108 protein-coding genes and 2 tRNA genes (2 of these 110 running past the window's edge) are annotated in these 113,524 nt (G+C 72.9%); 60 read left to right on the forward strand and 50 right to left on the reverse strand.

Annotation, left to right across the window (positions count from 1 at the left end; genetic code table 11):
- Together Cus16_RS01540 and Cus16_RS01545 are read left to right on the forward strand one after the other, a co-directional pair.
- Positions 1-166, forward strand: the 3' end of a protein-coding gene (locus Cus16_RS01540; RefSeq protein WP_083263611.1) for an alpha/beta fold hydrolase. Its footprint begins 860 nt before the window's first position; 166 of the gene's 1,026 nt are visible here — the last part of the coding sequence; its start codon lies off the left edge, out of view; the stop codon is at positions 164-166.
- Positions 163-1,245 carry a glycosyltransferase family 4 protein gene (locus Cus16_RS01545; RefSeq protein ID WP_069710853.1) on the forward strand — a complete coding sequence of 361 codons (1,083 nt, stop codon included), beginning with the start codon at positions 163-165 and terminating at the stop codon, positions 1,243-1,245. The genes Cus16_RS01540 and Cus16_RS01545 overlap by 4 nt, the downstream gene beginning before the upstream one ends.
- A 94-nt stretch (positions 1,246-1,339) precedes the next feature.
- Here the strand turns inward: Cus16_RS01545 and Cus16_RS01550 are convergent, their stop codons facing one another.
- From Cus16_RS01550 to Cus16_RS01560, 3 genes are all read right to left on the reverse strand, one after another.
- Positions 1,340-2,059 (reverse strand): hypothetical protein, encoded by a 720-nt coding sequence (locus tag Cus16_RS01550; RefSeq protein WP_069710854.1) that lies wholly within the window; start codon positions 2,057-2,059, stop codon positions 1,340-1,342.
- 103 nt (positions 2,060-2,162) lie between these two features.
- Positions 2,163-2,798 (reverse strand): histidine phosphatase family protein, encoded by a 636-nt coding sequence (locus Cus16_RS01555; protein WP_069710855.1) that lies wholly within the window; start codon positions 2,796-2,798, stop codon positions 2,163-2,165.
- The gene (locus Cus16_RS01560; protein ID WP_223246481.1) at positions 2,795-3,685 is read right to left on the reverse strand and encodes a Sir2 family NAD-dependent protein deacetylase; all 891 of its coding nucleotides are present in this window, start codon (positions 3,683-3,685) and stop codon (positions 2,795-2,797) included. Before Cus16_RS01560 ends, Cus16_RS01555 begins: the two co-directional genes overlap by 4 nt.
- 59 nt (positions 3,686-3,744) lie before the next feature.
- Here Cus16_RS01560 and Cus16_RS01565 point away from each other — a divergent pair, with 59 nt between their 5' ends.
- Positions 3,745-4,575, forward strand: coding sequence for a TrmH family RNA methyltransferase (locus Cus16_RS01565; protein ID WP_069710857.1), 831 nt, complete (start codon positions 3,745-3,747; stop codon positions 4,573-4,575).
- A 9-nt stretch (positions 4,576-4,584) separates the two neighbouring features.
- Here the strand turns inward: Cus16_RS01565 and Cus16_RS01570 are convergent, their stop codons facing one another.
- Both Cus16_RS01570 and Cus16_RS01575 read right to left on the reverse strand, forming a co-directional pair.
- A complete protein-coding gene (locus Cus16_RS01570; RefSeq protein WP_069710858.1) occupies positions 4,585-6,180 on the reverse strand; it encodes an AtzH-like domain-containing protein in 1,596 nt (531 codons plus the stop codon).
- Positions 6,177-7,322, reverse strand: a complete 1,146-nt coding sequence (locus Cus16_RS01575; RefSeq protein ID WP_069711373.1) for an acetamidase/formamidase family protein — start codon at positions 7,320-7,322, stop codon at positions 6,177-6,179. The genes Cus16_RS01570 and Cus16_RS01575 overlap by 4 nt, the downstream gene beginning before the upstream one ends.
- A gap of 127 nt (positions 7,323-7,449) precedes the next feature.
- Between Cus16_RS01575 and Cus16_RS01580 the strand changes: the two genes are divergently transcribed.
- The gene (locus Cus16_RS01580; RefSeq protein ID WP_069710859.1) at positions 7,450-8,697 is read left to right on the forward strand and encodes a D-alanyl-D-alanine carboxypeptidase family protein; all 1,248 of its coding nucleotides are present in this window, start codon (positions 7,450-7,452) and stop codon (positions 8,695-8,697) included.
- Positions 8,698-8,707: 10 nt separating this feature from the next.
- Complete coding sequence (locus Cus16_RS01585; protein WP_069710860.1) at positions 8,708-10,087, forward strand: serine hydrolase domain-containing protein; 1,380 nt, start codon at positions 8,708-8,710, stop codon at positions 10,085-10,087.
- Positions 10,088-10,123: 36 nt separating this feature from the next.
- Here Cus16_RS01585 and Cus16_RS01590 read toward each other — a convergent pair whose 3' ends face one another.
- Positions 10,124-10,918, reverse strand: a complete 795-nt coding sequence (locus Cus16_RS01590) for an SGNH/GDSL hydrolase family protein (RefSeq protein ID WP_069710861.1) — start codon at positions 10,916-10,918, stop codon at positions 10,124-10,126.
- Positions 10,919-10,941: 23 nt separating this feature from the next.
- Here Cus16_RS01590 and Cus16_RS01595 point away from each other — a divergent pair, with 23 nt between their 5' ends.
- The 8 genes from Cus16_RS01595 (at position 10,942) to Cus16_RS01630 (ending at position 20,385) form a co-directional block, all read left to right on the forward strand.
- Positions 10,942-12,099, forward strand: coding sequence for an acyl-CoA dehydrogenase family protein (locus Cus16_RS01595; RefSeq protein ID WP_069710862.1), 1,158 nt, complete (start codon positions 10,942-10,944; stop codon positions 12,097-12,099).
- A gap of 36 nt (positions 12,100-12,135) precedes the next feature.
- Positions 12,136-13,386: a DNA polymerase IV gene (gene dinB / locus Cus16_RS01600; protein ID WP_069710863.1), complete on the forward strand. Its 1,251-nt coding sequence runs from the start codon at positions 12,136-12,138 to the stop codon at positions 13,384-13,386.
- A 164-nt stretch (positions 13,387-13,550) separates the two neighbouring features.
- Positions 13,551-15,350: a DEAD/DEAH box helicase gene (locus Cus16_RS01605; protein WP_069711374.1), complete on the forward strand. Its 1,800-nt coding sequence runs from the start codon at positions 13,551-13,553 to the stop codon at positions 15,348-15,350.
- A 9-nt stretch (positions 15,351-15,359) separates the two neighbouring features.
- On the forward strand, positions 15,360-15,566 hold the full coding sequence (locus Cus16_RS01610) for a hypothetical protein (protein ID WP_069710864.1): 207 nt from the start codon (positions 15,360-15,362) through the stop codon (positions 15,564-15,566).
- 35 nt (positions 15,567-15,601) lie between these two features.
- A complete protein-coding gene (locus Cus16_RS01615) occupies positions 15,602-16,930 on the forward strand; it encodes an NAD(P)/FAD-dependent oxidoreductase (protein ID WP_069710865.1) in 1,329 nt (442 codons plus the stop codon).
- A 140-nt stretch (positions 16,931-17,070) separates the two neighbouring features.
- Entirely contained in the window at positions 17,071-18,558 is a 1,488-nt protein-coding gene (locus tag Cus16_RS01620; protein ID WP_069710866.1) for an HD domain-containing protein, read from the forward strand.
- Positions 18,559-18,652: 94 nt separating this feature from the next.
- Positions 18,653-19,792 (forward strand): zinc-dependent alcohol dehydrogenase, encoded by a 1,140-nt coding sequence (locus Cus16_RS01625; RefSeq protein ID WP_069710867.1) that lies wholly within the window; start codon positions 18,653-18,655, stop codon positions 19,790-19,792.
- Positions 19,793-19,803: 11 nt separating this feature from the next.
- Positions 19,804-20,385, forward strand: coding sequence for a hypothetical protein (locus tag Cus16_RS01630; RefSeq protein ID WP_223246482.1), 582 nt, complete (start codon positions 19,804-19,806; stop codon positions 20,383-20,385).
- A gap of 165 nt (positions 20,386-20,550) precedes the next feature.
- Here Cus16_RS01630 and Cus16_RS01635 read toward each other — a convergent pair.
- Positions 20,551-20,636: transfer RNA gene (locus tag Cus16_RS01635), tRNA-Leu, on the reverse strand.
- A gap of 177 nt (positions 20,637-20,813) precedes the next feature.
- Between Cus16_RS01635 and Cus16_RS01640 the strand changes: the two genes are divergently transcribed.
- The 3 genes from Cus16_RS01640 to mshC all read left to right on the forward strand — a co-directional run bounded on the left by Cus16_RS01640 (position 20,814) and on the right by mshC (position 24,254).
- Positions 20,814-22,121: a M20/M25/M40 family metallo-hydrolase gene (locus Cus16_RS01640; RefSeq protein WP_069710868.1), complete on the forward strand. Its 1,308-nt coding sequence runs from the start codon at positions 20,814-20,816 to the stop codon at positions 22,119-22,121.
- A 61-nt stretch (positions 22,122-22,182) separates the two neighbouring features.
- Entirely contained in the window at positions 22,183-23,013 is an 831-nt protein-coding gene (locus Cus16_RS01645) for an undecaprenyl-diphosphate phosphatase (RefSeq protein ID WP_069710869.1), read from the forward strand.
- A complete protein-coding gene (gene mshC, locus Cus16_RS01650; protein WP_069710870.1) occupies positions 23,010-24,254 on the forward strand; it encodes a cysteine--1-D-myo-inosityl 2-amino-2-deoxy-alpha-D-glucopyranoside ligase in 1,245 nt (414 codons plus the stop codon). Before Cus16_RS01645 ends, mshC begins: the two co-directional genes overlap by 4 nt.
- Positions 24,255-24,446: 192 nt before the next feature.
- Here mshC and Cus16_RS01655 read toward each other — a convergent pair whose 3' ends face one another.
- Complete coding sequence (locus tag Cus16_RS01655; RefSeq protein WP_069710871.1) at positions 24,447-25,382, reverse strand: proteasome assembly chaperone family protein; 936 nt, start codon at positions 25,380-25,382, stop codon at positions 24,447-24,449.
- A gap of 146 nt (positions 25,383-25,528) precedes the next feature.
- Between Cus16_RS01655 and Cus16_RS01660 the strand changes: the two genes are divergently transcribed.
- The 9 genes from Cus16_RS01660 (at position 25,529) to Cus16_RS01700 (ending at position 35,918) form a co-directional block, all read left to right on the forward strand.
- Positions 25,529-26,239, forward strand: a complete 711-nt coding sequence (locus Cus16_RS01660; RefSeq protein WP_223246483.1) for an HAD family hydrolase — start codon at positions 25,529-25,531, stop codon at positions 26,237-26,239.
- On the forward strand, positions 26,236-27,345 hold the full coding sequence (locus tag Cus16_RS01665; protein ID WP_223246484.1) for a tRNA (adenine-N1)-methyltransferase: 1,110 nt from the start codon (positions 26,236-26,238) through the stop codon (positions 27,343-27,345). Before Cus16_RS01660 ends, Cus16_RS01665 begins: the two co-directional genes overlap by 4 nt.
- 40 nt (positions 27,346-27,385) lie before the next feature.
- Positions 27,386-28,309, forward strand: a complete 924-nt coding sequence (locus Cus16_RS01670) for an FKBP-type peptidyl-prolyl cis-trans isomerase (protein WP_083263614.1) — start codon at positions 27,386-27,388, stop codon at positions 28,307-28,309.
- A 73-nt stretch (positions 28,310-28,382) separates the two neighbouring features.
- Positions 28,383-29,456: a helix-turn-helix transcriptional regulator gene (locus Cus16_RS01675; RefSeq protein ID WP_069710872.1), complete on the forward strand. Its 1,074-nt coding sequence runs from the start codon at positions 28,383-28,385 to the stop codon at positions 29,454-29,456.
- Complete coding sequence (locus Cus16_RS01680) at positions 29,449-30,420, forward strand: helix-turn-helix transcriptional regulator (protein WP_069710873.1); 972 nt, start codon at positions 29,449-29,451, stop codon at positions 30,418-30,420. The genes Cus16_RS01675 and Cus16_RS01680 overlap by 8 nt, the downstream gene beginning before the upstream one ends.
- 233 nt (positions 30,421-30,653) lie before the next feature.
- Positions 30,654-31,409, forward strand: coding sequence for a twin-arginine translocase subunit TatC (gene tatC / locus Cus16_RS01685; protein ID WP_069711379.1), 756 nt, complete (start codon positions 30,654-30,656; stop codon positions 31,407-31,409).
- Positions 31,406-33,847 (forward strand): DEAD/DEAH box helicase, encoded by a 2,442-nt coding sequence (locus Cus16_RS01690; RefSeq protein ID WP_069710874.1) that lies wholly within the window; start codon positions 31,406-31,408, stop codon positions 33,845-33,847. Before tatC ends, Cus16_RS01690 begins: the two co-directional genes overlap by 4 nt.
- Positions 33,848-33,858: 11 nt before the next feature.
- Positions 33,859-35,463, forward strand: a complete 1,605-nt coding sequence (gene lnt, locus Cus16_RS01695) for an apolipoprotein N-acyltransferase (protein ID WP_223246485.1) — start codon at positions 33,859-33,861, stop codon at positions 35,461-35,463.
- A gap of 104 nt (positions 35,464-35,567) precedes the next feature.
- Positions 35,568-35,918, forward strand: coding sequence for an RNA polymerase-binding protein RbpA (locus Cus16_RS01700; protein ID WP_069710875.1), 351 nt, complete (start codon positions 35,568-35,570; stop codon positions 35,916-35,918).
- A gap of 95 nt (positions 35,919-36,013) precedes the next feature.
- Here Cus16_RS01700 and Cus16_RS01705 read toward each other — a convergent pair whose 3' ends face one another.
- Together Cus16_RS01705 and Cus16_RS01710 are read right to left on the reverse strand one after the other, a co-directional pair.
- Positions 36,014-37,171 carry an SPFH domain-containing protein gene (locus Cus16_RS01705; protein ID WP_069710876.1) on the reverse strand — a complete coding sequence of 386 codons (1,158 nt, stop codon included), beginning with the start codon at positions 37,169-37,171 and terminating at the stop codon, positions 36,014-36,016.
- Positions 37,168-37,638: an NfeD family protein gene (locus Cus16_RS01710; RefSeq protein WP_069710877.1), complete on the reverse strand. Its 471-nt coding sequence runs from the start codon at positions 37,636-37,638 to the stop codon at positions 37,168-37,170. Before Cus16_RS01710 ends, Cus16_RS01705 begins: the two co-directional genes overlap by 4 nt.
- Positions 37,639-37,845: 207 nt before the next feature.
- Here Cus16_RS01710 and Cus16_RS01715 point away from each other — a divergent pair, with 207 nt between their 5' ends.
- The 4 genes from Cus16_RS01715 (at position 37,846) to Cus16_RS16495 (ending at position 39,792) form a co-directional block, all read left to right on the forward strand.
- Positions 37,846-38,607 carry an SDR family oxidoreductase gene (locus Cus16_RS01715; RefSeq protein ID WP_069710878.1) on the forward strand — a complete coding sequence of 254 codons (762 nt, stop codon included), beginning with the start codon at positions 37,846-37,848 and terminating at the stop codon, positions 38,605-38,607.
- Positions 38,608-38,617: 10 nt separating this feature from the next.
- On the forward strand, positions 38,618-39,073 hold the full coding sequence (locus tag Cus16_RS01720; protein ID WP_069710879.1) for an NUDIX hydrolase: 456 nt from the start codon (positions 38,618-38,620) through the stop codon (positions 39,071-39,073).
- A gap of 119 nt (positions 39,074-39,192) precedes the next feature.
- A complete protein-coding gene (locus Cus16_RS01725) occupies positions 39,193-39,504 on the forward strand; it encodes a DUF4190 domain-containing protein (protein ID WP_083263615.1) in 312 nt (103 codons plus the stop codon).
- A 123-nt stretch (positions 39,505-39,627) separates the two neighbouring features.
- Positions 39,628-39,792 (forward strand): hypothetical protein, encoded by a 165-nt coding sequence (locus Cus16_RS16495; protein ID WP_182046699.1) that lies wholly within the window; start codon positions 39,628-39,630, stop codon positions 39,790-39,792.
- Positions 39,793-39,954: 162 nt separating this feature from the next.
- Here the strand turns inward: Cus16_RS16495 and Cus16_RS01730 are convergent, their stop codons facing one another.
- The 3 genes from Cus16_RS01730 to Cus16_RS01740 all read right to left on the reverse strand — a co-directional run bounded on the left by Cus16_RS01730 (position 39,955) and on the right by Cus16_RS01740 (position 42,145).
- Positions 39,955-40,311, reverse strand: a complete 357-nt coding sequence (locus Cus16_RS01730) for a cupin domain-containing protein (RefSeq protein ID WP_069710880.1) — start codon at positions 40,309-40,311, stop codon at positions 39,955-39,957.
- Between the two features lie 48 nt (positions 40,312-40,359).
- Positions 40,360-41,391: an alcohol dehydrogenase catalytic domain-containing protein gene (locus Cus16_RS01735; protein ID WP_069710881.1), complete on the reverse strand. Its 1,032-nt coding sequence runs from the start codon at positions 41,389-41,391 to the stop codon at positions 40,360-40,362.
- A gap of 73 nt (positions 41,392-41,464) precedes the next feature.
- The gene (locus tag Cus16_RS01740) at positions 41,465-42,145 is read right to left on the reverse strand and encodes an SDR family NAD(P)-dependent oxidoreductase (protein ID WP_069710882.1); all 681 of its coding nucleotides are present in this window, start codon (positions 42,143-42,145) and stop codon (positions 41,465-41,467) included.
- A 101-nt stretch (positions 42,146-42,246) separates the two neighbouring features.
- On the opposite strand from Cus16_RS01740, the gene Cus16_RS01745 reads away from it, so the two are divergent.
- Positions 42,247-43,080, forward strand: a complete 834-nt coding sequence (locus Cus16_RS01745) for a helix-turn-helix domain-containing protein (protein ID WP_069710883.1) — start codon at positions 42,247-42,249, stop codon at positions 43,078-43,080.
- 12 nt (positions 43,081-43,092) lie between these two features.
- On the opposite strand, the gene dhaM is transcribed toward Cus16_RS01745, so the two are convergent.
- The 3 genes from dhaM to dhaK are packed head-to-tail and all read right to left on the reverse strand — an operon-like array spanning position 43,093 to position 45,460.
- A complete protein-coding gene (gene dhaM / locus Cus16_RS01750; protein WP_069710884.1) occupies positions 43,093-43,803 on the reverse strand; it encodes a dihydroxyacetone kinase phosphoryl donor subunit DhaM in 711 nt (236 codons plus the stop codon).
- A complete protein-coding gene (dhaL, locus tag Cus16_RS01755) occupies positions 43,800-44,426 on the reverse strand; it encodes a dihydroxyacetone kinase subunit DhaL (protein ID WP_069710885.1) in 627 nt (208 codons plus the stop codon). The genes dhaM and dhaL overlap by 4 nt, the downstream gene beginning before the upstream one ends.
- 32 nt (positions 44,427-44,458) lie before the next feature.
- Positions 44,459-45,460, reverse strand: coding sequence for a dihydroxyacetone kinase subunit DhaK (dhaK, locus tag Cus16_RS01760; protein ID WP_069711382.1), 1,002 nt, complete (start codon positions 45,458-45,460; stop codon positions 44,459-44,461).
- 312 nt (positions 45,461-45,772) lie between these two features.
- Here dhaK and Cus16_RS01765 point away from each other — a divergent pair, with 312 nt between their 5' ends.
- Both Cus16_RS01765 and glpK read left to right on the forward strand, forming a co-directional pair.
- Positions 45,773-46,498: an MIP/aquaporin family protein gene (locus tag Cus16_RS01765; RefSeq protein ID WP_069710886.1), complete on the forward strand. Its 726-nt coding sequence runs from the start codon at positions 45,773-45,775 to the stop codon at positions 46,496-46,498.
- 43 nt (positions 46,499-46,541) lie between these two features.
- Positions 46,542-48,053 (forward strand): glycerol kinase GlpK, encoded by a 1,512-nt coding sequence (gene glpK / locus Cus16_RS01770; RefSeq protein WP_069710887.1) that lies wholly within the window; start codon positions 46,542-46,544, stop codon positions 48,051-48,053.
- Positions 48,054-48,136: 83 nt separating this feature from the next.
- Here glpK and trpD read toward each other — a convergent pair whose 3' ends face one another.
- Positions 48,137-49,192, reverse strand: coding sequence for an anthranilate phosphoribosyltransferase (trpD, locus tag Cus16_RS01775; RefSeq protein ID WP_069710888.1), 1,056 nt, complete (start codon positions 49,190-49,192; stop codon positions 48,137-48,139).
- A gap of 70 nt (positions 49,193-49,262) precedes the next feature.
- Between trpD and Cus16_RS01780 the strand changes: the two genes are divergently transcribed.
- The 5 genes from Cus16_RS01780 (at position 49,263) to Cus16_RS01800 (ending at position 54,656) form a co-directional block, all read left to right on the forward strand.
- Positions 49,263-49,901 (forward strand): heme-copper oxidase subunit III, encoded by a 639-nt coding sequence (locus Cus16_RS01780; protein WP_069710889.1) that lies wholly within the window; start codon positions 49,263-49,265, stop codon positions 49,899-49,901.
- 21 nt (positions 49,902-49,922) lie between these two features.
- Positions 49,923-50,726, forward strand: coding sequence for a cytochrome c (locus tag Cus16_RS01785; protein WP_069710890.1), 804 nt, complete (start codon positions 49,923-49,925; stop codon positions 50,724-50,726).
- 33 nt (positions 50,727-50,759) lie between these two features.
- Entirely contained in the window at positions 50,760-51,827 is a 1,068-nt protein-coding gene (locus Cus16_RS01790) for a ubiquinol-cytochrome c reductase iron-sulfur subunit (RefSeq protein ID WP_069710891.1), read from the forward strand.
- Entirely contained in the window at positions 51,827-53,521 is a 1,695-nt protein-coding gene (locus tag Cus16_RS01795) for a cytochrome b (RefSeq protein WP_069710892.1), read from the forward strand. The genes Cus16_RS01790 and Cus16_RS01795 overlap by 1 nt, the downstream gene beginning before the upstream one ends.
- A gap of 175 nt (positions 53,522-53,696) precedes the next feature.
- Entirely contained in the window at positions 53,697-54,656 is a 960-nt protein-coding gene (locus Cus16_RS01800) for a phosphodiesterase (protein ID WP_069710893.1), read from the forward strand.
- A gap of 384 nt (positions 54,657-55,040) precedes the next feature.
- Here the strand turns inward: Cus16_RS01800 and Cus16_RS01805 are convergent, their stop codons facing one another.
- From Cus16_RS01805 to Cus16_RS01820, 4 genes are all read right to left on the reverse strand, one after another.
- The gene (locus tag Cus16_RS01805) at positions 55,041-56,594 is read right to left on the reverse strand and encodes a stealth conserved region 3 domain-containing protein (RefSeq protein ID WP_069710894.1); all 1,554 of its coding nucleotides are present in this window, start codon (positions 56,592-56,594) and stop codon (positions 55,041-55,043) included.
- 86 nt (positions 56,595-56,680) lie between these two features.
- Positions 56,681-57,127 (reverse strand): DUF6804 family protein, encoded by a 447-nt coding sequence (locus Cus16_RS01810; protein WP_223246486.1) that lies wholly within the window; start codon positions 57,125-57,127, stop codon positions 56,681-56,683.
- A complete protein-coding gene (locus tag Cus16_RS01815; RefSeq protein ID WP_069710895.1) occupies positions 57,127-57,711 on the reverse strand; it encodes a GDSL-type esterase/lipase family protein in 585 nt (194 codons plus the stop codon). The genes Cus16_RS01810 and Cus16_RS01815 overlap by 1 nt, the downstream gene beginning before the upstream one ends.
- Positions 57,708-59,240 carry an SDR family oxidoreductase gene (locus tag Cus16_RS01820; protein WP_069710896.1) on the reverse strand — a complete coding sequence of 511 codons (1,533 nt, stop codon included), beginning with the start codon at positions 59,238-59,240 and terminating at the stop codon, positions 57,708-57,710. The genes Cus16_RS01815 and Cus16_RS01820 overlap by 4 nt, the downstream gene beginning before the upstream one ends.
- A 42-nt stretch (positions 59,241-59,282) precedes the next feature.
- On the opposite strand from Cus16_RS01820, the gene deoC reads away from it, so the two are divergent.
- The 3 genes from deoC to Cus16_RS01835 all read left to right on the forward strand — a co-directional run bounded on the left by deoC (position 59,283) and on the right by Cus16_RS01835 (position 61,827).
- A complete protein-coding gene (deoC, locus tag Cus16_RS01825) occupies positions 59,283-60,038 on the forward strand; it encodes a deoxyribose-phosphate aldolase (RefSeq protein WP_069710897.1) in 756 nt (251 codons plus the stop codon).
- Positions 60,039-60,169: 131 nt separating this feature from the next.
- Entirely contained in the window at positions 60,170-61,150 is a 981-nt protein-coding gene (locus tag Cus16_RS01830) for an ROK family protein (RefSeq protein WP_069710898.1), read from the forward strand.
- 122 nt (positions 61,151-61,272) lie between these two features.
- Positions 61,273-61,827, forward strand: a complete 555-nt coding sequence (locus Cus16_RS01835) for a type IV toxin-antitoxin system AbiEi family antitoxin (RefSeq protein ID WP_069710899.1) — start codon at positions 61,273-61,275, stop codon at positions 61,825-61,827.
- Here the strand turns inward: Cus16_RS01835 and Cus16_RS01840 are convergent.
- From Cus16_RS01840 to ybaK, 17 genes are all read right to left on the reverse strand, one after another.
- Positions 61,814-64,156, reverse strand: a complete 2,343-nt coding sequence (locus Cus16_RS01840; RefSeq protein ID WP_223246487.1) for a RelA/SpoT family protein — start codon at positions 64,154-64,156, stop codon at positions 61,814-61,816. The two genes, Cus16_RS01835 and Cus16_RS01840, sit on opposite strands and share 14 nt — an antisense overlap.
- 48 nt (positions 64,157-64,204) lie before the next feature.
- On the reverse strand, positions 64,205-64,552 hold the full coding sequence (locus Cus16_RS01845) for a rhodanese-like domain-containing protein (protein WP_069710900.1): 348 nt from the start codon (positions 64,550-64,552) through the stop codon (positions 64,205-64,207).
- The gene (gene secF, locus Cus16_RS01850; protein ID WP_069710901.1) at positions 64,552-65,556 is read right to left on the reverse strand and encodes a protein translocase subunit SecF; all 1,005 of its coding nucleotides are present in this window, start codon (positions 65,554-65,556) and stop codon (positions 64,552-64,554) included. Before secF ends, Cus16_RS01845 begins: the two co-directional genes overlap by 1 nt.
- The gene (gene secD, locus Cus16_RS01855) at positions 65,556-67,307 is read right to left on the reverse strand and encodes a protein translocase subunit SecD (RefSeq protein ID WP_069710902.1); all 1,752 of its coding nucleotides are present in this window, start codon (positions 67,305-67,307) and stop codon (positions 65,556-65,558) included. The genes secF and secD overlap by 1 nt, the downstream gene beginning before the upstream one ends.
- Before the next feature lie 94 nt (positions 67,308-67,401).
- The gene (locus tag Cus16_RS01860; protein WP_069710903.1) at positions 67,402-67,797 is read right to left on the reverse strand and encodes a preprotein translocase subunit YajC; all 396 of its coding nucleotides are present in this window, start codon (positions 67,795-67,797) and stop codon (positions 67,402-67,404) included.
- Positions 67,798-67,974: 177 nt separating this feature from the next.
- Positions 67,975-69,003, reverse strand: a complete 1,029-nt coding sequence (gene ruvB / locus Cus16_RS01865) for a Holliday junction branch migration DNA helicase RuvB (protein WP_069710904.1) — start codon at positions 69,001-69,003, stop codon at positions 67,975-67,977.
- A complete protein-coding gene (gene ruvA / locus Cus16_RS01870; RefSeq protein ID WP_069710905.1) occupies positions 69,000-69,620 on the reverse strand; it encodes a Holliday junction branch migration protein RuvA in 621 nt (206 codons plus the stop codon). The genes ruvB and ruvA overlap by 4 nt, the downstream gene beginning before the upstream one ends.
- Before the next feature lie 10 nt (positions 69,621-69,630).
- Entirely contained in the window at positions 69,631-70,254 is a 624-nt protein-coding gene (gene ruvC / locus Cus16_RS01875; protein ID WP_069710906.1) for a crossover junction endodeoxyribonuclease RuvC, read from the reverse strand.
- Between the two features lie 3 nt (positions 70,255-70,257).
- Positions 70,258-71,022 (reverse strand): YebC/PmpR family DNA-binding transcriptional regulator, encoded by a 765-nt coding sequence (locus tag Cus16_RS01880; protein WP_069710907.1) that lies wholly within the window; start codon positions 71,020-71,022, stop codon positions 70,258-70,260.
- Positions 71,023-71,184: 162 nt separating this feature from the next.
- Entirely contained in the window at positions 71,185-71,781 is a 597-nt protein-coding gene (gene pdxT, locus Cus16_RS01885) for a pyridoxal 5'-phosphate synthase glutaminase subunit PdxT (protein WP_069710908.1), read from the reverse strand.
- Positions 71,775-72,695 (reverse strand): pyridoxal 5'-phosphate synthase lyase subunit PdxS, encoded by a 921-nt coding sequence (gene pdxS, locus Cus16_RS01890; RefSeq protein ID WP_069710909.1) that lies wholly within the window; start codon positions 72,693-72,695, stop codon positions 71,775-71,777. Before pdxS ends, pdxT begins: the two co-directional genes overlap by 7 nt.
- A 12-nt stretch (positions 72,696-72,707) precedes the next feature.
- The gene (locus Cus16_RS01895) at positions 72,708-73,346 is read right to left on the reverse strand and encodes an HIT family protein (protein WP_083263618.1); all 639 of its coding nucleotides are present in this window, start codon (positions 73,344-73,346) and stop codon (positions 72,708-72,710) included.
- Positions 73,346-75,367, reverse strand: coding sequence for a threonine--tRNA ligase (thrS, locus tag Cus16_RS01900; RefSeq protein WP_411266593.1), 2,022 nt, complete (start codon positions 75,365-75,367; stop codon positions 73,346-73,348). The genes Cus16_RS01895 and thrS overlap by 1 nt, the downstream gene beginning before the upstream one ends.
- Positions 75,368-75,428: 61 nt before the next feature.
- Positions 75,429-75,971, reverse strand: a complete 543-nt coding sequence (locus tag Cus16_RS01905) for an adenine phosphoribosyltransferase (RefSeq protein WP_069710910.1) — start codon at positions 75,969-75,971, stop codon at positions 75,429-75,431.
- Between the two features lie 216 nt (positions 75,972-76,187).
- Complete coding sequence (locus tag Cus16_RS01910; RefSeq protein WP_069710911.1) at positions 76,188-76,421, reverse strand: hypothetical protein; 234 nt, start codon at positions 76,419-76,421, stop codon at positions 76,188-76,190.
- 637 nt (positions 76,422-77,058) lie between these two features.
- Positions 77,059-79,629: an ATP-dependent Clp protease ATP-binding subunit gene (locus Cus16_RS01915; RefSeq protein ID WP_069710912.1), complete on the reverse strand. Its 2,571-nt coding sequence runs from the start codon at positions 79,627-79,629 to the stop codon at positions 77,059-77,061.
- Positions 79,630-79,749: 120 nt separating this feature from the next.
- Positions 79,750-80,235 carry a Cys-tRNA(Pro) deacylase gene (gene ybaK, locus Cus16_RS01920; protein WP_069710913.1) on the reverse strand — a complete coding sequence of 162 codons (486 nt, stop codon included), beginning with the start codon at positions 80,233-80,235 and terminating at the stop codon, positions 79,750-79,752.
- Between the two features lie 67 nt (positions 80,236-80,302).
- Between ybaK and Cus16_RS01925 the strand changes: the two genes are divergently transcribed.
- Positions 80,303-80,593, forward strand: coding sequence for a DUF6412 domain-containing protein (locus tag Cus16_RS01925; RefSeq protein ID WP_069711387.1), 291 nt, complete (start codon positions 80,303-80,305; stop codon positions 80,591-80,593).
- 56 nt (positions 80,594-80,649) lie between these two features.
- On the forward strand, positions 80,650-81,387 hold the full coding sequence (locus tag Cus16_RS01930; protein WP_069711388.1) for a YidC/Oxa1 family membrane protein insertase: 738 nt from the start codon (positions 80,650-80,652) through the stop codon (positions 81,385-81,387).
- Positions 81,388-81,411: 24 nt separating this feature from the next.
- Here the strand turns inward: Cus16_RS01930 and Cus16_RS01935 are convergent, their stop codons facing one another.
- Entirely contained in the window at positions 81,412-81,738 is a 327-nt protein-coding gene (locus Cus16_RS01935; RefSeq protein WP_069710914.1) for a hypothetical protein, read from the reverse strand.
- Between the two features lie 125 nt (positions 81,739-81,863).
- On the opposite strand from Cus16_RS01935, the gene Cus16_RS01940 reads away from it, so the two are divergent.
- Both Cus16_RS01940 and Cus16_RS01945 read left to right on the forward strand, forming a co-directional pair.
- On the forward strand, positions 81,864-82,748 hold the full coding sequence (locus tag Cus16_RS01940) for a hypothetical protein (protein WP_069710915.1): 885 nt from the start codon (positions 81,864-81,866) through the stop codon (positions 82,746-82,748).
- 237 nt (positions 82,749-82,985) lie between these two features.
- Positions 82,986-84,347, forward strand: a complete 1,362-nt coding sequence (locus tag Cus16_RS01945) for an MFS transporter (RefSeq protein ID WP_069710916.1) — start codon at positions 82,986-82,988, stop codon at positions 84,345-84,347.
- A gap of 385 nt (positions 84,348-84,732) precedes the next feature.
- Here Cus16_RS01945 and Cus16_RS01950 read toward each other — a convergent pair whose 3' ends face one another.
- The 5 genes from Cus16_RS01950 to Cus16_RS01970 form a co-directional block, all read right to left on the reverse strand.
- The gene (locus tag Cus16_RS01950; protein WP_083263621.1) at positions 84,733-87,018 is read right to left on the reverse strand and encodes a beta strand repeat-containing protein; all 2,286 of its coding nucleotides are present in this window, start codon (positions 87,016-87,018) and stop codon (positions 84,733-84,735) included.
- Positions 87,019-87,101: 83 nt separating this feature from the next.
- Positions 87,102-87,572 (reverse strand): NUDIX domain-containing protein, encoded by a 471-nt coding sequence (locus Cus16_RS01955; RefSeq protein WP_069710918.1) that lies wholly within the window; start codon positions 87,570-87,572, stop codon positions 87,102-87,104.
- A 37-nt stretch (positions 87,573-87,609) separates the two neighbouring features.
- Complete coding sequence (locus Cus16_RS01960; RefSeq protein WP_069710919.1) at positions 87,610-88,650, reverse strand: SGNH/GDSL hydrolase family protein; 1,041 nt, start codon at positions 88,648-88,650, stop codon at positions 87,610-87,612.
- 118 nt (positions 88,651-88,768) lie between these two features.
- Entirely contained in the window at positions 88,769-89,125 is a 357-nt protein-coding gene (locus Cus16_RS01965) for a PRC-barrel domain-containing protein (protein ID WP_069710920.1), read from the reverse strand.
- A gap of 75 nt (positions 89,126-89,200) precedes the next feature.
- Positions 89,201-90,175 carry a glycosyltransferase family 9 protein gene (locus Cus16_RS01970; RefSeq protein WP_069710921.1) on the reverse strand — a complete coding sequence of 325 codons (975 nt, stop codon included), beginning with the start codon at positions 90,173-90,175 and terminating at the stop codon, positions 89,201-89,203.
- Between the two features lie 61 nt (positions 90,176-90,236).
- On the opposite strand from Cus16_RS01970, the gene Cus16_RS01975 reads away from it, so the two are divergent.
- The 7 genes from Cus16_RS01975 to Cus16_RS02005 all read left to right on the forward strand — a co-directional run bounded on the left by Cus16_RS01975 (position 90,237) and on the right by Cus16_RS02005 (position 97,334).
- A complete protein-coding gene (locus Cus16_RS01975; protein ID WP_069710922.1) occupies positions 90,237-90,788 on the forward strand; it encodes a D-glycero-alpha-D-manno-heptose-1,7-bisphosphate 7-phosphatase in 552 nt (183 codons plus the stop codon).
- A gap of 41 nt (positions 90,789-90,829) precedes the next feature.
- A complete protein-coding gene (locus tag Cus16_RS01980) occupies positions 90,830-91,888 on the forward strand; it encodes a glycosyltransferase family 9 protein (RefSeq protein ID WP_069711389.1) in 1,059 nt (352 codons plus the stop codon).
- Positions 91,889-92,022: 134 nt separating this feature from the next.
- Complete coding sequence (locus Cus16_RS01985) at positions 92,023-93,024, forward strand: glycosyltransferase (RefSeq protein WP_069710923.1); 1,002 nt, start codon at positions 92,023-92,025, stop codon at positions 93,022-93,024.
- On the forward strand, positions 93,021-94,415 hold the full coding sequence (locus Cus16_RS01990; protein ID WP_083263622.1) for a glycosyltransferase: 1,395 nt from the start codon (positions 93,021-93,023) through the stop codon (positions 94,413-94,415). Before Cus16_RS01985 ends, Cus16_RS01990 begins: the two co-directional genes overlap by 4 nt.
- Positions 94,412-95,038: an SIS domain-containing protein gene (locus tag Cus16_RS01995; protein ID WP_069710924.1), complete on the forward strand. Its 627-nt coding sequence runs from the start codon at positions 94,412-94,414 to the stop codon at positions 95,036-95,038. Before Cus16_RS01990 ends, Cus16_RS01995 begins: the two co-directional genes overlap by 4 nt.
- The gene (locus Cus16_RS02000) at positions 95,035-96,492 is read left to right on the forward strand and encodes a PfkB family carbohydrate kinase (protein ID WP_223246489.1); all 1,458 of its coding nucleotides are present in this window, start codon (positions 95,035-95,037) and stop codon (positions 96,490-96,492) included. Before Cus16_RS01995 ends, Cus16_RS02000 begins: the two co-directional genes overlap by 4 nt.
- A gap of 137 nt (positions 96,493-96,629) precedes the next feature.
- Positions 96,630-97,334 carry an SDR family oxidoreductase gene (locus tag Cus16_RS02005; RefSeq protein WP_069710925.1) on the forward strand — a complete coding sequence of 235 codons (705 nt, stop codon included), beginning with the start codon at positions 96,630-96,632 and terminating at the stop codon, positions 97,332-97,334.
- 266 nt (positions 97,335-97,600) lie between these two features.
- On the opposite strand, the gene Cus16_RS02010 is transcribed toward Cus16_RS02005, so the two are convergent.
- Positions 97,601-98,722: a glycosyltransferase family 9 protein gene (locus Cus16_RS02010; RefSeq protein ID WP_069711391.1), complete on the reverse strand. Its 1,122-nt coding sequence runs from the start codon at positions 98,720-98,722 to the stop codon at positions 97,601-97,603.
- 158 nt (positions 98,723-98,880) lie between these two features.
- Between Cus16_RS02010 and Cus16_RS02015 the strand changes: the two genes are divergently transcribed.
- Genes Cus16_RS02015 through Cus16_RS02025 form a run of 3 tightly spaced genes read left to right on the forward strand, consistent with a single transcriptional unit; the run spans position 98,881 to position 102,745 of the window.
- The gene (locus Cus16_RS02015; protein WP_069711392.1) at positions 98,881-100,305 is read left to right on the forward strand and encodes an aldehyde dehydrogenase family protein; all 1,425 of its coding nucleotides are present in this window, start codon (positions 98,881-98,883) and stop codon (positions 100,303-100,305) included.
- Complete coding sequence (rfaE2, locus tag Cus16_RS02020) at positions 100,302-101,858, forward strand: D-glycero-beta-D-manno-heptose 1-phosphate adenylyltransferase (RefSeq protein WP_083263623.1); 1,557 nt, start codon at positions 100,302-100,304, stop codon at positions 101,856-101,858. The genes Cus16_RS02015 and rfaE2 overlap by 4 nt, the downstream gene beginning before the upstream one ends.
- Positions 101,855-102,745: a glycosyltransferase gene (locus tag Cus16_RS02025; RefSeq protein WP_069710926.1), complete on the forward strand. Its 891-nt coding sequence runs from the start codon at positions 101,855-101,857 to the stop codon at positions 102,743-102,745. The genes rfaE2 and Cus16_RS02025 overlap by 4 nt, the downstream gene beginning before the upstream one ends.
- Positions 102,746-102,839: 94 nt before the next feature.
- On the opposite strand, the gene phoA is transcribed toward Cus16_RS02025, so the two are convergent.
- Positions 102,840-104,531, reverse strand: a complete 1,692-nt coding sequence (gene phoA, locus Cus16_RS02030) for an alkaline phosphatase (RefSeq protein WP_069710927.1) — start codon at positions 104,529-104,531, stop codon at positions 102,840-102,842.
- A 232-nt stretch (positions 104,532-104,763) separates the two neighbouring features.
- Between phoA and Cus16_RS02035 the strand changes: the two genes are divergently transcribed.
- Both Cus16_RS02035 and Cus16_RS02040 read left to right on the forward strand, forming a co-directional pair.
- Entirely contained in the window at positions 104,764-105,357 is a 594-nt protein-coding gene (locus tag Cus16_RS02035; RefSeq protein WP_069710928.1) for a molybdopterin-dependent oxidoreductase, read from the forward strand.
- Entirely contained in the window at positions 105,354-106,151 is a 798-nt protein-coding gene (locus Cus16_RS02040) for a ferredoxin reductase (RefSeq protein ID WP_083263624.1), read from the forward strand. The genes Cus16_RS02035 and Cus16_RS02040 overlap by 4 nt, the downstream gene beginning before the upstream one ends.
- 43 nt (positions 106,152-106,194) lie before the next feature.
- On the opposite strand, the gene Cus16_RS02045 is transcribed toward Cus16_RS02040, so the two are convergent.
- A tRNA-Gly gene (locus tag Cus16_RS02045) sits at positions 106,195-106,266 on the reverse strand.
- Between the two features lie 281 nt (positions 106,267-106,547).
- Between Cus16_RS02045 and Cus16_RS02050 the strand changes: the two genes are divergently transcribed.
- From Cus16_RS02050 to Cus16_RS02065, 4 genes are all read left to right on the forward strand, one after another.
- Complete coding sequence (locus Cus16_RS02050) at positions 106,548-106,754, forward strand: hypothetical protein (RefSeq protein ID WP_069710929.1); 207 nt, start codon at positions 106,548-106,550, stop codon at positions 106,752-106,754.
- A 163-nt stretch (positions 106,755-106,917) separates the two neighbouring features.
- Positions 106,918-108,438 (forward strand): GNAT family N-acetyltransferase, encoded by a 1,521-nt coding sequence (locus Cus16_RS15875; protein ID WP_083263625.1) that lies wholly within the window; start codon positions 106,918-106,920, stop codon positions 108,436-108,438.
- On the forward strand, positions 108,435-109,208 hold the full coding sequence (locus Cus16_RS02060; protein ID WP_069710930.1) for an amino acid ABC transporter ATP-binding protein: 774 nt from the start codon (positions 108,435-108,437) through the stop codon (positions 109,206-109,208). The genes Cus16_RS15875 and Cus16_RS02060 overlap by 4 nt, the downstream gene beginning before the upstream one ends.
- Before the next feature lie 59 nt (positions 109,209-109,267).
- Entirely contained in the window at positions 109,268-110,281 is a 1,014-nt protein-coding gene (locus tag Cus16_RS02065) for a transporter substrate-binding domain-containing protein (protein WP_069710931.1), read from the forward strand.
- A 298-nt stretch (positions 110,282-110,579) separates the two neighbouring features.
- Here the strand turns inward: Cus16_RS02065 and Cus16_RS02070 are convergent, their stop codons facing one another.
- The 3 genes in view from Cus16_RS02070 to Cus16_RS02080 are tightly spaced (each overlapping or abutting the next) and all read right to left on the reverse strand, a layout consistent with a single transcriptional unit that may run on beyond the window.
- Positions 110,580-111,731 (reverse strand): LLM class flavin-dependent oxidoreductase, encoded by a 1,152-nt coding sequence (locus Cus16_RS02070; RefSeq protein WP_223246490.1) that lies wholly within the window; start codon positions 111,729-111,731, stop codon positions 110,580-110,582.
- Positions 111,728-113,092 (reverse strand): NtaA/DmoA family FMN-dependent monooxygenase, encoded by a 1,365-nt coding sequence (locus Cus16_RS02075; protein ID WP_069710932.1) that lies wholly within the window; start codon positions 113,090-113,092, stop codon positions 111,728-111,730. The genes Cus16_RS02070 and Cus16_RS02075 overlap by 4 nt, the downstream gene beginning before the upstream one ends.
- A protein-coding gene (locus Cus16_RS02080) for an LLM class flavin-dependent oxidoreductase (RefSeq protein ID WP_069710933.1) crosses the window boundary here: on the reverse strand, positions 113,089-113,524 show its 3' end. The gene runs 776 nt beyond the window's last position; 436 of the gene's 1,212 nt are visible here — the last part of the coding sequence; its start codon lies beyond the right edge, outside the window; it ends in the stop codon at positions 113,089-113,091. Before Cus16_RS02080 ends, Cus16_RS02075 begins: the two co-directional genes overlap by 4 nt.

The following is a 113,524-nucleotide window of genomic DNA, read 5'->3' on the forward strand; positions in this document are numbered from 1 at the left end:
CGCCGTGCTCCGGCGGATGGCGGACACGCCCGCGAAGCGTCCGGCGCGCGGCGGTGCGAAGCGGTCGACGACCGGACGGGCATCCGCGAAGGCGTCGCCACCGCAACCGACGCCATCGAAGCCGACACCACCGCAGGCCGGGCCGACCGGGGGGACGCCGTCGTGAGGCGACTCCGCATCGGCATCGACTGCCGCTACGTCCGCATCGGGCGACACGACGGCATCAGCCGGTTCACCGCCGGGATCGTCGCGCACCTGCCCGACCGGCACGACCACGTCCTCCTGGTGCACGACGAGCGCCAGCTCGACCAGCTGCCCGCCGGCATCCCGTGGGAGCGCATCCCGGCGCCGACCGACGCGAGGGAGCCGCTGGTCGCCCGACGGGTGTCACGGCTCGGGCTCGACGCCGTGTTCTCGCCGATGCAGACGATGGGGTCCCGCGGCCGTCGCTACGCGCTCGTGCTCACCCTGCACGACCTCATCTACTACCGGAACCGCACGCCCCCGCGCGAGTTCTCGTGGCCGATCCGGCTCGGCTGGCGGCTCTTCCATCTGAGCTGGGCGCCGCAGCGGTTCCTGCTGAACGGGGCCGACGGCGTCGTCACGGTGTCGGAGACGACCGCTCGCCTGATCGAGGCGCACCGGCTGACGAGCCGACCGGTCACCGTGGCGTACAACGCCGCCGACCCGGCCGGACCGCGCGACCCCGCCGCGGGTCGCGAGCGCTCCCTCGTCTACATGGGCTCGTTCATGCCGTACAAGAACGTCGAGACGCTCGCCGCGGCGCTCCCGCTCCTCGGTCCCGACTGGACGCTGCACTGCATGTCCCGGGTGAGCGACGCCGACCGCCGTCGGCTCGAGCGTCTGGCCCCGGAGGGCGCCGTGGTCTTCCACGACGGGGCGTCGGACGACGAGTACCTCGCGGCGCTGCGGACGGCGACGGCACTCGTCACGGCCTCGTACGACGAGGGCTTCGGCATCCCGCTGGTCGAGGCCATGGGGGTCGGGACGCCGGTCGTCGTCAGCGACGTGCCCATCTTCCGGGAGATCGGTGGGGACGCGGCCGAGTACTTCGACCCGTCGTCACCCGCCGCGGTCGCCGCGGCCGTCCGTCGCGTCGAGGAGCGCTGGGACGATGCGTCGCGGGCGTCGCTCGAGCGCGCCGCACGGTTCCGGTGGCAGGACTCGGCGGAGCAGGTCGTCCGCGCGGTGGAACGCGCCGTGACGGACCGCGAGCGGCGCTGACGGACCGCGAGCGGCGCTGACCGAGCGCGGTCGGTACTGACCGGCCGCGGCACCGGACCGCGGCCGGAGCACATCGACGGTGTGCGCCGCTGTGTCAGGACGGCCGCGCGGAGCCGATCGTCGCCCCCGGGAACACCCGGTGCGTCCGGTCCGTCGCCACGCCGACGATCGCGGCGAGGGCGACGCCCCGCCCGCTCGTCAGCACCACCACGCGCTGGTCGGCCGGTTCGTCCGACGGGCTGCCCGGACCCCAGGAGCAGGAGACCCCGACCACGCCGCCGATCGTCTCGACGGTCCGCGCGAGGTCGAAGCGCCGGACGGAGGTAGCGGCGTCGTTCGAGACCCCGACGCGCAGCCCGTCGAAGCGGGCCTCGACGCCGACGCGCACACCGTTCCCGTCCGCTGCCGCGACCGCTGCGCTGAGGGCACGCACGAGGTCCGTCTGCTCGCCGTGCGACAGACCACCGTCCGCCACGACGACGGCGGACACGTCCCAGCTCGCGAAGGAGCGCTTCTCGGTCGCTCCGTCCTGCACGGACGCGACCCCGTCGACGTCCGTGGCGAGCGTCCGCAGCCGGTCGAGGGCTGCGTCGGGCTGCGGGAAGATCCCACCGACGCCGTTCTGGATGCTCCCGATGATCGTGGAGAGCACGAGGACCAGGACGACTCCGATCACGGCGGCGGCCAGTGCGATGACCGATCCGCTCCGGACCCGTCGGGCAACCGGGGGACGGGCCACCGATGCCGTGTCTGGTCCGAACGCGCGGTCGAGGTCGTCCGGGTCGTCCCCGGGTCCCGTCGGTTGTGTCGTCATCGCCTCCCCCTCCGAGCACGCTGGCCGTCCGATCGTGGATCGGAGCCTAGCGGCGGGGAGGGACAGCGGCGCTCAGCGCCGTCCGGACAGCGACGAGAGTCGCTCAGCGGCGCTCGAGCGGGTTCTGCTCCACGAACGACTCGTCGCCGGTCTGCTCGGACACCTCGTCGAGCGGGTCGTCGAACCGGACGAGCTCGGCACGGAAGCGCTCGGGGTCCCAGCGGAAGGAGTGCACCGACCCGTTCCGGATCGGCGTGGACCAGCGCTCGGCGGTCCCGGGGGCCGCGGCGTTGACGACGCTCCGGATCACCGCGCCGTGCGTGGCCACCACCACCGACCCGGCGTCGAAGCGGACGGCGATCTCGGCGAGGGTCTCGGTCGCCCGCGCGAGGAGTGCGGCGCGGGACTCCCGCCCGGGCACGTCGTCGTGCGGGTATCGCTCGGTCACCTCGGCGTCGGTGAGCCCCTCGGCCTCGCCGTAGGACCGTTCCGCGAGTCCCGGGTAGGTGGTGGGCTCGGGCAGGCCGAGGTGGCGGGCGATGATCGCGCCCGTCTCGAAGGCCCGGGAGAGCGGGGACGCGACGACGGCGTCGAAGCGCCGCCGTCCGAGCAGGAGTGCCGTGGCGGCGGCCTGCGACCGGCCGGTGTCGTTGAGGGGGATGTCGGTCGAGCCCTGGATGCGGCGATGCGCGTTCCAATCGGTCTCGCCGTGCCGGACCAGGGTGAGGAGCGTCGTCACCGGTCGATCATCGCAGACGACCCGGAGGACGGGTCCGTCGTGTCCGGTCGGCTCGCCGCGGGCAGGAGCCGCGCGGCCAGGGCCTCGAGCGTCTCGGTCGTCCCGGCGTCGATCTTGGCGACGGCCCGACGGTCGCTCCGCGTCACGCCGCGGTTGACGATGACGACGGGGCGCTTCCGCCGGGTGGCGTGGTCGACGAGCCGGACGCCGGAGTTGACGGTGAGCGACGACCCGACGACGAGCAGGGCGTCGGCGTCGGCGACGATCGACACCGCCTCGCGGAACTTCTCGGCCGGCACGAACTCGCCGAAGAAGACCACGTCGGGCTTGAGCACGCCGCCGCACACCGAGCAGTCGGGCACCCGGAAGCGCTCCACGTCGGTGATCTCGACGTCCCCGTCGGGCTGCAGCTGGACGGTGCCGGGCTCGTCGATCCACGGGTTGTCCCGGTCGAGGACGGCCGCGAGGTCGGCGCGGGAGAACACCTGCCCGCAGGTCAGGCACACCGCGCGGTCCATGGAGCCGTGCACCTCGACGACCCGGCGCGACCCGGCACGCAGGTGCAGGCCGTCGACGTTCTGCGTGACCACGCCGCCGACGACCCCGGCGTCCTCGAGCGCCGCGAGCGCCCGGTGACCGGCGTTCGGGCGGGCCGCCGCGAAGGTCCGCCAGCCGAGGTGCGACCCGGCCCAGTACCGCTGCCGCTTGGCGGGGTCGGCACGGAACTCCTGGAACGTCATCGGCTTCCGCACGACGCGGCCGGCGCCGCGGTAGTCGGGGATGCCCGAGTCGGTGCTCAGTCCGGCTCCGGACAGCACGGCGATCCGCTTGCCCGCCAGGAGCTCCACGACGCGGTCGAGCTCGTCCTGCGTCGGGTCGGTCAGCACGTCGTCCACGGTACCCTCAACAGCCGAACGCCCAGCCGCCTTCCCACGAAACGAGCCCCGTGCACCCCGTCCGCATCGACTCCCTCGACGACCCCCGTCTCGACGACTTCGCCCGGCTCACCGACGTCGCGCTCCGCCGGGTGACCGAACCCGAGGGCGGCCTGTACATCGCCGAGTCGAACACGGTCATCGAGCGGGCGGTCCGGGCCGGCCACGTGCCGCGCAGCGTCATCGTGCAGGAGAAGTGGCTCGACAGCGTCCTGCCGCTCGTCGCCGACCACGACGGCCCGGTGTTCGTCGGCCCGGACGCGCTGCTCGAGGAGCTCACCGGGTTCCGGATGCACCGGGGTGCCCTCGCGGCGATGCACCGCCCGGTCCTGCCGTCCGTCGCCGACGTCGTGCGCGACGCCCGGGTCGTCGTCGTCCTCGAGGACGTCGTCGACCACACCAACGTCGGCGCGGTGTTCCGGAGCGTCGCCGGCCTCGGCGCCGATGCCGTGCTCGTCAGCCCGCGCTGCGCGGACCCCCTCTACCGCCGGAGCGTCCGGGTGAGCATGGGCACCGTGCTGCAGGTCCCGTGGACCCGCATCGGTGAGTGGCCGGCCGCCGGCGAGGAACTCCGGGCACAGGGCTTCCACCTCGCCGCGATGGCGCTCACGGACCGCTCGGTCGACCTCGACGCGTTCGTCGACGACGTCCCGGAGCGGGTCGCGCTCGTGATGGGCACGGAGGGCCAGGGGCTCACCGACGCCGCGATCGCGTCCGCCGACACGACGGTCCGCATCCCGATGGCGCACGGCGTCGACTCGCTCAACGTCGCGGCCGCGAGCGCGGTCGGGCTCTGGGCGGTCACGCACGCGCAGCGCGCGGTGCGGCCCTCGGCAGGCTGACCCCGGCACTCACGCCGTGACGGCCGGGAGGCCCGCCCCCACCCCGTCGGACGTCCAGTGAGCCGCCGTGGTCACCAGGGCACGGTCCGTCCCGGCCCCGCCGGTCAGGCAGAGCCCGACGGGTGCCCCGCCCACCGTCAGCGCGGGGACGCTGAGCGACGGGACGCCGCCGACGCTCGCGAGCGCGGTCATGGTGGTCGTCGCGGTGCGGACGCGTTCGAGCTCGGCCGTGTCCGAGGCCAGCGCCGGCGCCGGACCCGGTGCCGTGGGCGTCACGAGCAGCCGGCCGACGAGCGCCGCGCGGACCGCGGCACGGACGCCGTCGAGGCGGGCGCGTGCCGCGGCGACGGCCTCCGGTGGGTTCGCGGCCGCCGCGGCGAACCGCGCACCGACGACGGCACCGAGCGCTCCCGGGTGCGCGGCGATCCACGGACCGTGGACCGCGGTCGCCTCGGCGCCCTGCACGAGCCGGAGGAGTTCGCGCAGGTCTTCGAGCGGCGGGAGGCCGAGGTCGTCGAGCGTGACGACGGGCAGGTCCCCGACGGCGTCCCCGAAGGCCGCCCGGGTCGCCGGGTCCGCGGCGGCGACGAGCTCGGCGAGCACCACCGGCGTGCCGGCGTCGGCGGTCGGCGACCGATCGGGGACCGAGGCGTCCAGGGCTCGGAGCAGCGTCGTGGCGTCCCGGGTCAGCCAGCCGACGGCGTCGAACGACGGCGCGAGCGGCAGCAGCCCCGCGCGGTCGACGAGCCCGTGGCTGGTCCGGAGGCCCCAGAGGCCCTGGTAGGACGCGGGGATCCGCAGCGAACCCGCGGTGTCCGTGCCGACGCCCACGTCCGCCGTCCCGGAACCGACGGCCGACGCGCAGCCGCTGGACGAGCCTCCCGGCAGGGCGGACGGGACCGCGGGGTTCGGCGGCGTGCCGTGGTGCTCGTTCCGTCCGGTGAGCGCGTAGGCGAACTCGTCGGTGCGCGCGATGCCGCGCACCGACGCGCCGACGGCGAGGAGCGCTGCGACCGCCGTGGCGGAGGCGGCGGCGGGCGACGACTCCTCGAGGAAGGTCGGGTTGCCCGCGCCGGTGCGGTGACCGGCGACCGCGTAGAGGTCCTTGACCGCGACGGTGACACCGTCGAGCGTGCCGCTGCCCGTCGGCGGCAGGAGCGGGTCGCCGACGACGCGCCAGACGGTCGTGTCGAGGGCTCGGGGACGGCCGGTGACGTGCGCCGCGGCGATCCGCCACGTGTCGGCGTCGCGCTGCCACAGCTGCGTCTGCAGACCGGAGCCGCCGGCGTGCGAGGTCGAGACCGAGACGACCAGCGCCAGGTCGTCGGTGAGCGGGCGGACCTCGACGCGGGTGAGGCTCCGCGGGGCGATCCCGCCGCGGGCCCCGCGGAAGGCGCTGATCGCGGCGTGCCCGACCAGCAGGCCGCGGTCGTCGCCGCGCATCGTGTCGGGGGAGCGGACGAAGGCGTCGTCGAGGGCGGGCAGGTCGTCGGCGGCGAGGGCGCGCTCGTAGGCGTCGAGCGCCGCGAGGAGCCCGTCCGGAGCGGCGGCCGAGCCGTCCGGCGCCGGCGTCGAACCGTCGGGCGACGGCGTCGAGGCGGTCACCGGACGTCCGCGAAGTCGGCCTTGCGGATCCGGGCGTGCGCACCGGTGACGAGGTCGACGACCTGGGAGACGTCGAAGTCCGTCGCGGCGCTGAGGTACGCGTACGCCAGGTGCGGCTCCATGCCGTACCGCGCCCCGAGGATCGCGATCGCGTGCCGGACGCAGGCGCGCACGGCCTCGTCGAGGTCGGGGTCGAGTCCGGTCGGCACGAGGTGCTCCTGCGTCTCGACGAGCGGCCACACCAGCTCGCCGAACCGCTGCGCCGCCTCGGCGGCCGGTGTCACGTCGAACCGGATCGTCGCCCGGAGCGACGCCTCCATCGCGGTGAGCGCCACCTCGCCGTCGCCCTGCGCGAAGTGCGGGTCACCGACGTAGGCGAGCGCCCCGGGCACGAGCACCGGGAGGTGGAGCTGCGCGCCCACCTGCAGGAGGTTGACGTCGAGGTTCCCGCCGTGCCGCCCCGGTGGGACCGAGTGGCGGCGCTCCCCGGGGGTCGCGACGCCCATGATGCCGAGGAACGGTGCGAGCGGGAAGTGCGCGGCGCGGTCGCCGCCCTCGGTGAGCGGGATGCGTCCGCGCGGGCCGTCGGCACCGGGGACGCGGTCGGCGGGGACGACCTCGGCGAACACGCTGACCGTGCGGCCGTCGACGGGGTACTCGCCGTGCAGGGCGCCGCGGCCGTGCCGGTTCGACACGACCCCGTACGGCACGCGCGGCAGGGTCTCGAGCACGGTCATGGTGAGCACGTCGCCGGGCTCGGCCCCCTCGACGGCGATCGGCCCGGTCACGACGTGCGGACCGTCGGCCTCGGGGTCGCGCCGTCCGGCACGGGCGACCGCCACGGCGTCCTCGAGCACGTGCTCGCGGGGGACGCCGTGGCGTGCGAAGAAGGCCACCGGGTCGCTGCCCTGGTCGGGGAGGATCCCCTCGTGGCTGACGGTGTCGACGGTGACGTCGTCGCCGGACGCCACGGTGAGCACCGGCCGGTCGTCGGCGTTCGGCAACCGACCCCACAGGACCTCGTCCGCCACCGCCGGCAGGTACCGGGCGGACCGGACCGGGCCGGACCCGGGCTGGAGCACCGGGAGACCGGTGGGGGCGGCAGGGGCGGTGGCGACGTCCGGGGTGGTTCCGTGGAGCATGGTCAGCACGCTAGGGCCGACGGCACCGGCGTCATGGCCCGGACGCCGATGTTTTACGTGTTCGTCACACGGGGTCGCCTCGCGCGTCCAGCCGAGCCCGCGGGACCGCCGACTACGCTGTGGTGCCGTGCCACGAGTCGTCCGCAGCCCCCGATCCGCCGTCCGGAGGCCCCTGACGATCGGCGTCGTCGTCGTGCTCCTGCTGGCCGTCGGCTACCTGGTGGCCGCGGCGGTCGTGCCGTTCGCCCCGGCGAGCGCCACCACCGCCCGGTACGTGTCGCCGACGTCGACGCTGCCGGAGCTCCGCTTCCCGGGCTACGGCGCGACCGCGGTCCAGGCCACGGGCTTCCCGGAGAGCCTCCGGACGAGCGGGGACACGGATCCCCGGTCGATCGCGAGCATCACGAAGGTCGTGACCGCGCTCGTCGTGCTCGACGAGAAGCCCCTCGAGGTCGGGCAGGCGGGTCCGTCCATCCGTTTCGACGCCGAGATGCAGGCCCTCTACGCGACGTACCTCGCGAAGAACGGCGAGGTCGCGCCGATGCCGGACGGCCTGCGGCTGTCCGAGTACCAGACCATGCAGGTCATGCTGATGAAGTCGGCGAACAACTACGCCGGGTCCCTCGCGTTGTGGGCGTTCGGTTCGATGGGCGCCTACGAGCGCGCGGCCGCGGCCTGGCTCGACGAGCACGACCTCGACCACACCACCATCCACGAGCCGACCGGCCTCGACCCCGCGAACCGGTCGACGGCGACGGACCTCGTCCGGCTCGGGCAGCTGGCCCTGGCGGACCCGGTGGTCAAGGAGATCGTCGGGACGAAGCAGGTCACCGTGCCCGGTGCCGGCGCGATCGAGAACTCGAACAAGCTCCTCGGCATGGACGGCATCGAGGGGATCAAGACCGGCACGCTCGACGAGGCCGGCGCGTGCCTGCTCTTCGCGGCGACCTACGAGCGGGGCGGTCGGCCGGTGACGGTCGTCGGCGTGATGCTCGGCGGCGTCGACCACGACGCGCTCGACGTCGACGTCCAGCGGCTGCTGCGGTCGGTCGCCGACAACTTCCAGGTCGTGACGCTCACGCACGCCGGGCAGACGTTCGGGACCTTCTCGACCCCCTGGCGCGACGAGGCCGACGCCGTCGCGGCGGAGCCGGCCGAGGTGCTCGTCTGGGGCACGACGGCCGTCACCGCGAAGGCACGCCTGCAGCGGATCACCTTCGGCGAGCGCGGCGAGCGCGTCGGCGCGGTCCGCTTCACGATCGAGCACCACGACCCGGTGACCGTGCCGCTGGTGCTCGAACGGTCCATCGAGGACCCCGGCGTCTGGTGGCGGTGGACGAACCCGTTCCAGGGCGTGGACGCCGCCGCCGCGTAATGTCGGCGGCGTGACGACGACGTTCCCCCGCAGCACCCCGTCCGCCCTCGGCATCGACGCACGCGGGGTCGCCGCGTTCCTCGACGCCCTCGAGTCCACGCCGGACGTCGAACCGCACAGCATCGTGCTGCTCCGCCACGGCCGGCTCGCGGCGTCGGGCTGGTGGGCGCCGTACGCCGCCGACCGCGTGCACCTGCTCTACTCGCTGAGCAAGAGCTTCACGGCCGCGGCCGTCGGGATCGCGGTCCGTCAGGGCCTGGTCGACCTCGACGCGACCGTCCTGTCGTACTTCCCCGAGCTCGACGCCGACGTGACGGACGAGCGCAGTCGTCGGATGCGCGTCCGGCACCTCCTCGCCATGGCGAGCGGCCACCGCGAGGAGACCCTCGAGCGGGCCCGGGCGGCCGACCCGGCGGACCTCGTGCGCGGCTTCCTGCTGACCCCGCCGGACGGGGAGCCCGGCACGGTCTTCGCCTACAACCAGCCGTGCACCTACACGCTCGGCGCGATCGTCCGGCGCGTCACCGGTGGCTCGCTCGTCGACTGGCTCCGGCCGCGCCTGCTCGACCCGCTCGGCATCGACGACCTCGCCTGGACGCGCGACGAGACCGGCGCGGAACTCGGCTTCAGCGGCTGCCACGCCCCGACGTCGGCCGTCGCCGCACTCGGCCAGCTGTACCTGCAGCACGGCGTGTGGGACGGCGAGCGGATCCTCGACGAGGACTGGGTCCAGGCCGCGACGACCGCGCAGGTCGCCAACCCCGACGAGGAGAACGTCGACTGGCGGCAGGGCTACGGCTTCCAGTTCTGGGTGGCACGCCACGGCTTCCGTGGCGACGGCGCCTACGGCCAGTTCTGCGTCGTCCTGCCGGAGCAGGACGTCGTGCTCGCGCTCACCGGGCAGAGCCTCGACATGCAGGCCGTCCTCGACGCCGCCTGGCAGCACCTGCTCCCCGCCATCGACGGTCCGGTGGACACGGGTGCGGACACGGACGCGGACGCCGGACTGGAGGCGCGGCTCGCCGCCCTGGGGCTGCCCCCGGTCGCGGGCGGTCGCCTCACCGACGACGCTGCCGGGTCCTACGAGACGGCCGGTGTCCTCGAGGGCCTCCGGCTCGAGCGGGACGCCGACGGCTGGCGCGTGACGGTCGACGTCGACGGCGGGCTGCTCTCGGTCCCGGTCGGCGAGGGGGAGTGGGCGACCGAGGGACCCCTGGCGGCGAGCGGGGCGACGGACCCCGACGGCTCGGTGCACCTCGGGGTGCGCTTCGTCGAGACGCCGCACGCCGCGCGCCTCCGCCTGTACCCGGCACGGGGCACGGCGACGGCCGAGTGGGTCACGCAGCCGCTGCACGACGGTCCGCTCACGCTCCGTCGCCCGGCCGACTGAGGACCGCCGGCGGTCGGCGGCGTTCGCCGGCGGGAGTCAGGGCGCGTCGGAACCGCGCGCGACGACCGGCAGCAGCTCGGGCCGCTTCGGTCGGACGCCGTCGCCCGAGGACGTGTGCCGGATGCGCCGCACGACCCACGGCACGAGGTACTCGCGCGCCCAGCCGAGGTCCTCGACGCGGGCCTCGCGCCACGGCCGGGCCTCGAGCGGCTCCGGGACGAACGGCTCGAGACCGTGGTCGACGTCGAGCGCGTCGAGCACGGCGGCGGCGACGGTCGCGTGCCCGGTCGGGGAGTGGTGCAGCCGGTCCGGTGCCCACATCCGCGGGTCGCGCAGGACCCGCAGCGCCCACATGTCCGCCACGACCGCACCGTGCTTGAGCGCGATCGCGTGCAGGTTCTCGTTGTAGACGGCGGTCTTGCCGCGCACCATGCCGAGGACCGGGGTCATGCCGACGTCGGGGCCGGTGAAGAGCACGACGGTCGCCCCGTCGCTTCGGAGGCGCTCGACCATGCCGTCGAAGCGCTCGGCGAGCTCGTCCGGGTCCGAGCCGGGCCGGATGATGTCGTTGCCGCCCGCCGACACCGTCACGAGGTCCGGGCCGAGGGCGAGGGCGGGCTCGACCTGCTCGTCGACGATCTGCCCGAGCAACCGGCCGCGGATCGCGAGGTTGGCGTAGGCGAGACCGTCGGTGCGGTGGGCGAGCACCTCGGCCACCCGGTCGGCCCAGCCGCGGTTGCCGCCGGGGGCGGTCGGGTCCGGGTCCCCGATGCCCTCGGTGAACGAGTCACCGATCGCGACGTACCTGGTCCACGGATGACGATCTGACACCCGTGCGACCGTAGTCTCGTGCCATGACGATGGGCAACACGTCGGCGTGGACGCTGCCGGAGGACCTGCTCGGGCGGATCGCCGGGCGGGCACCGCGGTACGACGCCGAGAACGCCTTCTGCGCGGAGGACCTGGACGAGCTGCGCGCGGCGGGGTGGCTCCGGATCGGGGTGCCCGTCGAGCGGGGCGGCTCCGGGCTCGGGCTCGCCGCGACGGCTGCGCTGCAGCGGCGGCTCGCGCAGGCCGCACCGGCGACCGCGCTCGGACTCGGGATGCACCAGGTCTGGGTGCAGGCGGCGCGCGCGGTCGCCGCGCGGGGTGGGGCGTTCCTCCAGACCGTCACCGACCACGCCGCCGACGACCACCTGCTCGCCTTCGGGGTGAGCGAGCCGGGGAACGACGCCGTCCTGTTCGACTCGTCGACGACGGCGGAGCCGGACGGCGACGGCGGCTACCGCTTCACCGGGACGAAGGTCTCGACGTCGCTGGCGCCGGCGTGGGACGTGCTGAGCGTCTTCGGCAAGGACACCAGCGCGCCGGAGCCACGGCTCGTGCACGGCTTCGTGCTCCGCTCCGACGGCGACGTCGAGCACCTCGACGACTGGGACACGCTCGGCATGCGCGCGACGCAGAGCCGGACCACCCGGCTGCACGGCGTGCACGTGCCGGCGGACCGGATCGTGCGGGTGCTGCCGGTCGGACCGACCCCGGACCCGCTCGTGTTCGGCGTCTTCGCCGCGTTCGAGCTGCTCGTGGCGTCGGTGTACGTCGGGATCGCGTCGCGCGCGCTGGAGCTCGCCGTCGCGGCGGTCACCGGTCGCCACGACCGGGACGGGGTGCCGCGGTCGCAGGACCCCGACGTCCGCCGCACCGTCGCGGACCTCCGTGGGGCGGTCGACGCGGTGTCCCTGCAGGTGGCGTCCTTGGCACGGTCGGTCGACGAGCAGGACGACCTCGGGGCCCGATGGTTCCCGCTGCTCGTCGGGACGAAGGCCCGGACGGTCGACGCCGCGCAGCACGTCGTGGACGAGGCACTCCGGCTCGCCGGGGGTTCGGCGTACCGGTCGTCGTCCGAGCTCGCGCGGCTCGCGAGGGACGTCCGGGCGGGGCAGTACCACCCGTCGACGCGGGACTCGGCGGCGCGGACGATCGCCGCGGCGGAGCTCGGCCCACTGGCGTAGCCCGACGCTGTCGGTGGGGCGTGGCATCATCGCCGGGTGAGCAAGCAGGACGGACGCAACCGACTGGTCTCGGACCGTCCCGTCGACGACCGCACGGCGACGGTCCTGCACGTCGACATGGACGCCTTCTTCGCGTCCGTCGAACTGCTCGACCGACCCGACCTCGTCGGCCTGCCGGTCATCGTCGGGCACGACTCCGACCGCTCGGTCGTCACCGCCGCCACCTACGAGGCCCGGAAGTACGGCGTGAACTCCGCGATGCCGATGGCCGTCGCCAAGCGCCGGTGCCCGAACGCGGTCATCGTCGAACCGCACTTCGAGAAGTACAGCGCGAAGTCCGCTGCGGTCATGCGCGTGTTCGAGCAGTTCACGCCCCGGGTCGAGAAACTCGGGATCGACGAGGCCTTCCTCGACGTGGCCGGCGCACTGCGGCTGTACGGCACCCCGTGGGAGATCGGTCGGGCGATCCGCGCAGCCGTCCTCGCCGAGACCGGCCTGCACTGCTCGGTGGGCGCCGCGTCCACGAAGTTCGTCGCGAAGCTCGCGTCGAGCCGGTCGAAGCCGGACGGGCTGCTCGTCGTGCCCGCCGAGCACACCGTGGCGTTCCTGCACCCGCAACCGGTGTCCGCGCTCTGGGGGGTCGGCGGCACCACGCAGGAGAAGCTCGAACGCCGGGGCATCCGCACCGTCGGGGACCTCGCGCACACCCCGCTGCCGTCGCTCGTCGCCGCACTCGGGCCGGCCGGTGGCCAGCGCCTGCACGACCTGTCGTGGGGTCGGGACCCACGCGTGGTCGACACGGGCGTCAGCGAGAAGTCGGTCGGGCACGAGGTCACGTTCGGGCGCGACCTCACCGAGCGCGACGACGTCGCCCGGGAGCTCCTCCGCCTGTCCGACAAGGTGGCCGTGCGCCTGCGCCGGGCCGGCGTGCAGGCCCGCACGGTCGCGCTGAAGGTCCGGTACACCGACTTCTCGACGCTGACCCGCTCTCGCACGCTCGCAGAGCCGACCGACGTCGCCAAGCGCCTGCACCACGAGGCGGTCGAGCTCTACGACGTCCTGCACCGTCCGGGCAACCGGATCCGACTCATCGGCGTCCGCGGGGAGAACCTCGTCCCCGCCGCCGCGAGCAACGCGCTGTGGGACGACGACGCGCCGTGGCGCGAGACCGAGACGACCGTCGACGCGGTCGCCGCACGGTTCGGTGCCGGCGTGCTCCGACCGGCCTCGCTCGTGCGCGGCACGCCCGAGCAGCGCCCACCGCACGCCCGGCAGGACCCGGCGTGACGGTAGGATCTCGTGCAGTGAGCGCAGCGGAGTACGACGACCAGCAGCAGCCCGCGACGCTGTGGGACGAGGGTCCCGGGCGCGGCGCGGACGGTGCCGGACAGCGGTCCGCGGACGGACCGGAGTCGGTCGCCGAGGGCACCGCCCGCCCCCACGACGAGGCCGTGCAGCAGGCGGAGAACGCCGGCAACGCGGCGGCCGAGCACCTGTCCCCGGCGTTCCCCGAGCGAGCCGCCTGGGGCACCGCGTCGAAGCTCCGCGCATGGCAGGTCGAGGCGCTGACGAAGTACTTCGAGACCGAGCCGCGCGACTTCCTGGCGGCCGCGACCCCGGGCGCCGGCAAGACCACGTTCGCGCTCCGCCTCGCCACCGAGCTCCTCGCCCGTGGCACGGTCGACCGCATCGTGGTCGTCGCGCCGACCGAGCACCTGAAGCGCCAGTGGGCCGACTCCGCCGACCGGGTGGGCATCCGCATCGACCCGATGTTCAAGAACGGCGACGGCATGTACGGCCGGCACTACCAGGGCGTCGCGATCACGTACGCCCAGGTCGGCATGAACCCCGAGGTGCACCAGAAGATCACCGAGGGCGGCCGCACGCTCGTCATCCTCGACGAGGTCCACCACGGCGGCGACGCGCTCACCTGGGGCGACGGCATCCGCGAGGCGTTCACGAAGGCCACCCGTCGGCTCTCGCTGTCCGGCACGCCCTTCCGCTCCGACACGTCGCCGATCCCGTTCGTGCAGTACGCCCCCGACGAGCAGGGCATCCGCACCTCGATCTCCGACTACAACTACGGCTACGGCCGGGCGCTCAAGGACGGCGTCGTCCGCCCGGTGCTCTTCATGGCCTACGCCGGTCAGATGCGCTGGAAGACGCGGATGGGCGACGAGATGTCGGCGTCCCTCGGCGAGCAGGTGACGAAGGACATCACCGCCCAGGCCTGGCGCACGGCCCTGTCGCCCGAGGGCGAGTGGATGCCCGCCGTGCTGTCCGCCGCCGACAAGCGCCTGACCGAGGTGCGCCGCGGGGTGCCGGACGCGGGCGGGCTCGTCATCGCCACCGACACGACCACCGCCCGGGCGTACGCGCGCATCCTGCAGCAGATCACCGGCGAGCGGCCCACGGTCGTGCTGTCGGACGAGGCCGCCGCGTCGAGCCGCATCCAGGCGTACGCCGAGGACACCTCGCGCTGGATGGTCGCCGTCCGCATGGTGTCCGAGGGCGTCGACGTCCCGCGGCTCTGCGTCGGCGTGTACGCCACGAGCGCCAGCACACCGCTGTTCTTCGCGCAGGTGATCGGCCGCTTCGTGCGCGCCCGGCGCCGCGGCGAGACGGCGAGCGTGTTCCTGCCGAGCGTGCCGAACCTCATGGCGCTGGCCGCGTCGCTCGAACTCGAACGGGACCACGCCCTCGACCGGCCGAAGGACGCCGACGACGGGATGTACAACCCCGAGGACGCCATGGTCGCCGAGGCGAACAAGGAGGACCGGGCCTCGGAGAGCCTGCTCGAGGTGCAGCCCTTCGAGGCGCTCGACTCGCAGGCCTCGTTCGACCGGGTGCTCTACGACGGCGGCGAGTTCGGCACCGGGGGAGAGGTGGGCTCGCTCGAGGAGCTCGACTTCATCGGCATCCCGGGGCTCCTCGAACCCGACCAGGTACGCGACCTCCTCCGTGCACGACAGGCGACCCAGGCCAAGCGTTCGAAGGGCCGCACCGCCAAGGACGGCCTGCCGAAGCCGAAGGAGGACGTCGACCGACCGATGTACCAGACGATCAAGGAGCAGCGCACCGAGCTCGCGCGGCTCGTGTCGATCTGGTCGCGCCACTCGAACGAGCCGCACGGCGCGATCCACGCCGAGCTCCGACGGATCAGCGGCGGTCCGGCCGTGGCGCAGGCGAGCATCGAGCAGATCCAGAAGCGCATCGACGTGCTGCGCTCCCGCATCGGCGGACGCCGGTAGGCGCGCGACGTGCTCGACCCCGTGGACGACCGCACCTGGTACGTCCGGCGCGACGCCGAGGCGTCACCCGAGGCCATCGTCGACCGGTTCGGCGGCGGCTACCGGCTGCGCGCGTTCTCCCTGACGGAGTCCCGTCGGACGCAGCACGGGGTGTACACCGGTCCCGAACTCGCCGAGACCGCGTGGTGGCGTCTGCGCGACCGCCCGCGCGGCTGATGACACCGGGGGCCAAAGTCCGGTAGACCGGACGCATGGCAGACTCGATCCCTCACGTCCTCGTCCTCGGCGGCGGTTCCGCTGGCTACACCACCGTCAAGCAGCTGCAGAAGCACGCCGCCACCGTGCCGATGCGCATCACGCTCGTGGACCAGAACACGTACTACACGTACCTGCCGTTCCTGCCCGAGGTCGCCGGTGGGCACATCGCCCCGAAGGACGTCACCTTCGAGCTGCGTCGTGCGCTCAAGAAGACCCGCGTCATCCAGGGCAAGGTGACGGGCATCTCGTCGAAGGACAAGACCGTCTCGATCGCCACGGCCGGCGGCGACGACCGCACCCTCGGCTACGACCAGCTCGTCGTCGCGCTCGGGTCGGTCACGCGCACCTTCCCGACCCCGGGCCTCGACGAGGTCGGCGTCGGCTTCAAGACCGTGGAGGAGGCCGCCTACGTCCGCGCGAAGCTGCTCGACAACATCGCGAAGGCCGCGGCGACGCGTGACGAGGACGAGCGTCGTCGCCTGCTCACCAGCATCTTCGTCGGCGGTGGCTACACCGGTGTCGAGGCGATCGGCGAGCTGTTCGACGTGTCGCAGGCCGCCATCGCCACCTACCCGTCGCTCGCGGGCGAGCAGCCGCGCTGGGTCCTCATCGACGCGCTGGACCGCGTCGCGCCGGAGGTCGGCCCCGAGCTGTCGAAGTGGACCCTCGAGTCGCTCCGTGCCCGCGGCATCGACGTCCGCCTGAAGACCACCATGCCGAGCTGCGAGGGCGGCGTCGTCAAGCTCTCCGACGGCGACGAGTTCGCCACCGGCCTGCTCGTCTGGACCGCCGGCGTCAAGCCGAACCCGCTCCTCGACGCGACCGACCTGCCGCGCGGCCCGAAGGGGCACCTCGCCGCGAACGCGAAGCTCCAGGTCGAGGCCGAGGACACGCACGAGGTCGTCCCGGGCGTCTGGGGCCTCGGCGACGTCGCGCAGGTCCCCGACCTGACGGCCGAGAAGCAGCCGGCGTACTACCCGCCGAACGCGCAGAACGCCGTCCGTCAGGCCGTCGTCGCCGCGGACAACGTGGTGGCCTCGATCACCGGCAAGCCGCTCGAGGAGTACCGCCACCCGTCGATCGGCACCGTCGCGTCGTACGGTGTCGGCAAGGGCGCGGCGAACATCAAGGGCGTCAAGATGACGAACCTGCTCGCCTGGCTCGCCCACCGCTCGTACCACGTCTACGCGATGCCGACCCTCAACCGGAAGGTCCGGATCGTCATCGGCTGGATCACCGGCGCGGTGTCCGGTCGCGACGCGACCTCGCTCATCAAGGAGACCGACCCGCGACGCAACTTCGTCGAGGCCTCCAAGAGCTGACGTCACCACCTGACGGACGGGAGGCGCGGTGCCGGCTGGCACCGCGCCTCCCGTCCGTCCACGGGTCGCGCGCGAGCGCCCGGTGCGGCAGACTGACCCCCTCGGTGCGCGAGCACGGAGGTCCCCGAGGACGGTCCTGCGTGCACGACACCACCCCCTGCCCCCGCTGCGGCGCGCGTCGCGACGACACGGTGCACCGCTGCCCCGCCGCCGCCGACGTGCTCGGTCTGCCGCCGGCCGCCCTGCGCGTGCTCGAGGTCCTGTCGGCCGTCGGACGCCCGGTCGTCGTCGGCGGCACCGTGCGGGATGCCCTGCTGCGGGAGGCGGGTGTCGCCCTCCCCGCGGCCACCGGACCCGACGTCGACGTCGAACTGCACGGCGCTCCGGGCACGGAGGTGGTGGTCGACGCGCTCCGGCGTGCCGGCGCCGTCGTCGTGACCGTCGGCGCGCAGTTCGCGGTGTGCAAGGTGCTGCTGGACGCGACGCACCTCGACGTCGCGGTCGTCCCCGGGGCGGTCGTCGACGACCCGGCCCTCGACCGCGCCGTCGCGGTCGCCTCCCGGCACCGCGACCTGACCGTCAACGCCGTCGCCTGGGATCCCGCACGAGGTGTCTTCCTCGACGCCGACCACGGGATCGACGACGCGCGGGACCGGGTGCTCCGGCACGCGTCCGACGCGTTCGGCGACGACCCGCTGCGGGTGCTCCGCGTCGTCCGGTTCGTCGCGCGGTACGGCTTCTCGGTGCACCCCGACACCGTCCGGCTCGCGCGGGCTCTGAGCGACCGGTGGGACACGATCGCGCACGAGCGGCTCTGGCCCGAGGTCCGGCGCCTCACCGAGGGGGACCACCTGTCCGCCGCGCTCGACGTCCTGCACGCGACGGACTGGGAACGGCACCTGCCGGAGCTGGCCGCGGTCCGCGACGTTCCGCAGGACCCCACCTGGCACCCGGAGGGGCCCGTGCACGTGCACAGCGGCCTCGCTGCCGACGCAGCAGCCCGGGCCTGCCGGGCGTCCGGGGCCGCCGGTGACCGACGTGTCGTCGTGGTGCTCGCGGCACTGCTGCACGACCTCGGCAAGGCGGGTGACGGGACGCAGCGGGTCGTCGACGCCGACGGGTCGGTCCGCATCCGCAGTATCGGGCACGAGGTGGCCGGGGCCGTCGCCGCGGCCGCCCTGCTCCGTCGCCTGGGTGCGCCGCGCTCGGTGGTCCGGGAGGTCGCGGTACTGGTCCGCGAACACATGGTGACGCACTCCACCCACGGCGCCCCACCGTCGCTCCCGGCCGCTCGCCGACTCCTGCGGCGGCTCGGTGGGGCGGTCGCGACCGCGGAGGCGTGGGCGCTCGTCTGCGAGGCGGACTCGCGGGGCCGGGGCCCGGCTGCGAGCAGCAGCGCGGCCGGGGCGTGGCTCGACGTGCTGCGGAGCGACCAGGTGTCGGGGCGTCGGACGGGCTTCGTGACCGGGCGCGACCTCGTCGACGCCGGACTCGCTCCGGGGCCGCGGTTCCGCGCGCTCCTGGCCGAGGCGGCCGAGGCACAGGACGACGGGGTGTTCGACGACGCGGCGTCCGGGCGGCGCTGGCTGGCGGCTCGCCTGGCGGAGGCGACCCCGGCCGGGGACTGACTCGCGGAGGCACGGATTGGACGCCGTGCGCGGACCTGGAACGGCACGCACGTGGCGTCGGTGAGCGTGGACGGCACGAGCGAGAGGAGCGCCCATGCGCGCCATGACCTACCGCGGGCCCTACCGGGTCCGCGTCGAGGAGAAGCCGGACCCCCGGATCGAGCACCCGAACGACGCCGTCGTGCGGGTCGAACGGGCCGCGATCTGCGGGTCGGACCTGCACCTGTACCACGGCATGATGCCGGACACCCGGATCGGGCACACGTTCGGCCACGAGTTCATCGGCGTCGTCGAGCAGGTCGGGTCGTCGGTCCAGAACCTGGCCGTGGGCGACCGCGTGATGGTGCCGTTCCACATCTCCTGCGGCAGCTGCTGGTTCTGCGCGCGGGGCCTGTTCACGAACTGCCACAACGTCAACCCGAACGCCACCGCGGTCGGTGGGATCTTCGGCTACTCGCACACCACGGGCGGCTACGACGGCGGGCAGGCGGAACGCGTGCGCGTGCCGTTCGCCGACGTCGGACCGCAGGTGATCCCCGACTGGCTCGACCCGGACGACGCCCTGATGATGACGGACGCGCTCGGCACCGGGTACTTCGGTGCGCAGCTGGCGTCGATCACCGAGGGCGACACCGTCGTCGTGCTGGGCGCCGGACCGGTCGGGTTGTACGCGGCGAAGTCAGCGTGGTTCATGGGGGCCGGCCGGGTGATCGTCGTCGACCAGCTGGAGTACCGGCTCGAGAAGGCACGGACGTTCGCCCACGCGGAGACGATCAACTTCGCCGAGGTGGACGACGTCGTGGTCGAGATGAAGCAGCAGACCGACTTCCTCGGCGCGGACAGCGTGATCGACGCCGTCGGGGCCGAGGCGGACGGCAACTTCACGCAGCAGCTCACCAGCGCGAAGCTGAAGCTGCAGGGCGGGTCGCCGACGGCGCTGAACTGGGCCATCGACGGCGTCCGGAAGGGCGGCACGGTGTCCGCCATGGGTGCCTACGGCCCGATCCCGAACGCGGTGAAGTTCGGCGACGCGATGAACAAGGGCGTCACCATCCACATGAACCAGGCGCCGGTGAAGCGCCAGTGGCCGCGGCTCCTGGAGCACATCCAGGCGGGTCACCTCAAGCCGAGCGAGATCATCACGCACCGGATCCCGCTGGAGCACATCGACGAGGCGTACCACCTGTTCTCGGCCAAGCTCGACGACTGCATCAAGACGGTGATCGTGCCGTGAAGGAGGGACCCGTGTCCGACCACACCCCGTACATCGGCGATCCGCCCCGTCGCGTCCCGACGGCGGCGGAACTGCGCGAGCGCATCCCCGGGTGGGGGAGCGACCTCGACCCAGCCGACCGTCCGTCGGTCCCGAAGCTGTCCCGAGAGGTCGGCTTCGCGTCCGGTGCGCACTGGGACGTGCCGGAGCAGCAGCCCGGCGCCGAGGGCCGCGAGCGGTCGATCGAGCACGCCCACGTCACGCCGGTGTTCGGGACGGCACAACCGCTGTCCGGGCTCGCCGGCGTCGTGAAGCGGTACGCCTACCGCCGGTTCAGCGAGGGACGACTGGCGCACTGGATGCTCCTCGTCCTCGGCGACCGGATCGACGTCGCCACGCACCGGGTGACGGACGCGCTGCGCGGCCGTCCGGACCGCGTCGTGCACGAGACCGGCGTGCGGGCGGAGATCGGCAACCGGCCGGTGGCCTCGCGATCCGGCTCGTCGCGCCGCGACCGGCGGCACCAGCTGCTCGACCCGGTGGTCGCCAACTGGGGCTGGCTCGCGGCGCTCGGCGGCGTCGTCCTGCTGGTGCGTCGCCTGCGGCGTCGCTGACGGAGCTCCGGCGACCCATCAGCCGGACGGGAGGCGCGGTACGAGCCCGCCCCGCGCCTCCCGTCCGCCTCCGTCGCCCTGAGCGAAGCGATGGCGATGCTCGCCGGGGAGCACCAACGAGAAGTGCCCCCGGGCCGAACGGCCAGGGGGCACTGCATCTTGTCGTGTCCGAGGGGGGACTTGAACCCCCACGCCCTAATACGGGCACTAGCACCTCAAGCTAGCGCGTCTACCATTTCCGCCACCCGGACAGGTGTTCTTCACTTGTTCGGCCGTCGCTCCGGGCTGTTTCCCCGGCGTTCCTGCCGAGAGAAGACACTAGCACGGGTCCGGAGGCCCGCTGCACACGGCCGTGCATCCCGGGCGAGTCCCGCACGTCGCCGCGGATCGGGGGCGGTCCGATGCGGGGTGCCCGGTAGCCTCGGGGCATGAGCGACGCCCAGCCGGACCTCGAGGCCACCGCAGCCATCGCGCGGGACCTCATCCGCATCGACACGACGAACTGGGGCGAGGGGAAGTCCCGCGGCGAGACCGAGGCGGCGCACTACGTCGAGGCGGCACTGCGCGACCTCGACCTCGAGCCGCAGCTGTTCGAGTCGGAGCCGGACCGCGTGAGCGTCGTCGCCCGCGTGCCGGGTCGGGACCGCGACAAGCCGGCGCTCGTCGTGCACGGGCACCTCGACGTCGTCCCGGCGGACCCGACGAACTGGTCGGTCGACCCGTTCGGCGGGGTCGTCCGCGACGGCATGCTGTGGGGCCGCGGTGCCGTCGACATGAAGAACATGGACGCGATGATGCTGACGTCGCTGTCGGACGTCATCGAGCGCCAGAGTGCGCCCGAGCGGGACCTCGTCATCGCCTACTTCGCCGACGAGGAGGCGGGCGGGGTGCTCGGTTCGCACCACGTCGTCGACCGGCACCCCGAGGTCTTCGCGGGTGCCACGGCCGCCATCAGCGAGGTCGGCGGCTACTCGATCACCCTCGGGGACCGGCGCGCGTACCTGCTGCAGACCGGCGAGAAGGCCCTGATGTGGGTGAAGCTCGTCGCCCGGGGCACGGCCGCGCACGGCTCGCACGTCATCCGCGACAACGCCGTCACGAAGGTCGCGGCCGCCGTCGCGCGCATCGGCAGCGAGGAGTGGCCGGTCCGGCTGTCGGCCACGACCGAGGCGATGGTCGCCGAGGTCGCCCGGTTCCTCGGCGTCGACCCGCAGACGACCGGCCCGGACGAGGTCGCGCTGGCCACGGGCTCGGCGTCGCGGTTCGTCCACGCCGCCCTGCACACGACGTCGAACCCGACGGTGCTCACCGCCGGGTACAAGCACAACGTCATCCCGGACACGGCCGAGGCGCTCGTCGACATCCGGTGCCTGCCGGGCGACGAGGACGCCGTGCTCGCGCGCGTCCGCGAACTGGCGGGCGACGAGGTCGAGGTCGTCACGTCCTTCCGCGACGTCGGCCTTGAGCAGGACTTCGGCGGCCCGCTCGTCGACGCCGTGCGCGACGTCCTCGGTCGGCACGACCCGGGCGCGCCGGTGCTGCCGTACCTGCTGTCCGGCGGCACCGACAACAAGGCCCTGTCGACGCTCGGCATCGCCGGCTACGGGTTCGTCCCGCTGCAGCTGCCCGCAGGCATCGACTTCCCCGCGATGTTCCACGGCGTCGACGAGCGGGTGCCGCTGAACTCGCTGGCCTTCGGGCGGCGCGTCCTCGGGGACCTGCTCGCGACGTACTGATACATTGCCGGGTCGCCTGCGCGGCACCGTCCTGCCTGCTGACCCCTGAAAGGCCCGCACGATGCACATCCTCGAGGCGATCTTCCTCGGCTTCGTGCAGGGACTCACCGAGTTCCTGCCCGTGTCCTCCAGCGCCCACCTGCGCATCGTCGGGCTGTTCCTGCCCGATGCCAAGGACCCGGGTGCGGCGTTCACCGCGGTGACGCAGCTCGGCACCGAGACCGCCGTGCTCATCTACTTCTGGAAGGACATCACCCGCATCGTCGGGCGGTGGTTCCGGTCGGTGTTCCGGCGCGACGTGCCGAAGGGCGACCCGGACGTCCGCCTCGGCTGGCTGGTCATCCTCGGCACGATCCCGATCGGCATCGCCGGCCTGGTGCTCAAGGACTCGATCGAGACGACGTTCCGGTCGCTGTGGATCGTCGCGATCGTGCTCATCGTCTTCGGCGTGGTGCTCGGCGTGCTCGACGTCGTCGGCCGCAAGGTCCGTCCGATCGAGCAGATGACGTTCCGGAGCGGGCTGCTCATCGGTGTGGCGCAGATGCTCGCCCTCGTGCCGGGTGTCTCGCGCTCCGGTGCGACGGTGTCGATGGGGCTCGCACTCGGGTACACCCGTCCGGCGGCCGCACGGTTCGCCTTCCTGCTCGCCGTCCCCGCGGTGTTCCTGTCCGGCTTCTACGAGGCCGCGACCAGCCTGGGCGACACTGGCGCACCATTCGGGCTCGTCGACACGCTCATCGCGACGGTCGTCGCGTTCGTCGTCGGGTTCGTCGTGATCGCCGCCTTCATGAACTACATCGCCAAGCGCAGCTTCCTCCCCTTCGTGGTCTACCGGATCGCACTCGGTATCGTGCTCATCGTGTTGTTGTCGCTCGGAGTGATCCAGCCGTGAGGGCCTGGCAGGCCCCGTCCGTCCCCGAGGTCCCGGGGGACGCCCCGCGTCCCGTCGTGCACGACACGGCGGCCGGGCACCCCGTCGACCCGACCCGGGGCGAGGAGCGTGCGGCGCTCTACGTCTGCGGGATCACGCCCTACGACGCCACCCACCTCGGGCACGCGGCGACCTACCTGGCGTTCGACACGCTCGGCCGGGCCTGGCGCGACGCCGGGCTCGAGGTCGAGTACGCGCAGAACACCACGGACGTCGACGACCCGCTGCTCGAGCGGGCGACGCGCGACGGCGTCGACTGGCGCGAGCTCGCGGCCTCGCAGATCGACCTGTTCCGCCGCGACATGGAGGCGCTCCGCGTCCTGCCGCCGGACGACTTCGTGGCCGTGACGGACGAGGTCGAGCGGATCGCCGAGGCGGTCGCGTACCTGCAGGAGACGGGCTACGCGTACGACGTGCCCACCGAGGACTCCGAGGGCGACGACGTCTACTTCGACGTCAACCGCCCCACCGAGGCGTGGGCGCTCGGCGACGAGAGCCGCCTGGACCGCGAGACCATGCTCGCGCTGTCGGCCGAGCGCGGCGGGGACCCGGACCGCGCCGGCAAGCGCGACCCGCTCGACCCCCTGCTCTGGCGTGCCGAGCGCGCCGGGGAGCCGAGCTGGGACACCGAACTGGGCCCGGGCCGGCCCGGCTGGCACATCGAGTGCAGCGTGATCGCGGGCGACAAGCTCGGCCTGCCGATCAGCGTGCAGGGCGGCGGCAGCGACCTCGTCTTCCCGCACCACGAGATGAGCGCCGGGCACGCCGCCGCGCTCGCGCACCAGCCGCTCGCCAACGCCTTCGTGCACACCGGGATGATCGCCTACCAGGGGTCGAAGATCTCGAAGTCGCTCGGGAACCTCGTCACCGTGCGCGGACTGCTCGACGACGGCGCGGACCCGCGGGCGATCCGGCTCGCGCTGCTGTCGCACAAGTACTCGGACGACTGGGAGTGGTTCGACGGCGAGCTGTCGAGCGCGACCACCCGCCTGACGTCGTGGGACGAGTGGGCGACCGGTGCACGCGAGGGGCACGTCGACGACGCGGAGGAGGCGATCGCCCGGATCCGTGCCCGTGTCGCCGACGACCTGGACACGCCGGGGGCGGTCGCGGCCGTCGACACGGCCATCGCGGCGGGGACGCGCGCGACGCCGGAGCTCGTCGACCTCGTCGACGCCGTGCTCGGCATCCGTCTGGGCTGACCGCGGGGTCCGCCCGGCCCCGAGTGGGCACGACACGCCGCAGGTGTGCCTCCGGACGGGCGGAATCCGTCGGGCAGGGCAGCCGAGCGTGACGGAAGCGGCCCACTCGATCCGGGGGCCGTCCCGGGCCGCGACGGACGGGAGGCGCGGTGCGAGCCGGCACCGCGCCTCCCGTCCGTCCCGTGGTCCGGACTACTGCTGCGGCGGCTGCGGGGGCCGCCACGGGCCCTCGCCACCGGCGGTGCCGCCGTCCTTGCCGTCCTTGCGCTCACGACGGCGGAGGTACTGCTCGAACTCCTGGGCGATGGCGTCGCCGGAGGCCTCGGGGGAGTCGACCGTGTCGCGCGCCTGCTCGAGCTGCCCGATGTAGCTGGCCATGTCCTCGTCGTCGGCGGCGAGGGCGTCGATGCCCTCCTCCCACTCGGTCGCCTCGTCGAGCAGGGTGCCGCGCGGCACCGTGACGTCGGCGAGTTCCTCGAGCTTGTCGAGCAGCGACAGGGTGGCCTTCGGCGACGGCGAGTTGTGCACGTAGTGCGGCACCGAGGCCCAGAGCGACAGCGTGGTGAGCCCGGCGGTGTCCATCGCGTCGGACAGCACGCCGAGGATGCCGGTCGGTCCCTCGTACGTCGACCGGTCGACGTCGAACGCCGAGCGGACCCCGGCGTTCTCGCTGGACACGAAGACCGAGATGGGCCGGGTGTGCGGCACGTCGGCGAGCATCGCGCCGACGAACACGACCGCGTCGATCGAGTGGACGTCCGCGAGGTCGACGACCTCGGCGCAGAAGCCGCGCCAGGTGCGCGACGGCTCCGGGCCGACGAGCACGAACACGTCGCGCTCGGACTCCGAGCCGGTGGCGCCGATCACGGGGCGGCCCTCGGCGCCAGGGCCGTAGAGCACGATGCGGGGCCACTGGATGCCGCGGGAGCCGTCCTCGGCCGTCCCGACGTTCGGCCGGTTGAACTGGTAGTCGACGTACCGCTCGCCGTCGATCTCGCGCAGCTCGTCGAGCTCCAGCGCGTCGACGATGCGCCGCGCGAGGCCGCTGGCCGCGTCGCCGGCGTCGTTCCAGCCCTCGAACGCGACGACGAGCAGGCGGCCGTCGCTGAAGGGGGAGTGCTGTGGCACGGAGGGGCCTCCTGGTGGTGGAGCGGGGCGCACGCGACGCCGCGCGCGGCCGGACAGGGTCGATCACCCAGGATAGGCCTCGGGTCGGCGTCGGCACCGCCCCGTCCGCCCGGAGCGGAACGCGCGCCCCGGTAGACTCGTCGCCCGTGACCGCCCAGCACCCCGAACGCGTCCTCCCCGCAGCCGTGCTGTGGGACATGGACGGCACGATCATCGACACCGAGCCGATCTGGCAGCAGTCCCAGGTCGAGCTGACCGCTCGCCACGGCGCCGTGTGGACCCACGAGGACGGCCTGTCGCTGGTGGGCAGCGGCCTCGAGCGCTCGGGCGAGATCCTGCGCGACCGCGGTGTCGACATGGAGGTCGAGGAGATCGTCCAGTGGATGACCGACTACGTGATGGAGCGCCTGCAGGCGGCCGAGCTGCCGTGGCGGCCCGGTGCCCGCGAACTGCTCGAGGAGTTGCACGACCGCGGCATCCCGACGGCCCTCGTCACGATGTCGCGGCGGAAGATGGCCCTCGTCGCCGCCGACGCGCTCGGTGCCAGCGGCTTCCGCGTGGTCGTCGCCGGTGACGACGTCGACCGCCCGAAGCCCCACCCGGACGCCTACCTGTCCGCCGCCGCGCAGCTCGGCGTCGACCCCACCGCCTGCGTCGCGATCGAGGACTCGGCGACCGGCGTCGCCTCGGCCGTCGCGTCCGGCGCGGTGACCGTCGCGGTCGAGCACATCGTGCCGCTGTCCGAGATCGCGGGCGGCGACGTCCACCTGACGACCCTGGCCGACGTCGACGTCGACCGCCTGGTCGAGCTGACCACCCCGGCCCTCGCGGCCCGCACCGAGACGGCGAACCGATGACCGACGCACAGTCCCCGACCGGCACCGACGGCACCGCCGCGCTGCCGCACACCGCGGGCGGTGCCCCGCACACCCCGCCCCGCGGCCCGTTCCGCGCCGGCGACCGCGTGCAGCTCACCGGTCCGAAGGGCAAGCTCACGACGCTGTCCCTGGAGACCGCGGGGGAGTACCACACGCACCGCGGCGTGCTCCGGCACGACGACGTCATCGGGCAGCCCGACGGTTCGGTGATCCGCGCGAGCACGGGCGACGAGTACCTCGCGCTCCGGCCGCTCCTCAACGACTACGTCATGTCGATGCCCCGCGGTGCGGCGATCGTCTACCCGAAGGACGCCGCTCAGATCGTCGCGTTCGCCGACGTTTTCCCCGGCGCCCGCGTCGTCGAGGCCGGCGTCGGGTCGGGCGCGCTCTCGCTCTTCCTGCTGCGCGCCATCGGCCCCACCGGCCGGCTGCAGTCCTTCGAGCGCCGCGAGGAGTTCGCCGCGATCGCCCGCGGCAACGTCGGCACCTTCCTCGGCGCCGTGCCGGACAACTGGTCGGTGACCGTCGGCGACCTCGTCGAGGAGCTCCCCGGCGCGGCCGAGCCCCAGAGCGTCGACCGCGTGGTCCTCGACATGCTCGCCCCGTGGGAGTGCGTCGACGCCGCTGCCGACGCCCTCGTGCCCGGCGGCCTGATCGTCTGCTACGTCGCCACCGTGACGCAGCTCTCCCGCACGGCCGAGGCGCTCCGCGACACCGGCCGCTTCACCGACCCGCAGTCGAGCGAGACGCTCGTGCGGACCTGGCACGTCGAGGGGCTCGCGGTCCGTCCGGACCACCGCATGGTCGGGCACACCGGTTTCCTGGTCACCGCACGTCGACTGGCGGACGGTGTCGTCCTGCCGAACCTGAAGCGTCGCGCAGGCAAGGCGGAGTTCTCCGACGAGGACGTCGAGGCGTGGACGCCCGGCGCCGTGGGCGAGCGGTCGGCGAGCGACAAGAAGCTCCGCAAGGTCGCCCGCCAGGCCGCGGCACAGGCGCGACGCGTCGCCGCCGCCGAGGCCGGGTCCGCGGCCGGCTCCGAGGCCGGCTCCGGGCCGGACGACGCCCCCGACGGCGACCGCTAGGCTACGCATGCCCGTCCTGCACCGAACGGAAAGAGGGTCCGTGCGCACCATCCCCGCACTCCTGGTCACCATCGGCCTCGTCGCGTCGCTGACCGCGTGCGCGTCCAGCGGTGCCGGCTCGACGCCGTCCGCCTGCGCGCCCCCCGGTGCCGCCTCGGAAGCCGTCACGGCGACCGGCGCGTTCGGGAAGGAGCCGAAGGTCACGGTCCCGTCCGGGCTCACCACGACGGGCACGCAGGTCTCGGTCCTGCGCTCGGGCGACGGCCGGGAGATCGAGGACGGCACCCCCGCCCTCATCGAGTACACCCTCGTCGACGGCGCGACGGGCCAGGTCGCGCAGACCAGCGGTTACTCCGGCCAGACCGCCCCGATCACCGCGGGCGCCGAGAACTACGGGCCGCTCGGCACCGCGCTCGAGTGCGCGCACGTGGGCGACCGGCTCGCCGTCGCGCTCCCGAAGAGCGCGCTCAGCGGTGGCGCGTCCGCCAGCGCTCCGTCGGGCAAGGAGGAGGACGCGGTCGTCGCGATCGTCGACGTCCGGCGCGCCTTCGACGCCCGCGCGACCGGCACGCCGCAGCTCGCCGGTGACGGCATGCCCGCCGTCGTCCTCGCGCCGTCCGGTGCCCCCGGCATCACCATCCCGTCCTGGAGTGCGCCGAAGGACGACGCACTCCACCTGCTCCGCAAGGGGTCGGGCGCGGAGCTCACCGCGAAGGACACCGCGGTCGTCAAGTACACGGCCGTCTCCTGGGCCGGCAGCACCGGCGACTCGTCGGTCGTCGGGTCGAGCTGGACCGACGGCTCGGGCGCGCAGACCATCCCGCTGGCGAAGGGCCAGGTCATCGACGGCGTCCGCGACGCCCTCCTCGGCCACCGCGTCGGCGACCAGGTCCTGGCGATCGTCCACCAGCAGGGCCAGGCCACCGCGTACGTCATCGACGTGCTCGGGAAGATGCCCGCCTGAGGCCTGTCGGACCGTCCACCAACCGCGGCGCGGGTGCACTCCGGTGCACCCGCGCTGCCGTAGGATCGGGCTCGTGCCAGCGACCCGAGCCCCCCGCGTGCCCGCCGAGGAGCGGCTCTTCAGCCTCGTGCTCGCGCTGCTCTCGACGGAGTCGGGGCTGACCAAGGCGGAGATCCTGGCCAACGTCCAGGGCTACCGCCAGCGCTGGACCGCCGGTGGCGACAACGCCTCGCTGGAGCGGCAGTTCGAGCGTGACAAGGACGACGTCCGCGAGCTCGGGATCCCGCTCGAGACGATCGAGACCCCGGGCGCCGCCGGCAACAACCAGACGCTGCGCTACCGGATCCCGAAGGGCGAGTACGACCTGCCGCTCGACGTCCGCTTCACACCGGACGAGTCCGCCCTGCTGTCCCTCGCCGCGATGGCCTGGCGCGAGGGCGCACTGTCCACGGACTCCCGCCGCGCACTGCTCAAGGTGCGCTCGGCCGGCGCCGACGAGGGCGACGCGACGACCGCGGCGCACCCCACCGACATCGCCGCCTACGCGCCGCGGCTCCGGGCGCGCGACGCCGCGTTCGAGCCGCTGCGCTCGGCGCTCGACCGTGCCGCGGCGGTGCGCTTCGACTACATCACCCCGGGTGAGCACGAGCCGCGACGCCGGGAACTCGCCCCGCTGGCGCTCGTGCAGCACGGCGGCCGCTGGATGCTCGCGGCGCACGAGTTCGCCACCGGCGGCACGAAGAACTACCTGCTGTCCCGGATCGTCGGACCGGTCTCGGCGTACGAGGCCGGCCGGCACCCGGCGCCGGCGGGCGCGGGGGAGCGCGCGCTGGCCGAGCTCGACCGGGTCTGGTCCGAGCGCTCCGCGCGGATCGCCGTCGTCCCGGGCTCGGACGCCGAGCGTCGGCTGCAGCGACGCCGCGGCACCGAGGTCGACTCCGACGGGGTCCTCGTCCTGCACCACGTCGACCCGCAGATCCTCGCCGAGGAGCTCGCGGCGTTCGGGCCGGAGGTCCGCGTGCTCGAACCGGCCGCCCTGCGCGACCGGGTCGTCGCCCGGCTGCGCGGGCTCGTCGCCGACCACGCGGACCACGCCGACGACACCGCCGCGGCGGGCACCGAGCGGACCGGAGGCGCCCGTGGCTGACCAGCAACCCCTGCAGGCGCAGGACAAGCTCGCCTTCCTGCTCGTGCTGGTGCCGTACCTCATCGACCACGAGCGCGTCTCGGTCGCCGAGGCGGCCCGGCACTTCGGCGTGCCGGAGCAGCGGATCCGTCGCGCGGTGGAGCTCATCGCGGTGTCCGGCGTGCCCGGCGAGACGATGCAGTACCAGCACGGCGACCTCTTCGACATCGCCTGGGACGACTTCGAGCAGAACGACATGATCGTGCTGACGAACCTGGTGGCGATCGACGACTCCCCGCGGCTCTCCGCGCGCGAGGCCTCGGCGCTCATCGCCGGCCTGCAGTACCTGTCCGCCCTGCCCGAGGCCGCCGACCGCGACGCGATCCGGGCGCTGATGGCGAAGCTCTCCCGCGGCGCCGGCGGTGCCGCGTCGAACGTGGCCGTCGGCCAGGACCTCCACGACGCCGCGCTCACCACGATCCGCAGCGCCGTCGCGGGCGGCCGCGGGCTCGCGTTCGAGTACGTCGGGCCCCGCACCCAGGGCGGGACCCGCCGGGTCGACCCGCTGCGCGTCGAGTCGATCGACACCGACTGGTACCTGCGCGCGTGGGACCTGGACCGGCAGGCACTCCGGACGTTCCGACTCGACCGCATGTCGAACGTGCGCGTGGACGACCGCGCCGCCGAGAAGACGATCGACGACGTCGTGCTCCCGGACACCCTGTTCCAGCAGTCCGGCGGCGACGTCATCGTCACGGTCGAGCTCGACTGCTCGTCGCTGCCGCTCGTGGCCGACTACCTCGCCGACACGGCCGACGCCGAGGACGCCGACGGCCGCGTGCGCATCCGCCTCGCCGCGTCGAACGGCTTCGACGGGGTGGTGCGCCTGGTCGCGGGCCTGCCCGGTCGCGCCGTCGTCATCGACCCGCCGGCCGCGCGCGCCGCGGTGCGGGCCTTCGCCGAGGCGGCCCTCGCCGCCGAGTGAGGCGGCTCGCGCCACCGGGTGCAGCGTCGTCCGCGTCGGCGCGGGCGAGCCGACGGCGGACGGGAGGCGCGGGTCGGGCCCGCCCCGCGCCTCCAGTCCGGACACGGGCTGTGCGTCCGTCCACCGCGGCGAGTCTGTCGGTGCCGGTCCCGTAGGATCGGTCCATGGCTTCGACGACCGCGAGCGGGCGAGCGGAGCGGCCCGGTCGTCCGAAGAAGGACACCGAGGGCCGCATGTCGCTCGGGCAGCACCTCATCGAGCTGCGCAACCGCCTGTTCAAGGCCGTCCTCGCGGTCGTCGTGTGCGCGATCGGCGGTTGGTTCCTCACGCCGTTCGTCCTCGACGCACTGCGCTCACCGGTCACGCAGCTGGCCGAGGTCGGCGGGCACACCGCCGAGCTGAACTTCCCGATGATCACCGGGGCGTTCGACCTGCGCCTGCAGATCGCCGTCACCATCGGTGTGGTCATCTCGAGCCCGATCTGGCTGTACCAGGTCTGGGCCTTCATCGTGCCGGCGCTCGTCCGCCGCGAGAAGCAGTACGTGTTCGGCTTCCTCGGCACCGCGATCCCGCTGTTCTTCGCCGGCTGCTGGTTCGGCTGGTACGTCCTGCCGCACATCGTCGGGATCCTCGGCAGCTTCGTGTCCAGCCAGGACACCTCGATCGTCGACGCGAAGGCGTACTACGACTTCGTCATCAAGCTCATCGTCGCGGTCGGGATCGCCTTCGTCCTGCCGGTGTTCCTCGTGCTGCTGAACTTCGTCGGCGTGCTCTCGGCGAGTTCGATCATCAAGAGCTGGCGCGTGGCGATCCTGTGCATCCTGGTGTTCTGCGCCATCGTGACCCCGTCGGCGGACGTCATCTCGATGTTCCTGCTCGCGGTGCCGATGACGGTGCTCTACGTCGCCGCGTGCATCATCACGTGGTTCCACGACCGCCGGCTCGCGAAGAAGCAGGCGAAGCTCGACGAGGAGTACGGGATCTCATGACGACCGGCCTCAGCCCCGCGGAGCGGTTCCAGGCGGCGAAGGTCCGCAACCGCTCGCGCAACCTCGAGCTCTTCCGGACCGACCTGCGCTTCGACCTCGACCCGTTCCAGATCGCCGCGTGCGACGCGCTCGACCAGGGCCGCAGCGTCCTGGTCGCCGCCCCGACCGGTGCCGGCAAGACGATCGTCGCCGAGTTCGCGATCTGGCTCGCGATGCGCCAGCCCACGGCGAAGGTGTTCTACACGACGCCGATGAAGGCGCTGAGCAACCAGAAGTACGCCGAGCTCGTCGCCGAGTACGGCGAGTCCGAGGTCGGACTGCTGACCGGGGACACGAACGTCAACCCGCGCGCCCGCGTCGTCGTGATGACGACCGAGGTGCTCCGCAACATGATCTACGCGGACTCCGAGCTGCTCGACGACCTGGCGTGGGTCGTGCTCGACGAGGTGCACTACCTGGCCGACCGGTTCCGCGGGGCCGTGTGGGAAGAGGTCATCCTGCACCTGCCGACCGAGGTCCGGCTGGTGTCGCTCAGCGCGACCGTGTCGAACGCCGAGGAGTTCGGCGACTGGCTGCAGACCGTCCGCGGCGACACCGACGTCATCGTGTCCGAGGACCGTCCGGTACCGCTCGAGCAGCACGTGCTCGTCGGCAACAAGATGGTCGACCTGTTCGACTCCAGCGGGGCGGCGGCGACGAACCGTGTCAACCCGGAGCTCCTGCGGCTCGTCGGCGGCGGTGCCCGGAGTGAGCGGAACGGCGGCGGACACCGCGGCCGTCGTGGTCGCGGCGGCTACCCGGAGCGCCGGGGTCCGCGCACCGAGAAGATGTACCGCGAGCAGATCGCGAAGGTGCTCGACGAGCGCATGCTGCTGCCCGCGATCTTCTTCGTGTTCAGCCGCAACGGCTGCGACCAGGGCGTCCGCCAGGTGCTCCGGTCCGGCATCTCGCTGACGACGGCCGACGAGCGCAACGAGATCCGCGAGACCGCCGAGTACCACTGCCGCACGCTGCTCGACGAGGACCTCGCCGTGCTCGGCTACTGGGAGTGGCTCGAGGGTCTCGAGCGCGGGGTCGCCGCCCACCACGCCGGACTCCTGCCGGCGTTCAAGGAGGTCGTCGAGGACCTCTTCCGCCGCAAGCTCCTCAAGGTCGTCTTCGCCACCGAGACCCTGGCGCTCGGCGTCAACATGCCGGCGCGCACCGTCGTGCTCGAGAAGCTCGAGAAGTTCAACGGCGAGGCCCGGGTCCCGATCACGCCGGGGGAGTACACGCAGCTCACCGGTCGCGCCGGTCGTCGGGGGATCGACGTCGAGGGGCACTCGGTCATCCAGTGGTCCGACGGTCTCGACCCGCAGGCCGTGGCCTCGCTCGCGAGCCGCCGCACCTACCCGCTCAACTCGTCGTTCAAGCCGACGTACAACATGGCCGTGAACCTCATCGAGCAGTTCGGCCGCCAGCGCACGCGCGAGGTGCTCGAGACGTCGTTCGCGCAGTTCCAGGCGGACCGCTCGGTCGTCGACCTGGCCCGGAAGGTCCGCTCGCAGCAGGAGTCGCTCGACGGGTACCAGCGCGCGATGGAGTGCCACCTCGGCGACTTCACCGAGTACGCCGCCCTCCGTCGCCGCCTGTCCGACCTCGAGCGCACGAACGTGCCCGGCGGCCGCGAGGCCTCGCACGGCGCCCGCCAGGAGCGCCAGGCCGCGATCACGGACGTCCGTCGGCAGATGCAGCGGCACCCGTGCCACGCCTGCCCCGACCGGGAGGCGCACGCCCGCTGGGCCGAGCGCTGGTACAAGCTCAAGCGCGGGCACGACAAGCTCGTGCAGCAGATCCGGTCGCGCACCGGTGCGGTCGCGACGACGTTCGACCGCGTCACCGACGTGCTCCTGCAGCTCGGGTACCTCGTCGTCACCGGCGACGACGAGGCGACGGTCGCCGCGGGCGGCCGGCGCCTGCAGCGCATCTACGGGGAGCGCGACCTGCTCGTCGCGGAGTGCCTCGAGGCCGGGGTCTGGAAGGACCTCACCCCCGCGCAGCTCGCCGCGATGGCCGCCACGATCGTCTACCAGCCCCGCCGCGAGGACGCGCCCGGCACCGAGCACGCCCTGCCGCGCGGGGCGTTCCGGCCGGCCCTCGACGAGACCCTGACGATCTGGGCGCGCCTCGACGACATCGAGCGCGACGCCCGGCTCGCGGGGTCGCAGCCGCCGACCCCGGCGATGTCGGTGGGCATGTTCCGCTGGGCGTCCGGTTCGGCGCTCGACGACGTCCTGCGCACGCTCGACATGCCCGCCGGCGACTTCGTCCGCTGGTCGAAGCAGGTCATCGACCTGCTCGACCAGGTCCGGAACGCCGGCGACGACGACCTCGCCCAGACCGCCCGCCGTGCGACGGACGCGGTCCGCCGCGGCATCGTCGCCTACGCGACGGTCTGACGGGAGGAACAGTGGCGGTCCTCGAGGCGGCGGTGCGCCCGCAGGTCGGTCGGCCGGACCCGGTGCGGGCCGCCGAGTTCGCGGCACTGCCACTGCGGACCGCCTTCCCGCTCGCCGTCGTCGGCGGGCTGCTGTTCGCGCTCGCCTTCCCGTCGCCGGGCTGGTGGTTCCTCGCCTACCCGGCCACGGCGTGCATGCTCCTCGCTTCGATGGGCCAGCGCGCCCGACGGGCTGCATGGCTCGGCTACGTCGCCGGTGCGGCCTTCTGGCTGCCGGCGATCTCGTGGGCGGGCCGGTACCTCGGGCCGGTCCCGTGGCTCGCGCTCGCACTCGTCGAGGCCGCGTACTTCGCCCTCGGCAGCGTGGCGATCGCCCTCGCGTACCGCTGGGTCGCCCGTGTGCTGCCCGCGACCGCCTGGCGGGTGTGGGGCCTCCCGGCCGTCGTCGCCGGACTCTGGACCGGACGCGAGTGGTTCTCCGGGAGCTGGCCGTACGAGGGGTTCGCCTGGGGACGCGTCGGTCTGTCCCAGTCGCAGGGCCCCTTCACGCACCTCGCCGCCTACGTCGGCGTGCTCGGCGTGAGCTTCCTCGTCGTCTACTGCGTCGCCGTCGTGGTCTCGCTGGCGATCGTCGTCCCGCACGCGCCCGGGGCGGTGCTCCGCACGCCGGTCCGCGTCGCGACCGCCGGCCTGCTCGTCGCCGTGGTCCTCGCGATGCCCGCGTGGCCGACCCGGATCGACGGCAGCATCCGTGTCGAGGCGGTGCAGGGCAACGGTCCGGCCGGGTACTTCGACCGCGCGCAGCCGGGCGAGGTGCTCAGCGCGCAGGTCGCAGCGACCGACGTCGGGGCGGAGGGCGTGGACCTCGTGGTGTGGCCCGAGGCCGCGGCCGAGGCCGACCCCCGACGGTTCCCGGCGGTCGCCGGCGCGCTCGACTCGGTCGTCGACACGATCGGCGCGCCGCTCGTCGCCGGTGCGATCACGCAGACCTCGTCCGGCGTCCTGCACAACACCTCGTTCGTCTGGACCCGCGACGGGTGGCAGTCGTCCTACGACAAGAAGCGCCCCGTGCCGTTCGGCGAGTACGTGCCCGACCGGTGGTTCTTCTCGAAGCTCGCACCGTCGCTCATCGGGCTGCTGCAGCGCGACTACACGCCGGGGACGAAGCCGAACGTGCTCGACGTCGCGGGCATCCGGGCCGGGATCGCGGTCTGCTTCGACATCGTCGACGACGGGCTCACCGCCGACATGGCGCGCGGGGGAGCGCAGGTCATCCTCGCGCAGACGAACAACGCCGACTTCTCGGGCACCGACGAGAACCTGCAGCAGCTCGAGATCGCGCGACTGCGGGCCGTCGAGACCGGTCGGTCGCTCGTCAACATCTCCACGGTCGGCGCGTCACAGGTGATCGACCCGACCGGGCGCACCATCGACCGCATCCCGGCGTACACGGCGACGTCGATGATCACGGACGTGCCGCTGGGCACCGGGACCACCCCGGCCACGGTCGTCTCCGGGTCCGTGACCCTCCTCGTCTCGCTCGGCTCGGTCCTGGTGCTGCTGGCCTGCGCACCGTGGACGCGCCGGTCGCGCCGCTCGGCGCGCCGCACTTCCTGAACGGCGCCACCTCCCACTGGGAACGCTCTGTGAATGCGCCCAACCGGGATTCCCGACGCGTGGGAGGGTGTTGAGGAGGGCAGACGAGCGAGAGGAGCACACACATGGCTGATCGGAGTCTCCGCGGGATGCGGCTCGGGAGCCAGAGTCTCCAGAGCGAGGAGGGCGTCGAGCTCTCCGACCGGAAGCGCGCGGTGTACCAGACCGACTCGGGTGAGACGTTCGACATCGTCTTCTCGGCCGAGGCGGACGTGCCGCAGACGTGGTCCGAGCCCCGGACCGGGCGCGAAGGACGGCTGCTGGGCGACGACGGGATCCCCGTCGAGGTCGCTGCCGAGGACGTCAAGGCGCCGAGGACCCACTGGGACATGCTGCTCGAGCGGCGGTCGCGGGAGGAACTCGAGGAACTGCTGCAGGAACGGCTCCAGTTCCTCCGCGCACGACGCGGCGCCTAGGACACACGCACACGAACGACGACGCCCGCCCCGGATCCGGGGCGGGCGTCGTCGTGTTCCTGGGGCGTCGGCCCTGTTCCTGGGGTGTCGGGGGGCTACCCGCGACGGTCCTCGTCGCCGAGCGCCGTCTGCGATGCCTCGTCGGCTGCGGCGAGGTGCTCGTCCACGCTCCGGTTCGACTCGGCGAGCCGCTCGTCGAGCGCGGCGTCCGGCACGATGTCCGCGGCGGTCGCCTCCGGCCGCGGGTTCGTCGCCGCGGCACCGTCCACGGTCGCGGTGTTCGCGAGGCTCTCGTTCGCGAGCTTGGAGATCCGCGACAGGAAGTCCGTCCCGCCGTCAGCGCCGGCGACCGGGCCGCTGCCGGAGCGTCCGCCGGTGAAGCCCCGCGCGATGCCGGTCAGCGCCTCGGTGAACTCGCTGGGGATCATCCAGAGCTTGTTCGCGCTGCCCTCGGCGATCTTCGGCAGGGTCTGCAGGTACTGGTACGAGAGCAGCTTGTCGTCCGGGTCGCCGGTGTGGATGGCGTCGAAGACGGTGGCGATGGCCTGCGCCTCGCCCTCGGCGCGGAGCACCTGGGCCTTCGCGTCACCCTCGGCCGCGAGGATCGCGGCCTGCCGCTGACCCTCGGCCTCGAGGATCTGGGACTGCTTCGTGCCCTCCGCCTGCAGGATCGCGGCACGTCGGCTGCGCTCGGCTCGGAGCTGCTGCTCCATGGCGTCCTGGATCGACACGGGCGGCTCGATGGCCTTGAGCTCGACACGGCCGACGCGGATGCCCCACTTGCCGGTCGCCTCGTCGAGGACGACACGGAGCTGCCCGTTGATGTTGTCGCGGCTGGTCAGCGCCTCCTCGAGGTTCAGGCCACCGACGACGTTGCGGAGCGTGGTCGTCGTGAGCTGCTCGACCGCACCGAGGTAGTTCGCGATCTCGTACGTCGCGGCGCGGGCGTCCGTGACCTGGAAGTACACGACGGTGTCGATCGACACCACCAGGTTGTCCTCGGTGATCACCGGCTGCGGCGGGAACGAGACGACCTGCTCGCGCATGTCGAGGAGCGGGCGCAGACGATCGATGAACGGCACCAGCAGGTTCAACCCGGGGTTGAGGGTCTTGTGGTACTTGCCGAGTCGTTCGACGATGCCGGCCGTCGCCTGCGGCACGATGCGGATCGCACGTGACAGGACGACGATCACGAAGATCACGACGACGAGGACGAGGACGAGCAGAGCGATCGTCCCGGCTGAGATGGTCACGAGGTGGCCCTTTCTCCGAGGCGGACGACCGCGGTCGACCCCTCGATCGACTCGACGACCACGGGGGTCCCGAGCGGCGGTGTACGGACGGGGGAGTCGGCGGTGAGCCGGGCGCTCCAGGTCTCACCGTTCGCGAGACGGACCTGGCCGGGGGAGGACGGCGTGAAGGCCACCGCCACGGTGCCCGGCAGGCCGATGAGCCCGTCGACGTTGGTCCGGTGCGGATCGGCGCTCCGGCCGAATGCGGCGAGGACCCGCGGTCGGACCACCGAGAGCAGCAGCAGGGCGACCCCGGCGGCGACGATGGTCGAGAGCCACCAGGGCGCTCCGAGCAGGGCCGCGATCAGGCCGCCGGCCGCACCGGCCGCGAGCATGATGAAGATGAAGTCGAGGGTGAAGACCTCGACCACCCCGAGCAGCAGCGTCAGTCCGACCCAGACGACGGTCTGGATCCAGTCGGTGTTCACGCGATCTCCCTCCCTCGCATCGCGCGCTCCGGCGTGCAGCGTCGCGACGGCCGGTCTTCCTGACACCCAACCTACCGTCCCCCGCCGACGCCCGGCGGGGACGCACCGGCACGGCGGGGGAGCGGTGCGCGCCCGACACGGCCCGGTGTCGACCGGTTGGTAGGCTCGTCCGCGGCCGACCGGCCGGACCCCGACCAGGAGAACACTGTGACGAACCCCCTCGCCCCCGGATCCCTCACCGACAAGCGCGCCCTCGTCACCGGATCGTCGCGCGGCATCGGCGCCGACACGGTCGGCTACCTGGCCGAGGCCGGCGCGAAGGTCGTCGTCAACTACCGGAACAAGGCCCGCCGCGCCGAGCAGATCGCCGAGAAGGTCGTCGCCGACGGCGGTGCCGCCCTGGCGATCGGTGCCGACCTGACCGACCACGACTCCGTGCAGGCCATGGTCGACGCGGTCGTCGCCGAGTGGGGTGGCATCGACCTGCTCGTGCTCAACGCCTCGGGCGGCATGGAGTCCGGCGTCGGCGAGGACTACGCGCTGCGGCTCAACCGCGACGCGCAGGTCGACATGCTGCAGACCGCCGTCCCGCACATGCCCGTCGGATCGCGCGTCGTCTTCGTGACGAGTCACCAGGCCCACTTCGTCGAGACCGCCGAGACGATGGACGAGTACGTCCCGGTCGCCAAGAGCAAGCGTGCGGGGGAGCTGGCCCTGCGCGAGCTGGTGCCGCAGCTCGAGGCCGCCGGCATCGAGTTCGTCGTCGTCTCCGGCGACATGATCGAGGGCACGATCACGGCGACGCTCCTGAACCGCCTGAACCCGGGTGCGATCGAGGGGCGTCGACAGGAGGTCGGCAAGCTCTACAGCGTGTCCGAGTTCGCCGCCGAGATCGCCCTCGCCGCCGTCGAGCCGATCCCGGCCGACCACACGAAGCTCGTCGGCGACGTCAGCGGCTTCACGCAGTAACGTCGACCGGGTGACCGCGCAGCCAGGCCTCCGCCGCTCCTCCCGGATCATCCTGCTCGACCCCGACGACCGTGTGTTCCTCATGGACACACGGTCGCCGTCGTCCGACGGCTCGCACCGCTGGATCACCCCCGGCGGCGGGGTCGACCCGGGGGAGTCGCACCGCGACGCCGCGGTGCGGGAGCTGCGCGAGGAGACCGGCATCGTGATCGACGACCCGGGGGAGTCGGTGTGGTCGTGGGACTTCACCGTCGTGTGGGACCTCGCCGACCACGACCGCGGCCACAGCGAGTTCTACGTCGTCCGCACCCCCGGGTTCACGCTCTCCGACGCCGGGTGGACCGAGGACGAGCGGGTCGACATCCTGGCGTCCCGCTGGTGGACGGCCGACGAGCTCGAGGCCACCGATCAGCCCTTCGAACCGGCGGAGCTCCCTGGTCTCGTGCGTCGGCACAGCCGCGCCTGAGCGGTCGACCACCGGCGGCCCACCCAGCGAACCTGAACAGGACTCGCGGGAAGCGCATACCTTGTGCTCAGACGGCCGCACGCAACCCGTGCCAGCGGCCCCTGACACGAGGAGCTCCCATGTCCACCAACGGTTACCCGCCGGCACCGAACACCCCCGGCGCCGCTCCCGCGACGAACGGCGGCAACGGGCTGGCCATCGGCTCGCTGGTGCTCGGCATCGTCGCCGTCGTCTTCGGGTTCCTGTTCTCGATCGTCGGTCTCATCGCGGGCATCATCGGGCTCGTCCTCGGGTTCATCGCCCGCCGTCGTGGCCTGAGCCGTGGCATGGTGCTCGCGGGCATCGTCCTCAGCGTCATCGGCATCGTCGTCGCGATCATCTTCATGATCCTGGGCGCGGTCCTCGCGACGCAGGTCCTGCAGAACCAGTAGCGACACCGGACGGGAGGCGCGTGGCGGGCTCGCCACGCGCCTCCCGTGTGTCCGTGGCCGGGTCGCGCACCCGGTGGCCGGTCTCCGAGACCGCCCGGACCGACGGCGAGTAGCGTCCGCGCCATGAGCTACAGCCAGCCGGACCCCGCAGAAGAGACCACCCAGGCCGAAGCGCCCGAGCAGCCGGACACCGACCGCGCGAACGTCGAGGAGGACGGGCGCGAGCAGGCCGCCCTCGAGATCGACGCCGACGACGTGCCGACCGGCGACGAGACGCCCGAACACTGACAGGACGCCCGTCGCACCGAACCACGGAGACGACGTCGAACCAGCCCACCGTGCCGGTTCGACGTCGTCTTCGTGGTTCGTCTCTTGCAACCAGCAGCGATGCCGCAGCGCCGATAATGCATATTATGTCAACTCAACCGTCGTCGAGCCGCTCCTGACGGGTCACGGCGCGGGTCGCGGCGTCGCGATCGGTCGCCCCTCGGGGTGCACGGCAACGAACACCAGCACGAGCTCCTCGTCCGACACGTTCGACGCCTCGTGGTCGACGAACGGCGGCTCGACCAGGACGTCGCCGGGTCCGTAGTGGCGGACGACGTCGGCGGTCCGGTGCCGCAGGCGTCCACCCGCGACGATCCCCGTCTGCCAGGCGTCGTGCCGGTGCCACCCGGTCGATTCCCCGGGCGGGATCCGCGCCACGAGCGAGCGCACCGTCGCCTCGATGGGGCCGTCCGGGTGCGGCACCGTGCACGCTGGGTCGGCGGCCGGTTCGTCGACGCGGATCTCCGGAGTCTCCGTCATGCACGTAGTATTCCAGATGCCGCCTCCGGTGTCCGGGAGTCCGAGCCGTCAGAACACCGCGACGGTCATGCCGGATCCGCTCGCGGGCCGGTCCATCGCCTCGAGTGCATCCGGCAGGTCGTCGAAGCCGATGGTCGCACCGATCGACTCCGCGGGCAGCAGCCGACCGGCCACGACGTCGTCGAGCATCGCCGCGTACTCCCCCACGGCGATCCCGTGGCTGCCGAGCAGTTCGAGCTCGTCGGCGGTGACGCGGCCCATCGGGATCGCCGGCGTCGCCTCGTCGTCGAGCAGGAGGCCGACCTGCACGTGCCGACCCCGGGGACGCAGCGACGCCACGGCCGCAACGGACGTGGCCCGGCTCCCGTAGGCGTCGACCGAAACGTGGGCACCACCGTCGGTCAGCCGGTGGACCGCCGCCGGCGCCTCGTCGTCCATCACCAGGGTGCTCGCCCCCAGCGCGGCGGCACGGTCGAGCGCCGCTGTCGAGACGTCGACGGCGACGACCCGGGCCCCCGCGGCGACGGCGACGATGATCGTCGACAGTCCCACGCCGCCGCAGCCGTAGACGACGACCCACTCCCCTGGTGCCACCCGACCGCGGGCATGCAGTGCGTGGTACGCGGTGCCGAAGCGGCACCCGAGTCCGGCGGCCTCGGCGAGCCCGACCGCGTCCGGCAGGTGCACGAGGTTCACGTCGGCGTGCGGGACCACCACGGACTCCGCGTACGAGCCCTGCAGGGTGAAGCCGGGCTGCTGCTGGCGCGTGCACACCTGGGTCGCACCGTCGCGGCACTGGTCGCACGTGCCGCACGCGAAGACGAAGGGCGCGGTGACCCGGTCCCCCACGACGGCACGGGTGACGGACGCCCCGACGGCGGTGACGACCCCGGCGAACTCGTGCCCCGGGACGTGGGGCAGGCGCACGGAGTCGTCGTGGCCCCGCCAGGCGTGCCAGTCGCTGCGGCACACGCCGGTCGCCGCGACCCGGACGACGACGCCGTCGTCCGGGGCGATCGGCTCGGGGAGCTCGACGATCGAGGGGGTGGAACCGAACCGGTCGTACTGGACTGCGCGCACGGCGCCATCCTGGCAGACGTGCGACGCCGGGCGCGCGGCAGGGCGACCGCGCTCCCGGCGCTCGACGGCCCGCCTAGTACTCGATGGGCCCGTCGCGGTCGTGGAACTCCCCCGTCGGCCCGTCCGCGCCGATCGTCGCCAGGGCAACCGTCGCGTCGGTGCCCTCGGTGACGGTCTGGTGCCCGCCGAAGCCGTTGAAGGCCGTCGCGGTGTAGCCCGGGTCGCTCGCGTTGACCCGGAAGCCGGGCAGGTTCTTGGCGTACTGCACCGTCATCGCGATCAGCGCCGCCTTCGACGCCGCGTACGGCACGGCCGCGACCGGGTGCTCGTCGCGTCCCGGCGTGGTCAGCCAGCGGGCGAACCCGACGCCCGATGCCACGTTCACGATCACGGGGTTGTCGGAGGCGCGCAGGAGCGGCAGCGCCGCCTGCGTCACCCGGACCACGCCCGTGACGTTGGTGGCGAGCACGGCGTCGAGTGCGTCGGCATCGAGGTCGTCGACCCCGAACGAGGTACCGAGCACCCCGGCGTTGTTGACCAGGACGTCGAGCTCCGGCAGTGCCGCGATCGCCGCGTCCACGCTGGCCTGGTCGGTCACGTCGAGCTGCACGACGTGCGCGCCGAGGGCCCGGACGTCGTCGCCCGACGCGGTGTCGCGCATCCCGGCGTACACGGTGTGCCCGGAGTCGATGAGTCGTCGTGCGGTCTCGAGGCCGAGGGAGCGGTTGGCTCCGGTGATGAGTGTCGTCGTCATGCCTCCACCCTGCTCTCCGGTCGACCGTGTTCCCAGGCACCGCTCGACGGTGGGACCAGCGGTACCAGGACCGGTGCCGCCCGAGCGGCGAGGATGGGACCATGAGCGAGTTCGCGGACGTCCTGCGGTCCTGGCGTGACCGCGTCCGACCCGAGGAGGTCGGGCTGCCGGCCGGCGCGGGACGTCGGACACCCGGGCTGCGGCGCGAGGAGCTCGCTGCGCTGGCCGGGGTCAGCGTCGACTACGTCGTGCGCCTCGAGCAGGGCCGCGCGACCAACCCCTCGCCGCAGATGCTCGGCGCGCTGGCGACGGCGCTCCGCCTGTCCGTGGCGGAGCGCGACCACCTGTTCCGGGTGGCCGGCGCGGCCCCGCCCTCCCGCCAGCTCGTCCCCCGGCACGTGCCGCCAGGCGTCCAGCGCATCGTGGACCGGCTCGGCGACGTCCCGATCGCGGTGTTCACGGCCATTCACGACATCGTCCTCTGGAACGACCTGTGGGCCGCCCTGAACGGCGACCCCTCGCGCTGGACCGGCGTCGAGGGCAACCTCGTCTGGCGGCACTTCGTGCACGGCCACGACGGCGTCTCGTGGGACGACACCCACCAGGAGGACTTCTCCAGCGACCTGGTCGCCGACCTCCGCGCCGCGTCGGGACGCTACCCGGCCGACCGCGACCTCGCCGCCCTGGTCGCCCGCCTCCGTCGCGAGTCCCCGGAGTTCGAGCGACGGTGGGAGACCGGCCGGATCGCCGAGCACCGGACGAGCCGGAAGGTCGTCGCGAGCCGCGTCGGTCCGGTGGAGATCGACTGCGACGTCCTCACGGTGCCGGGCAGCGACCTCCGGATCGTCGTCTACACCGCGACGCCCGGCTCACCGGACGCAGCCGCCCTCGACCTGCTCCGGGTGACCGGGCTGCAGGAGCTGCCGACCGCCTGAGCAGGCGCAGGACTACTCGCCGAACCCCGAGCGGACCAGTGCCACCAGCGTGTCGACGGCGTCCTGCGCGTCCGGACCGTCCGCCTCGATCGTCACGGGTGCCCCCTGCGGCAGCGCCAGCGCCATGATCGCGAGCAGGCTCTTCGCGTCGACTCCGTTCACGCGGACGCGTGCCTCGTGCTTCGCCGCGGCCTTCACGAACTCGGCCGCCGGGCGGGCGTGCAGCCCGCTCTCGTTGACGAGCTCGACGCTCGCAGAAACGACCGTCCCGTCGACGGGAGCTGCCTGGTCCACCGGTGCCGTGCCTCCCGGCCGGGCGTCGTCGTCGTCGTCGTCGAGCGTCGAGCCGCCGGCGGATGCCGCTGCCGCCAGGACCGCCTCGGCGTCGCCGCCGGTCTGCGCGGCGACCGCGGCGGCGACCGTCCCCTCGACGAGCGGCGCCTGCGAGACGTGCACGCGGGCGCGGGCCTCGTCGTCGAGGAAGTCGAGCGCGGTGTCCGTGGTGAGGTAGGCGGACCCGAGGTCGCAGAGCACGACGACCGCGTCCGCGGCGACGAGCTCCGCGATCCCGTCGGTGATCGCCTCGAAGGACGTCCCGATGCCGCCGTCGTCCGTGCCGCCCGCGGCGACGAGCGGCACGTCCGCCGCCATCTGGCGGGCGAGCTCGACGGTGCCGGTCGCGATCGCCGCGCTGTGCGAGACGACCAGGATGCCGACGGTCACGCTGCGTCCACCGCTGCGCGCAGGATGTACGCGGTCGACTGCGCGCCCGGGTCGCGGTGCCCGACGGCGCGCTCGCCGAGGTAGCTCGCGCGCCCCTTGCGGGCGACGAGCGGGTCCGTCGACTCGGCACCCGTGACCGCGGCGTCGGCCGCGGCCTCGAGCACCCGCTCCGGGCCCTCGCCGGCCGCTGCCGCCGTGCTCGCGGCGTCGACGGCGGCGGACCACGCGTCGACCATCGTCTTGTCGCCGACCTCGGCCTTGCCGCGCGACACGACGCCGTCGCGGGCGGCGGTGAGCACCGCGACCAGGGCGTCCGCGTCGAGCTCGGTCGCCTCCCCCGCCGCCTGCGCGGCCTTCAGGTAGGCGGTCCCGAACAGCGGACCGGCGGCGCCGCCGACGGTCGAGATGAGCTTCGTCGCGACGACCTTGAGGACCGCTCCCGGGGTCTCGAACGAGCCGGCGTCGACGGCCTCGAGGACGGCGCGGAAGCCGCGGTCCAGGTTCTCGCCGTGGTCCCCGTCACCGATCTCGCGGTCGAGCGTGACGAGTTCTGCCCGGTGCTCGTCGATCGTCGCTGCGGTGCGACGCACCCAGTCGATGGCCCATGCGGTGTCGAGCGCCAATTCGTGTTCCCTTCCTGGACGGTGGTCGGTGGTCAACGGCCCCAGCGCAGTGCCGGGGTCTCCACCGGAGCGTCCCAGAGGGCGGTGAGCTCCTCGTCGAGCACCGTGACGGTGATCGAGAAGCCCGGCATCTCCAGGGACGTGACGTAGTCGCCGACCAAGCTACGCGCCACGTGGTGCCCGCGGTCGGTGAGCACCTCGGCGGCGCGTCGGTAGACGATGTAGAGCTCGGACTGCGGGGTCCCGCCCATGCCGTTCACCAGGAGCAGCAGCTGCGAGCCGGCCGGTGCGTCGAGGTCGTCGAGCACCGGTCCGAGCACGCGGTCGACGAGCTCGTCGGCGGGCGCCATCGCGATCCGCTCACGACCGGGCTCGCCGTGGATCCCGATGCCGAGTTCGACCTCGTCGTCGCCGAGCGTGAAGGACGGCTCCCCCGCGTGCGGCACGGTGCCGGAGCCGAGCGCGAGCCCCATCGAGCGCGTGACGTCGTTGACGTGCCGGGCGACGGCCGCCACGGCGTCGAGGTCGTCGCCGCGCTCGGCAGCGGCGCCCGCGCACTTCTCGACGACGACGGTCCCGGCGACACCGCGGCGCCCGGCGGTGTAGAGCGAGTCCTGCACGGCGACGTCGTCGTCGACCACGACGGACTCGACACGGACGTCGTCCATCGCGGCGAGCTCGGCGGCGGTCTCGAAGTTGAGCACGTCGCCCGTGTAGTTCTTGACGATGTGGAGCACGCCCGCTCCCCCGTCGACGGCCTTGGTCGCTGCGACGATCGGGTCCGGGGTCGGGCTCGTGAAGACCGGACCGGGGACGGCGGCGTCGAGCATGCCGTGGCCGACGAACCCCGCGTGCAGCGGCTCGTGCCCGCTGCCGCCACCGCTGACGATGCCGACCTTGCCCGCGACCGGCGCGTCGGCGCGCCGGAGGTGGATCGGGTCCTCGACGAGGACCACCTGACCCTCGTGCGCCCGGGCGAAGCCGCGGACGGTCTCGGTGACGACGTCGTGCGGATCGTTGATGAGCTTCTTCACGCTGACCTCCACGGGTGCGGGGTCGACCGTCGGAGGAGCCGTCCACCGCCGTCGTCGACCGGAGTGGGTTCACCCTACAGCGGGCGCTCGTTCGCCTGCCGTGCACGTTCGTGCACGATCATCGCGGTCGGTGGGCTGCTTCGGATGGCGCGCCGCACACTGCTCCTGCACGTTCGTGCACTTCGCGGAGGTTCCCTCGGTGCCGCATCGCGGAGCGGTGACCGGCGTCACTATGCTCGGCCCCAATCACTCGACGGGGAGTGCCGGACGCAGCACCACCGGACCCCCACCCACTCGCACTGGAGGTCACCGATGGACGGCATCGGCGTCAATTTCATGTCAGAGCTCGTCGGTACGGCGTTGCTCATCATCCTCGGTGGCGGTGTCGTCGCCGCCGTGTCCCTCACGAAGTCCAAGGGCTTCGGCGCCGGCTTCCTCATGGTCACGATCGGCTGGGGCTTCGCGGTCTTCGCCGGCGTCACCGTGTCGTACAGCTCGGGCGGCCAGCTGAACCCCGCCGTGACCCTCGCCCAGGCGCTCCTGGGCAACATCACGGTCGGCGAGATGTTCCTCTACTGGATCGCCCAGCTCATCGGCGCGATCATCGGTGCCGTCATCGTGTGGCTCGCCTACAAGCAGCACTTCGACGAGGAGCCCGACGCAGCCGCCAAGCTCGGCGTGTTCTCCACCGGCCCGGCCATCCGCAGCTACGGCTGGAACGTCGTCACCGAGATCATCGGCACCTTCGTCCTCGTGTTCGTCGTCCTCGCCTTCACCAACGGCGGTACCCCGAAGGAACTCGGCGCGGTCCCCGTCGCCTTCCTCGTGATCGCGATCGGCGTCTCGCTCGGTGGCCCCACCGGCTACGCCATCAACCCGGCCCGTGACCTCGGCCCCCGCATCGCGCACGCCCTCCTGCCCATCAAGGGCAAGGGCTCGAGCGACTGGGCCTACGCGTGGGTCCCGGTCGTCGGCCCGCTGATCGGTGGCGCCCTCGCCGCCGGTGCATCGACCTTCCTGCTCCCCGTCGTCTCCTGACGACCTCCCGTCCACCACACCGAACACACCCCAAGGAGAACCCATGGCCGACTACATCGTCGCCATCGACCAGGGCACGACCTCGACGCGCGCCATCGTCTTCGACCACTCCGGCTCGATCGTGTCCGTCGGGCAGAAGGAGCACGAGCAGATCTTCCCGCGCGCCGGGTGGGTCGAGCACGACCCGGCCGAGATCTGGGACAACGTCCGCGAGGTCATCGGCCAGGCCCTGTCCCGCGCCGACATCACCCGCCACGACGTCGCGGCGGTCGGCATCACGAACCAGCGCGAGACCGCGGTGGTCTGGGACAAGAACACCGGCAAGGCCGTCTACAACGCCATCGTCTGGCAGGACACTCGCACGCAGTCGATCGTCGACAAGCTCGCCGACGGTGACACCGACCGCTACAAGGCCATCGTCGGCCTGCCCCTCGCCACGTACTTCGCCGGCACCAAGATCGCCTGGATCCTCGAGAACGTCGAGGGTGCACGCGAGAAGGCCGAGGCGGGCGACCTCCTGTTCGGCACCACCGACACCTGGGTCCTCTGGAACCTGACCGGCGGCACCGACGGCGGCGTCCACAAGACCGACGTCACGAACGCGTCCCGCACGCTGTTCATGGACCTCGAGACGCTGCAGTGGCGCGACGACATCCTGGCCGACTTCGGGGTGCCGAAGTCGATGCTCCCGGAGATCGTCAGCTCCTCCGAGGTCTACGGCCACGTCGAGTCCTCGAGCCTGCTCCGCGAGGTCCCGATCGCCGGCATCCTCGGTGACCAGCAGGCCGCGACCTTCGGTCAGGCGGCGTTCGACCAGGGCGAGTCGAAGAACACCTACGGCACCGGCAACTTCCTCATCTTCAACACGGGCACGGAGATCGTCCGGTCGGAGAACGGGCTGCTCACCACGGTCGGCTACAAGCTCGGCGACCAGGAGACGCACTACGCCCTCGAGGGCTCGATCGCCGTCACGGGCTCGCTCATCCAGTGGCTCCGCGACAACCTCGGCATCATCGGCAGCGCACCGGAGGTCGAGGCCCTCGCCAAGACCGTCGAGGACAACGGCGGCGTGTACTTCGTGCCGGCGTTCTCCGGCCTGTTCGCGCCGTACTGGCGTCCGGACGCCCGCGGCGCGCTCGTGGGCCTGACCCGGTACGTCAACAAGGGCCACATCGCCCGTGCCGCCCTCGAGGCGACGGCGCTGCAGACCCGCGAGGTCCTCGACGCCGTCAACGCCGACTCCGGCGTCGACCTGACCGAGCTCAAGGTCGACGGTGGCATGACCGCCAACGACGCGCTCATGCAGTTCCAGGCGGACATCCTGAACGTGCCGGTCGTCCGCCCGGTCGTCGCGGAGACCACCGCCCTCGGTGCCGCCTACGCCGCCGGTCTGGCCGTCGGGTTCTGGGCGAACCTCGACGAGCTCCGCGCCAACTGGCAGGAGGACAAGCGCTGGGAGCCGCAGCTCGACGCCGCCGAGCGCGACCGCACGCTCCGCCTGTGGAAGAAGGCCGTCACGAAGACCTTCGACTGGGTCGACGAGGACGTGCGCTGACGCACTGCTGAGGTGACCGCCTGGAGGCGCGGTGCCGGTCCCACGGACCGGCACCGCGCCTCCCGTGCGTGCGCTGGTGGTGCTCAGGCGGCGGGTGCCACGCCGACCCAGTCGGCGAGCTTGCGGGCCGCGGCGCCGGAGTCGACCGCCTCCGCCGCCACGACGAGCTGCTCGCGGAAGCGCTGCAGGATCGGCCGGTCGGCCTGCTCCGGGTCCTCGGCCAGGCGGAAGGACACGAGACCGGCAGCCGCGTTGAGCAGGACGATGTCGCGGACCGGTCCGGTCTCCCCGGCGAGCACGCGGTGGACGACCGCCGCGTTGTGCTCGGGGTCGCCGCCGAGCAGGTCCTCGGTGCGGGCGCGGGCGATACCGAGGTCGCGGGGGTCGAGGTCGTGCTCGGTGACCCGCCCGCCCGTGACCTCCCAGATGTGCGAGTGCCCGGTCGTCGTGAGCTCGTCCAGCCCGTCGTCCCCCCGGAAGACCAACGCGGTCGCGCCCCGGGTCTGGAACACGCCCGTGATGATCGGCACCAGTTCGAGCTGTGCCACGCCCACGGCGTTCGCCTCGCAACGCGCCGGGTTCACGAGCGGCCCGAGGAAGTTGAACACCGTCGGGACGCCGATCTCGCGGCGGACGGGGGCGGCGTGCGCGAAGCCCGGGTGGAAGGCGCTCGCGAAGGCGAAGGTCAGTCCGACACGCCGGAAGGTGTCCGCGACGCGCACCGCGTCCATGGAGAGGTCGAGCCCGAGCGCTGCGAGGACGTCGCTCGACCCGGACTTCGAGGAGCTCGCGCGGTTGCCGTGCTTGACGACCGGCACGCCCGAGGCGGCGATGACGATCGCGGCCATCGTCGAGACGTTCACGGTGCCGACCACGTCGCCGCCGGTGCCGACGATGTCGAGCGCCATCGGGTCGACGTCCAGCGGTACGGCGGCGTCGAGGATCGCGTCGCGGAAGCCGACGACCTCGTCGACCGTCTCGCCCTTCGCCCGCAGCGCCACGGCGAAGGCGGCGATCTGGGAGTGGGTCGCACGCCCCTGGACGATCTCCTCCATGGCCCACGTGGACTGGCTGATCGTCAGGTCCTCGCGTGCCATGAGGGCGCTGATCACCGCGGGCCAGGAGAGTGGGAGCGACATGCCTCGATCGTACTGAGTTCGGAAGACCCGCCAGTCTGCTGCGAAAACACTGTCACCGGTTTCGGCCATAATGGAACACGTGACTAGCACCCCTCTTTCCAGATCCGCCAGCGGTCCGGTCCTGAACAGGCCGAACGCCGTTGCCGTGGGGACGATCGTGTGGCTGGGCAGCGAGGTCATGTTCTTCGCCGGCCTGTTCGCGATCTACTTCACGCTGCGCAGCACGTCCCCCGAGCTCTGGGCCACCGAGACCTCCAAGCTCGACGTGCCCTACGCCTCCGTGAACACGATCATCCTGGTGCTGTCCAGCTTCGCCTGCCAGTTCGCGGTGTTCGCCGCGGAGCGCTTCCAGGTGCACCGCACGAGCTGGAACCCGAAGGACTGGGGCATGACGGAGTGGTTCTTCGTCACCTACTGCATGGGCGCGATCTTCGTCTGCGGCCAGCTCTTCGAGTACGCGCACCTCTGGCACGACGGGGTCACGCTGTCGTCCAGCGCCTACGGCTCCGCGTTCTACATGACCACCGGCTTCCACGGCCTGCACGTCACGGGTGGTCTCATCGCCTTCCTCCTGACCCTCGGCCGCGGCTTCGCCGCCAAGAACTTCGGTCACAAGGAGGCGACCACCGCGATCGTCGTGTCGTACTACTGGCACTTCGTCGACGTCGTCTGGATCGGCCTCTTCGCCGTCATCTACCTTCTCAAGTAGGAACTGGATAGCCCCCACCGCATGTTCAACAGAAGCAAGTCCAAGAAGGGCCGCCGCTCCCCGATGGCGACCGTGTCGCTCATCGTCGTGGGTCTGATGACCACCGGCGGCGCGTACGCGCTGTTCAGCTCGACGGCCAACGCCGACGACAGCACCACCACCGCTGCGTCGAGCCAGTCCCAGGTGAACGAGGGCGAGAAGCTCTTCGCCTCGAACTGCGCCACCTGCCACGGGCTCGACGCCCAGGGCACCGGCGAGGGCCCGTCCCTCATCGGCGTCGGCGCCGCGTCGGTCGACTTCCAGGTCGGCACCGGCCGCATGCCGATGGCTGCGCAGGGTCCCCAGGCCGAGGAGAAGCCCGCTCAGTTCACGGACGAGCAGGTCGACGCCATGGGCGCCTACGTCGCTTCGCTGGGCCCCGGCCCGTCGGTCCCGTCCTCGTCGCTGACGGACGGCAAGGGCGACGCGGCCGAGGGTGCCGAGCTCTTCCGCATCAACTGCGCCATGTGCCACAACGTGGCCGGTGCCGGCGGCGCCCTGACCGAGGGCAAGTACGCCCCGAACCTGCAGTCGGTGTCCGGCAAGCACATCTACGAGGCCATGGTCACGGGCCCGCAGAACATGCCGGTGTTCAACGACCTGAACCTCACCCCGGAGCAGAAGGCCGACATCATCACGTACCTCAAGTACGTGCAGGACAACAAGTCGCCCGGCGGGTTCGCCCTCGGCTCCCTCGGCCCGGTGGCAGAGGGTCTGTTCATCTGGATCTTCGGCCTCGGCGCCGTCGTCGCGATGACCGTCTGGCTGACGGCGAAGTCCAACTGATCGTCCGTGTCGAACGACACTGAAGGGAACACCATGGCAGAGCACGACGACGAGGCACTGAACTCGTCCTCGGCTGTCGAGAAGCACGGCACGACCAGCACCTCCGTCGGGACGGCTGTCGTCCCCGCCGAGCCGTTCGAGAACCCGGGCGAGCCGCCGCACCGCCCTCGCCGCACCGACGTCGACCCGAAGAAGCAGCGTCTCGCCGAGCGTCAGGTCGCGACGTTCTTCTACCTCTCCGTCGTGGGCAGCGTCCTCGCGATCGCGGCGTACGTCGCGTTCCCGATCGACCCCGAGGACTTCGGCACCGTGCGTGCCGGCAACCTCTGGCTCGGCCTCTCGATCGCGCTCGCGCTCCTCGCACTCGGCCTCGGCGCCGTCTACTGGGGCAAGTCGCTGGTCGTCGACCGCGAGATCTCGGAGATGCGCCACGGCACCCGTGGCACCGACGCGACCCGCGCCAAGGCGGTCGAGGCGTTCCAGCTCGCCGACAAGGAGTCGGGCTTCAGCCGTCGCAAGCTGATCCGCAACTCGATGATCGGTGCGCTGGCGGCCTTCCCGCTGCCCGGCATCGTGCTCGTCCGTGACCTGGCCCCCGCCGAGGACCCGAACGAGCTCCTGCGCCACACGTTCTGGAAGTCGGGCATGCGCCTGACGAAGGACCCGACGGGCCTGCCGATCAAGGCGTCCGACGTCACCATCGGTTCGGTGTTCCACGTCATCCCGGACGGCATGCTCGACTCCGAGCACATGCTCGAGGAGAAGGCGAAGGCTTCCGTCCTCCTCATGCGTCTCGACCCGAAGGACCTCAACCCCAGCAAGGGGCACGAGGACTGGGGCTACGACGGCATCGTCGCCTACTCCAAGATCTGCACCCACGTCGGGTGCCCGGTCGCGCTCTACGAGCAGCAGACGCACCACCTGCTGTGCCCGTGCCACCAGTCGACGTTCGACGTCTCGAACAACTGCGAGGTCATCTTCGGCCCGGCTGCACGTCCCCTCCCCCAACTTCCGATCGCGATCGACGACGACGGCTACCTGGTCGCACAGAGCGACTTCCACGAGCCGGTCGGGCCGTCCTTCTGGGAGCGTGAACGCTGATGACCAGCACCACAACCACCAGCGCACCGACGACGGCCACCCGGCCCGAGCCGACGCGCGGGTCCCGTCTCATCGGGGCCACCGCCAACTACATCGACGAGCGCACCAGCATCTCCGGCCTCGTGAAGGAGGTCGGGCGCAAGATCTTCCCCGACCACTGGAGCTTCATGCTCGGCGAGGTCGCGCTCTACAGCTTCGTCGTCGTCCTGCTGTCGGGGACGTTCCTGACGTTCTTCTTCCAGGCGTCGATGACCGAGGTCGTCTACAACGGCTCGTACGTGCCGCTCAAGGGCGTCGAGATGTCGACCGCCCTGCAGTCCACGCTGAACATCTCGTTCGACATCCGCGGCGGGCTGTTCGTCCGGCAGATCCACCACTGGGCCGCCCTGCTGTTCGTCGCCTCGGTGATGCTGCACATGGCCCGCGTGTTCTTCACGGGTGCCTTCCGCAAGCCGCGTGAGCTCAACTGGGTCTTCGGCTTCGTGCTGTGGGTCCTGGCCATGGCCGAGGGCTTCACCGGCTACTCGCTCCCCGACGACCTGCTCTCCGGCAACGGTCTCCGCATCATCGTCGGCATGATCGAGGGCGTCCCGGTGATCGGCGTCTGGATCGCCTACCTGCTCTTCGGCGGCGAGTTCCCGGGCACCGACATCGTCGGCCGCCTCTACACGCTGCACATCCTGCTGCTGCCGGCGATCCTCGTCGCCGTGCTGGGCGTCCACCTCGTGCTGGTCGTCATCAACAAGCACACGCAGTTCGCCGGACCCGGCAAGACCGAGGAGAACGTCGTCGGTGTCCCGATCCTCCCGGCGTTCGCCGCGAAGGCCGGTGGCTTCTTCTTCATCGTCGCGGGCATCCTGGCCCTCATCGCGTCGCTGTTCACGATCAACCCCATCTGGAACTACGGCCCGTACGACCCGTCCCCGGTGTCCGCCGGTACCCAGCCCGACTGGTACATCGGCTTCGCCGACGGTGCGCTCCGTCTGGTGCCGCCGCACTGGGAGGTCGTGTGGTTCGGCTACACGGTGTCGTTCAACATCCTCGCGCCGATCGCCGTCCTGATGGCCCTCATCATCGCGATGTTCGCCTACCCGTTCCTCGAGGCGTGGGTGACGGGCGACAAGCGTGAGCACCACCTCGCCGACCGTCCGCGCAACGCCCCGACCCGCACGGCCATCGGTGCCGCCGGCATCACGCTCTACGCGTCGCTGTGGGCCGCTGCCTCGTCGGACATCATCGCGACGCACTTCATGGTGTCGATCGAGCACGTGATCCACGTGATCCAGGCCACGACGGTCCTCGGCCCGTTCGTCGCCTTCTGGATCACGAAGCGTGTCTGCCTGGCGCTGCAGAAGAAGGACCGCGAGATCGTCCTGCACGGCTACGAGTCGGGCCGCATCGTCCGACTCCCCCACGGCGAGTACATCGAGGTGCACGAGCAGCTCGACGAGTACGAGCGCTGGAAGCTCCTGCAGTTCAACGAGTACAAGCCGCTCATGGTCCGCCCGGACGCGAAGGGTCGGATCACCGGAGTGCAGAAGGTCCGCGCGAACGTCTCCCGCTTCTTCTTCGAGGACCGCATCGCGCCGGTCACGAAGGCCGAGCTCGAGGCCGCGCACGCCGCACACCACGGCCCGGAGCTGGAGGGCGACCACCAGGCCCAGGCCCCGGCGCTCGGTGCGGGCAACCACTGAGTCCCGGCACCACCGAACGAGCCCCCCGACCACATCGTGGTCGGGGGGCTCGTTCGTTCCGGTTCGGCGAAACCCCGCTTCCGGTTCACCCCCAGTTCACGGTGTCGTGCTGGACTCGTCCAGGACGGTGTGGCAACGTGTTGCACCACGCATCCGCCAACGGAACGAGAGACCGATGGACAGCCGGACGGCCGAACACCCCAGGCCGAACCACTTCCTCCTCCACCTCAGCGACACCCACCTCGTGGCGGGTGACGGCGCGCTCTACGGCGACGTCGACTCCGCCGCGCGACTCTCCGCGATCATCGCCGACATCGAGGCATCGGGCACGCGGCCCGAGGCGATCGTCATCACCGGCGACGTGGCGGACAAGGGTGAACCCGGCGCCTACGTGCGGGTCCGAGACATCGTCGAGCCGGCCGCCGAGCGCCTCGGTGCGCAGGTCGTGTGGGCCATGGGGAACCACGACGAGCGCGGTGCCTTCCGGCAGGAGCTCTTCGGTCTCCAGCCGACCGATCGTCCGGTCGACTTCGTCTACGACGTGAACGGCCTCCGCGTGATCACCCTCGACACGAGCGTGCCGGGAGCGCACCACGGCGAGGTCTCCCCCGCCCAGCTCGACTGGCTCGCCGAGGTGCTGTCCGAGGCGGCGCCGCACGGCACGATCCTCGCGATGCACCACCCGCCGGTGCCGAGCGTGCAGGACCTCGCCGTGCTCGTCGAGCTGCGCGACCAGGCCGCGCTGGCGGAGGTCGTCGAGGGGTCGGACGTCATCTCGATCATCGCCGGACACCTGCACTACTCGACGAGCGCCGTGTTCGCGGGTGTGCCCGTGTCCGTGGCGAGTGCCACCTGCTACACACAGGACCTCACGGAGTACCAGGGCGGGACCCGGGGGCAGGACGGCGCGCAGTCGTTCAACCTCGTGCACGTGTACGGCAACAACGTCGTGCACTCGGTGGTGCCGATCGGCCACTACTCGACGGTGGGTGAGCCGGTGTCCGCCGAGCAGACCGAGGCGCGCCTCGGTGCGGCCGGCATCACCATCGCCGCGGCCGTCGAGCCGGCGCCCGTCACGTCGAGCATCCCGGTGTTCACCCTGGACACGGTGCCCACCTCCCCCGTCCGCCGCTGACGGCCGGACGTCGCTGACGGCCATCCGTCTTCGACGGCCGGACGTCGCCGCCGACCGGACGTCGCCGCCGACCGGACGTCGCCGCCGACCGGACGTCGCCGCCGACCGGACGTCGCCGCCGACCGGACGTCGCTGCAGGCCGGACGTCGCTGCAGGCCGGAGACCGCTGCGGGGTGACGTCCCTGCCGGACGCGCGCCGCGCCTCCCGTCCATCCCGCTGCGTCTGCTCTTGCCCACCGAGCGGGCAGGACATGCCGCGCGCGGTCGTCCGGCGGGCACGACTCGTCGCGCCCGCGCGCCGAGCGTGACAGGAAGGACCCGCTCGCGCGAAGGCGACCGACCGGGCCAGACCCGCCCGGCCCGCCCGGCCCGCCCGGCGCCCGCTCAGTCGGTCGGCTGCTCCCACGGCGCCGGGAACGGGAAGTACTTCTCGAGGAAGTCCGTCACCCGCCGCGTGCGCTCCTCGTCGGAGACCTCCGGGAAGCTGCCGTCGTTGAGGCAGAAGAAGTCGACGTTCCGCTTCTTGAGCAGGTCCTCGAGCGCCTTGAGCCCGGACTGCATCGTCGTGTCGACGTACCGGACCGGCGCGTTCTCCTGCACGATGGCCCGCCCCGTGAGCAGCGCGTAGTAGTGGTAGAGCGAGTTCGTGACGGAGATGTTCTCGGCCGCACGGAACCGCGAGGCCATCGTCGCGCGGAACTCGTCCGCGAACTCGTGCTCCATCTCGGTCATGATCGACGCCCGGAGCGGGGTCGGCGCGTGCTCGAGGTGCCGCGTGGTGACCGCGCCGAACCGCTGCTGCAGCAGGCGGCGGTTGACCCGGGCGGAGTTCTCGAACCCGCTGCGAGCCGGGTTGTTCGAGCCGAGCCCGATGCGGGTCGTCGCGAGGATGAACTTCGTCACCGAACCCGGGCTGAAGAACACCGACGGGTCGACGAGTCGCCCGAAGAACATGTCGTCGTTCGAGTAGATGAAGTGCTCGCTGATGCCCGGGATGTGGTGCAGCTGGGACTCGACGGCCTGCGAGTTGTGCGTCGGCAGCACGGACGGGTCGGCGAAGAACTCCTCGCTCCGCACGATCCGCACCTTCGGGTGGTCCGCGAGCCACGCCGGCGCCGAGGAGTCGGTGGCGATGTAGATGCGGCGGATCCACGGCGCGAAGGTGTGCACGGATCGGAGGGCGTACTTCAGCTCGTCGATCTGCCGGAAGCGGGCCGGGGCGTCGTCGCCCTCGCCGAGCACGGCGTTCGCCTGCGCGGCCTGACGGGCGCGCTGGTACTCGATCGCGTTGCCGTCGACCCACGAGAAGACGATGTCGATGGGGAAGCGGATGTCGGAGACGTGGTCGTCGAACATGTGCTCGACCGTCCGCCAGGTGCGGCCGTACCGCTCGATGTCCACGAGCACGAACTCGTCGATCGGCAGGCTGCGACGCATGAGCGCGTTCTCGACGGGCGCGAGCACCTCGGTGTCGGTGACGCGCCAGAACTCGAGCTGCACGCTCGTCTCGGCGCCGTACCGGAGGCGACCGAGCGGCTCGAGGCGGGGCCGGAAGACCCGGAGCACGGGCTCGTCGGCGTTGCCGAGGCCGTCGTCGACGACGAGGACCGCGGGCTCCCCCGGCGGCTTGGCGTAGAGCGGCTCGTTCGCGGCGGCCGCCATGACGGCGCTCTCGGCGCGCTGGCGGTCCCGCTCGTCGACCGCGATGACCGGCCGTCGGTCGTTGCCACGGATGAGCAGGTGGTCGACGTCACCGGCGGTGAGTGCGTCGTCGAGGAACAACAGGTCCTCGATCATCGACTGCTGGGGCGTGAGGTGCCCGTTGACCAGGGTCAGCCGTCCCTTGCGGACGACGACGTCGGGACGGTCGAGACCGCCGGAGGACGGTCGAGGGTTCAGCAGAGGACTCTCGGTCGCCGGCTCGGTCTCGTGGCTCATCCATGCCCTTCGGGTCGCGTCAGCCGGACCCCGTGCCCGGCTCCTGCGATCCTACCGTCCGCCGGGAGCACGCGAGCGCGTGCGGGTCACGGCCGGGAGGCACGCCCCGCGTCCGCCTCGCGGGGCACCTTGACCGAGATCCCGACCAGGATGAACGCGGCGGCCGCGACGAGCTGCAGGGCCGCCCAGACCTGTCCCGGGATCGGCACGACGACGACCGGGTTCCAGCAGACCGCGATCGCGGCCGTCAGGGCCACGGCCCACCACGCCCGGCCGCGGACCGCGAAGACGAGCACGATCAGGGCGAGCACCGTCACCCCCCAGCGGACGAAGACGAACGCCGACGAGTCGACGATCGCCACGAAGGCGACGAGGACCACCGCGGCGAGCAGCGACGGCGCGAGTGCGGGACGTGTGAACGGCGGTGTGCCGTCGGTCCCGGCAGTCGCGCCCGCCGGCCGTCGGGCGTCCGGACGGCCCGACGGCACGCCCTGCAGCGACGATCCGGCCGGTGGGCGTCCCTTCCGCGGCATCAGGCGCCGGTCTCCCCGAGGTCGATCGCCTGGATGGAGCGGGACATCGGGGGCAGGTCGCGGACCCGTTCGAGCGCCGGGAGGAGCTCGTCGACGACCGCGCGGTAGCCGTCCTCGGTGAGGTGCAGGCCGTCGTCGGTGTACCGGGCGTCCAGGTGGTCGTCGTCGGCGAGGGCCGGCCACAGGTCGAGGTACTGCGCGTGGCAGGTCGCGACGAACTGGCGGAGGTGGCGGTTGGCCTCCTCGATCTTCGCGCACCAGTCGGCCTGCCGCGGCAGGATCGAGACGAGCAGCAGTCGGACCCCGGGCAGCTCGCGGCGGAGCGTCACGAGGATCGACTCCACGCCGCGGACGACGTGCTCGACGCTGGCGCGGTGGTTGCCGAAGTCGTTCGTCCCGATGAGGAGCACGATCACCTCGGGCTGCTCCGCGATGACGTCGTCGAGCCGGGCGAGCACGCCGTCGGTGGTGTCGCCACCGACCCCGCGGTTGCTCGTGCGTTCGCCGGGGAGCCACTGGTCCCACGACCCCTGCTCGGTGATGCTGTCGCCCAGGAACAGGACGCTGGGGTGTTCCGTGGTCATGCTGCCTCCTCGTGTGCCGGTCGGGGGTCCCCATTCTGCTGGGTCCAGTTCCGCCCCGTCGACTCGGTGTGTTCGGACTCGCGCTCGGCCGCCGCGGTGATGCGCTCGACCATGCCGGGGAAGATGACCCCGTGGAAGGGCAGGATGCCGTACCAGTACAGGCGCCCGGACAACCCCTGGGGGAAGTAGATCGCCCGCTGGTGGTAGTCGCTCCCGCCGTCGTCGCTCGGCGTCACGGTCATCTCGAGCCAGGCGCGGCCCGGGGACTTGAACTCCGCACGCAGGCGGAGGTACCGGCCACGCTCGAGCTGTTCGACGCGCCACCAGTCGAGCGCGTCGCCCTGCTCGAGCCGGCGCTGGTCACGACGGCCCCGGTTCAGCCCGACGCCGCCGGCGAGCTTGTCGAGCCACCCGCGGGCGACCCACGCCAGCGGGAACGAGTACCAGCCGTTCTCGCCGCCGATCGACTCGACGACCCGCCACACGTCCGCGGCGCTGGCCGAGGAGTGTCGCTTCCGGTCGTCCACGTAGACCGTGTGGCCGGCCCACTCGGGGTCGCTCGGCAGCGGGTCGGCCGAGGTCGCCGCGAGGGTCGCGTTGCGCCAGCTCGTCTCGACCTCGCCGTCGCGCATCTTCGTCAGGGCGAGCCGCACGGCACGGCGGTAGGAGGTCAGGCCGCCCTCGGGACGGGGCACGACGTCGTCGATGTCGTGCTCGCGCTGGACGCACTCGAACTGCAGCGACTCGATGATCGGCGTCGCGAGCTTGCGCGGGATGGGCGTCACGATGTTGAACCAGTGCGCGGACAGCCCCGGGGTGAGCACGGGGAGCACCGAGAAGCGGCGCTGCGGCAGCCCGGCCTCGACCGCGTAGCCGTTGAGCATCTGGCCGTACTTGAGCACGTCCGGCCCGCCGATGTCGAAGGTGCGGTTCACGTCGGCCGGGATCCGGAGCGCCTCGACGAGGTAGTACAGGACGTCCCGCACGGCGATCGGCTGGATGCGGTTGCGCACCCACCGCGGCGCGGGCATCCACGGCAGGACGTCGGTGACGTGGCGGATCATCTCGAACGAGGTGCTGCCCGAGCCGATGACGACACCCGCCTGGTAGGCGATGGTCGGCACGCCGGACGCGAGCAGCACGTCACCGACCTCCTTGCGGCTGCGGAGGTGCTTCGAGAGCTCGCCGTCGGGGTGAAGCCCCCCGAGGTAGACGAACCGACCGACCCCGGCGTCGCGGGCCTCGCGCGCCATGGTCTCGACGGCGTTCCGCTCGGCCTGCTCGAAGTCGCCGTCCGCGCCCATCGCGTGCGCCAGGTAGTAGACCGCCTCGATCCCCTGCACCGCGGCACGGACGGCCTCGGCGTCCTGCAGGTCGCCCGCGGCGATCTCCACGTCGTCGTGCCACGGCACGTCCTGGAGCTTGCGGGGCGTGCGGACGAAGACGCGGACGTGGTGTCCGGCCTCGAGGAGACGGGGGACGAGACGTCCTCCGATGTAGCCGGTTGCACCGGTGACGAGGACCTGCATGAGGGGCACGGTACGCCGGTCGCCTCCGGGTAGTCTTTCCGGGTGGACAACGCAGCATCCCCCGCAGACCAGGTCCGTCCCGCGCCGCTCGGTGCCGACGAGGTGCGGGCCCTCATCGACCACGCGATCCTCAAGCCGGAGCTGACCCGCGCCGACGTCGACGCGCAGCTCGACGAGGCCGCTGCGTACCGCGTGTTCAGCGTGTGCGTCCGTCCGAGCGACGTGGCCCACGCCGTCGAGCGCCTGCGGGGCACCGGGGTCGGCGTCGGCACCGTCATCGGCTTCCCGCACGGCACCACCACGACCGCCACCAAGGTCGCGGAGTCCCTGCAGGCCCTGGCGGACGGCGCCTTCGAGCTCGACATGGTGCAGAACGTCGGCGCAGCACGCTCGGGTGACTGGGAGCGCGTCGAACAGGACGTCCGCGCCGTGGTCGACGCCGCCGGGGACACCGTCGTGAAGGTCATCCTCGAGACGGCGTTCCTGACCGACGACGAGGTCGTCGCGGCCTCGCGTGCCGCCCAGCGTGCCGGTGCCGCCTTCGTGAAGACCTCGACGGGCTTCGCCGGTGGTGGCGCGACCGCCGAGCACATCCGGCTCATGCGCGAGACGGTCGGACCGGACACCGGCGTGAAGGCCTCCGGTGGGGTCCGCGGTCTCGACACGCTCGTCGAGATGGTCGACGCCGGCGCCGACCGCATCGGCACGAGCGCCTCCGCCCGCATCCTCGACGAGCTCGCCCACCGTGCCGAGACGGGCGCCGCCTCCGCCCTCGGTGACGACACCACCTCGTACTGAGTCCCCCGGGCCCGCACGAGGCCCGGACCAGCACCACCCAACCCGACCCCGTCGCCCGGGTCGGCACGCACCGACGCGTGGACGCGTCGGACAGCCGCACCGGGCCTCCAGACCGCCGCATCGGAGCGCGCATGTCCAGCACCGCACCCCAGTCCCCCTCGTCCCTGTCGTCCCCGTCGGGCTCGGCGCTCGCACTCGCCGTGGACCTCGGTGGCACCAAGGTCGAGGCGGCCTTCGTGACCGACCAGGGCGTCGTCGTGCCGGGCACCCGGCACCGCAGCCCGACCGGGCCGCAGCGGACGTCGGACGAGCTGCAGGCGGCCGTGGACGAGGTCGTCACCGCGACGCTCGCGACCCTGCCGACCGACGCGGTCCTCGTCGGTGTCGGCGTGGGGTCCGCCGGGCCGGTCGACGAGGAGCGGGGGCTCGTCTCGCCGCTCAACATGCCGGTCTGGCGTGGGTACCCGCTGCGTGACCGGGTCGCCGCCCTCGTACCGGACGGCGTCCCGGTGACGCTCCGGATGGACGGCCTCGCGATCACGCTCGCCGAGCACTGGGTCGGCGCCGCGCAGGGCTCGGACCACGTCATGGGCATGATCGTGTCGACGGGCGTCGGTGGCGGCCTCATCCTGCACGGCCGGACGGTCAGCGGTCCGACGGGCAACGCCGGCCACATCGGGCACGTCGAGTGCGGCGGGTTCGACGACCCCTGCGCCTGCGGCGGCACCGGCTGCCTCGAAGCGGTCGCCAGCGGCCCGAAGACCGTGGCCTGGGCGCAGCGTCAGGGCTTCGCCGGGACGACCGGCGAGGAGCTCTCCGCCGCCTACGCCGCAGGCGACGAGATCGCGGTCGCCGCGGTCAAGCGGAGCGGTCGGGCCCTCGGGCAGGCGATCGCGGCCGCGACCAGTCTGGTCGACCTCGAGGTCGTGGCCATCGGCGGTGGGTTCTCCCACGTCAGCCCGGACCTGTTCACGTACGCCCGGGAGGCCGTGGCCGAACGGGTCGAGTTCGGCTTCGTGACGAAGGTCCGGATCGTGCCGACCGGGCTCTCGCAGGACGGTCCGCTCATCGGCGCCGGCGCCCTGGTGCACCGCGCCGACGTCCTGCGCTGAGCGGGGCGGCGCGGCCGGACCGCGCCGACGTCCTGAACTGAGCGGGACCCCGGGAAGGCCGGACGTCCACCGACCTGTCCACAGGGCCGCTGGACCCCCTGCCGGTCGGGCAGGATGAGCGGGTGCCGACCCCGCGCCTGCTGACCAGCGACGACTGGCCGGAGGCGGAACTGCGCGCCGCGGTCCTCGCCGGCGAGCTCGTCGCCGTCGGACGGTGCTGGGCCTCTCCCGCCGAGCCGCAGGTCCCGGCGCTCCGGGCCGCTGCGCACGCGTGGCGGCTCCCGGACCGACGCCTGGTCGCGGGCGGGCGGTCCGCTGCCTGGATCTGGGGCGCGACGGCACGCGAGCCGGCCGTGCCCGAGGTGGTCGCACCACCGAACGTGCGCGTGCGCGTCGACGCCGACGTCCGCCTCCGCGAGGTCCGGCTCGAGGACGGCGACGTGGTCGTGCTCGGGACCGTCCGGGTCACGACGCCGTTGCGGACCGCACTCGACCTGCTGCGTGCGCCCGGGCCGTTCGCCGCCGACGCGCACGACTGCCTGCGCGGGCTCGTCGCGATCGGGGTGGTCCACCCCGATGCCGTCCGGGCGCGACTCGACGCCCTGGGGACGGTGCCGATGGTCCGTCAGGCGGCACGGCGGCTCGCGGAGGTGACGGTGCCGGTCAGCCGGCGCTGACCCGGTACACGTCGTAGACGGCGTCGATCCGGCGCACCGCGTTGAGCACGCGGTCGAGGTGCGTCGTGTCACCCATCTCGAACACGAAGCGGCTGAGCGCGAGCCGGTCGGACGACGTCGACACGGTCGCCGACAGGATGTTGACGTGGTGGTCGGTCAGCACCCGCGTGACGTCGCTGAGGAGCCCCGATCGGTCGAGGGCCTCGATCTGGATCTGCACGAGGAAGACCGACTTGGACGACGGTGCCCACTCGACCTCGATCATCCGGTCCGGCTCGTTCATGAGCGACTTCACGTTGGTGCAGGACGCCTGGTGCACGGACACGCCCTGACCGCGGGTGATGAACCCGACGATCTGGTCGCCCGGCACCGGGGTGCAGCACTTCGCGAGCTTCACCAGGATGTCCGGCGCGCCGCGCACGAGCACGCCGCTGTCGCTGTTGCGCAGCTGTCGGCTCGTCACCTGGCGCGGGAACGCCAGCTCCGGCTCGTCGGTCTCCGACTCGGTCTGGACGTTGCCGAGCACCTTCTCGATGACCGACTGCGTGGAGACGTGCCCCTCGCCGACGGCCGCGTACAGCGCCGAGACGTCCTCGTACCGCATGGACGACGCCACCTCGGCGATGGAGTCCTGGCTCATGATGCGCTGGAGCGGCAGGTTCTGCTTCCGCATGGCCCGCGCGATCGCGTCGCGACCCTGCTCGATCGCCTCCTCGCGACGCTCCTTGGTGAACCACTGCTTGATCTTGTTGCGGGCCCGCGGGCTCCGCACGAAGGTCAGCCAGTCCTGGCTCGGCCCCGAGTCCGGGTTCTTCGACGTGAAGATCTCGACGACGTCACCGCTGGAGAGCGCGCTCTCGAGGGGCACGAGTCGACCGTTCACCTTCGCACCCATCGTGCGGTGCCCGATCTCCGTGTGCACCGCGTAGGCGAAGTCGACCGGGGTCGCGCCCGCCGGCAGGCCGATGACCTTGCCCTGCGGGGTGAAGACGTACGTCTCCTTGGCACCGATCTCGTACCGCAGCGAGTCGAGGAACTCCCCCGGGTCGCTCGTCTCGGCCTGCCAGTCGGTGATGTGGGCGAGCCACGCCATGTCCTGGTCGTCCGTGGTCGACGCGGTGTCGACGTCGCGTCCCGCTGCCCGCTGCTTGTACTTCCAGTGCGCCGCGACACCGAACTCGGCCCGCTGGTGCATCTCGTGCGTGCGGATCTGGATCTCCACGGCGCGGCCCTGGGGCCCGAGCACCGTGGTGTGCAGCGACTGGTACAGGTTGAACTTCGGCGTCGCGATGTAGTCCTTGAAGCGCCCCGGCAGCGGCGTCCAGCGCGCGTGCACCGAGCCGAGCATGGCGTAGCAGTCGCGGACGGTCGGCACGAGCACGCGGATCCCGACCAGGTCGTAGATCTCGTCGAACTCGCGCCCCCGCACGATCATCTTCTGGTAGATCGAGTAGTACTGCTTCGGCCGGCCCATGACCTCGCCGCGGACCTTCGCGGCCTTGAGGTCCTTCTTGAGCGTGCCGATCACGTTCTGCACGAACTGCTCGCGGCGCGGCTGCCGCTCCTTGACCAGGCTGTCGATCTCGACGTAGAGCTTCGGGTGCAGGACCGCGAACGACAGGTCCTCGAGCTCCAGCTTGATCATCTGGATGCCGAGTCGGTGCGCCAGGGGCGCGTAGATCTCGAGCGTCTCCTTGGCCTTCCGCGTGGCCGACGCGGACTCGACGAAACCCCACGTGCGCGCGTTGTGCAGGCGGTCGGCGAGCTTGATGACCAGGACACGGATGTCCTTCGACATCGCGATGACCATCTTGCGGACGGTCTCGGCCTGGGCACTGTCGCCGTACTTGACCTTGTCGAGCTTCGTGACGCCGTCGACGAGCATCGCGATCTCGTCGCCGAAGTCGGCCCGGAGCTCGTCGAGCTGGTAGTCGGTGTCCTCCACCGTGTCGTGCAGCAGCGCGGCGGCGATCGTGATGGTGCCGATGCCGAGGTCGGCCAGGATCTGCGCCACCGCGACGGGGTGCGTGATGTACGGCTCGCCGGACTTGCGCTTCTGCCCGTCGTGGGCGCGCTCCGCGACCGAGTACGCCCGCTCGATGAGCGTGACGTCGGCCTTGGGGTGGTGCGACCGCACGGTCCGGATGAGCGTGTCGACGGCACCAGCGGGCTGCGCCCGCGAGAACAGGCGGGGCAGCAGGGACCGCAGGGAACCGAGGTTGCCGGTGGTCGTCGCGTTCAGCGGACTGGAGGGCCGTGGTGCGGAACCGGGACGGCTCGCGTCGGGCGACGGCGCACCCTGGGGCGAGGACTCACGGGTGTCCGTCATGGTGCGCCTCCAGTGCGGGTACGGTCCGGCAAGCCTACGCGTGTCCGGTCAGTGCTCGTGACGCGGTTCGCCCTGGGCGTCGCGCACGACCGGCTGGCCCGCCTGCTCCCAGGCGACCATGCCGCCGGTCAGGTTGACCGCGGGGACCCCGGACTGCTCGAGGGCGGCGACCACCCGGGCCGACCGCGCCCCGGAGTGGCAGACGACGATCGCGGGCTGGTCGCCCCCGTCGATCTCCTGCCAGCGGGCGACGAGCTCGGACATCGGCACGAGCGTCGCCTCGGGGGCGTGCACCTCGTCCCACTCCCCCTGCTCGCGGACGTCGAACAGTCGGGCGCCGGCGTCCAGGCGACGCCGCGCCTCGGCGACGTCGACGTCGTGCACCTCGACCGCCATCAGGCGACCTCGGCCGCGGCGTCGACCTCGCGCTGGCGCTTCTCGGCGGCGCGGGTCTTCTTCGCGTCGGCCTCCTTGACCTTCGGCTCGTTCTCCCGCAGGTGCGCGTACATCGGCGACGCGATGAAGATCGTCGAGTAGGTGCCGACGATGATGCCGATGAAGAGCGCGAGCGAGATGTCGCGGAGGGTGCCGGCGCCGAGCACGTACGACCCGATGAAGAGGATCGCCGCGACGGGCAGGAGCGCGACCACCGAGGTGTTGATCGAGCGGACGAGCGTCTGGTTCACCGCGAGGTTGACCGACTGCACGAAGGTGCGGTGCGACTCCTGCGCGGTGTTCTCGCGCACCTTGTCGAACACCACGACGGTGTCGTAGAGCGAGTAGCCGAGGATCGTGAGGAAGCCGATCACCGCGGCCGGCGTCACCTCGAGCCCGACGATGCCGTAGACACCGGCGGTGATGAGCAGGTCGTGCAGCAGCGCGACCATGGCGGACACCGACATCTTCCAGGTGCGGAAGTACAGCGCCATGACCACGGCGGCCAGCGCGAGGAAGATCACGAGGCCGCGGATGGCCTGCGCGAGGACGTCCGCACCCCAGGTGGCACCGATGTAGGTCGAGGCGACCTGGTCGTCGGACACACCGTAGGCCTGCGCGAGCGCGTCCTGCACGTCGCTCGTCTCGCGGTCCGTCAGCTGCTCGGTCTGGACGCGGATGCCGTCCTGGCCGACCTGCGAGACGCGCGGGATGCCCTCGGGCACGATCGACTCGACCGTGCGGGTCGCGATGGACTGGTCGAGGTCCTTCGCGTTCGAGATCGTGAACTCGGAACCACCGGTGAACTCGATGCCGAGGTGGTAGCCGCCGCGGAGCCACGGCACCGCGAGCGAGACCACGATGGCGATGATCGCGACGAGGTACCAGGTCTTCCGGCGCCCGACGATGTCGTACGAGCGCTTGCCCGTGTAGAGGTCGCTGCCGAACTGGCTGAAGCTGGCCATCAGTCGTCCTTCCCGTCCGGCGTCGAGCCGTTGTCGCCGGAGGCCTGCTGGGCCTTCCGCTCTGCGATCGTCTGGCGGCGCTGGGCCTCCCCCGCACTCCGCTGGCGCTTGCCGTCGACGACCGGTGCACGGAACTGCGCACGGCCGCGGTAGACCGCGCCGAGTGCGGACGGGTCGAGTCCGCTGAACCTGTGCCCCTCGCCGAAGAAGCGGCTGCGGGCGATGAGCTGCATCATCGGGTGCGTGAAGAGCACGACGACGACGATGTCGATCAGGGTGGTGAGGAGCAGCGTGAATGCGAAGCCCTTCACGTCGCTGACGGCCAGGATGTAGAGCACGACCGCGGCGAGGAAGTTGATCGAGTCGGACGCCAGGATCGTGCGGAGGGCCCGCCGCCACCCCGCCTCCACGGCGCTCTCGAGGCCGCGGCCGTCGCGCAGTTCGTCGCGGATGCGCTCGAAGTAGACGATGAACGAGTCCGCGGTGATGCCGATCGCGACGATCAGACCGGCAACGCCGGCGAGCGACAGGCGGTAGTCCACCCGCCACGACATGATCGCGATGACCAGGTAGGTCAGCACCGCGGCCACACCGAGCGACAGGACCGTCACGAACGCGAGTGCGCGGTACTGGATCACCGAGTAGATGATGACCAGGATCAGACCGATCAGGCCCGCGACGAGGCCGCCGACGAGCTGCGCGGTCCCGAGGGTCGCCGAGATGTTCTCGTTCGACTGCACCTGGAAGTTGATCGGCAGGGCACCGTACTTGAGCTGGTCGGCGAGGGTCTTCGACGACTCGGCGGTGAAGTTGCCCGTGATCTGGGCCTTGCCGTTGGTGATCGCGGCGTTCGAGGCGGGGGCGGTGATCACCGTGCCGTCGAGCACGATCGCGAACTGGTTCTGCGGCGGCTGGAGCTTGACGAGGCGGCTCGTGACGTCGCGGAAGTCGTCCGAGCTCTGCCCGCGGAAGGTCAGGTTGACGGCCCACTGGCCGGTCGTGGCGCCCTGCGAGTCGGTGGCGAGGCCCGAGGTCGCGTTGCTGATGCCGGAACCGGACACCTCGACGGGGCCGAGGATGTACTTGGCGGCACCGTCCTGGTCGCACGTGACGAGCGGCTCGTCGTCCGGCGCCGCGGTGACGTCGTCCGGCGCAGCGCAGTTGTAGTTCGTGTACAGGTCCTGCAGCGCCGGGGTCACCTGCGCGAGGTCGCTGCCGTTGGTCGGCTTCGTGCTCGGGGTGGCGTCGAGCGACGCGGGCGGCGAGTACGGCGTCGGCGAAGCGGTCTTCCCGTCGCTCCCGCCGACCGCCGTGTTCGTCGCGGCCTCCGTGTAGAGCACCGGGCGGAAGGTCAGCTTCGCCGCGGCCTCGATCCGGTCGATCGTCGCCTTGTCGGGCTTGCCCGGGATCGACACGACGATGTTGTTCGTGCCCTGGGTGTTGATCTGGGACTCGGAGACGCCGGTCGCGTTGATGCGCTGGCGGATGATGTTGACCGCCTGGTTCAACTGCTGCGAGGTGACGGAGCCGCCCTCGGTGTTCTGCGCCGCGAGCGTCAGCTGCGTGCCGCCCTGCAGGTCGAGCGCCAGCTCCGGGACCCAGCTCGCGCCGGCGAACCACTCGTTGGTGTCGTCCTTGCTGTTGGCGGCGAGCACCGACGCGGCAGTGTTCAGGCCCGCCAGGGCGGCCATGATGATCACCAGCCAGGTGAGCGAGCGCAACGCCTTCTTGACGGGTGTCGATCGTGCCACCGGTCGTCTCGTCTTTCTGTTCAGGACCGACGGCGGCGAGGCCGGCGGCAGGAGGTGTGGTCGCCGGGTCGGTGGACCCGGCGACCGGGGAGCATCAGTCTTCGGTCTTGCGCTTCGCCGGGTCGACCTCGTCGACACGCTCGCCGTAGACCGGCTCACCGTTCAGCTCGGCGACCGGCTTCGGGGCGGTGGTCTCGTCGTCGGCCACCACGGTGGTCTCGACGTCGGACGCGTCCTCGTCGACCACGCGCGACAGGGTCTGGCGGTGCACCGTCACGACCGTGCCGGGAGCGACCTCGACGTCAGCCGTGACCTTATCGTCGTCGACGGACACGAGCGTGCCGTAGAGGCCGAACGAGAGCATGACGCGGGAGCCCGGGACCATCTTCGTCTGGAGCTCCGCCTGCTGCTTCTTGCGCTTGCGGCTGCTGTAGAACATGAACGCGGCGAACGCCACGATGATGACGATGAGGAAGAGTGATTGGTCCATGGGGGCGGTGCCTTCTCTGGTTGCTCGGATCCAGCCGGAGCGGTCGCTGCTCGGCTTCGGGCCGTAGCAGTCTAGGGCACGGGTGTGTCCGTGATCGGGCAGGTCACCGTGAGCGTCCTGACCGACTGCGAGGACCGGTCCGGCGAAATACCGTGTACCAGCGTACCGTACGGTCGGTCACTCGTCGAACAGGCCGGGCTGTCCGGCGGTGCCGTCCCCCGGGGTCATGCCGAAGTGCCGCCACGCCTGCGGTGCGGCGATCCGGCCGCGCGGTGTCCGGGTGACGAGGCCGACGCGCACGAGGAACGGCTCGACGACCGACTCGATCGTCTCGGACTCCTCGCCGACGGACACCGCGAGGGTGTTCAGCCCGACCGGTCCGCCGTCGAAGCGCGTCAGCATGGTCTCCACGACGGCGCGGTCGAGGCGGTCGAGGCCGAGGTCGTCGACGTCGTAGAGGTCGAGCGCGCCCTGCACGGCCGCCATGCCGTCCGTCGTGCGGTGCACGAGCGCGAAGTCACGCACCCGTCGCAGCAGGCGGTTCGCGATGCGGGGTGTCCCGCGTGAACGACCCGCGATCTCCCGGAGCGCGGAGCGGTCGATCGCGAGCTCGAGCAGGTGGGCCGCTCGGATGAGGACCTGCTCGAGTTCGTCCTTCTCGTAGAACTCCAGGTGGGCGGTGAACCCGAAGCGGTCGCGGAGCGGGTTCGGCAGGAGGCCGGCACGGGTGGTCGCGCCGACGAGGGTGAACGGTGCGAGGTCGAGCGGGATGCTCGTCGCACCGGCACCCTTGCCGACCATGACGTCGATGCGGAAGTCCTCCATCGCGAGGTAGAGCATCTCCTCCGCCGAACGCGCCATGCGGTGGATCTCGTCGATGAAGAGGACCTCGCCCGGGACGAGCGACGAGAGCACCGCGGCGAGGTCACCGGCGTGCTGGATCGCCGGTCCGCTCGACATGCGCAGCGGACGGCCGGACTCGTGCGCGACGATCATCGCGAGCGTCGTCTTGCCGAGCCCGGGCGGACCGGCCATCAGGATGTGGTCCGGGGTCCGCTCCTGCAGCGCGGCGGCCCGGAGGAGCAGGTCGAGCTGCCCGCGGACCTTCCGCTGCCCGACGAACTCGTCGAGCGACTTCGGGCGGAGCGCCCCCTCGAAGGCGAGTTCCTCCTGCGACTCGGCGCCCGCGGACGTGATGCCGCTCACCGACCGGCTCCGGCCGGACGCAGGGTCCCGAGTGCCGCACGGAGCAGGGCCTGGGTCCCCATCGCAGCCGCACCCGGGTCACCGGCGACGACGGCGTCGACGGCGGACTGCGCCGCGTCCTCGCGCCAGCCGAGCCCGACGAGGGCGGTGACGACGTCGACCGCCGCGGGGTGGGCCGCGCCCGCGCCGGCAGCGGCGGGGAGGGCGGCCTGCTCGAAGGCGACGAGCTTGCCGGAGAGCGCGACCGTGATGAGCTTCGCGGTCTTCGGGCCGATGCCGGAGACCTTGCGGAACGCGGCGTCATCCTCGCTCGCGACGGCGTTCGCGACCTGCGCCGGGTCCATGTGGGCGAGGACGCCGAGCGCGGACTTCGGGCCGACGCCGGAGACGCTGCGGAGCAGGTCGAACACCTGGAGCGCATCGGTCGACTCGAAGCCGAACAGCTGCTGCTCGTCCTCGCGCACGATCATCGCCGTGCGCAGGAAGACCTCGGCGCCGTGCCGAATGGTGAGGGCGTGCGCGGGCGTGACCGTGACGGCGTAGCCCACTCCCCCGACCTCGATCACGACGGCCGATCCGGCGACGTCGATGCAGGTTCCCCGGAGGCTCGCGATCATGCCCACGAGCCTAGGGCCGCCCGCCGACGAAGCCGGACCGCCGCGCGGCCGCAGCCTCGGCGCGCGCGAGGGGCGTGTCGGCGGTGCCTGCCTGCGCGTCGCGCCACGCACGCTGCGCCGGGGTGAGCGTCGCCGGGCCGGGACCGACCCGGTCGGGTGATCCGAGCCTCCAGGCATGGCAAACGGCCAGGGCGAGCGCGTCCGCGGCGTCGGCGGGCTTCGGTGCCTCGTCGAGACCGAGCACGCGCGCGATCATCGTCTGCACCTGCCGCTTGTCCGCGTTGCCGTAGCCGGTGACGGCGGCCTTCACCTCGGACGGCGTGTGCAGACCGACGGGCAGGCCCCGGGCCGCTGCTGCGTGCAGCGCGAGCCCGGAGGCCTGTGCGGTCCCCATCACGGTCCGGACGTTCGCCTGCGCGAACACCCGCTCGACCGCGACGGCGTCCGGACGGTGCTCGTCGATCTCGGCCTCGATGCCCTGCGCGATGCGGAGCAAGCGCTGCTCGAGCGCCATGTCGGCCGGCGTCCGCACGACCGTGACGTGCACCAGCCGGGCCCGCCGGTTCGGTGCGACCTCGACCACGCCGACGCCGCACCGGGTGAGCCCGGGGTCGACCCCGAGCACCCGGAGCACCGGCTAGTCCTCGTCCTCGTCGAGCTCGGCCTGGACGTCCGCGGGGATGTCGAAGTTGGCGTAGACGTTCTGCACGTCGTCGCTGTCCTCGAGCGCGTCGATCAGCTTGAAGACCTTGCGGGCGGTGTCCGCGTCGACCGGGACCTTCACGCCGGGCACGAACTCGGCGTCGGCGGAGTCGTAGTCGATGCCGGCGTCCTGCAGCGCGGTGCGGGCCGCGACGAGGTCGCTCGCCTCGGTGATGACCTCGAAGCCGCCGCCCTGGTCGACGACGTCCTCGACACCCGCGTCGAGGACGGCCGTCATGACGGTGTCCTCGTCGAGCCCGTCGACCTTCGTCACCGAGATGACGCCCTTGCGCGAGAAGTTGTAGGCGACGCTGCCCGGATCGGCCATGGTGCCGCCGTTGCGGGACATCGCCGTCCGGACCTCGGCCGCGGCGCGGTTCTTGTTGTCGGTGAGGCACTCGACGAGCATCGCGACGCCGTTCGGGCCGTAGCCCTCGTACATGATCGTCGTGTACTCGATCGACTCACCGGTCAGGCCGGCGCCGCGCTTGATGGCACGGTCGATGTTGTCGTTCGGCACCGAGGTCTTCTTGGCCTTCTGCACGGCGTCGACCAGGGTCGGGTTCCCCGACAGGTCGGCGCCGCCCATCTTGGCGGCCACCTCGATGTTCTTGATGAGCTTGGCGAACGACTTCGCACGACGCTGGTCGATGACCGCCTTCTTGTGCTTGGTCGTTGCCCACTTGGAATGCCCGGACACGGTGCTCCTTGGTCTCGCTGAAGATCCGGATCAGTCTACCGGCCGGGAGGCGCGGATCGCCTCCGCCCCGCTGCCTCCCGCGAAACGCAACGTCGGCGGCACCGCGCAGCGTGATGCCGCTGCGGGGAACCGCCGACGTTGCGTGTTGCGGGTCGGGAGGACCTAGGCGGAGCGGACCAGGTCGAGGAAGCGCCGGTGGAAGCGGTCCTCGCCGGCGACCTCGGGGTGGAACGCACTCGCGATGACGTTGTCCTGCTGCACCGCGACCACCTGGCCGTCGGACAACGCGCCGAGCACCTGCACCCCGTCGCCGTGCTGCTCGACCACGGGTGCGCGGATGAACACGGCGTGCACTGGCGCGTCGCCGAGCGCCGGCATCGGGATGTCGGTCTCGAACGAGTCGTTCTGGCTGCCGAAGGCGTTCCGGCGCACCGTGGTGTCGAGGACGTCGAGCGTCTGCTGCCCGGGGATGCCCGCGGCGATCCGCGAGGACAGCATGATCATGCCCGCGCACGTGCCGTACGTGGGGAGTCCGCCGCGGATCGCCGCCGACAGCGGTCCGGCCACGCCGAAGGCGCGCGACAGCTTGTCCATGACGCTCGACTCGCCGCCGGGGATGACGACGCCGTCGAGCGCCGCGATCTCCTCCGGCCGCCGGAGCGGCACGACGTCCGCGCCGAGCTCCGTCAGCGAGGCGATGTGCTCGCGGAAGTCACCCTGCAGCGCCAGGACCCCGATGCGGGGCCGGGCGCTCACCAGCCGCGCTCGGCGAGGCGGTGCGGCGCGGGGACGTCGGCGACGTTGATGCCGACCATCGCCTCGCCCAGCCCGCGGGAGACCTCGGCGATGACCTTCGGGTCGTCGTGGAAGGTGACGGCCTTGACGATCGCGGCGGCGCGCTTCGCCGGGTCACCCGACTTGAAGATGCCGGAGCCGACGAACACACCGTCCGCGCCGAGCTGCATCATCATCGCGGCGTCGGCCGGGGTGGCGACACCGCCGGCGGTGAAGAGCACGACCGGGAGCTTGCCCGTCTGCGCGACCTCCTTGACGACGTCGAACGGGGCCTGGAGCTCCTTGGCCGCGACGTAGAGCTCGTCCTCCTTGAGGTACCGCAGCGCCGCGATCTCCTTCGAGATGGTGCGGATGTGCTTCGTGGCCTCGGACACGTCACCCGTGCCGGCCTCGCCCTTGGAACGGATCATGGCCGCGCCCTCGGTGATGCGGCGGAGCGCCTCGCCCAGGTTGGTGGCACCGCAGACGAACGGCGTGGTGAAGTTCCACTTGTCGATGTGGTTCACGTAGTCGGCCGGCGAGAGGACCTCGGACTCGTCGATGTAGTCGACACCGAGCTCCTGCAGGACCTGCGCCTCGACGAAGTGGCCGATGCGGGCCTTCGCCATGACCGGGATCGACACGGCGGCGATGATCTCCTCGATCATCGACGGGTCGGACATGCGGGCGACACCGCCCTGCGCGCGGATGTCGGCGGGGACGCGCTCGAGCGCCATGACGGCGGTCGCACCCGCTTCTTCCGCGATGCGGGCCTGCTCGGCGTCGATGACGTCCATGATGACGCCACCCTTGAGCATCTCCGCGAGGCCGCGCTTGACGCGGTCGGAGCCGGTGATCGAGGTGCCGTTGGTGCCCGGGGTGCTGGTGCTGTCGCTCATGATGCCGACAGTCTAGTCCGCGGCGGGCCAGCCCTCGGCGACGAGTCGACGGGTGTCACCGAGCAGCTGCGACATCGACTTCGTCCGCGCGATGATCGGGAAGAAGTTCGAGTCCGACGCCCACCGCGGCACGATGTGCTGGTGCAGGTGCGCGGCCACGCCGGCACCGGCGACCTCGCCCTGGTTCATCCCGATGTTGAAGCCGTCGCAGTGCGACACCGCCCGCAGGACGCGCATCGCCGTCTGCGTCAGTTCCGCCATCTCGCGGGTCTCCTCCGGCGTCGCCTCGTCGTAGAGCGGGACGTGCCGGTAGGGGCAGACGAGCAGGTGCCCGTTGTTGTACGGGAAGAGGTTGAGCAGCACGTAGGCGTGCACACCGCGGGCGACGATCAGGCCGTCCTCGTCGGACATGCCCGGTGCGGCGCAGAACGGGCAGTCGTCGTCGTGCCCGCGCCCCACTCCTTCCCGACCGGCGTCGATGTACGCCATCCGGTGCGGGTTCCAGAGGCGCTGGAAGGCGTCGGGCACGGCGGCGCCGGTCGCGGCGTCGCGGATCACTAACCGCTCGTCGGCGGGATCGGGGCCGGCCACGTCGACGACGTGACCGGTCCCCGGGACCTGCTCCGGACCTCCCGGCCGTTCCTGGTCCATCAGACCTGCGCGCGGTCGCGGATCGCGGTGAGGATGCGGTCGACCGCCTCGTCCACCGGCACGCCGTTGTCCTGGCGGCCGTCGCGGAAGCGGAACGACACCGCACCGGCGTCGCGGTCGTCCCCGCCCGCGATGAGCTGGAACGGCACCTTGGCCTTGGTGTGCGTGCGGATCTTCTTCTGCATGCGGTCGTCCGAGTGGTCGACCTCGGCGCGGACGCCGTGCGAACGCAGCTTCGCGACGACCTCGTCGAGGTAGTCGCCGTACTCGGCGGCGACCGGGATCGCGACGACCTGCACCGGGGAGAGCCAGGCCGGGAACGCACCCGCGTAGTGCTCGGTGAGGACGCCGAAGAAGCGCTCGATCGAGCCGAACAGGGCACGGTGGATCATCACCGGGCGCTGCCGGGAGCCGTCCGGCGCCGTGTACTCGAGCTCGAAGCGCTCCGGCAGGTTGAAGTCGAGCTGGACGGTCGACATCTGCCACGTGCGGCCGATCGCGTCCCGCGCCTGCACCGAGATCTTCGGGCCGTAGAAGGCTGCGCCCGCGGGGTCCGGGACGAGCTCGAGGCCGGACTCCTCGGCGACCTCGCGCAGGGTGTTCGTCGCGACCTCCCACACGTCGTCGTCGCCGACGTACTTCTCCGGGTCCTTCGTGGAGAGCTCGAGGTAGAAGTCGTCGAGGCCGTAGTCGCGGAGCAGCGACAGCACGAACTGGAGCGTCGTGGTCAGCTCCTCCTTCATCTTCTCCTGCGTGGTGAAGATGTGGGCGTCGTCCTGCGTCATGCCGCGCACGCGGGTCAGGCCGTGGATCACGCCGGACTTCTCGTTGCGGTAGACCGTGCCGAACTCGAACATCCGCAGCGGCAGGTCGCGGTAGGACCGGGCCTGCGAGCGGTACGCCAGGATGTGCATCGGGCAGTTCATCGGCTTGAGGTAGTAGTCCGCCCCCTGCCGGGTGACGTTGCCGTCCTCGTCGCGGGCCTCGTCCATGTGCATGGCCGGGAACATGCCGTCCTTGTACCAGCCGAGGTGACCGGACTGCTCGAACAGGTCGCCCTTGGTGATGTGCGGCGTGTAGACGAAGGAGTAGCCCTCCTGCTCGTGCCGACGGCGCGAGTAGTCCTCCATCTCGCGGCGGATGATGCCGCCCTTCGGGTGGAAGATCGCCAGGCCCGAACCGATCTCGTCCGGGAACGAGAACAGGTCGAGCTCGGCACCGAGCTTGCGGTGGTCGCGCTTCGCAGCCTCTTCGAGACGGAGCTGGTACGCCTTGAGCTGGTCCTTGTCCGGCCACGCGGTGCCGTAGATGCGCTGCAGCTGCGGGTTCTTCTCCGAGCCGCGCCAGTAGGCCGCCGCGACGCGCATGAGCTTCGAGGCGTTGCCGATCCACCGGGTGTGCGGGACGTGCGGGCCGCGGCAGAGGTCCTGCCAGACGATCTCGCCCGACTTCGGGTCGACGTTCTCGTAGACCGTCAGCTCGCCGGCGCCGACCTCGACGCTCTCACCGGAGTCGCCCTCGTCCGCGGCGCCCTTGAGGCCGATGAGCTCCTGCTTGAAGGGCTCCCCCGCCATCCGCTCGCGCGCCTCGTCGTCGGTGACGACGACGCGTCGGAAGCGCTGGGCCTGCCGGATGATCCGGTCCATGCCCTTCTCGATCGCCTTGAGGTCCTCCGGCGTGAACGGCTCGGTGACGTCGAAGTCGTAGTAGAAGCCGTCGGTCACGGGCGGCCCGATGCCGAGCTTGGCGTCCGGGTTGATCTGCTGCACGGCCTGCGCGAGCACGTGCGCGGCCGAGTGGCGGAGGATGTCGAGGCCGTCCTGCTCCTGCAGGGTGACCGCCTCGGCGGTCTCGCCGTCCTGCACCGCCGCGTCGAGGTCCTTCAGGACGCCGCTGACGCGGATCGCGACCACGCCACGCTCGCCGTCGAAGAGCTCGGTGCCCGTCGTGGTCGTCGTCGCGGTGCGGGGCTCGGGTGCCTGGGGCAGGTCTGCGGGCGCTGGTGCGACTGACTCGGTCACGATCGTGGTGCTCCTCGGTTGGTTCAGGGGTGGGTCAAGACTAGTGCGCGGCGGCGGACGCTCAGGCGGGGACGCGGCCGAGTGTGGTGACGGGCAGGCGCGGCTCGAGGCGCTCCCGACCGGCGAGCCCGTCGAGCTCGAGCAGCGACGCGAAGCCGACCGCCTCGTACCCCGCGCGCTCGAGCAGGGTCACCGTCGCGGCAGCGGTGCCGCCGGTCGCGAGGACGTCGTCGACGACGAGCACCCGCGTGCCCTGCGGCAGCTGACCCGGTCGGAGTTCGAGCTCGGCCTCGCCGTACTCGAGCGCGTACTGCTCGCTGAGGACCTCGCCGGGGAGCTTGCCGGCCTTGCGGACGGTCAGCACACCGACCTGGTGCTGCGCGGCGATGCCGCCGGCGAGGGCGAAGCCGCGCGCCTCGATGCCGGCGACGGCCTGGAACCCGCCGCCGATCGCGAACGGCGCCGCGAGGGCCTCGCACACGCGCCCGAAGGCCACGGGGTCCGAGAAGACCGGCGTCACGTCGCGGAAGAGGATGCCCGGCTTCGGGAAGTCCGGGACGACGGCGGTGAGGCGTTCGACGAGTGCAGCTGCGGTTTCGGTCACCGGACAACGGTACGGGAGGCAGGGGTGCGTCGTGCGCACCGTCTCCGGTCCGCGCGTGGTCGGTCCCTCGCCGCGTGGCCGGCCCCGACCGTCGAACCACGGAGACGACGTCGAACCAGGCGGGTGACCTGGTTCGACGTCGGTTCCGTGGTTCGATCATCACCGCGACCAGCGCGACGGTCGCGGGCCGGCGGGCGGGCTCGGCGCTGCGCCGCGTCAGCGCCAGAGGCGCATCGCGGCGCCCCGTGTGAGCCAGTCGAGCTCGCGCTCGTACCGCTCGCGTTCGAGCCGCTGTCGGGTCGCGAGGTCGACCGAGGGGCGGACGTGGTGCGTCCGACGACTCCAGATGATCAGCGACATGCCGATCCGGAGGGCGATGCGGTCGGCGAGCGTGACCCGGCGGCGCACCGCGCGGGTGCCGGGGGGACGGACGTCGGTGTCGTTCGACACGGTGGTGCCTTTCGTGGGTGCCCGAGGGCATGACGGAGAACCCGGCCACCGAGCGCACGAATGCGTCGGGAACGGGTCAGCGAGAACGCCCGGAGAATGCGGGCGAGAATGACCGCAGGGCGCGCAGGAATGCGCACGGCTGCATTGTCGGTGACCGGTTGCGGTCACCGCGTGGAGTCGTCGCGCGAGACGTCAGCCGCTCGCGGTCCGACCTCGGCGCACGCGCACCGTGCCCGGACGGCCGCCGTCAGCAGGACGGGCGACCGTGGACGGCACGGTGTGTGCGGCCCGTCACAGCGGGGCTGTGCGGGCACGACCGGAGCGGCACCACGTCACGGGTGCGACGACCTCGGTCGGTCGAGGGAGGACGGCTGGAGCGGGACGTCCCGCGTCAGTGCGAACGGAGCGGGGTGCCGCCGATCGCACGGATTCCACGGAACGGGTTCATCGCGGTGATCATCATTGTCGGCCCCCTCTCGGTCTCGTACAGCCGGTGATGCTCGTGAACACTATCGGCGTCGGGAATGCGAGCGCAACCCTTTCTTCCCACATTTCTGGAATTGCATCGCAGAACACGCGGACGCAGCACGGCCCCGGTACCGCTGGGGCACCGGGGCCGTGCTGCGCGTGGTCGTGGCTAGACCGTTGCCGGGGTGGTCGCGCGGGCGACGAGCCCGCCGTCCTCGACGTCGATCCGGACGGTGTCACCGTCGTGCGCCTGCTCATCCACCACCAGGGTCGCGATGCGGTCGTCGACCTCGCGCTGGATCAGCCGCCGGAGCGGGCGGGCGCCGTACTCCGGCTCGTAGCCGTGCTCGGCGAGCCAGTCGGTCGCGGCGTCCGACACCGACAGGGTCATGCCCTGCGCGAGGAGCCGGAGCGCGGTGTCCTGCAGCAGCAGGTCGACGATCGACCGGAGCTGTCCGCGCTCGAGCTTGCGGAAGAGCACGATGTCGTCGATCCGGTTGATGAACTCCGGACGCATCGACTCGCGCAGCCGGCCCATGACACGGGCGCGCAGGTCGTCCTCGGAGTAGCCGCCGTCCGCCGATGCCGAGAACCCGAGGGCCCCGAAGCGGGACGCGAGGAACTCCGACCCGATGTTCGACGTCATGATGACGACCGTGTTGCGGAAGTCGACCGTGCGCCCCTGCCCGTCGGTGAGCCGTCCGTCGTCGAGCACCTGCAGCAGCAGGTTGAAGACGTCGGGGTGCGCCTTCTCGACCTCGTCGAGCAGGATCACCGAGTACGGGTTGCGACGGACGCGCTCGGTGAGCTGCCCGGCCTCGTCGTAGCCGACGTACCCGGGAGGGGCACCGACCAGGCGGGACACGGTGTGCCGCTCGCCGAACTCGCTCATGTCGAAGCGGAGCATGGCGGACTCGTCGCCGAACAGCGACCCGGCGAGGGCCTTCGCGAGCTCGGTCTTGCCGACGCCCGTCGGGCCGAGGAACAGGAAGCTGCCGACCGGGCGACGCGGGTCGCCCATGCCGGTCCGGCTGCGCCGGACTGCGGTCGCGACGGCGCGCACGGCGTCGTCCTGGCCGACGACGCGCTCGTGGAGCTCGTCCTCGAGGGAGGCGAGCCGGGAGCGGTCGCCCTGCGTCAGGCGCGTCGCGGGGATGCCGGTGGCGCGGGACACCACCTCGGCGATGTCGGTCTCCGTGATCGTGCGGTCGGCGGGGGTCGGACGGGAGGCGCTGCTCCCGTCACCCGAGGAGGCTGCGGTGATCCGCGCCTCCAGGCCGTCGATCTCGTCGCGCAGGCGCGACGCCTCCTCGTACCGCTCGTCGGCCACCGCGCGGTCCTTGTCGGCCTGCAGCTCGGCGACCTGGCCGCGGAGCGCCTCGGTGTCGACGTCGCCCGACAGGGCGAGGCGACGACGGGCGCCGGCCTGGTCGACGAGGTCGATGGCCTTGTCCGGCAGGTGCCGGTCCGTGACGTAGCGGTGCGAGAGCTCGACCGCGGCGCGCAGGGCCTCGGGCGTGTACTCGACGTCGTGGTGCTCGGCGTACCGAGGGGCGAGTCCACCGAGGATCGCGACGGCGTCCTCGACGCCCGGCTCCCCCACCGTGACCGGCTGGAAGCGACGCTCGAGCGCGGCGTCCTTCTCGATGCGCCGGTACTCGTTGAGGGTCGTCGCGCCGACCAGGTGCAGGTCGCCGCGGGCCAGCCGGGGCTTGAGGATGTTGCCGGCGTCCATCGAGCCGCCCTCGCCGCCGCCCGCACCGACGACCGTGTGGAGCTCGTCGACGAACACGATGAGCTCGTCGGCGTGTGCCGCGATCTCGTCCATCGCCTTCGTCAGGCGCTCCTCGAAGTCACCGCGGTAGCGGGTGCCGGCGAGCATGCCGGGCAGGTCGAGGGCGACCACGCGCTTGCCCTGCAGGAGGACGGGCACGTCGCCGTCGGCGATGCGCTGCGCGAGGCCCTCGACGATGGCGGTCTTGCCGACACCGGGCTCACCGATGAGGACGGGGTTGTTCTTCGTGCGACGGAGCAGGATCTCGACCGTCTGCTCGATCTCGTCGGCACGGCCGATCACCGGGTCGATGCGGCCGTCGCGGGCGCGCTCGGTGAGGTCGGTGCCGAACTGGTCGAGCGTCGGGGTGTCGCTCTCGGTCGTCGTGGTGTCGGGCATCGGGCGCCCCTCTCGTGCTGCTGCCGCGGCCTGCTGGGCAAAGTCCTGCACGGCCTGCGGGGTGACACCGGCACTCGCGAGCAGCTGCCCGGCGACGGTGTCCTGGTCGGTGACGAGCGCGAAGAAGACGTGCTCGGGGTCGGTGTAGGTGCTGCCGAAGCCCTTGGCGGCCTGGGTCGCCTCGAGCAGGATCCGCTGCGCGGTCCCGGTCAGCGTCGGGCGCCCCTCGACGGGTTCGTCGGCCGGGGCGGGCAGGCGCTCCTCGACCTCGGCGGCGAAGCGCTCGGGGTCGACGCCGGCGTGGCGGAGCACCGCGGCGAAGGGGTCGCCGCCCACGAGCACGTGCAGGACGTGCAGGGCGTCGATCTCACGCTGCCCCTGCGACGCCGCGTACTCGGCGGTGCGCTGGAGCAGGTCGTGCGTGCGGCGGCTGAGCAGCCGCGTGATGTCGACCGGTCGCCCGAACGGTACGGACCGCTGGGCGCCGGACTGCTGTGCCGCGAGCAGGCGGGCGAGGAACGCGTCGAACGCGTCGCTGCTGCCGGTCGGGCCGAACGTCTCTGGCAACGGGACCTCCTGGGGAACTTGAGTGCCTTCGACTCAATGCAACGCAGGGGGCTCCGGGTCATTCCCGGGAGGTGGAAGAAGTTGCGTCGGCTCGACTCATGTCCGCGCTCGGGTCCCAGTTCAGGTCCGGGCGATGGCCGCGGTCGAGGCGTCGGTGACGCGGACGAGGTCGGTCGGAGCGACCTCGATGTCGAACCCGCGGCGGCCACCCGAGACGAAGATACTCGGGTAGGTCAGCGCCGACTCGTCGACGACCGTGCGGAGCGGGGTCTTCTGTCCGACCGGACTGATCCCGCCGACGACGTACCCGGTCCGCTTCTCGGCGAGGGCCGGCTGCGCCAGCGTCGCCTTCTTGCCGCCCAGGGCTGCGGCGATCGCCTTGAGGTCGAGACGGTTCGCGACGGGGACGACCGCGACCGCGAGCTGCCCGTCGACCGAGACCACGAGGGTCTTGAAGACCTGCTCCTCGCGGAGGCCGAGCGCCGCGGCTGCTTCCTCGCCGAAGTTCGTCGCCGTCTCGTGGTGCTCGTAGACGTGCGGCGTGAACGGGATCCCCGCCCGCTCGAGGGCGAGGGTCGCTGGGGTGCTCGGCGATCCTGCGGTCATGCCTGTGATCCTGCCCGTCCACACCCGACGGTCCGTCGCGGCACGCGGGCGTTACGCTGAACCGACCATGACCGTCGTCGAGCTCCTGCTGCGTGCCGTCGCCGCGCTCCAGCTCGGTGACGCCTCGGTGGCCTCCCCCGCGCCGCTGCTCGCCGTCGCCGCCCTCGGCCTGGCGGCGGTGGCCGTGACGGTCCTCGTCGTCCGCGTGCTCGCCACGGTGCTCGGGCTCGACGTCGACCCGACCGCCGACGGCCGGACGGGGGAGGCCGTCGAACGGCCGACGCGGATCGGGTGGCGGCACCCGGACGCCGACGGTCACGTGCGGTCGCGAGCGCCGGGCGCGGTGACGCCGGCCTGACCACCCGCGGGTGGCCAGGTCACGTGATCGCGTACCCCTCCACCGAACGGATCGTCATGGACGTCACCACCCTGCCCGTCGTCGGGAGCCTGCTGCACGCCGGCGCCGACCTGCTCACCGTCCTCACCGACGGGCTCGCGCCCGTCGCGGGGGCCGCCGCGGCCGCACTCGCGGTCGTCCTCGTCACGCTCGCCGTCCGCACGGCGCTCGTCCCGCTCGCCGTGCTGCAGGTGCGGGCCGAACGGGACCGCCGTCGCCTCGCGCCGCAGATCGCAGCACTCCGCCGTCGGTACGGCAGCGACACGCGTCGACTCCAGGAGGCGCTGCAGCGGCTGTACACGTCGGAGCACGTCTCGCCGCTCGCCGGCTGCCTGCCGGTGCTCGCGCAGGCTCCGGTCCTGTCGCTCGTCTACACGCTCTTCACCCACGCGTCCGTCGCAGGCGTCGCGAACACCCTGCTCGACGCCACCCTCGTCGGCATCCCGCTCGGACACACGCTCCTCGCGGTGCTGGCGGGGCCGCTCTGGACGCACGCCTGGGTCGTGCTCGTGCTGCTCGGCGTGCTCGCCGTCACCGTCGAGCTGTCGCGGCGTGCCGGTTCCCGATGGAACCCCGTGGACGCACCGGCACCCGGGACGCCCGGCGGCGGGACCGCGGCGGCCGTGGCGCGGTGGGTGCCGTTCGTCTCCGTCGCCTTCGCCGCGGTGGTCCCGCTCGCCGCGACGCTGTACGTCGTCACGAGTGCGGTGTGGACGCTCGGCGAGCGGGCCGTGCTGCGGCGACTGGTGCGCTGAGGTCGGTCGGTGCCGCCAGGGGGCCTAGCCGCCCTGGCCCTCCTGCTGCGGGCCCTGGTCGACCGGGTCGTACTCCGACCCGCGGCCCTGCTCCTCGTCGGGCGTCGGCACGTGGCGCTCGGTGCCGCTCCCCCCGGGGCTCGTCGCGACGTAGTCGGCCTCACCGGACTGGGTGTCGTGGCTGAGCGCCTCGAGGGTCTCCGGGTCGGCGTCGTGCCGGACGGCGTCGTGCCGTTTCCCGTCGGGCCGTCCCTCGTCGGGCCGTTCGGCGTCGGGCCCGCCGTGCCGGTCCGTCGTGGGCGGGGTCGTCGGCACGTCGGTGGCGGACGCGGGGTCACGGTCGGGGCTCATGGGTCCCGTCTACCCCCTCGAACTGGGCGGGTGCGCGGACCGGCCGGAGCCCGCACCGGGGCGGACGGCGCTGCGCCTCGGTGGGAACATGGGCGACGTCCGGTGCGTCCGGACCGGGAGTGCGCATGGCAGACGACGACGTCACCGCGGAACGGGCACGACTCGAGGCGCTCGCGTGGGGTGCCGGGTCGTCGGCCGAGGCCGCCGCTCGGGCGCGGGCCGCGCTCCGGGACCTCGACGCGCGACAGGACCACGACGCGCGACCAGGACAGGACATGCGACCGGACCGCGACGGCCGGCCGGAGCCCGACGCACGTCTGCACCGCGACACCCGACCCGACCCCGGCACGCACCAGGGGTCCGACGGCGGCGCGGCAAGGACGACGACGGGAGCCGAGCCGGCGGGACGGACCGACACCGCCGGTACCGAGCCGGGGAACGACGGGGGCGCGGTGGACGACGGGGGCGGGGCGGGCCTCCCGGCCGGACCGACGACCTGGCGGACACGAGCCCGCTCACTGCTCTGGACCGCGCGCCCGCGCGCCTGGATCGCACTCGGCGCCGCGGCCGTGCTCGGCCTGACGTTCGCCGCCGGGACGCTCGTCGGCACCTCGCACGACCAGCCCGCCGCCGCGCCGAGCACGACGCCGAGTGCCGGGACGGTCACGCTCGAGGAGCTCCTCGACATCCCGCAGACGTACGCCGACCAGCTGCCGGGTCCGGTCGAGGCGCCGGTGAGCCTGCGGAGCACGCGGCTCGTGTTCACGAACCGGGCGCTCGACGGCAGCTCGTTCGAGACGCCCTGGAACGTCTGGGCCGGCGTCGGCACCGACCGCGAGACCATCTGCCTGGTGGCGACCGCGAACCGCCTCGAGTCGACCACCGCCTGCTACCCGCGCGAGGACGCCCTGCACGGGAACGTCTCGCTCTCGGCGCAGTCGATGAGCGGCACACTGACCGTCACCCTGCGGGGCGGCGGCGTCCAGGGCACCGTGACGAACGAGAACTGACCGGGGAAAGCCCGCTCCTGTAGTGCGTTGGAGCGCTCCTGTGACTTTCCGCGGGGGTCTCGCGCGATCCGGATGCAGCGTGCAACACTGGAGGAGCGCACTCGCCGTGGAGTCGTCCCACAACACCACGTCCGGGTCGATCGACCCGGACGACGAACCGCGAGCGCGCCCCGCACCCCCACCGTCAGGACGGTGAGCTGCTGCGTGCTCCGGTGTCCCCCGGAGGAGGTCAGCAGCGTGTCCACCAACACCACCACCTCGGCCGTGTCGACGCACACGAGGCCGATCACCGTCACCAGCCGGTCCGTCGTCGGCATCGCCGTGCTCGGTCTCGCGACGTTCTTCGCGATCACGACCGAGCTCATGCCCGTCGGCCTGCTCGGCACCATGAGCCGTGACCTCGGCGTCTCCGAGTCCACCATGGGCGTCGTCGTGACCGTGTACGCGGCGGCCGTTGCGGTCCTCGCGCTGCCGCTCACCGCGTTCACCGCGCGGCTCCCCCGCAAGGCGGTGCTCGTCGCCACCCTGGTCGGCTACGCGGTGTCGAACGTGATGGTCGCGCTCGCCCCGACCTTCGCAGTCGTCTGCGCCGGCCGCGTCGTCGGCGGTGTCGCACACGCGCTGTTCTTCTCGGTCGCGTCGGCCTACGCGACCCGCATCGTGCCGCCACGGCTGGCCGGCCGGGCGATCGCCTTCGTCTACTCCGGCAGCTCGCTCGGCTTCGTCCTCGGGGTGCCCCTGGCGACCTGGGTCGCGCAGAGCACCGGTTGGCGGCCGGCCGTCGGTGGGGTCGCACTCGCCGCCGCGGCGCTCGCCGTGGTCGCCGTGGCGTTCCTGCCGAGCGTCGGCGGGAGCGCGTCGCCGCACATCGGTTCGCCGCGGGCGTGGGCACGCACCGGCCTGCTGGCCGTCGTGGTCGCCGACCTGCTGCTCTTCGCCGGCCACTACGTCGTCTACACGTACATCGGCCCCTACGCGATCGACGCCGGGCTCGACGCCGGCATGGTCAGCGGCGCACTCCTCGTGCTCGGTGGCACCGGGGTCGTCGGGCTCTGGCTCGCCGGGGTCTTCGTCGACCGTGCACCGCGGCAGACGCTCGTCGCCGCCGTCGCCGTGATGGCGGGGGCCTTCGCCGTGCTGCCGTTCGTCCACGGCTCCCTGCTCGGCACCATGGCGGTCGCCGGCGTGTGGATGGCCGCGAACGGGACGACCGGGACGCTCTTCATGGCGGCGGCCATCCGGACCGGGGGCGTCTCCCCCGACATCGCCGGCGCGCTCGTCAACGGCGCCTCGAACATCGGGATCGCCGGCGGTGCGGCGATCGGCGGCCAGGCGCTCGGCGTCGTCGGGCTGCAGTACCTGCCGTTCGCGGGCGCCGTCGTGCTCGTGGGGTCGCTCGGCGTCGTGCTCGTGGCCCGTCGCGGCTTCCCGGTCCACACGCACACGCAGGAGCACCTGTCGACGTCGTCGATCGAGGCGATCACGTCGTCGCTCGCGGTGGTCACCACCTCGGTGCCGGTGGTCAGCCGGGCGATCCAGACGCTGACCGGGTCGGTCGCCGTGTCCACGGGGTCGGTGCGCACGCGTCGCCAGCGCTGAGGCACGTCCGGCGCGCGACGTGCGGGCGTGCGGGTGCGCGGCGGACGGGTGTCGACTCGCCCGGGTGCCGGTCGTCGAGGTTCCACGATCCCGGGACCTCGGCGCGGACGACCCGGCTCCTCGGGACCCGGGGCTTCGCTGCCGGCGAGTCCCGGGACCTCGACGGCGCGCGGCGGGCGGGTCGTGCGGGCCCTGTCGGGCCAGGTGACGCCGGCCGGGAGGCTCGGGGCGGCTCCGGCGGTGCGCCCCGCCTGGTCACGGCACGGACCGGGAGGCTCGGCGCGGTCCCGGTGGGGTGCGGTCCGGGGGCGCGGGCTCGCGGTGCCGCCACGACGCGGACGGGCGGGCCGGCAGTGCGCCGACCCGCCCCGCCCCCGTCGCCGGGTCAGTCCTGCAGGTGCGTCGTGCGGCGACGGTTGCGCACGGCCCGGAACGTCAGCAGACCGCCGCCCAGCAGGACGAACGCACCCGCGGCGATCAGCCCCGGCGTGAGCTCGGCACCGGTGAACGCGAGCGCACCGCCCGTCCCGGTGCCACCCGCGATGCCGACCGGCGCGGTCGTCGGCCCGGTGCCCGGCCCGACCGGTGCGGTCGGAGCGGGCGTCAGCTGCGTGGTCGGCGGTACGGCCACGGCGGGCAGCGCGATCGCCAGCGGTGTCGGGGTCGCACCGACGGCGGCCGTGGTCACGGCCACGGGCTCGCTGGAGCGGTCCTCGACGGTCGCGACCACCGAGTAGGCGGTGCTCGGGCGCAGGCCGGTCAGGTCGAACGCGCCGTCCGCGTCCGTCGTGGCCCCGACGGGGCTGCCGTCGGCCGGGTCGACGGGCGTCGCGACGACCTCGGCTCCGCCTACGGCCGCGCCGTCGGCGTCCGTCACGGTGCCGGGCTGCTCCACGGTCGGCAGCGGCAGGACGAACGCGACCGGCGTCGGTGCGGCTCCGGGCCCGGCCGAGGTGACGGTCTGGGGGTCCGCTCCGTCGACCGTCAGCACGTAGGGCGTCGCGGGCGTCAACCCGACGAGGTCGAACGACCCGTCGGCACCCGTGCTGCCCTGGACGTCGGCACCGGCACCCGCATCGACCGGGCGGGCGGTGACGGTCGTCCCGGCGACCGGCGTGCCGTCGGTGTACGTCACCGTCCCCGTCTGCGACACGGTCTGCGGGACCGGTGCGACGAAGGGGAAGTCCGCCGTGACCGTGCCGTCGGCCGGGACCGTGACGGCGACCTCGGTCGGTCCCGTGGCCCCCGTCACCGGAGCGACGGTGCGGACCGTGTAGCTCCCCGGACGCAGGCGGAGGTCGTACGAGCCGTCCGCCGCGGTCTCGACCGTCACGACGACCTGGTCGCCCTGCACGAGTTCGATCGTCACGGGCGAGGTCGGTGCCGTGCCGTCGAGCGTCACGCGACCGCTCACCGTCCCCAGCGGTGCCCGGACGACGATCGGCGGCACGGTCGCCGACGGAGCCCCGTCCGCGCCCGTGGTCGCGGTCACCGGCGTCGCGCCGGCGGTGGTGGCGCTGATCGCCGTCCCCGCGGGCAGGCCGGAGGCGCTCCACCGGCCGTCGCCGTCGCTGACCACCTCGGCCAGGACCGTGCCCGTCGCCGGGTCGGTCACCGTGACGGTGGCGTCGGCGACCGGGAGGCCGTCCTCGTCCACCACGGTGCCGTCGGCCCCGACCGTGCCGGGAGGCGTGCTGAAGGCGAAGTCGGCGCCGGTGACGTCGCTGCGCAGGGACACGGCGGCCGGTGCCCGGTCGACCGCCGCGTTGCCGGGCGTGGCGATCGACACCCGGTAGCCGTCGGCCTGCGTCAGGGCGTCGAACGAGTACGCGCCGTCGGCGTCGGTCGTGGTGGTGTACTCGGTGCCGTTCGGTGCGGTCGCGGTCACCAGGGTCCCGGGCAGTGCCGCACCGTCGAGGGTCGCGACGCCGGACAGGGACGAGGTGCGGTTCGCGAACCAGGTCTGGTAGACGGGGAACCCGCTCCGCTGCTGGTACGTGATCGTCAGGGTACCGAGCGAGGCGGTCGGCGTGAACCACGCGGTGGCTCCGGCCGTGTCGCTCGCCGTCGGGTTGCCGACGAGGACGCCGGTCGTCGCGTTCCACGTCGGGACGTCCCGCCCGGTGGTGCCGTCGCCGTCCGCGTCGCAGGACCAGCCGCCCGGCGAGCCCGCGGTACACGAGTTGTACGCTCCGGCGAAGCCCAGCTGCGCGACCGAGGCGGGGGTGCCGTCCGCGAGCGTCGCCGTGATGGTGGCCTGGTCGGCGTCGATGTCGCCCAGCACGAACGACCACCCGCCGGCGCCCGGAGTGCCACCCGCGAAGGTGTAGGTGGTGACGGCGGGGCTGGTCGCGTTGTCCGTGTCGGGTCGCTGGTTGATGTACGAGTTCCCCCGGCTGCTGCCGTACACGGCTCCGGGCGGCGTCGAGGGCCCCTGCCAGGTCGACGCGCCGGAGACCACCTGCGTCTGACGCGAGGTCGACGTGAACGTGGTCTCCGGGAAGCCCGGCAGCGCGACGGCTCCGCTGTAGGCGCGGGCGGACCCGGCGACGGTGAAGACGCCCCAGTGCCCCGCGGTCGCGGCGGAGGCGCTCGTCACGCCGCTCACCGCCAGCCCGGCCCCGAGGACGACGGCGATGCCGCCGGCGGTGATGGTGCGCAATCCGCGCATGTGTGCTCCCCTGTGTCGGCGCCACCTGTCCTTGACGCTTCCTCAGGCTATCCGTGTCCCGCGGACGGGGGCCGGTCCCCAGGTCACGGATCGGTGACGGCGGACACCAGTCGGTCGAGTGCGACCACCTGCCCCGCCACGAGCATCTCGCGCGCCTCGTCGACCGGGACCCACCGCGCCTCGTCGACCTCCGGCACCTCGACGAAGCGGCCGGACCCGCGCGGCAGCTCGAGCCGCACGGTGTTGCTCCGGACCACGTCGACGACGAACCCCTGGGCCGGCAGGGCGAACACCCGCACCCGCTTGCCCGACGCCTGGCGGACCTCGCCGAGGTCGACGACCTCCCCGTCGGGAGCCGCGACCCCGATCTCCTCGGCGAACTCGCGGCGGGCCGCGGCGAGGGCGTCCTCGCCCTCCTCGAGCAGTCCCTTCGGGATCGACCACGCCCGCGGGCGGCGCCGCCAGAACGGCCCGCCCATGTGCGCGAGGAACACCTGCAGGTCGCCGTCGTGCGGCGACCCGCGGTGCAGCAGGAGCCCGGCGCTGGTGACCACGGGTCGAGCGTACCGAGCGCCGGCGGGCCGGTGCCGGTCAGCCCGCGGTGGTCCGCAGCACGGCCGCGAGCCGTCCGGTGAGCCATGCGACGCCCCGGTCGTTGGGGTGGAGCGCCCCGGGCTCGAGGTCGATGCGGCTGAGGTCACCGGTGCCGGCGAGCGAGACACCGGCGACGTACGGGCGGGTGGTCGCGCACGCCGAGTGGGCCTGCGACCGGGCGAACACGTCGAGGAAGGTCACCCCGGCCGCCCGTGCCGCCGCCGCGGACACCTCGTCGAGCTCCTCCTGCACCCCGTGCAGGTAGCGCACGTCGGTGTCGGTGAACGGGTAGGTGTCGCGCGGGAACGAACCCGCGAGTGACCCGAGGTCGAGCGCGGACCGGAAGCACCCGCGGTCAGGCGTGTGGTCGGCGTCGGGGAAGATCGCCGGGTACCCGACAAGCACGACCTCGGCGTTCGGCGCCGCCCGGCGGACGGCCGCGAGCGTGTCGGCGATGCCGAGCGCGACGCGGGAACGGATGCGGACCTCGAGGTCGTCGACGCCGTCGTGCACCAGCGTGCTCCGGCAGGACGGGGCGTCGCGGCCGGAGAACACCGGTCCCCGCGCGGAGAGCGCCAGGCACGACGCGGCGGTCCCGAAGAGGTCGGCGTCGTTCCCCCCGATCGTCAGGGTGACGAGCCGGGTGCGCCCCGAGAGCGCACGGACCTGCGGCGGCACCCCGCGGAACTGGTGGCCGGAGACCACGTCGCGGCTGGTGGCCCCGGCGCAGCTGACGTCGGTCAGCGCGAGGCCGAAGCGCGCGGCGATCCGGTGCGGGAAGTCCCGCGCGGACTGCCCGCACGCGTTCGTCGGCAGCCGCGTCGGGTCCGGCAGGCCGTAGCCGGCCGAGTACGAGTCGCCGAGCGCGACGTACTCGCTTCCCGGCGGGATCGCGGCGAGGGTCTCCGCGGGCTCGTCGGTCACCGGGTAGGGCTCCGGGACGGGCCACATGGGGGCCGCAGCGGCCCGCTCACCCGGTCCGGCACCGGGCGACCACGGCAGGACCGCCGCCACCGCCACGACGGCGAGCACGGCCACGGCGGCGACGAGCCGCTTCGGGCGGGCGGTGCGCTTCAGGGGGTGCTCCAGGTGGACGAGGGACGGCGACGGACGACGGACGGACGGGCAAGACTACCCGTCCGCACCCGCCGTCACGTCAGCGGCGACCGAGGCGCCGCTCTCCCCCGCTGCCGGTCTGGTACTGCAGCCCGTAGTGCTCGTACAGCACCGGCTCGGTCGACGCCTCGAGCTCGCCGTCGGTCGGGATGGTGGGCGAGTCCTTCACGAGCTTCTTCGAGAACGCGGCGCGCAGGTGCTTCGGCGCGACCGTCGCCCCGACGAGCGGCACGAACAGCAGCTTCTGGAACCCGGGCAGTCCGGTGGTCACGGCGCCGAACGCCGGGTCGGAGGTCGCGGTGTCGTAGTAGATGCTCTCGAGCGTGCCGATCTTGTCCTCGGTGTCGTCGACGACGGGCAGGCCGATCCAGTCACGGATGTTGGCGGCTTCGAACACGGGTGCTCCTTCCGAGCGGTGGTCCTTCGAGCTGGTGTGCTCCTCGGCGACGCTACCGGTGCGCCCCCGAGCGCTTCACACCGGTTGTGCCCGGACGGGCAGCGAGTCGACGGCGGCGAGCACGTCGTCGACCCCGACCGCCAGGAGCGCTGGGTCCGGGTCCTCGGCGAAGACGTCGCCGCGGCGGACCGAGGCGTCCGTGAGGACGACGTGCGGGCCGGAGGCCGGAGGCCCCCACGCCTCGGGCGGGGCGGGTCCGAACACGACGACCGACGGGATGCCGTAGGCCGACGCGAGGTGCGCAGCTCCGGTGTCGACCGTGACCACGAGCGACGCCCCGGCGACCACGCCGGCGAAGGCCTGCAGCTCGAGCGCCCCCGCGAGGACCGCCGAGGGGTCGAGCCCGGCCGCCTGCGCGACGGTGGTGGCGCGCTCGACGTCGTCCGCGCCTCCCGTCAGGACGACGTCGAGACCGCGCTCCCGGAGCCCGCGCACCACGTCGGCGAAGCGGTCCGTCGGCCAGTGCCGTGCCCCGTGGAAGGCGCCGATGTGCACCACCGCGGCACCCGGCGCGACCGAGGGTGCCTGCGGGCGGGCGATGGCGACCTCGTCGGGGTCGGCGGGGATGCCGTGCCAGGTGACCAGGTCGGCCCAGCGCTCGCGCTCGTGCACGTCGTCCGGCCACTCCGGTCCTTCGTAGCCGTGCGTCGGGTCGGCGTGGCCGATCACCCGTCGCGCGCCGAGCGCGGCGATCAGGTCCGACGACTCCGGCCCGGCACCGTGCAGGTTCACGGCGACGTCGACCGCGCCGGTCGGCGCGGCGATCGCGTGGTCGAGGCCGTGCTGGGCGAGGTGCACGTCCACCGGCAGCAGCTCGACGACCGGGGCGAGCCACGCGGTCGTCGCGAGCGTGATGCGGTGGCCGGGGAAGGCCCGGCGGAGCGCGTGCAGCGCGGGGACGGCGACGAGCGCGTCGCCGAGCTTGATGGCGCGGAGGACCAGGAGGTCCGGGCGGCCGTCGGACGGTGGCAGGGCGGGGACAGCGGTCACGGTACGACGGTATCCGGACTGCGCTGTGGCGGTTCACGGCTCCGGACCGGTACCAAGGAGCATGGCTCTCGCGAAGGACCGCCTCGTCCGCGGTCTGCTCTTCGACCGTGACGACACGATCGTCATCGACGTCCCGTACAACGCCGACCCGCACCGCGTGGTGCCCGTGCCGGGTGCTCACCGGGCGGTCGAGCGGGCTCGAGCCGCGGGGCTGCTCGTCGGCGTCGTGACCAACCAGTCGGCGATCGCCAAGGGCCTGGCGACCCGGGAGCAGGTCGACGCGACCAACGCCCGCGTCGACGAGCTGGTCGGGCCGTTCGACGTGTGGTGCGTCTGCCCGCACGACGCCGGTGACGGCTGCTCGTGCCGGAAGCCCCGTCCCGGCATGGTGCTCGACGCGGCCGAGCGGCTCGGCGTCGACCCGTCGGAGCTCGTCGTGGTCGGCGACATCGGCGCCGACGTCGGCGCGGCGGCGGCGGCCGGAGCGCAGGGCATCCTCGTGCCGACGGCCCGCACGCGCACCGAGGAGGTCGACGCGGCCACGACCGTCGCCGCCGACCTGGCCGAGGCCGTGGACCTCGTGCTCGCCCGCGTCCCCGCCGGACGCGCGTGAGCGCGGCGACGGCGGACGCCGACGCCCGGACGGGCGTGACGATGCCCCGTCCCCGCGTCCTGGTCGTCCGCCTCGACTCGTTCGGCGACGTCCTCGTCGCCGGCCCGGCCGTCCGGGCGGTGGCCGCCGGTGCCGCGCACGTCACGATGCTCTGCGGTCCGCAGGGTGCTCCGGCGGCACACCTGCTGCCCGGCGTCGACCGTGTGCGCGTCTGGGCCGCCCCGTGGGTCACCGAGACGGCGCGGCCGATCGACGACGCGCTCCTCGGCGAGTTCCGTGCCCTGGTCACCGAGGAGCAGCCCGACGAGGCCGTCGTCCTCACCTCGTTCCACCAGTCGCCCCTGCCGGTCGCGCTGCTGCTCCGCCTGGCCGGCGTCGCCCGCGTCTCCGGCGCGTCGGTCGACCACCCGGGGTCGCTCCTCGACGTGCGGCTGCGCCCGGGCGAGGACCTGCCGGAGGAGCTCCCGGAGCCGGAGCGCGCCCTGCAGATCGCGCAGGCGGCGGGCTTCGCGCTGCCCGCGTCGGACGACGGGAGGCTCGCGGTCCGTCGCGACGCCGTCGCACCACCCGAGGTGGCCGCCCTGGACCGCTACGTGGTCGTCCACCCCGGCGCGAGCGTGCCGGCGCGGTCGTGGCCCGAGGACCACCACCGCGCGCTGGTGGCGGCCTACGCCGAGCGGGGCGTGCCCGTGGTCGTCACCGGCAGTCCGGGTGAACGCGCGCTCACGGCGTCGGTGGCCGGCGACACGGCGCTCGACCTCGGCGGCCGCACCTCGCCGGCCGAGCTGGCCGCCGTGCTCGCCGGCGCCGAGGTGGTCGTCGTCGGCAACACCGGCCCCGCGCACCTCGCCGCCGCGGTCGGTGCGCGGATCGTGAGCCTGTTCTCGCCCGTCGTGCCCGCGGTGAAGTGGGCGCCGTACGCCCCGGACGTCGAACTGCTCGGCGACCAGGCCGCCCCGTGCCGGCTCAGCCGGGCCCGCGACTGCCCGGTCCCGGGACACCCCTGCCTGTCCGGAGTGCGCGTCGAGGACGTCCTCGCCGCCCACGAACGCCTGCTCGGCCGTAGCGTGACAGGGGTCCCGACCGCGTTCCGCGGATGAAGCAGAGAAGTCTGCGAAGGGGCGCAGCACTGCTTCCGTAGCGTGCGCCACTGCTCCTCCTGCTCCTGTCGGTCGGCACCCGCGCTGCGCGCGCGAGGCCGCTCGTGGGAACCCGATCGACCGAAAGGCCCTGCATGCGGATCCTCGTGTGGCACGTGCACGGCGGCTGGATGGACGCCTTCGTCCGCGGCCCCCACGAGTACCTCGTCCCGACCACCCCGGCCCGCGACGGCTGGGGCCTCGGGCGGGGCGGCCGAGACTGGCCCGACTCCGTGATCGAGATCGACCCGGCCGACGTCGCCGACGCCGAGGTCGACGTGGTCGTGCTGCAGCGCACCGAGGAACTCGAGGAGGCGCGTCGGCTCCTGGGCGGCCGCTCGGTCCCGACGGTGTTCGTCGAGCACAACGCACCGCGGGTCGACGTCCCGAGCAGCCTGCACCCGATGCGCGACCGTGACGACCTCGTCATCGCGCACGTCACGCACTGGAACGCGCTCATGTGGGACTGCGGCACGACCCGCACCACCGTGATCGAGCACGGCGTCGTCGACCCGGGTCCGCTGTACACCGGCGAGCTCGAGCGCTTCGGCGTCGTCATCAACGAGCCGGTCCGCCGCGGTCGCGTCGTCGGCACCGACCTGCTCCCCCGCTTCGCCGAGGTCGCCCCCGTGGACCTCTGGGGCATGGGGACCGAACGGCTGCCGGAGCTCGGCTTCGGCGACCGCGTGGTCGCCCTCGGCGACGTGCCCGCCGACCCCATGCACGCGGCGCTCGCGCAGCGCCGTGCCTACGTCCACCCGAACCGGTGGACCTCCCTCGGCCTGTCGCTCATCGAGTCGATGCACATGGCGATGCCGGTGCTGGTGCTCGCGACGACCGACGCGGCGCGCACCGTCCCCGCCGAGGCCGGCGCGATCGCGACCGACGTCGAGGAGCTGGTCCGCGCCTCCAGGACGCTGCTGGAGGACCCCGAGGAGGCCCGCCGCCGCGGTGCCGTCGCCCGTGAGGCCGCCCTGGCGCGGCACGCGCTCGGCCGGTACCTGGGCGACTGGGACGACCTCCTCGACGACGCCGTCGCGCGTGGTGCGCGACGGGAGCACGCGGCGTCCGCCGCGCTGGAAGGGAGCCTCCGATGAAGATCGCGATGGTGTCCGAGCACGCGAGCCCGCTCGCCGTGCTCGGCGGCGTCGACGCCGGTGGACAGAACGTGCACGTCGCGGAGCTCTCCGGAGCCCTCGCCGACCGCGGCCACCAGGTGACCGTCTACACGCGGCGCGACGACGCCGACCAGCCCGTCCGCGTGCTGCTGCGACCCGGCGTCGAGGTCGTGCACGTCGACGCGGGACCCGCTCGGCACGTGCCGAAGGACGACCTGTTCCCGTACATGGACACCTTCGCGTCGGTGCTCGCCGCCGAGTGGTTCGTCGACCGCCCCGACGTCGTGCACGGGCACTTCTGGATGTCCGGCCACGCGGCGCTCGAGGCCGTCAAGCAGGTGCAGGCCCGCACGGGTGGCATCCGGATCCCGGTCGTGCAGACCTTCCACGCCCTCGGCGTCGTGAAGCGCCGCCACCAGGGCACCGCCGACACGAGCCCCGCCGAGCGCGAGTGGATCGAACCCGCCGTCGGACGGAGCGTCGACCAGGTCGTCGCCACCTGCTCCGACGAGGCCTTCGAGCTCAAGGCCCTCGGCGTCCCGCTGCACGCCATCTCCGTGGTGCCGTGCGGCGTCGACACCGAGCTGTTCCGACCGGACGGCCCCGTCGAGGAACGCGGCCGATCGTTCCGCGTGCTGACCGCGTCGCGCCTGGTCCGCCGCAAGGGCGTCGGCACCACGATCGCCGCGCTCGCGAAGCTCCTGGACGAGGGCCGCGAGGCCGAGCTCGTGGTGGTCGGCGGCGCCGGCACCGCCGGGTCCGACCTGGCCGACGACCCCGAGTACCAGCGCCTCGACGCCCTGGCTCGCTCGCTCGGGGTGCGCGAGCACGTCACGTTCCGCGGCCAGCTCGGCCAGCACGACATGCCGGCCGTCTACCGCAGCGCCGACGTCGTCGTCTGCGCTCCCTGGTACGAACCGTTCGGCATCGTGCCGCTCGAGGCGATGGCGTGCGGCCGACCGGTCGTCGCCTCCAGCGTCGGCGGCCTCATCGACACGGTCGTCGAGGACGCGACGGGGCTGCACGTCCCGCCCCGCGACGAGGACGCCGTCGCCGCGGCCGTCGGCGGCCTGCTCGACGACGCCGAGCGCCGCGAGGCGTACGGCCGGGCCGGCCGGGAACGCGCCGAGACCCGGTACACCTGGCACAAGGTCGCTGCCGACAGCGAGCGCGTGTACGAGCGGCTCGTCGCCGGCGGCGTGGCCGCCGGGAGCGGCGCCCCCGCACCGACCAGCGCCGCGGCCGCCACCGGCTCGGCGCCCGCGGAACCCGCGACCCTGACCCCGGGCTCCCGCCCCGGTCGCGCCGGACGGACCGCCCGCCCGACGCCCGCGGCACGGCCGCACCCGACGGAGAGGACCGCACGATGACCATCGAGCAGCAGACCGGCACCCGCGAGCCGGCGACCGAGAGCGACAGCGTCCGCACGGTCGTCGACCACGTGGCCGCCTCGGTGCCCGTGATCGCGTCCCTCGTGGACCACAAGGACCACATCGCCGCGTGGGCGGACGACATCGCCGCACGCCTGGTGGCCGGCCGTCGCCTGCTCGCCGCGGGCAACGGCGGGTCCGCTGCGGAGGCCCAGCACCTGACCTCCGAGCTGACCGGCCGGTTCGACGGGGACCGCCCCGCCTACTCGGCGATCTCCCTGCACGCGGAGAGCTCCGCGGTCACGGCGATCGGCAACGACTACGGGTACGACGAGGTCTTCGCCCGCCAGGTCACCGCGCACGCCCGCGCCGGGGACGTCGTCGTCCTGCTCAGCACGAGCGGCAAGAGCCCGAACCTGCTCCGCGCCGCCGAGGCGGCCCGCGCAGTCGGCGCCCGCTCGATCGCGATGACGGGCCCCGGCCCCAACCCGCTGGCCGAGGCGGTCGACGACGCGATCTGCATCGAGGGTCCGTCGGCGAACGTGCAGGAGGCCCAGCTGGTCCTCGTGCACGCGCTCTGCCGGGCCATGGAGCCGGCACTCCGCCGCGGCGGCCGCCGGTGAGCGGCGCACAGCGCACCGGCGGCACGACGGCGGGCACCGGCGGCGGTCTGCGCCGCCGGATCGTCGTCGTCGGCGACACCCTGCTCGACGTCGACGTGTCCGGCACGAGCGAACGCCTCAGCCCGGACGCCCCGGTCCCCGTCGTCGACGTCCGCACCGACGACCGTCGTGCCGGCGGCGCCGGCCTCGTCGCCACGATGCTCGTCCGAGACGGCCACGACGTGACGCTCGTCACCGTGCTGAGCGACGACGACCGCGCCGACGAGATCCGCGCCCTGCTGCCCGACGTGCGGGTCGTCGCCGGTCCCTCCGGTGCGCCGACGCCGGTCAAGACCCGCGTGCGGGTCGTCGACCACGCCCTGGTCCGCATCGACGAGGGCTGCGCGACGCCCCCGGTCCCGGAGACCACCGCCGAGATGACCGCGGCACTCGAGGGTGCCGACGCGATCGTTGTGGCCGACTACGGCCGCGGGGTCGCCGCGTCCGCGGGACTCCGCGACGCGCTCACCGCCGCCGCCCGCACCACGCCCGTCGTCTGGGACCCGCACCCCAAGGGCGCCGCCCCCGTGGTCGGCACCGCGGTCGTCACCCCGAACACGTCCGAGGCGCGTCGCTACACGGACGTCGCCGGCGAGGGCGTGCCCTTCGCCACCGACGCCGCCGCGGCGCTCGTCGACACCTGGGGCGTCGACGCCGTCGCCGTCACCATGGGTGACCGCGGCGCGCTCGTCGCGTCCCGCCGTCCCGCCGCGGACGGCGGTGCCGGCTCCGGTGCGCTCGACAGCCGCTTCGTGCCCGCCCCGTCCGTCACCGCCGGCGACCCCTGCGGAGCGGGCGACCGACTGGCGGCCGGCGTCGCGATCGCCCTCGCCGAGGGCGCGGACGTCACCGAGGCCGTCGAGGCGGGCGTGCTCGCCGCGTCCGAGTACCTCGCGGCCGGCGGCGTCACCGCGCTCTTCGCCGACGACGGACCCGCACCCGTGGCGGTGCCCGGCGTCGACCGCGACGCCCTGCGCGTCGTGCACGAGGTGCGCAGCGCCGGCGGCACCGTCGTCGCGACCGGCGGGTGCTTCGACCTGCTGCACGCCGGGCACGCGCGGACGCTCTCCGCGGCCCGGGCGCTCGGCGACTGCCTGGTCGTCTGCCTCAACTCCGACGACTCGGTCCGAGCCCTCAAGGGTCCGGAGCGGCCGATCATGAGCCAGGACGACCGCGTCGAGCTCCTGCTCGCACTCGACTGCGTCGACGCCGTCGTCGTCTTCGACGAGCACACCCCGGACGAGGCGCTGCGCCGCTTCCGCCCGGACGTCTGGGCGAAGGGCGGCGACTACGCCGCCAGCGAGCTGCCCGAGGCGGCGACGCTCGCCGAGTGGGGCGGCCGGGTGGTCACCGTCCCGTTCCACCCCGGACGGTCGACCACCCGCCTGGCCGCGGCCCTCGCCGCGGTCGGCTGACGACCCACCCCGACCACGCGTCGGACGGGAGGCGCGAGGCAGCCCCGCCACGCGCCTCCCGTCCGACGCCCGTCACCACGAACGTCCCGTCGGCACCGCCGACGGACCGGCACCACGCCACTCCCGGAAGGAAGTCCATGCCCGTCCCCACCACCCCCATCGGCCGCGTCCTCGTCACCGGCGGCGCCTCGGGTCTCGGCGCGGCGGTCGTCGCCGCCGTCGCCGAGGCCGGCGGCACCCCGATCGTCCTCGACCTGCGCGTCGACGCCGTGCCGGAGGGCACCGACGCCGTCGCCGTGGACGTCACGGACACCGAGGCGACCGAGCGCGCCGTCCGCGAGGCGGCGGAGCGCCACGGCGGCCTCGACGCGGTCGTCACCGCGGCCGGCATCGACACCCCGGCCCCGATCGGCGCCATCTCGTCCGGCGACTGGGAGCGGATCGTGGGCGTGAACCTGCTCGGCACCGCCGCCGTCGTGCGGGCCGCGCTGCCCGCCCTCGAGGCGACGCACGGCCGGGTCGTCACGATCTCGTCGTCGCTCGCCCTGCGCGGCGTCGGCGACGGTACGGCGTACTCGGCGTCGAAGTTCGGCGTCCGCGGCTTCTCGCAGGCACTCGCGGCGGAGACCGCCGGCCGCATCGGCGTGACGAACATCATCCCCGCCGGCATGCGCACCGCGTTCTTCGAGGGACGCACCGAGCAGTACAAGCCGGGCCCGGACGCGCAGCTCATCGAGCCGGAGTACGTGGCGAACTCGATCCTGTTCGCGCTGTCGCAGCCGGCCGGCTGCGAGATCCGCGAGATGTCGATCATGCCGGCGACGGAGCCGAGCTGGCCGTAGGCGTTCGCCGGTCGTTCGACGGCCCGCTCGGCTCCGCCGAGCGGGCCATCTCTGTCACGTCCACCACCCGGCACCGACGCCTTCTGCCCGCCGGACGGAGCCGCTCCGGCGTGTCCTGCCCGCTCACGGCGATCTGAGGCCGCCGGGCCGTCCCGACCGAGCGGCGTCCGCCCGTCGGGACCGTCGGCGCCGTCCTGCGTCCGCCCATCGGAACCGTCCGCAGTCCGGCGTCCGCGCTGTCGGCGCCGTCCGCGCGCGGACCGACCTCAGCCCGCCGGCGCGACGACCCGGTCGCGCGGACGCACCGTGGCGAGCAGGTCCGCCACGTCCGCGAGCACCGCCTCGGGCTGGACCTCGTCGACGTACGAGGGGTCGTGCTCGCAGCGCTCCGCGGTCCACCCGACCTGCGTGACGTCGACGCCGCACACCGGGCAGCGGGTGACGAAGGACATGTGCACGCGGTGGCGCCCGCGATCGACCGGTCCGGCGTTGACGACGTTGCCGAACCAGAACACCCCGACGGTCGGCGTCCCCACCGCGACCGCGAGGTGCCGCGGCCCGGAGTCGTCGCCGACCACGACGTCCGCCGCGGCGAGCACCGTCGGCAGGTCCGCCAGGGGCAGCGCGTCGGTGAGGTCGTGCAGGCGCTCGTGCAGCGCCGTCGGCACCGCCCCGAGGATCGCCTGCGACGCGGGGACGTCGGTCGCGTCGCCGACGAGCACGACGTCGTCGCCGGCGTCGAGCCGTGCCGACACGACCGCGGCGAAGCGCTCGGGACTCCAACGGCGACGCGGGTCGGTCGCGCCCGGGTGCACCGCGAGCAGTCGCCCGGTCACGCCGAGCCGGTCGCGGACGGCCCGGCGCTCCTCGTCGGTGACGTGCAGCCGCGGGTCGAGCGTGACCGGGGCGGCACCGGCGAGCGAGGCGACCTCGAGCCCGCGGACGACCTCGTGCTGGTAGTAGACGTAGCGGACCCACCGCTCGAGGACCTCGGCGTCCTCGGTGGCCGTGCCCACGGTGTGCCGGGCGCCGAGCCGCAGCAGGAACGGGTTCGAGTTCCGACCGCCGCCGTGCAGCTGCACCGCGAGGTCGAAACGGCCGCGCAGCCGCTGCTCGAAGTCCTCGAGCGTCGGGGCTCCCTCGCCGCCGTCACGCACCCCGGGCACGACCGGCAGCTCCTCGAACGAGTGCACGGCGTCCGTGCGCCCGCGCAGCACCGCCGGGGCCGTCGGACCGCCGAGCAGCGTGATGCGCGCGTCGGGGTACGCGGCGTGCAGCGCCTCGAGCGCGGGGACCGCGAACATCAGGTCCCCCAGCCCGCCGCCGCGGAGCACCGCGATCTCCCGGACGTCGTCGAAGCGTTCTCCACCGTTGCCGATCAGTTGCACCACACCCGTCTACCGGAGCGCTGCCGAGAGGAGCCGGAGCAGTGCCACCGTGGGCGCGGCGGTGTGCGCTCCCCGGACGAGCGATCGGGAAACCGGGGCCGCGCTCAGGCTCGTCCGAGGAACGTGGAGGAACTGCCCGTACATCCGTGAAGGACACCATGACGCTCGCCTCCCCGTCCCCCACCGCGACCGACGCCGACCACCTGGTGGTCACCGACCCCGTCGACGGCTCGATCGCCACGACGACGCCGCGCTCGACGCCGGAGGACGTGGAGAACGCCGTCGCGCGCGCCCGTGCGGCCGCCCCCGCGTGGGCACGCACGGCACCGGCGGAGCGTGGCGCCCTGCTGCACGCCGCCGCCGCCCACCTCCGTGCGCACGCCCAGGAGCTCGCCGACCTCAACACCCGCGAGACCGGGAAGGTGCCGGGCGACGCGCTGGGCGGCGTGGAGGCCGGGATCGGGACGCTCGTGCAGTACGCCGAGCTCGGCCCGGTCCACCGCGGCGAGGCCCTCCGCGGGCAGTTCGGTGCCGCCGACTGGTCGGTGCCGCACCCCCGCGGTGTCGTCCTGGCGCTGACGCCCTGGAACGACCCGGTGGCCGTGGCGCTCGGCATCCTCGGCGCAGCGATCGTCACGGGCAACACCGTCGTGCACAAGGGCAGCGAGCGCTGCCCCGGCACGATCGCTCGGCTGAACGCGCTGCTCGCCGAGGTCCTGCCCGACGGCGTCCTCGTGGGCGTCGACGGTGACGCGAGCACGGGCGAGGCGCTGCTGCAGCAGGACGGCATCGACGTCTACGCACACGTCGGCTCGACCGCGACCGGCGACCGCCTGACCGAGGTCGCCGCCACCACGCGCGCCCACGTCATCCGTGAGAACGGCGGCAACGACGCGGTCGTCGTCGACGCCGACGTCGACCCGACCTGGGCCGCGGCGCAGGTCGCCTTCGGGGCCTTCGCGAACACCGGGCAGATCTGCACGAGCGTCGAGCGGGTCTACGTGCACCGCGACCTCGCGGAGGAGTTCACCGCCGCGCTCGTCGCCGAGGCGGAGCGTCGGACGGCCTCCCCCGCGGCCGAGTTCGGCCCGCTCGTCGACGACCGCCTCCGCCGGACCGTCCAGTCGCACGTCGACGACGCCGTGCAGCGCGGTGCGACCGTCCGGACCGGCGGTGTCACCCCCGGCGGCACCGGGACGTTCTACCCGGCGACCGTTCTCACCGACTGCGCGGACGAGATGCTCGTGATGACCGAGGAGACCTTCGGCCCGATCGCCCCCGTCCGGATCGTCGAGTCGTTCGACGAGGGGCTCCGCCTGGCCGCGGCCGACCGCTACGGCCTCGCCGCGACCGTCCTGACCGGCGACACCGGCAACGCCCTGCGTGCCGCCGCGGAACTGCCCGTCGGCACCGTCAAGGTGAACGCCGTCTTCGGTGGAGCACCCGGCGGCAGCGCCCAGCCCCGCGGTGCCTCCGGCGCCGGCTTCGGCTACGGCCCCCACCTGCTCGACGAGATGACCACCACCACGGTCGTGCACCTCGAGCCCGCGCCCGCCCGCACCACCTCCGGAGGCACCCGATGACCGCCGACGTCCGCCTGGTCCGTGACCTCGTCGCCACCGTCGACGACCGCGAGCCCCTCGTGGTCGTCATCGGCGACTGCATCCTCGACCGCTGGACCGTCGGCGAGGCCGAGCGCGTCTCGCGCGAGGCCCCCGCTCCCGTCGTCCGCGTCACGGAGACCATCGCCGTCCCCGGCGGCGCCGCGAACACCGCCGTGAACGCCCGCGCCCTCGGTGCCCGCGTCCGCATGGTCGGGCTGATCGGTGACGACGAGTCGGGTCGGGTCCTCCGCGAGCGGCTCGAGACCGCCGGCGTCGACACGAGGTACCTGGTCGAGGTCGCCGGCGCGCGCACCACGACCAAGTCCCGCATCGTCGGCGGCGACCGCGTCGTCGTCCGCGTGGACGAGCTCGCCGCGACACCGGACGCCCACGCCGGCGCCCGGCTCGCCGAGGCCGTTGCCCGTGCCGTCCGCACGGCCGACGCCGCCGTGGTCTGCGACTACGACCTCGGCGTCCAGCCGGAGGACGTCGTCCCGGTGCTCGACCGCGACCGTCCCCGCGCGGTCGTGGTCGACGCGCACGACCTCACCCGGTGGGCGGACCTGCGCCCGGACCTCGTCACGCCGAACTCCGGCGAGACCGCGGGTCTGCTCGGCCGTGACATCGGCGCCGGCTCCGCACGCGTCCCGGTCGTCGTCGACGCCCGCGACGAGGTGCTCGCCCGCAGCGGTGCCCGCGCCGCGGTGGTCACGCTCGACCGTGACGGCACCGTCCTGCTCGAGCGCGGCGCCGACCAGGCCTTCCGCACGCGCGCGACGCCCGCGTCGGAGCAGCAGGCCTCCGGCGCCGGTGACACGTTCTGCGCCGCCGCGACCGTCGCCCTCGCCGTCCAGGCGCCGCTCCGGGACGCGATCGCCGTCGCCCAGGCAGCTGCCGACGTCGTCGTCCGCGAGGCCGGCACCTCGGTCTGCACGGCCGCGGCACTCGTCGAGTCGGTGACCGCACCGGCCGCGACCGTGGTCGACCACGACGACCTCGCCACCGCGGTCGAGGCCGCTCGGGCGGCCGGTCGGCGCGTGGTCTTCACGAACGGCTGCTTCGACGTCGTGCACCGCGGCCACACCACCTACCTCCGGCAGGCGCGTGAGCTCGGGGACCTGCTCGTCGTCGCCCTGAACGACGACGACTCGGTCCGTCGGCTGAAGGGTCCGGAGCGCCCGATCAACACCGCGGAGGACCGTGCCGGCGTGCTGGCCGCCCTCGCGTGCGTCGACCTGGTGACGGTCTTCGCGACGGACACCCCGATCCCGCTCATCGAGCGCCTGCGGCCCGAGGTCTACGTCAAGGGCGGCGACTACTCGCCGGAGATGCTGCAGGAGACCGGGGTCGTCCGTGCGTACGGCGGCGAGGTCGTCATGGTCGACTACGTGCCGGAGCACTCGACCACCGCCGTGGTCCGACGCATCCGCGAGGCGGCAGCGGCCACCGCGGCAGCGGCTGCTGCGGACGCAGCAGCGGACGGCGCCGCGGTCGACACCGCCCCGGCCACCGAACCCGACCCGGCGCCGTGACCGCGGCGCGCTGGTCGGGCGCCTGGGGCCGTCCGGTCGCGGGCGACGCGACGACGGCCGAGGTCGACGTCCTCGTCCCGACGGTCGGCCGCCCGGCGGAGCTCGCGACGACGCTCGCCGGACTCGCCGCGCAGACCGACGTCGCCTTCCGGCTCGTGCTGAGCGACCAGTCCGCGGGTCAGGACGCCGCCACCGTGCCGGCGGTCGCCGCCATGCTGCGCGTCCTGGAGGCACAGGGCCGCTCCGTCGTGCTGCTCGCGCACCCGGAACGGCGCGGCCTGGCCGAGCACCGGCAGCACCTGCTCGACCACGCCACCGCCCCCGCGGTGCTGTACCTCGACGACGACGTCTGGCTCGAACCGGGCACCGTCCGTCGCATGCTCGACGCCCTGCGCGACCTGGGGTGCGGCTTCGTCGGGAGCGCCGTGCAGGGCCTGTCGTACCTGCAGGACCGACGTCCGCACGAGACCGCGGTGTACGAGCCCTGGGACGGCCCCGTCGTGCCCGAGGTGGTCCGCCGCGGGACGCCCGCGTTCGACCGGCTGTCGCTGCACAACGCGGCGAACCCGGCGCACGTCGCGGCCGGGCTCGACGTCGAACCGGGCGGCTGGGTCCCCTACCGCGTGGCGTGGGTCGGAGCGTGCGTGCTCTACGACCGGGAGGCGCTCGAGACCGTCGGCGGCTTCGGCTTCTGGCCGGTGCTCCCGCCCGAGCACTCGGGCGAGGACGTCGTCGCGCAGTGGCGGGTCATGGAGCGCTTCGGCGGTGCCGGGATCCTGCCGTCCGGCGCGGTGCACCTCGAGAGTCCGACGACCGTGACCGACCGACGGGTGGACGCCCCGGACGTCCTGTTCGACGACCACGAGCCGTCCACGCACCGCTCCTGAGCGGTCGTGCCTCAGCGAGACGCAACCCCGGCGGTTCCCCGCAGCGCTGTTCCGCTGCGAGCAACCGCCGGGGTTGCGTGTTGCGAGGGGGACGTCAGCGGACGCGGACCTGCGCGGTGGCCTGACGACCGGTCTGCACGCCGGTGAACGTCACCGTCGTGCTGCCCCGCTCGGCCTTCCACTGCACCGACGCTCGTCCGTCGACCAGGTCGAGCGTGCCGAGGTCGGTGTTCCCGGCCTGCACCCGGACCTGCCGGTCGCCGGCGAACCGGCTCGCGGTGAACGTGACCCGCTCCCCGCGGTGCGGCGACCGGTCGGACACGTCCACCCGGGCACCACGGCTCAGCGCGGCGACGTCCTCCGACAGGCGCAGCCCGTCGCGGATGGTGGAGAACGTGTCGGTCTGGTCGGAGAGTCCGACCACGTTCGCCGCCCCCGGGCCGTAGGCCGCGATGCGGACCTGCGTGCCGGTGTGCTGCTGCGAGGACCCGGCACCCGCCGTGCCGTAGGACACCTTCATCGTGGTGCCGTCGGCGGTGCGGAGCGCGGTCGACAGCGAGGTCGGCGGCGTGTTGTCGACGATCTGGCTCGAGTGGGCGTGGTCGGCGGTGGCGATGACGAGCGTGTTGCCGTCCTGCTTCGCGAACGCCAGGGCGGCCTGCACGGCCTCGTCGAAGTCGATCGTCTCGCCGATCTGGCCGCACGCGTCGGCCGCGTGGTCCTGCTTGTCGATGCTCGCGCCCTCGACCTGCAGGAAGAAGCCCTTGCCGGACTTCCCGCGGCCACGGTCGAGCAGCTGGATCGACTTGTTCGTCAGCGACTGCAGCGAGAGCCCCGTCGACAGGCGCGCCGGGTTCGCCGTGCAGGTCACCGGAGCCTGGTCCGCACCGCCGACGGTGGCCGTGGTCGGCGCGTACCGGGTCGGGAAGTTGCCCGGCGTGAAGAGCCCGAGGAGCGGCTTCGACTGGTCGGCGGCACGCACGCCCGCGAGCCCCGCGGCGTCGGACACGACCTGGTAGCCGCGCTGCTGCGCCTGCGAGACGAGCGTGTCGCCCTGCCACTGGCCGGCCTTCGCGGTCTGCTGGAAGCTCGCCGAGCCGCCGCCGAGGGTCACGTCGGGGCGGGCGTTCAGCAGCTGCTCGCTGATCGAGCCGAGGCCGCCGTTCTGCAGGGCGTCGCTGCCGCAGGAGGCGGTGTCCGGGCCGTAGCAGGAGCGGGCGCCGACGTGCGCGACCTGGACCGCCGGGGTGGCGTCCTGGATCTCGGCGGTGGAGACGTCGCCGGTTCGCAGGCCGTTCGCCTTCGCGAGCTCGAGCAGCGTCTGCTGGGGCTTCCCGTCCACGTCGACGGAGATCGCCCCGTCGTAGGTCTTCGTCCCGGTCGCCCAGGCGCTGCCGGAGGCTGCCGAGTCGGTGACGTAGTCGGGCTTGCCCTTGTCCGCGCCGTCCTTCACGACGGAGTAGGTCGTGTAGGAGCCCGTGAGCGGCAGTGCGTCGAGTCCGGGCAGACGACCGGCGGCGCCGTACTGGTAGTTGCGGGCGATCGTGATCTCGGAGTCGCCCATCCCGTCGCCGATGAGCAGGATGACGTTCTTGGCGCCGGCGCGCTGGATCGCCTGCTGGACGGTGCGGGTCTGGTCGCCCTGGTGCCGCTGCGCGCCGCCGTGCTGGCTGAGCGCGAGCTGACCGACGGCCTCGGCCCCGGCGGGCACGGCGATGGCGGCTGCGACGAGCGCGGCGCCGAGTGCGAGCGCCCTGCGGCGTCGCTTGGTGGGAGTGGCGTGCATCAGGTGTTCCCCTCGTGATGGCACCCGTTCGGGTGGCACCACGAGGATGACCTGAGCAGCGACTCAGCAGGTGAACGGACGCGGACGCGTCGGTGAACCCTCGCCGCGGACGGGCGGAGACCGCGACGCCGGATGCGGCCACGCGCCTCCCGGCCGCCACCGGCACCCGCGTGACGTGCGTCGGTGCCGCACGGCAGGATGGACGGGACCACCCGCGACCACGAGGAGCACCATGGCGACGTTCACCCGAGGGTTCGGCGGCCGACGCGACGACCGCGACGACCCGCGGATCCCTCCCGGGCAGACGCTCGTTCGTGACTGGCCCGTGCTCTCCGCGGGCGCCACGCCGGACATCGCGCCGGCGGACTGGAGCTTCTCGATCCGCACCGAGGGCGGGCTGCACACCTGGACCTGGGACGAGGTGCACGCGCTCGGCGTCGAGGACGTGACGGTCGACATCCACTGCGTCACGCACTGGACCAAGCTCGACATGCGGTGGCGCGGCGTCCCGCTCGACCGGCTCTTCGCGCAGGTGGAGACGTCGCTCGACTTCTGCACGGTGCACAGCTTCGGCGGCTACACGACGAACGTGCCGCGCGACGAGCTGCTCGGCGGGCGGTCGTGGATCGCGTTCGAGGCGGACGGCGAGCCGCTGACGCCCGAGCACGGTGGCCCCGCCCGCCTGCTCGTCCCGCACCTGTACTTCTGGAAGAGCGCGAAGTGGGTGCGCGGCATCGTCATGCAGGCGGAGGACGAACCGGGGTTCTGGGAGAACGCCGGCTACAACATGCACGGGGACCCTTGGAAGGAGGAGCGGTACTGGTGAGCGCTCCCTCCCCCGTCGACGGCCGGGAGGCCCGGGTCGCCCCGGTCACGCCGGCCCCGGTCCGCAGACGGCCGGCCTGGCACCCGGCGACGGTCGCCGCCGTGACGCAGGAGACGCCGAACGCGCGCCGCATCGTCCTCGACGTGCCGACCTGGCCCGGCAACGACCCGGGGCAGCACCTGGACCTCCGCCTCACCGCCGAGGACGGCTACCAGGCGTCCCGCTCGTACTCGGTCGCCTCGGCGGGCGAGGGCACGCAGGTGGTCCTCGCGGTCGACCGCGTCGAGGGCGGCGAGGTGTCCCCGTTCCTCGTCGACGCGATCGAGGTGGGCGACGCCGTCGAGGTGCACGGTCCGCTCGGCGGATGGTTCGTCTGGCTGCCGGGTCGGTCGGATCGGCCGGTGCAGCTCGTCGCCGGGGGCTCGGGCATCGTCCCGCTGCTCCCGATGGTCACCGCGCACGCGGAGGCCGACGACCCGACGCCGTTCCGACTGCTGTACGCGGTCCGGACCCCGGAGGACGTCTTCTTCCGCGCGGAACTCGACGCGGCGCAGCGCCGGCACGCGCCGCTCGAGGTCACCCACGTGTACAGCCGGCGGGCGCCGGAGGGGTCGGACGCACCCGTGGGGCGCCTGACCCGGGAGGCACTCGCGCAGGCCGTCCTGCCGCCCGAGGCCGCAGCGCTCGTGTACGTCTGCGGCTCGACGCCGTTCGTCGAGCAGGTGCTGCGGTGGCTCGCGGAGCTCGGGCACGACGTGTCCGACGTGCGGGCCGAACGCTTCGGCGGCGCCTGACGCGACGAAGGCCCCGGTCGGTGACCGGGGCCTTCGTCTTCCGAGCGGATGACGAGATTCGAACTCGCGACCCTCACCTTGGCAAGGTGATGCGCTACCACTGCGCCACATCCGCGTACGGGAACACTCTACCCCGCGATCGACGTGCTGCGAGGATCCGACGCCCTGCCGGGCGCGTCGCGCAGTACCTCGGCGGCCCGCTCGGCGTGTCGACCAATCCGTTCCGCCGTCGGCTCCGGATGCTACCTCGGTGCCAGGAGCAGCGTCGCCGTCGGCACCAGGGGTCACCCACCCCTCGTCCGACCGTCCGCGGTGACCCGAACGCTGCGGGCGGCCGGGCGGTCTCCTCCTTCCGGCACCGGTGAGTTCACCGGAGCGGGGAGTTCACTGGGCCGCATGAGCTACGTGCACGACAACCCGGGCGGGACCGAGGCCCACGGCGTCGACCTGATCGACGGCGACTCCCCGGCGGTCCGGATCCTCGTCCACGGCGACCTGCCGACGACGATCGAGCACGAGGGCCGGACCTGGCTCGCGACCGGTGACGCCCACGACGACGGCGACGCGTCGGCTCCCCCGATCGCGATCTACCGGCCCGTCTGATCCCGGGCGGGCCGTGCGGTCCGCTTCCTCGCCGGGCTCGATCGTGTGACGCCGCGTTGCGTCCGGTGTCGACCGGTTGCGTCCCGTGTCGCCGGATTGCGCCGCGCGTCGGTCTGTTGCGCTGATCGTTGTCCGGCCCGGTGCACGGCCGTACGGTCGCGCCATGACCGACACGGCAGGGCTGACCCGGCACGCGAACGCACCGCGGCGACTGGTGTTCCGGACGACGACTCCGGACCACCCGGACGCGGCGCCGCTGCTCGCCGACCTCGAGCGCGAGTACGACGCACGGTACGGCGAGGACCTCGGCGAACCGGCCTCCGTCGAACTCGCCCGGTGGCCGGCCGAGGACTTCGTCGCACCGCGCGGCGCCTTCGTCCTGCTCCACGAGGACGACCGGCTGGTCGCCGGCGGTGCCTTCAAGCCGTACGACGACAACACGGTCGAGCTCAAGCGGATCTGGACGGCGCCGGAGCACCGGGGCCGGGGCCTCGCCGCCCTCGTCGTCGCGGAGCTCGAGGCCGAGGCGCGGCGGCGCGGGTTCCGGCGGGTGTACCTGACCACCGGACCGCGGCAGCCCGAGGCCGTGCGGCTGTACCGGCGCGCCGGGTACTCGCCGCTCTACGACACCGCCCGCCCGGCCGAGGAGGTCGGGATTCACCCGTTCGAGAAGCTCCTCGGACCGGCGCCGGCTCCCGACGACGGCGACGGCGACGGCGCCACCACCGCCCTCGACGCGGCGTCCCGTGCCGCCCTCGACCGACCGGTGCTGCCGCTCCGGCACCCGGTCCGGTGGGTCGCCGCGGCGCTCGTGCTCGTCCTCCTGCTCAACCTCGTCGAGACCCTCTTCACCAACGAGCAGTGGGGGTTTCCCGCGGTCGGCCGGTGGCTGTTCAGCCCGGCGATCCTGACCGGACTGCAGCTGACGCTCGTCGCCACGGCGCTGAGCGCGGTCATCAGCTTCGCGGGGGGTGTCGTCGTCGCGATCGCCCGGCTCTCCCGGAACCCGGTGCTGGCCGGGCTCGCGTGGGGGTACGTCTGGCTCTTCCGGTCGGTGCCGCTCATCCTGGTGCTCGTCTTCCTGTACAACCTGGGGTCCCTGTACCCGACGATCGGCATCGGGATCCCCTTCGGACCGCAGCTCGAGGTCCCCACGACGAACCTGCTGAGCGACCTCGCCATCGGCGTCGCCGCCCTCAGCCTGAGCGAGATCGCCTACGCGTCGGAGATCGTCCGCGCCGGCGTGCTGGCCGTCGACCACGGTCAGCAGGAGGCCGCGCAGGCGCTCGGCCTGTCGCGCCGTCGGCAGTTCGTCCGTGTGGTCCTGCCACAGGCGCTGCGGTCGATCGTCCCGGCGTTCGTGAACCAGGTCGTCGGACTGCTCAAGGCGTCGTCGCTGCTGTTCTACGTTTCGCTCCTCGACCTGTTCGGCGTCGTGCAGAACCTGTCGAGCACCTACCCGACCGACATCATCCCGCTGCTCGTCGTCGCGACGATCTGGTACCTGGCACTGACCAGCGCGGTGTCGGTCGTGCAGTACCACGTCGAGCGGTGGACGGCCCGCGGGTCCGTGCGCACGCTGCCGCCGACGCCGTGGCAGCGCGTGCGGGCGGCGATCCGCCGCCCCGCTCCGCTCGCCCGGGCCACTCCTCCCGCATCGATCGACGACAGGACCGTCTCATGAGTGCAGCCATCGGCATCCACGGCGCCGTCAAGGCGTTCGGCGACCACGTCGTCATCGACGGCGTCGACCTCGCCCTGCCGGCCGGCAGCGTCACCGTGGTCCTCGGGCCGTCCGGATCGGGCAAGTCGACGCTCCTGCGGACGATCAACCACCTCGAACCCCTCGACCGGGGTGTCGTGACCGTCGGCGGGGAGCCGATCGGCGTCCGACTCCGGACCGGCCGGAACGGACTCCCCCGCTGGAAGGCGCTGCCGGAACGCGCCCTCCGCCGACAGCGGTCCCGCATCGGGTTCGTGTTCCAGCACTTCGAGCTCTTCCCGCACCTCACCGCGCTCGAGAATGTGGCCGAGGGCCCCGTCGCCGCCGGTGTCCCCGCCGCGCCCGCGAAGGCCAGGGCCCGGGAGCTGCTCGACCGAGTCGGACTCGGCGACCGCGGTGCCACGCGGCCCCGGCAGCTCTCCGGCGGGCAGCAGCAGCGCGTCGCGATCGCCCGGGCGCTGGCCCTCGACCCGTCCGTCGTGCTGCTCGACGAGCCGACGTCCGCGCTCGACCCGGAGCTCGTCGGTGAGGTGCTCGGCGTGATCCGGGACCTCGCGGAGTCCGGCACCACGCTCGTCATCGTCACGCACGAGGTCGCCTTCGCCAGGGAGGTCGCCGACCACGTCGTGTTCCTCGACCACGGCCGGGTCGTCGAGCAGGGGCCACCGGCCCAGGTCATCGACGCCCCGCAGCACCCCCGCACGCGCGACTTCCTGTCCCGCGTCCACTGACCGTCCCGTCCGCCCCGTCCCGTCCCGTCCTCGCACCGACCACGACCCACAGGAGCACCATGTCCACGACCTCCCCCGCACGCTGGCGTCACCGCGCCGGAGCCCTCGTCCTCGCCGCCGGCGTCGTCGTCGCCCTCGCCGGGTGCGCCGCGAACGCGAACGCCGACGCCGCCGCGTCCGACGGCACGCTCACCATCGGCGCCGCGTCGAACGGCGCCGCGACCGCGACGAAGGTCACCGTCGCGGAGGACCCGGAGCTGCACGACGCCCTGCCCGCCGACGTCAGGTCCTCGGGCAAGCTCACCATCGGCGTCGGCGCCCTGCCGTCCGGGTTCCCGCCGCTCGCCTTCACCGGCGACGACCAGCAGACCCTGACCGGCTCCGAACCCGACCTCGGCCGTCTCGTCGCCGCGAAGCTCGGGCTCGAGGCGGACGTGCAGAACGCCACGTGGGACAACCTGTTCGTCGGCATCGACAGCGGCAAGTTCGACGCGGGGTTCTCGAACATCACCGTGACCGAGCAGCGCAAGGAGAAGTACGACTTCGCCTCGTACCGGCAGGACGAGCTCGCGCTGCAGGTGCCCGACGACAGCACGCTCGCGTTCGACGGCGACCCCTCGGTGCTGGCGGGCAAGACAATCGCCGTGAGCTCCGGCACGAACCAGGAGAAGATCCTGCTCGAGTGGAAGACCGAGCTCGAGAAGGACGGCGGGAGCATCGACGTCAAGTACTACCCGGACGGCAACGCGGTGAAGCTCGCGCTCGACTCGGGCAAGATCGACGGCTACTTCGGCCCGAACCCGACCATCGCCTACGCGAACAAGCAGAGCGCCGGGAGTGCCCACGAGACGAAGACCGCGGGGACGTACTCCGGCGCCGGGTCCTCGCTGCAGGGGCTCATCGCGGCGACGACCAAGAAGGGCAGCGGGCTCGCGAAGCCGATCGCCGAGGCCGTCGACGAGCTCATCGAGGACGGCACGTACGGCAAGTGGCTCACGGAGTACAACCTGTCGAACGAGGCCGTGGAGCACTCCGAGGTGAACCCGGAGGGCCTGCCGCTCGACAACAGCTGAGGTCCCCGCCGCCCCTGGACGACGTCCCCGCCGTCGCACGACGGCGGGGACGTCGTCCGTTGCGTCCGCAGCGGTCACGCGACACGCCGTCGAGTGATCGCCGAGCGTGCACGACAGGCCGTCGGCGGATCGCGGCGCGTGCACGACACGCCGTCCGAACGCCACGAGAGTGACGCTGCTTGCGCGCTCGCGGAAGCCCGAGCCCGAGCCGGGCCCCGGACCCGCGCCGGGAACGACGGGAGGCGCGGTGCCGGCTGGCACCGCGCCTCCCGTCCGGAGCGACCGGGACGGACCCGCGTCAGGCGACCCCGACGGCGGCGGGACGCGCGGCACGCGCACCCCACTCGGCGGCGAGCAGCTCGTACGACCGGACCCGCGCTGCGTGATCGTGCGTGATCGTCGTCACGAGGAGCTCGTCGGCGCCCGTGACGCGCTGCAGCACCGCGAGGCGGTCGGCCACGTGCCCGGCGTCGCCCACGAAGCGCGTCGCGATCCGGTCGGCCACCGCCTCGGCGACCGTCGGGTCGACCGGGTGCTCGCGGGCCCACGCCGGGGTCGGGTACGGGATCGCCCCGACGCCCGAGCGGATCGAGTGCACCCAGCGGTCGTACCCGAGCGCGAGGTCCGACGCCGCGGCAGCGGAGTCGGCAGCGACGACGTCGGCGGACACGATGACGTGCGGGGCGTCGAGCACGCCGGGTCGGAACGCCTCGCGGTAGGCGCGGACGGAGTCCAGGACCGTGCCCGGGGACGTGTGGTAGTTCGCCCCGTAGGGCAGGCCGAGCGCACCGGCAGCCCGGGCACTCGCACCGCCGGTCGACCCGTGGATCCACAGCTCGACGTCGGCCCCGGCGGCGGGGGTCGCGTCGACGACCTGGCCGTCGCGCTGGAACGTGCCGGCGAACAGGTCCCGGATGAGCCCGAGCTCGTCGTCGAACCGCTCGACGTCGCCCGGGACCCGGCCGAGCAGCTCCCCCTGCAGGGCGAACCGGCTGCCGGGGGCGATGCGGAACGTGAACGGCGAGGGCACGAGCAGCCCGTCGACGACCTCGTCGTCGCGGGGTTCGAGCGCCGGGGGCGCCGGAGCACCGGGAGCGGGCGCCCCGGAGCGCCCGAGTCCGAGGTCGAACCGCGGGCCGTACAGCCCGGTGAGCGTGCCGAACGTCTCGGCGACCTGCAGCGCCCGGACGTTGCCGACGAGGGTCGCGGCGCTCCCGACGCGGATGGTCGAGGTCGCCGCGGCGACGGCACCGATGACGATGTTCGGCGCGCTGCCCGCCACCCCGGGGTTGAGGTGGTGCTCGGCGAGCCAGTAGCGGGCGTACCCGGCGCGCTCCGCAGCGGCGGCGAGGTCGACCGTGTTCCGCAGGGCCTCGGCGGGCGTGGAGCCGGACGACACCGGGACGAGGTCGAGGACGGACAGCGGGACCGGACGCTGCACGGCGGTCACGCGGTCACCCGCTGGCGGTCGAGGACGTGCCCGGGCAGCCCGAGCGTCCGGCGGAGGGTCGCACCCTCGTCGTAGGAGGACCGGTACACGCCGCGTTCCTGCAGCAGCGGGACGACGCGGTCGACGAAGTCGTCGAGGCCGTACGGGTTCGTGTGCGGGACGACGACGAACCCGTCGCTCGCCCGTTCCTGCACGTACCGGTCGATCTCGGCGGCGATCGACGACGGGGTGCCGACGAAGCCGCCGCGCGTCGAGACCTCGATCACGAGCTGCCGGATGGTCAGGTGCTCGGCGGCGGCCCGGTCGCGCCAGGACCGCACGAGCGCTCGCGGGTCCTTCGCGTGCCGCACGCGGCCGCGCGTGATCGCGTCGGCGTCGACGTCCGGTTCGACGTCGGGCAGTGGGCCGTCGACGTCGTACGAGGACAGGTCACGGTTCCAGACCTGCTCGAGGAACGCGATCGCGGTGGCCGGGCTGACCTGCGCCCGTCGGATCGCCCGGGAGCGCTCCTTGGCGTCGGCCTGCGTGTCGCCGATGGTGAAGGTCGCGCCGGGCAGGACCAGGAGTTCGTCCTTGCTGCGGCCGACACGCTCCAGTCGGTCGGTGACGTCGGTGTAGAAGGTGCGCGCGTCGTCGAACTCGGTGTGCAGCGAGAAGACCACCTCGGCGTGCCGGGCGGCGAGGTCGCGGCCCTCGTCGGAGTCCCCGGCCTGCACGACGACCGGGTGCCGCTGCGGGCTGCGCGGGACCGGGAACGTGCCGGCGACGTCGAACTGCGGGCCGTGGTGGTCGACGTCCCGGATGCGGGACCGGTCGGCGAACCGGCCGACCGACGCATCGGCGACGACGGCACCCGGATCCCACGAGTCCCAGAGCTCGCGCGCCAGCTCGACGAACTCGGCCGCCCGGGTGTACCGGTCGGCGTGGTCGAGGAAGCCACCGCGCCGGAAGTTCGCGCCGTGGAACGCGTCCGAGCTCGTCACGACGTTCCAGCCGGCCCGCCCGTCGCTGAGGTGGTCGAGCGTCGCGAGCTGCTTCGCGAGCTCGAGCGGCTCGTTGAACGTCGTCTGCAGCGTGCCGACGAGACCGATGTGGTCGGTGACCCCGGCCAGGGCGGCCAGGATCGCGAGCGTGTTCGGACGACCGACCACGTCGAGGTCGTGGATGCGGCCCTTCTGCTCGCGGAGCCGCAGCCCCTCGGCGAGGAACAGGAAGTCGAAGCACCCGCGCTCGGCGTTCCGCGCGAAGTGCTCGAACGACGAGAACGCGATCTGGCTCTCGGCCCGCTCGTCGCTCCACACGGTGGTGTTGTTGACGCCCGGGAGGTGGGCGGCGAGGTGGACCTGACGCTTGCTGGTCATGCGGAGACCTCCTGGGACGACCGGCCGGACACGGGGCGGTCTGCTGCGTACCGGCTGACCGCGGGGGCGATGCCGAGCCGCGTGCGCAGGTCGGCGGTGGGACGCGAGGCGACGTCGGCGCGGAGCCCGGCCGTCACGAGTGCGGGGACGAGTCGGCGGGCGATGGCCGTCGAGTCGATCGGGGTGCGCAGCGGTCGGAGCCGCACCCCGGCGTACCCGAGCGCCCGCAGGTCCCCGATCCGCTCGACGAGGTCGGCGACGGTCGTGGCGAGGACCGTGGTGTCCGAGCCCGACCCGACGGCGTACGGCGTCCCCGCCGCAGCGTCGAGCGCAGCGAGCGCGTCGGCGGCCTCGGCCGCCGACGACCCGATGAGCACCGCGAGGTCCGCGAGGACCGGGCGACGGAGGTCGGAGCCGGCCGCCTGCTCCGCC

It is taken from the genome of Curtobacterium sp. ER1/6, assembly GCF_001742745.1.
GTDB classification, from domain to species: domain Bacteria; phylum Actinomycetota; class Actinomycetes; order Actinomycetales; family Microbacteriaceae; genus Curtobacterium; species Curtobacterium citri.

Bases quoted from the DNA above. Each gene is read 5' to 3' on its own strand.
- Cus16_RS01550 (WP_069710854.1), bottom strand. From the start codon at position 2,059: ATGACGACACAACCGACGGGACCCGGGGACGACCCGGACGACCTCGAC.
- Cus16_RS01575 (WP_069711373.1), bottom strand. From the start codon at position 7,322: ATGCTCCACGGAACCACCCCGGACGTCGCCACCGCCCCTGCCGCCCCC.
- Cus16_RS01595 (WP_069710862.1), top strand. From the start codon at position 10,942: ATGACGATGGGCAACACGTCGGCGTGGACGCTGCCGGAGGACCTGCTC.
- Cus16_RS01615 (WP_069710865.1), top strand. From the start codon at position 15,602: ATGGCAGACTCGATCCCTCACGTCCTCGTCCTCGGCGGCGGTTCCGCT.
- Cus16_RS01625 (WP_069710867.1), top strand. From the start codon at position 18,653: ATGCGCGCCATGACCTACCGCGGGCCCTACCGGGTCCGCGTCGAGGAG.
- Cus16_RS01640 (WP_069710868.1), top strand. From the start codon at position 20,814: ATGAGCGACGCCCAGCCGGACCTCGAGGCCACCGCAGCCATCGCGCGG.
- Cus16_RS01645 (WP_069710869.1), top strand. From the start codon at position 22,183: ATGCACATCCTCGAGGCGATCTTCCTCGGCTTCGTGCAGGGACTCACC.
- Cus16_RS01665 (WP_223246484.1), top strand. From the start codon at position 26,236: ATGACCGACGCACAGTCCCCGACCGGCACCGACGGCACCGCCGCGCTG.
- tatC (WP_069711379.1), top strand. From the start codon at position 30,654: ATGTCGCTCGGGCAGCACCTCATCGAGCTGCGCAACCGCCTGTTCAAG.
- Cus16_RS01690 (WP_069710874.1), top strand. From the start codon at position 31,406: ATGACGACCGGCCTCAGCCCCGCGGAGCGGTTCCAGGCGGCGAAGGTC.
- Cus16_RS01700 (WP_069710875.1), top strand. From the start codon at position 35,568: ATGGCTGATCGGAGTCTCCGCGGGATGCGGCTCGGGAGCCAGAGTCTC.
- Cus16_RS01725 (WP_083263615.1), top strand. From the start codon at position 39,193: ATGTCCACCAACGGTTACCCGCCGGCACCGAACACCCCCGGCGCCGCT.
- Cus16_RS16495 (WP_182046699.1), top strand. From the start codon at position 39,628: ATGAGCTACAGCCAGCCGGACCCCGCAGAAGAGACCACCCAGGCCGAA.
- Cus16_RS01730 (WP_069710880.1), bottom strand. From the start codon at position 40,311: ATGACGGAGACTCCGGAGATCCGCGTCGACGAACCGGCCGCCGACCCA.
- Cus16_RS01740 (WP_069710882.1), bottom strand. From the start codon at position 42,145: ATGACGACGACACTCATCACCGGAGCCAACCGCTCCCTCGGCCTCGAG.
- Cus16_RS01745 (WP_069710883.1), top strand. From the start codon at position 42,247: ATGAGCGAGTTCGCGGACGTCCTGCGGTCCTGGCGTGACCGCGTCCGA.
- Cus16_RS01765 (WP_069710886.1), top strand. From the start codon at position 45,773: ATGGACGGCATCGGCGTCAATTTCATGTCAGAGCTCGTCGGTACGGCG.
- glpK (WP_069710887.1), top strand. From the start codon at position 46,542: ATGGCCGACTACATCGTCGCCATCGACCAGGGCACGACCTCGACGCGC.
- trpD (WP_069710888.1), bottom strand. From the start codon at position 49,192: ATGTCGCTCCCACTCTCCTGGCCCGCGGTGATCAGCGCCCTCATGGCA.
- Cus16_RS01780 (WP_069710889.1), top strand. From the start codon at position 49,263: ATGGAACACGTGACTAGCACCCCTCTTTCCAGATCCGCCAGCGGTCCG.
- Cus16_RS01785 (WP_069710890.1), top strand. From the start codon at position 49,923: ATGTTCAACAGAAGCAAGTCCAAGAAGGGCCGCCGCTCCCCGATGGCG.
- Cus16_RS01790 (WP_069710891.1), top strand. From the start codon at position 50,760: ATGGCAGAGCACGACGACGAGGCACTGAACTCGTCCTCGGCTGTCGAG.
- Cus16_RS01795 (WP_069710892.1), top strand. From the start codon at position 51,827: ATGACCAGCACCACAACCACCAGCGCACCGACGACGGCCACCCGGCCC.
- Cus16_RS01800 (WP_069710893.1), top strand. From the start codon at position 53,697: ATGGACAGCCGGACGGCCGAACACCCCAGGCCGAACCACTTCCTCCTC.
- Cus16_RS01805 (WP_069710894.1), bottom strand. From the start codon at position 56,594: ATGAGCCACGAGACCGAGCCGGCGACCGAGAGTCCTCTGCTGAACCCT.
- Cus16_RS01810 (WP_223246486.1), bottom strand. From the start codon at position 57,127: ATGCCGCGGAAGGGACGCCCACCGGCCGGATCGTCGCTGCAGGGCGTG.
- Cus16_RS01815 (WP_069710895.1), bottom strand. From the start codon at position 57,711: ATGACCACGGAACACCCCAGCGTCCTGTTCCTGGGCGACAGCATCACC.
- Cus16_RS01820 (WP_069710896.1), bottom strand. From the start codon at position 59,240: ATGCAGGTCCTCGTCACCGGTGCAACCGGCTACATCGGAGGACGTCTC.
- Cus16_RS01830 (WP_069710898.1), top strand. From the start codon at position 60,170: ATGTCCAGCACCGCACCCCAGTCCCCCTCGTCCCTGTCGTCCCCGTCG.
- Cus16_RS01840 (WP_223246487.1), bottom strand. From the start codon at position 64,156: ATGACGGACACCCGTGAGTCCTCGCCCCAGGGTGCGCCGTCGCCCGAC.
- Cus16_RS01845 (WP_069710900.1), bottom strand. From the start codon at position 64,552: ATGGCGGTCGAGGTGCACGACGTCGACGTCGCCGAGGCGCGGCGTCGC.
- secF (WP_069710901.1), bottom strand. From the start codon at position 65,556: ATGGCCAGCTTCAGCCAGTTCGGCAGCGACCTCTACACGGGCAAGCGC.
- Cus16_RS01860 (WP_069710903.1), bottom strand. From the start codon at position 67,797: ATGGACCAATCACTCTTCCTCATCGTCATCATCGTGGCGTTCGCCGCG.
- ruvA (WP_069710905.1), bottom strand. From the start codon at position 69,620: ATGATCGCGAGCCTCCGGGGAACCTGCATCGACGTCGCCGGATCGGCC.
- pdxS (WP_069710909.1), bottom strand. From the start codon at position 72,695: ATGAGCGACAGCACCAGCACCCCGGGCACCAACGGCACCTCGATCACC.
- Cus16_RS01895 (WP_083263618.1), bottom strand. From the start codon at position 73,346: ATGGACCAGGAACGGCCGGGAGGTCCGGAGCAGGTCCCGGGGACCGGT.
- ybaK (WP_069710913.1), bottom strand. From the start codon at position 80,235: ATGACCGCAGGATCGCCGAGCACCCCAGCGACCCTCGCCCTCGAGCGG.
- Cus16_RS01925 (WP_069711387.1), top strand. From the start codon at position 80,303: ATGACCGTCGTCGAGCTCCTGCTGCGTGCCGTCGCCGCGCTCCAGCTC.
- Cus16_RS01930 (WP_069711388.1), top strand. From the start codon at position 80,650: ATGGACGTCACCACCCTGCCCGTCGTCGGGAGCCTGCTGCACGCCGGC.
- Cus16_RS01935 (WP_069710914.1), bottom strand. From the start codon at position 81,738: ATGAGCCCCGACCGTGACCCCGCGTCCGCCACCGACGTGCCGACGACC.
- Cus16_RS01940 (WP_069710915.1), top strand. From the start codon at position 81,864: ATGGCAGACGACGACGTCACCGCGGAACGGGCACGACTCGAGGCGCTC.
- Cus16_RS01950 (WP_083263621.1), bottom strand. From the start codon at position 87,018: ATGCGCGGATTGCGCACCATCACCGCCGGCGGCATCGCCGTCGTCCTC.
- Cus16_RS01975 (WP_069710922.1), top strand. From the start codon at position 90,237: ATGGCTCTCGCGAAGGACCGCCTCGTCCGCGGTCTGCTCTTCGACCGT.
- Cus16_RS01980 (WP_069711389.1), top strand. From the start codon at position 90,830: ATGCCCCGTCCCCGCGTCCTGGTCGTCCGCCTCGACTCGTTCGGCGAC.
- Cus16_RS01985 (WP_069710923.1), top strand. From the start codon at position 92,023: ATGCGGATCCTCGTGTGGCACGTGCACGGCGGCTGGATGGACGCCTTC.
- Cus16_RS01990 (WP_083263622.1), top strand. From the start codon at position 93,021: ATGAAGATCGCGATGGTGTCCGAGCACGCGAGCCCGCTCGCCGTGCTC.
- Cus16_RS01995 (WP_069710924.1), top strand. From the start codon at position 94,412: ATGACCATCGAGCAGCAGACCGGCACCCGCGAGCCGGCGACCGAGAGC.
- Cus16_RS02005 (WP_069710925.1), top strand. From the start codon at position 96,630: ATGCCCGTCCCCACCACCCCCATCGGCCGCGTCCTCGTCACCGGCGGC.
- Cus16_RS02015 (WP_069711392.1), top strand. From the start codon at position 98,881: ATGACGCTCGCCTCCCCGTCCCCCACCGCGACCGACGCCGACCACCTG.
- rfaE2 (WP_083263623.1), top strand. From the start codon at position 100,302: ATGACCGCCGACGTCCGCCTGGTCCGTGACCTCGTCGCCACCGTCGAC.
- phoA (WP_069710927.1), bottom strand. From the start codon at position 104,531: ATGCACGCCACTCCCACCAAGCGACGCCGCAGGGCGCTCGCACTCGGC.
- Cus16_RS02035 (WP_069710928.1), top strand. From the start codon at position 104,764: ATGGCGACGTTCACCCGAGGGTTCGGCGGCCGACGCGACGACCGCGAC.
- Cus16_RS02050 (WP_069710929.1), top strand. From the start codon at position 106,548: ATGAGCTACGTGCACGACAACCCGGGCGGGACCGAGGCCCACGGCGTC.
- Cus16_RS15875 (WP_083263625.1), top strand. From the start codon at position 106,918: ATGACCGACACGGCAGGGCTGACCCGGCACGCGAACGCACCGCGGCGA.
- Cus16_RS02060 (WP_069710930.1), top strand. From the start codon at position 108,435: ATGAGTGCAGCCATCGGCATCCACGGCGCCGTCAAGGCGTTCGGCGAC.
- Cus16_RS02065 (WP_069710931.1), top strand. From the start codon at position 109,268: ATGTCCACGACCTCCCCCGCACGCTGGCGTCACCGCGCCGGAGCCCTC.
- Cus16_RS02075 (WP_069710932.1), bottom strand. From the start codon at position 113,092: ATGACCAGCAAGCGTCAGGTCCACCTCGCCGCCCACCTCCCGGGCGTC.